The 86,966-nt window shown below is 60.5% G+C and carries 75 protein-coding genes, 2 pseudogenes and 1 riboswitch; of the genes and pseudogenes, 30 read left to right on the top strand and 47 right to left on the bottom strand.

Annotation, left to right across the window (positions count from 1 at the left end; genetic code table 11):
- Positions 1-382: 382 nt before the first annotated feature.
- The 4 genes from OKC28_RS12815 to OKC28_RS12800 form a co-directional block, all read right to left on the bottom strand.
- Positions 383-2,704 carry a YgiQ family radical SAM protein gene (locus OKC28_RS12815; protein WP_270689532.1) on the bottom strand — a complete coding sequence of 774 codons (2,322 nt, stop codon included), beginning with the start codon at positions 2,702-2,704 and terminating at the stop codon, positions 383-385.
- A gap of 138 nt (positions 2,705-2,842) precedes the next feature.
- Positions 2,843-3,214 (bottom strand): hypothetical protein, encoded by a 372-nt coding sequence (locus OKC28_RS12810; protein ID WP_021138812.1) that lies wholly within the window; start codon positions 3,212-3,214, stop codon positions 2,843-2,845.
- Positions 3,215-3,308: 94 nt separating this feature from the next.
- Positions 3,309-6,428, bottom strand: coding sequence for an efflux RND transporter permease subunit (locus OKC28_RS12805; protein WP_270689530.1), 3,120 nt, complete (start codon positions 6,426-6,428; stop codon positions 3,309-3,311).
- Positions 6,428-7,477, bottom strand: a complete 1,050-nt coding sequence (locus OKC28_RS12800) for an efflux RND transporter periplasmic adaptor subunit (protein WP_270689528.1) — start codon at positions 7,475-7,477, stop codon at positions 6,428-6,430. The genes OKC28_RS12805 and OKC28_RS12800 overlap by 1 nt, the downstream gene beginning before the upstream one ends.
- A 209-nt stretch (positions 7,478-7,686) precedes the next feature.
- Here OKC28_RS12800 and OKC28_RS12795 point away from each other — a divergent pair, with 209 nt between their 5' ends.
- Together OKC28_RS12795 and rssA are read left to right on the top strand one after the other, a co-directional pair.
- A complete protein-coding gene (locus OKC28_RS12795; protein WP_270689526.1) occupies positions 7,687-9,312 on the top strand; it encodes a sensor domain-containing diguanylate cyclase in 1,626 nt (541 codons plus the stop codon).
- Between the two features lie 33 nt (positions 9,313-9,345).
- Positions 9,346-10,212: a patatin-like phospholipase RssA gene (gene rssA / locus OKC28_RS12790; RefSeq protein WP_011898481.1), complete on the top strand. Its 867-nt coding sequence runs from the start codon at positions 9,346-9,348 to the stop codon at positions 10,210-10,212.
- A 76-nt stretch (positions 10,213-10,288) separates the two neighbouring features.
- Here rssA and OKC28_RS12785 read toward each other — a convergent pair whose 3' ends face one another.
- Together OKC28_RS12785 and OKC28_RS12780 are read right to left on the bottom strand one after the other, a co-directional pair.
- A complete protein-coding gene (locus OKC28_RS12785; RefSeq protein WP_270689523.1) occupies positions 10,289-11,650 on the bottom strand; it encodes a sodium-dependent transporter in 1,362 nt (453 codons plus the stop codon).
- 204 nt (positions 11,651-11,854) lie between these two features.
- A complete protein-coding gene (locus OKC28_RS12780) occupies positions 11,855-12,121 on the bottom strand; it encodes a helix-turn-helix domain-containing protein (RefSeq protein ID WP_005298604.1) in 267 nt (88 codons plus the stop codon).
- Positions 12,122-12,380: 259 nt separating this feature from the next.
- Here OKC28_RS12780 and OKC28_RS12775 point away from each other — a divergent pair, with 259 nt between their 5' ends.
- The 4 genes from OKC28_RS12775 to OKC28_RS12760 all read left to right on the top strand — a co-directional run bounded on the left by OKC28_RS12775 (position 12,381) and on the right by OKC28_RS12760 (position 17,011).
- Entirely contained in the window at positions 12,381-12,977 is a 597-nt protein-coding gene (locus tag OKC28_RS12775) for a hypothetical protein (RefSeq protein ID WP_059111568.1), read from the top strand.
- A gap of 308 nt (positions 12,978-13,285) precedes the next feature.
- Positions 13,286-14,305: a porin OmpAI gene (gene ompAI, locus OKC28_RS12770; protein ID WP_270689520.1), complete on the top strand. Its 1,020-nt coding sequence runs from the start codon at positions 13,286-13,288 to the stop codon at positions 14,303-14,305.
- A gap of 430 nt (positions 14,306-14,735) precedes the next feature.
- Positions 14,736-15,743, top strand: coding sequence for a porin OmpAII (ompAII, locus tag OKC28_RS12765; protein WP_270689518.1), 1,008 nt, complete (start codon positions 14,736-14,738; stop codon positions 15,741-15,743).
- A gap of 209 nt (positions 15,744-15,952) precedes the next feature.
- Complete coding sequence (locus OKC28_RS12760; protein WP_270689516.1) at positions 15,953-17,011, top strand: OmpA family protein; 1,059 nt, start codon at positions 15,953-15,955, stop codon at positions 17,009-17,011.
- Between the two features lie 84 nt (positions 17,012-17,095).
- Here the strand turns inward: OKC28_RS12760 and OKC28_RS12755 are convergent, their stop codons facing one another.
- The gene (locus tag OKC28_RS12755; RefSeq protein WP_058393415.1) at positions 17,096-18,790 is read right to left on the bottom strand and encodes an NAD-dependent malic enzyme; all 1,695 of its coding nucleotides are present in this window, start codon (positions 18,788-18,790) and stop codon (positions 17,096-17,098) included.
- Positions 18,791-18,858: 68 nt separating this feature from the next.
- Positions 18,859-19,716: a helix-turn-helix transcriptional regulator gene (locus tag OKC28_RS12750; protein ID WP_059167880.1), complete on the bottom strand. Its 858-nt coding sequence runs from the start codon at positions 19,714-19,716 to the stop codon at positions 18,859-18,861.
- Positions 19,717-19,836: 120 nt separating this feature from the next.
- Here OKC28_RS12750 and OKC28_RS12745 point away from each other — a divergent pair, with 120 nt between their 5' ends.
- Together OKC28_RS12745 and OKC28_RS12740 are read left to right on the top strand one after the other, a co-directional pair.
- The gene (locus OKC28_RS12745) at positions 19,837-21,216 is read left to right on the top strand and encodes an MATE family efflux transporter (RefSeq protein ID WP_270689513.1); all 1,380 of its coding nucleotides are present in this window, start codon (positions 19,837-19,839) and stop codon (positions 21,214-21,216) included.
- Positions 21,217-21,360: 144 nt separating this feature from the next.
- Complete coding sequence (locus OKC28_RS12740) at positions 21,361-21,609, top strand: YciN family protein (protein WP_005316818.1); 249 nt, start codon at positions 21,361-21,363, stop codon at positions 21,607-21,609.
- Between the two features lie 30 nt (positions 21,610-21,639).
- Here OKC28_RS12740 and OKC28_RS12735 read toward each other — a convergent pair whose 3' ends face one another.
- Positions 21,640-22,779: a GGDEF domain-containing protein gene (locus OKC28_RS12735; RefSeq protein ID WP_111587439.1), complete on the bottom strand. Its 1,140-nt coding sequence runs from the start codon at positions 22,777-22,779 to the stop codon at positions 21,640-21,642.
- A 246-nt stretch (positions 22,780-23,025) separates the two neighbouring features.
- Between OKC28_RS12735 and OKC28_RS12730 the strand changes: the two genes are divergently transcribed.
- Entirely contained in the window at positions 23,026-24,423 is a 1,398-nt protein-coding gene (locus OKC28_RS12730) for a nucleobase:cation symporter-2 family protein (RefSeq protein ID WP_270689509.1), read from the top strand.
- Between the two features lie 129 nt (positions 24,424-24,552).
- Positions 24,553-25,254: a lipoyl protein ligase domain-containing protein gene (locus tag OKC28_RS12725; protein WP_270689507.1), complete on the top strand. Its 702-nt coding sequence runs from the start codon at positions 24,553-24,555 to the stop codon at positions 25,252-25,254.
- A gap of 191 nt (positions 25,255-25,445) precedes the next feature.
- On the opposite strand, the gene OKC28_RS12720 is transcribed toward OKC28_RS12725, so the two are convergent.
- On the bottom strand, positions 25,446-26,822 hold the full coding sequence (locus OKC28_RS12720) for an alanine/glycine:cation symporter family protein (protein ID WP_099994005.1): 1,377 nt from the start codon (positions 26,820-26,822) through the stop codon (positions 25,446-25,448).
- 107 nt (positions 26,823-26,929) lie between these two features.
- Positions 26,930-27,045: riboswitch (glycine riboswitch) on the bottom strand.
- Between the two features lie 507 nt (positions 27,046-27,552).
- On the opposite strand from OKC28_RS12720, the gene OKC28_RS12715 reads away from it, so the two are divergent.
- Positions 27,553-28,704 (top strand): type III PLP-dependent enzyme, encoded by a 1,152-nt coding sequence (locus tag OKC28_RS12715; RefSeq protein WP_021138798.1) that lies wholly within the window; start codon positions 27,553-27,555, stop codon positions 28,702-28,704.
- A 113-nt stretch (positions 28,705-28,817) separates the two neighbouring features.
- Here OKC28_RS12715 and OKC28_RS12710 read toward each other — a convergent pair whose 3' ends face one another.
- Both OKC28_RS12710 and OKC28_RS12705 read right to left on the bottom strand, forming a co-directional pair.
- Positions 28,818-29,786, bottom strand: coding sequence for a calcium/sodium antiporter (locus OKC28_RS12710; protein WP_219590304.1), 969 nt, complete (start codon positions 29,784-29,786; stop codon positions 28,818-28,820).
- Between the two features lie 126 nt (positions 29,787-29,912).
- Complete coding sequence (locus OKC28_RS12705) at positions 29,913-30,386, bottom strand: peroxiredoxin (RefSeq protein WP_021138796.1); 474 nt, start codon at positions 30,384-30,386, stop codon at positions 29,913-29,915.
- Between the two features lie 125 nt (positions 30,387-30,511).
- On the opposite strand from OKC28_RS12705, the gene OKC28_RS12700 reads away from it, so the two are divergent.
- On the top strand, positions 30,512-31,438 hold the full coding sequence (locus OKC28_RS12700; protein ID WP_270689504.1) for a phenylacetate--CoA ligase family protein: 927 nt from the start codon (positions 30,512-30,514) through the stop codon (positions 31,436-31,438).
- Positions 31,439-31,516: 78 nt separating this feature from the next.
- Here the strand turns inward: OKC28_RS12700 and yfcD are convergent, their stop codons facing one another.
- Entirely contained in the window at positions 31,517-31,999 is a 483-nt protein-coding gene (yfcD, locus tag OKC28_RS12695) for an NUDIX hydrolase YfcD (RefSeq protein WP_212539017.1), read from the bottom strand.
- Between the two features lie 208 nt (positions 32,000-32,207).
- On the opposite strand from yfcD, the gene OKC28_RS12690 reads away from it, so the two are divergent.
- Positions 32,208-32,423 (top strand): DUF1107 domain-containing protein, encoded by a 216-nt coding sequence (locus tag OKC28_RS12690; RefSeq protein ID WP_021138793.1) that lies wholly within the window; start codon positions 32,208-32,210, stop codon positions 32,421-32,423.
- Positions 32,424-32,478: 55 nt separating this feature from the next.
- On the opposite strand, the gene OKC28_RS12685 is transcribed toward OKC28_RS12690, so the two are convergent.
- From OKC28_RS12685 to OKC28_RS12610, 15 genes and pseudogenes are all read right to left on the bottom strand, one after another.
- On the bottom strand, positions 32,479-32,793 hold the full coding sequence (locus OKC28_RS12685) for a DUF2845 domain-containing protein (RefSeq protein WP_005316840.1): 315 nt from the start codon (positions 32,791-32,793) through the stop codon (positions 32,479-32,481).
- On the bottom strand, positions 32,790-33,803 hold the full coding sequence (locus OKC28_RS12680) for an ABC transporter permease (protein WP_270689500.1): 1,014 nt from the start codon (positions 33,801-33,803) through the stop codon (positions 32,790-32,792). Before OKC28_RS12680 ends, OKC28_RS12685 begins: the two co-directional genes overlap by 4 nt.
- Before the next feature lie 94 nt (positions 33,804-33,897).
- Positions 33,898-34,784 (bottom strand): annotated as a pseudogene (locus OKC28_RS12675) (ABC transporter ATP-binding protein).
- Between the two features lie 141 nt (positions 34,785-34,925).
- Positions 34,926-35,537: an FKBP-type peptidyl-prolyl cis-trans isomerase gene (locus OKC28_RS12670; protein WP_005316846.1), complete on the bottom strand. Its 612-nt coding sequence runs from the start codon at positions 35,535-35,537 to the stop codon at positions 34,926-34,928.
- A 181-nt stretch (positions 35,538-35,718) separates the two neighbouring features.
- Positions 35,719-35,823 (bottom strand): copper homeostasis protein CutC, encoded by a 105-nt coding sequence (locus tag OKC28_RS12665; protein WP_442865757.1) that lies wholly within the window; start codon positions 35,821-35,823, stop codon positions 35,719-35,721.
- 47 nt (positions 35,824-35,870) lie between these two features.
- A complete protein-coding gene (locus tag OKC28_RS12660) occupies positions 35,871-36,596 on the bottom strand; it encodes a copper homeostasis protein CutC (protein WP_234595845.1) in 726 nt (241 codons plus the stop codon).
- 41 nt (positions 36,597-36,637) lie between these two features.
- On the bottom strand, positions 36,638-37,540 hold the full coding sequence (locus tag OKC28_RS12655; protein WP_017411339.1) for an ROK family protein: 903 nt from the start codon (positions 37,538-37,540) through the stop codon (positions 36,638-36,640).
- Between the two features lie 110 nt (positions 37,541-37,650).
- Complete coding sequence (locus tag OKC28_RS12650; protein ID WP_212539013.1) at positions 37,651-38,157, bottom strand: GNAT family N-acetyltransferase; 507 nt, start codon at positions 38,155-38,157, stop codon at positions 37,651-37,653.
- A complete protein-coding gene (locus tag OKC28_RS12645) occupies positions 38,145-38,951 on the bottom strand; it encodes a M48 family metallopeptidase (RefSeq protein WP_011898477.1) in 807 nt (268 codons plus the stop codon). The genes OKC28_RS12650 and OKC28_RS12645 overlap by 13 nt, the downstream gene beginning before the upstream one ends.
- A 168-nt stretch (positions 38,952-39,119) precedes the next feature.
- Positions 39,120-40,094: a PstS family phosphate ABC transporter substrate-binding protein gene (locus OKC28_RS12640; RefSeq protein ID WP_021138785.1), complete on the bottom strand. Its 975-nt coding sequence runs from the start codon at positions 40,092-40,094 to the stop codon at positions 39,120-39,122.
- 176 nt (positions 40,095-40,270) lie between these two features.
- Positions 40,271-41,566, bottom strand: coding sequence for a phosphate regulon sensor histidine kinase PhoR (gene phoR / locus OKC28_RS12635; protein ID WP_021138784.1), 1,296 nt, complete (start codon positions 41,564-41,566; stop codon positions 40,271-40,273).
- A gap of 8 nt (positions 41,567-41,574) precedes the next feature.
- On the bottom strand, positions 41,575-42,264 hold the full coding sequence (phoB, locus tag OKC28_RS12630) for a phosphate regulon transcriptional regulator PhoB (RefSeq protein ID WP_005316860.1): 690 nt from the start codon (positions 42,262-42,264) through the stop codon (positions 41,575-41,577).
- A gap of 102 nt (positions 42,265-42,366) precedes the next feature.
- Positions 42,367-42,777 carry a VOC family protein gene (locus OKC28_RS12625; RefSeq protein WP_021138783.1) on the bottom strand — a complete coding sequence of 137 codons (411 nt, stop codon included), beginning with the start codon at positions 42,775-42,777 and terminating at the stop codon, positions 42,367-42,369.
- Positions 42,778-42,788: 11 nt separating this feature from the next.
- Positions 42,789-44,225, bottom strand: a complete 1,437-nt coding sequence (locus OKC28_RS22995) for a diguanylate cyclase (RefSeq protein WP_442865756.1) — start codon at positions 44,223-44,225, stop codon at positions 42,789-42,791.
- 329 nt (positions 44,226-44,554) lie between these two features.
- The gene (locus OKC28_RS12610) at positions 44,555-46,216 is read right to left on the bottom strand and encodes a sigma-54-dependent Fis family transcriptional regulator (protein ID WP_270689496.1); all 1,662 of its coding nucleotides are present in this window, start codon (positions 46,214-46,216) and stop codon (positions 44,555-44,557) included.
- A 247-nt stretch (positions 46,217-46,463) separates the two neighbouring features.
- Here OKC28_RS12610 and exaC point away from each other — a divergent pair, with 247 nt between their 5' ends.
- Positions 46,464-47,981 (top strand): acetaldehyde dehydrogenase ExaC, encoded by a 1,518-nt coding sequence (exaC, locus tag OKC28_RS12605; RefSeq protein ID WP_270689494.1) that lies wholly within the window; start codon positions 46,464-46,466, stop codon positions 47,979-47,981.
- A gap of 45 nt (positions 47,982-48,026) precedes the next feature.
- On the opposite strand, the gene OKC28_RS12600 is transcribed toward exaC, so the two are convergent.
- Positions 48,027-48,848 (bottom strand): AraC family transcriptional regulator, encoded by an 822-nt coding sequence (locus OKC28_RS12600; RefSeq protein WP_113720137.1) that lies wholly within the window; start codon positions 48,846-48,848, stop codon positions 48,027-48,029.
- Between the two features lie 104 nt (positions 48,849-48,952).
- On the opposite strand from OKC28_RS12600, the gene OKC28_RS12595 reads away from it, so the two are divergent.
- Positions 48,953-49,852, top strand: coding sequence for a DMT family transporter (locus OKC28_RS12595; protein ID WP_270689491.1), 900 nt, complete (start codon positions 48,953-48,955; stop codon positions 49,850-49,852).
- Positions 49,853-49,987: 135 nt separating this feature from the next.
- On the opposite strand, the gene OKC28_RS12590 is transcribed toward OKC28_RS12595, so the two are convergent.
- Both OKC28_RS12590 and OKC28_RS12585 read right to left on the bottom strand, forming a co-directional pair.
- Entirely contained in the window at positions 49,988-50,413 is a 426-nt protein-coding gene (locus tag OKC28_RS12590) for a carboxymuconolactone decarboxylase family protein (RefSeq protein ID WP_270689489.1), read from the bottom strand.
- Positions 50,410-51,393, bottom strand: coding sequence for an aldo/keto reductase (locus tag OKC28_RS12585; protein WP_270689487.1), 984 nt, complete (start codon positions 51,391-51,393; stop codon positions 50,410-50,412). Before OKC28_RS12585 ends, OKC28_RS12590 begins: the two co-directional genes overlap by 4 nt.
- Before the next feature lie 96 nt (positions 51,394-51,489).
- On the opposite strand from OKC28_RS12585, the gene OKC28_RS12580 reads away from it, so the two are divergent.
- Positions 51,490-52,398 (top strand): LysR family transcriptional regulator, encoded by a 909-nt coding sequence (locus tag OKC28_RS12580; protein ID WP_270689485.1) that lies wholly within the window; start codon positions 51,490-51,492, stop codon positions 52,396-52,398.
- A 106-nt stretch (positions 52,399-52,504) separates the two neighbouring features.
- On the opposite strand, the gene OKC28_RS12575 is transcribed toward OKC28_RS12580, so the two are convergent.
- The 5 genes and pseudogenes from OKC28_RS12575 to OKC28_RS12555 all read right to left on the bottom strand — a co-directional run bounded on the left by OKC28_RS12575 (position 52,505) and on the right by OKC28_RS12555 (position 58,390).
- Entirely contained in the window at positions 52,505-53,197 is a 693-nt protein-coding gene (locus OKC28_RS12575; protein ID WP_005316875.1) for a response regulator, read from the bottom strand.
- Positions 53,198-53,200: 3 nt separating this feature from the next.
- Positions 53,201-54,769, bottom strand: a complete 1,569-nt coding sequence (locus tag OKC28_RS12570) for an ATP-binding protein (protein WP_270689483.1) — start codon at positions 54,767-54,769, stop codon at positions 53,201-53,203.
- Between the two features lie 17 nt (positions 54,770-54,786).
- A pseudogene (gene maeA / locus OKC28_RS12565) lies at positions 54,787-56,330 on the bottom strand (oxaloacetate-decarboxylating malate dehydrogenase).
- A gap of 10 nt (positions 56,331-56,340) precedes the next feature.
- Positions 56,341-57,642: a 2-hydroxycarboxylate transporter family protein gene (locus tag OKC28_RS12560; RefSeq protein ID WP_059111539.1), complete on the bottom strand. Its 1,302-nt coding sequence runs from the start codon at positions 57,640-57,642 to the stop codon at positions 56,341-56,343.
- Between the two features lie 556 nt (positions 57,643-58,198).
- On the bottom strand, positions 58,199-58,390 hold the full coding sequence (locus OKC28_RS12555; RefSeq protein WP_081045609.1) for a hypothetical protein: 192 nt from the start codon (positions 58,388-58,390) through the stop codon (positions 58,199-58,201).
- 320 nt (positions 58,391-58,710) lie between these two features.
- Between OKC28_RS12555 and slyA the strand changes: the two genes are divergently transcribed.
- The 5 genes from slyA (at position 58,711) to OKC28_RS12530 (ending at position 62,677) form a co-directional block, all read left to right on the top strand.
- Complete coding sequence (gene slyA, locus OKC28_RS12550) at positions 58,711-59,184, top strand: transcriptional regulator SlyA (RefSeq protein WP_059111538.1); 474 nt, start codon at positions 58,711-58,713, stop codon at positions 59,182-59,184.
- 1 nt (position 59,185) lies between these two features.
- Positions 59,186-60,241 (top strand): HlyD family secretion protein, encoded by a 1,056-nt coding sequence (locus OKC28_RS12545; protein WP_021138770.1) that lies wholly within the window; start codon positions 59,186-59,188, stop codon positions 60,239-60,241.
- Between the two features lie 10 nt (positions 60,242-60,251).
- Positions 60,252-61,280 carry a DUF2955 domain-containing protein gene (locus tag OKC28_RS12540; RefSeq protein ID WP_270689479.1) on the top strand — a complete coding sequence of 343 codons (1,029 nt, stop codon included), beginning with the start codon at positions 60,252-60,254 and terminating at the stop codon, positions 61,278-61,280.
- A gap of 155 nt (positions 61,281-61,435) precedes the next feature.
- Positions 61,436-62,194, top strand: coding sequence for a substrate-binding periplasmic protein (locus tag OKC28_RS12535; protein WP_234579101.1), 759 nt, complete (start codon positions 61,436-61,438; stop codon positions 62,192-62,194).
- Between the two features lie 123 nt (positions 62,195-62,317).
- Positions 62,318-62,677 carry an MliC family protein gene (locus tag OKC28_RS12530; RefSeq protein WP_021138767.1) on the top strand — a complete coding sequence of 120 codons (360 nt, stop codon included), beginning with the start codon at positions 62,318-62,320 and terminating at the stop codon, positions 62,675-62,677.
- Between the two features lie 103 nt (positions 62,678-62,780).
- Here OKC28_RS12530 and OKC28_RS12525 read toward each other — a convergent pair whose 3' ends face one another.
- From OKC28_RS12525 to nrdD, 3 genes are all read right to left on the bottom strand, one after another.
- Entirely contained in the window at positions 62,781-62,951 is a 171-nt protein-coding gene (locus tag OKC28_RS12525; RefSeq protein WP_010673454.1) for a YqaE/Pmp3 family membrane protein, read from the bottom strand.
- A gap of 100 nt (positions 62,952-63,051) precedes the next feature.
- The gene (gene nrdG / locus OKC28_RS12520; RefSeq protein ID WP_021138765.1) at positions 63,052-63,564 is read right to left on the bottom strand and encodes an anaerobic ribonucleoside-triphosphate reductase-activating protein; all 513 of its coding nucleotides are present in this window, start codon (positions 63,562-63,564) and stop codon (positions 63,052-63,054) included.
- A gap of 101 nt (positions 63,565-63,665) precedes the next feature.
- Positions 63,666-65,783 (bottom strand): anaerobic ribonucleoside-triphosphate reductase, encoded by a 2,118-nt coding sequence (gene nrdD / locus OKC28_RS12515; protein WP_270689474.1) that lies wholly within the window; start codon positions 65,781-65,783, stop codon positions 63,666-63,668.
- Between the two features lie 442 nt (positions 65,784-66,225).
- On the opposite strand from nrdD, the gene OKC28_RS12510 reads away from it, so the two are divergent.
- Positions 66,226-67,197, top strand: a complete 972-nt coding sequence (locus OKC28_RS12510) for an ABC transporter substrate-binding protein (protein WP_270689472.1) — start codon at positions 66,226-66,228, stop codon at positions 67,195-67,197.
- A 66-nt stretch (positions 67,198-67,263) separates the two neighbouring features.
- On the opposite strand, the gene ligA is transcribed toward OKC28_RS12510, so the two are convergent.
- The 3 genes from ligA to OKC28_RS12495 form a co-directional block, all read right to left on the bottom strand.
- Complete coding sequence (gene ligA / locus OKC28_RS12505) at positions 67,264-69,270, bottom strand: NAD-dependent DNA ligase LigA (protein ID WP_270689470.1); 2,007 nt, start codon at positions 69,268-69,270, stop codon at positions 67,264-67,266.
- Positions 69,271-69,370: 100 nt separating this feature from the next.
- Positions 69,371-70,498: a cell division protein ZipA gene (zipA, locus tag OKC28_RS12500; RefSeq protein WP_270689468.1), complete on the bottom strand. Its 1,128-nt coding sequence runs from the start codon at positions 70,496-70,498 to the stop codon at positions 69,371-69,373.
- Between the two features lie 15 nt (positions 70,499-70,513).
- Complete coding sequence (locus OKC28_RS12495; RefSeq protein ID WP_270689466.1) at positions 70,514-73,888, bottom strand: AAA family ATPase; 3,375 nt, start codon at positions 73,886-73,888, stop codon at positions 70,514-70,516.
- A 108-nt stretch (positions 73,889-73,996) separates the two neighbouring features.
- Between OKC28_RS12495 and cysZ the strand changes: the two genes are divergently transcribed.
- Together cysZ and OKC28_RS12485 are read left to right on the top strand one after the other, a co-directional pair.
- Positions 73,997-74,761, top strand: a complete 765-nt coding sequence (gene cysZ / locus OKC28_RS12490) for a sulfate transporter CysZ (RefSeq protein ID WP_270689464.1) — start codon at positions 73,997-73,999, stop codon at positions 74,759-74,761.
- A 141-nt stretch (positions 74,762-74,902) separates the two neighbouring features.
- Positions 74,903-75,517 (top strand): trimeric intracellular cation channel family protein, encoded by a 615-nt coding sequence (locus tag OKC28_RS12485; RefSeq protein WP_265422698.1) that lies wholly within the window; start codon positions 74,903-74,905, stop codon positions 75,515-75,517.
- Between the two features lie 96 nt (positions 75,518-75,613).
- Here the strand turns inward: OKC28_RS12485 and OKC28_RS12480 are convergent, their stop codons facing one another.
- The 4 genes from OKC28_RS12480 to OKC28_RS12465 all read right to left on the bottom strand — a co-directional run bounded on the left by OKC28_RS12480 (position 75,614) and on the right by OKC28_RS12465 (position 79,013).
- Positions 75,614-75,865 (bottom strand): DUF3862 domain-containing protein, encoded by a 252-nt coding sequence (locus OKC28_RS12480; RefSeq protein ID WP_270689461.1) that lies wholly within the window; start codon positions 75,863-75,865, stop codon positions 75,614-75,616.
- 117 nt (positions 75,866-75,982) lie between these two features.
- Entirely contained in the window at positions 75,983-76,528 is a 546-nt protein-coding gene (locus OKC28_RS12475) for a DUF882 domain-containing protein (protein ID WP_005316921.1), read from the bottom strand.
- Between the two features lie 149 nt (positions 76,529-76,677).
- Positions 76,678-78,162 carry a L,D-transpeptidase family protein gene (locus OKC28_RS12470; RefSeq protein ID WP_270689457.1) on the bottom strand — a complete coding sequence of 495 codons (1,485 nt, stop codon included), beginning with the start codon at positions 78,160-78,162 and terminating at the stop codon, positions 76,678-76,680.
- A gap of 80 nt (positions 78,163-78,242) precedes the next feature.
- Complete coding sequence (locus OKC28_RS12465; RefSeq protein WP_021141070.1) at positions 78,243-79,013, bottom strand: substrate-binding periplasmic protein; 771 nt, start codon at positions 79,011-79,013, stop codon at positions 78,243-78,245.
- A 326-nt stretch (positions 79,014-79,339) separates the two neighbouring features.
- Between OKC28_RS12465 and OKC28_RS12460 the strand changes: the two genes are divergently transcribed.
- From OKC28_RS12460 to OKC28_RS12445, 4 genes are read left to right on the top strand one after another with little or no spacing between them, the layout of a single operon-like run.
- Entirely contained in the window at positions 79,340-79,885 is a 546-nt protein-coding gene (locus OKC28_RS12460; RefSeq protein WP_270689455.1) for a hypothetical protein, read from the top strand.
- A 55-nt stretch (positions 79,886-79,940) separates the two neighbouring features.
- Positions 79,941-80,960, top strand: a complete 1,020-nt coding sequence (locus OKC28_RS12455; RefSeq protein ID WP_270689453.1) for a glycosyltransferase family 2 protein — start codon at positions 79,941-79,943, stop codon at positions 80,958-80,960.
- Positions 80,957-81,328: a GtrA family protein gene (locus OKC28_RS12450; RefSeq protein ID WP_234576433.1), complete on the top strand. Its 372-nt coding sequence runs from the start codon at positions 80,957-80,959 to the stop codon at positions 81,326-81,328. The genes OKC28_RS12455 and OKC28_RS12450 overlap by 4 nt, the downstream gene beginning before the upstream one ends.
- Positions 81,328-82,503: a hypothetical protein gene (locus OKC28_RS12445; RefSeq protein WP_059111525.1), complete on the top strand. Its 1,176-nt coding sequence runs from the start codon at positions 81,328-81,330 to the stop codon at positions 82,501-82,503. Before OKC28_RS12450 ends, OKC28_RS12445 begins: the two co-directional genes overlap by 1 nt.
- A gap of 365 nt (positions 82,504-82,868) precedes the next feature.
- Here the strand turns inward: OKC28_RS12445 and tyrS are convergent, their stop codons facing one another.
- The gene (gene tyrS / locus OKC28_RS12440) at positions 82,869-84,068 is read right to left on the bottom strand and encodes a tyrosine--tRNA ligase (RefSeq protein ID WP_270689450.1); all 1,200 of its coding nucleotides are present in this window, start codon (positions 84,066-84,068) and stop codon (positions 82,869-82,871) included.
- Between the two features lie 110 nt (positions 84,069-84,178).
- On the opposite strand from tyrS, the gene OKC28_RS12435 reads away from it, so the two are divergent.
- Together OKC28_RS12435 and OKC28_RS12430 are read left to right on the top strand one after the other, a co-directional pair.
- Positions 84,179-85,501 carry a peptidoglycan DD-metalloendopeptidase family protein gene (locus OKC28_RS12435; protein ID WP_219592841.1) on the top strand — a complete coding sequence of 441 codons (1,323 nt, stop codon included), beginning with the start codon at positions 84,179-84,181 and terminating at the stop codon, positions 85,499-85,501.
- Between the two features lie 88 nt (positions 85,502-85,589).
- On the top strand, positions 85,590-86,693 hold the full coding sequence (locus OKC28_RS12430) for an anhydro-N-acetylmuramic acid kinase (protein WP_270689448.1): 1,104 nt from the start codon (positions 85,590-85,592) through the stop codon (positions 86,691-86,693).
- The last annotated feature ends 273 nt before the right edge of the window (positions 86,694-86,966 follow it).

Genomic DNA, 86,966 nt, shown 5'->3' with positions numbered 1-86,966 from the left:
CTCATGATGAACCCTGTTCCATGGCTCCAGATGACAAACATGATCTCATATCAGGGACTTGTTCGCACCTTCCCTAGAAGATTACTCAAATGCTATACACATAAAACAAGCAATTTCTTGGTACCATTCGTCCATAAAAAATCATCAATATAATAGAGAATATATTAGTTCTATGTTGGACTATGCAAAGGATGGGAAAGGACTCCTTCATGATCTAATTAAAAATATCCTTTTAGGAAAAACCACATTAGCCGGCAATGAAAAAATTCACTTTAATGAAATAAGAGAATTTATTAAACAGTAATTCACTGGATCTACTTTAACAAAAAAGGCGACCATCCGGTCGCCTTTTTTATTTCTATCGCTTTTCAATCAGGAAAACTCACCGCGCCGGTCGCTTGGCACCATTCCCTTTGGCTGCAGGCTTGCCACCTTGAGTAGCGGGTTTGGTGCCCGGCTTGGCAGAGCCTGCACGGGTCGGAGTTTTACCCTTGTGGGCGGGTTTTCCGGCAGGTTTGCTCTTACCAGCACTCTGACCTGCGCCCTGTTTACCATTAGCAGCCTCGCTGCGGGCAGCCTTGTTACCAGCCCCATTACCCCGCTGATGAACGATATTGCTGTGGCGGGTCAGAGCCGGTTTCAGCCCCTTGTTGATGCTGCGCTCGGCCTTGGCTTCGCCGCGCCCTTCCGGTGGCACCAGGCAGTTGGGGCCGTTACCGATGAGGTGGCCCTTGCCCATTTCCAGCAGGGCTTCGCGGATCATGGGCCAGCCGGCCGGATCGTGATAGCGCAGCAACGCCTTGTGCAGGCGGCGACGGCGTTCCCCTTTCACCACGAACACGTCCCCGCCCTGGCGGCTCACTTTGTTGAGCGGGTTTTTCTCGGTGTAATACATGGTGGTGGCGTTGGCGAGCGGCGACGGGTAGAAGTTCTGCACCTGATCCAGCTTGAAGTTGTTGGTCTTGACCCAGAGCGCCATGTTCACCATGTCTTCATCCGTGGTGCCCGGGTGGGCCGAGATGAAGTAGGGGATCAGGTACTGCTGCTTGCCCGCCTCTTTGGAATACTTGTCGAACAGCTCCTTGAAGCTGTAGTAGCTGCCCATGCCCGGCTTCATCATCTTGGAGAGCGGGCCCTCCTCGGTGTGCTCGGGGGCAATCTTGAGGTAGCCGCCGACGTGGTACTTGGCCAGCTCCTTGATATAACGTGGATCTTCCACCGCTATGTCGTAGCGCACCCCGGAAGCGATCAGTATCTTCTTGATCCCCTTCACATCCCGCGCCTTGCGATAGAGGTTGATGGTCGGGGTATGGTCGGTATCCATGTGCGGGCATATGGTCGGCCAGACGCAGGAGGCGCGGCGGCAGGTCTGCTCGGCCCTGGGGCTCTTGCAGCGCAGCTTGTACATGTTGGCGGTGGGGCCGCCCAGATCCGAGATGACGCCGGTAAAGCCCGGCACCTTGTCGCGGATCTCTTCGATTTCTTTGATGATCGACTCTTCCGAGCGGCTCTGGATGATGCGCCCCTCGTGCTCTGTGATGGAGCAGAAGGAGCAGCCGCCAAAGCAACCACGCATGATGTTGACCGAGGTCTTGATCATCTCGTAGGCAGGGATCTTCTCCTTGCCATAGGCCGGGTGCGGCACCCGCTGGTACGGCAGGCCGAACACGCCGTCCATCTCGTCGGTTTCCAGCGGGAAGGCGGGCGGGTTGACCCAGACGATGCGATCGCCGTGGGCCTGGGAGAGCGCACGGGCACAGCCCGGGTTGGTCTCGTGGTGCAGGATGCGGGACGCGTGGGCGTAGAGCACCTTGTCTTCCTTCACCCGCTCGAACGCCGGCAGCTTCACATAGGTTTTCTCCCAGGGCCTTTGCTTAGCTGGCTGCACCAGCACCGGCTTGGCTTCTTGCTCCACCGGCGCCGTACCCTCGTCGTCACTGCAGGGCGCCCCTTCCATATAGGGGTTCATGATGGGGTCGATGCGGCCGATCTGATCCAGCTTGCTCGAATCCACCCCGCGCCACTCGGGCAGCGGCTCCTTGCGGATCACAGCTGTGCCGCGAATGTCCTGCATGGTGTCGATGGTTTCGCCATTGGCGATGCGGTGCGCCACCTCGATGAGCGGGCGCTCGGCGTTGCCATAAATGAGGATGTCGGCCTTGGCATCGAGCAGGATGGAGCGACGTATGGTCTCGGACCAGTAGTCGTAGTGGGCTATGCGGCGCAGCGACGCCTCTATGCCACCTATGACTACCGGCACCTCTTTGAAAGCTTCTTTACAGCGCTGGGTATAGACCAGGGTGGCGCGGTCGGGCCGCTTGCCGCCTATGTCTCCCGGTGTGTAGGCATCATCGTGGCGCAGCTTCTTGTCGGAGGTGTAGCGGTTGATCATGGAGTCCATGTTGCCCGCGGTCACCCCGTAGAAGAGGTTGGGTTTGCCCAGACGCATGAAGTCATCTTTCGATGACCAGTCCGGCTGGGCAATGATGCCGACCCGAAAGCCCTGGGATTCCAGCATGCGGCCGATCACCGCCATGCCGAAACTCGGGTGATCCACATAAGCGTCACCGGTCACCAGGACTATGTCACAGCTGTCCCAGCCGAGCTTGTCCATCTCCGCGCGGGACATGGGCAGGAAGGGCGCAGTGCCGTAGCACTCGGCCCAGTAGCGGGGATAGGAGAAAAGGTGGGTAACCGGCTGCATTTTGAACACCTGGAACAATTCGGGTCGCGCATTATACCGGCAGAGCAGAGCGGGAGCGATGGCTTTTTACCCCTACAGAGCAAGGGGGAAAGGTGAGCCAGTGACTGGCTCGCCTCAATAACGCGGGGTTGAACGGGATCAGGCCAGGACGCGGGCCAGCACTATGCGGCTGTAGTGGCGCTGCAGCAGCTGATAACCACCGAGCAGACACCAGACCAGGGCTGGCGCCAGGAAGATGGGGTGAGTGGCCAGACGCAGCATCAGCAAACCCAGCAGGATCAGCGCGAACGGACGGATCTCGTAGAGCCAGAGCGGCCAGCCCTGCTTGCGGGCAGGGAGTGGCTTGTCGATGCGTCTATGGGCACTGCGCCTGAACCAGGCCAGGGAACCGGCCAGATAAAACGCCAGTCCGGCCAGCAGCAGACCCGGTTGCTCGGCAACCCCCAGCAACAGCAAACCGCTGCCCATATAGGCAAAAGGCAGCGGCTCATAGATAGCAGATGGCAACATAGCTCACCTCAAGGTTAAAACTGGCTACATATTAACCGCCGACTGCCGTGATGCCATCCGCTTTCTGCGGCTTGCACCTATATGGGTGTAGGTATCAGGCCGCCGGTTTATCCTCGGCTTTCACCGCCAACTCGGCTGCCAGCGCCTCGTCCACCAGCAGATCCCGCGCCCCTGTCATGCCCGCCCGTTTGGCCAGCAGATGATAGATGGCAGGCACCATCAGCAGAGTCACCAGGGTCGCGAGAGACAACCCGAAGAAGACCACTGTGCCCACCGCCATCCGGCTCTCGTAACCTGCCCCCATGGAGAGCATCAGCGGCACTGCCCCTATGATGGCGGTCAGCGACGTCATCAGAATGGGCCGCAGGCGGCGCACCGAGCCGGCAATGATGGCCTCATCGAACGCTTCCCCACGCTGACGCAGCTGGTTGATGAACTCTACGATCAAGATGCCGTTCTTGGTCACCATGCCGATCAGCATGATCATCCCGATCTGGCTGTAGATGCTCAGCTCCTGTCCCGTCAGCCAGAGGCCGAGCAGACCACCGAAGATGCCAAGGGGAACCGTCACCATCACCACAGCCGGGGTCAGCATGCTCTCGAACTGGGCCACCAGCACCAGATAGACCACCAGCAGGGCCAGACCGAACACCATTACCATCTCGCCCTGGTTGTCGCGATAATCCTTGGACTCACCGGCGTAATCCACCGTCATGCCGCTCGGCAGATTGGCATTGGCCCAGCCATCGAGGAAGTCCAGCGCCTCCCCCAGGGTGCGATCCGGCGCCAGATCGGCGGTGAGGGTCACCGCTTTTTGCCGCTGGTAATGGTTGAGCCGCTGCGGGCTCGCCACCTGTTTGACGGTGGCCAGGGTGGAGAGACTCACCATCTCGCCACTGGCAGCCTTGAGATAGATACGGCTGAGATCGGACACGCCGTTGAAGTCGTGCTGATTGGCGCGCAGATAGACGTCGTACTCCTCGCCCCTGTCCACATAGGTGGTCTGGCTCACGCCGCCGAGCAGGGCCTGCAGCGAGCTGGCCACGGTCGACACTGGAATGCCGAGCTGGCTGGCCCTGTCCCGCTCTATGGTCACTTGCAGCTCGGGGGTCTTCTCGGCGTAGTCGAGATCCGGCATCGACATCAGGCTGCTCTGGGCCGCCGCCTCTTTCAACGCCAGCCCTTGCTGGTAGAGCTCGGCATAGTCGGAGCCCTGCAGCACGAACTGGACGGCAGCGGTGGAGCCGCCCCGAAAGCCCGGCTGGAAGGTGCGGATCATCACATCTGGGATCCCCGCCAGTCGTCCACTCAGAGACTGGGCAAACTGGGTGGCAGTTTCGTCCCGCTCGGCCCAGTCGGTGAGCTGAATGATCGCCATCCCGGTCTGATCGCCGCCACGGCCAAAGGCCGGGGTGCTGAAGCTCATGGCCTGCACCACTCCCTTGCCCAGCAGCGGCATGATGGCGGCCTCCACCTGCTGCATGTTGCGCTTCATCCGCTCTATGCTGGTGCCCTCGGCCCCCTTCACGAACACATAGAGCACGCCCCTGTCTTCGGTAGGGGTCAGGCTGGTGGGCAACTGGCCAAACAGGGCACCGATGCCGCCAAGGCAGAGCAAGAGCACCAGCGGCGTCCAGGCCGAACGACGCAGCACCCAGCCAAGCAGGCGTCGGTAGTGTTTTTCTACCCAACCGAGGCCGCGATCGAGCGCCGCCGTCAGCACATTGGGTTTGTCGACGGAGCGCATCAGCCAGGAGCCCATGGCCGGCGTCAGGGTCAGTGCCACTAGGGAGGAGAAGAGCACCGCCAGGGAGAGCAGGATGGCGAACTCGGTAAAGAGCCGCCCCACCATGCCATCCATGAAGGCGATGGGCACAAACACCATCACCAGCACGGCCGTGGTCGCCACCACGGCAAAACCCACCTCGCGGGTGCCGTGCCAGGCCGCCATCAGCGGTGGCTCACCCCGTTGCAGGTGGTGGTGAATGTTCTCCACCACCACTATGGCGTCATCCACCACCAGACCGATGGCGAGGATCAGTGCCAGCAGGGTAATGAGGTTGATGGAAAAACCGAGATACCAGGCACCTATAAAGGCGGAGATCAGCGACACAGGGACCGTAATGGCCGGGATCAGTGTGGTACGCCCCTGCCCCAGAAACAGATAGAGCACGGCCACCACCAGCACGGCGCTGATGGCCAGCGTCTCGTACACCTCGTCGATGGCCTGCTTGATGAAGATGGTGGAGTCATAGTCGACCTCGAGCTTGGCCCCTTCCGGCAGGAAGCGCTGCATCTCGGCGACCTTCAGCTCGATGCCCTGGGCCACCGCCAGGGGGTTGGCGGTGGACTGGGCGACTATGCCGATCCCCAAACTCTCGCGACCATTGCGCTGATAGGCGCTGTCTTCATTCTTGGCGCCCACCTCCACATCGGCGATGTCCGCCAGATAGATGCTCTGACCGTTGTCGGCACTGCGCACCTGCAAGGCCTGGAAATCGGCAGCTGTGTGGTAGAGGCGGGCAATCTGCACCGCCATCGTCATGCTGTTGTTGCGAATTTCGCCGCCCGGCAGCTCGATATTCTCCCGCTTGAGGGCATCCTGCACGTCCGCCACCGTGATGCCACGGGCTGCCATGTCCGCCGGGCGCAGCCGCACGTACATCACCTGGGTCAGATCGCCGGAGAGGGCCACCTCGCTCACCCCGTCCACCAGACTCAAGGGGTCGACCAGCACGCGGTTGGCGTAGTCGGTCATGGCGGTACGGTCCATCTGGGTGCTGCTGAAGTTCAACCAGACAGCAACATCGCCGTTACCGTTGTCCTTGGTGACCATGGGTTCATCCACGTCGTCCGGCAACCTGGGCCGGGCACGGGAGAGGGCATCGCGCACATCCGAGGTGCCCTCCACCATGTTCCAGCCGAGCTTGAACTCCACCGTGATGACGGAGCGCCCCTTGCGGGTCACCGAGTTGATGTTTTTGATGCCGCTGATGCCGGAGAGCTGATCCTCGATGGGCTTGGTGACCTGGCTCTCCATGACGGCGGGGGCCGCCCCCTCGTACATGGTGGTGATGGAGACGGATGGCGTCTGCACATCCGGCATCTCGCGCACCGTCAATTTGCTGAAAGCCACCAGACCGAACACGGTCAAGAGGGCACTCAATACCACAGCCACCAAGGGGCGACGAACAGATACATCGGAGAGCCACATCAGCCTTTGACCTCCGCCAGATCGTGCACACTGATGCCGTCACGCAGATTGACCAGCCCCTCTACCACTATGCGATCGCCGACCTTCAAGCCCTCGGTGACCCACACCTCTTCACCATGGGTATCCCCCAGCACCACGGCCACCCGCTTGACCCGACCATCGGGCTCGAGGCGATAGACGAAGCGCTGTTCACCGGCGTACTCCACCGACTGGGCGGGGATCAGGGTCATCTTCTGGGGCGGCAGGGAGAGCTCCACATTGAGCAGCATGCCGGGCCGCAGCTGACCGTCAGGATTGGGAATGATGACACGGGCCTTGATGTTCTGGGTATCGTTGGACACCCGGCTGTCGAGGGTCTCCAGCACGCCATGAAACGATTGCTCCGGCCAGGCCGAGCTGGTGGCGGTCACCGCCATGCCGGGGCGCAGCAGGGAGAGGTAACGCTCGGGCACCGCCAGATCGAGCCGCAGCCTGGCAAGCTCATCGAGATGGAGCAGGGTGTCACCACTGTTCACCAGGGCCCCTTCACTCAAGTCGATGAGGCTGACGGAGCCGTCAAACGGCGCTTGCAGGGTGCGCAAGGAGAGCTCGTAACGTGCCGCATCCACCCTTGCCTGGACTTGCGCCACTGTGGCCTCCTGCCCTTCCAGCTCTGACTGGGTCACGGCGCCGCGCGCCACCAGCCGGCGCATGTCCCGCAGCTTGCGAGCCTCATCGCGCGCACTGGCACTCTGCTCGGCGAGCTCCGCCTGCTGCTTGCCCGCATCCAGCGCAATCAGGGTATCGCCCTGCTTGACCTGCTGACCGGAGCGCACCGCTATCTTGACGATACGCCCTGTCACCTCGGGGCTTATCACCACGGAGCGATTGGCGGCCAGCTTGCTCACCAGCTTGATGGAGGGTTCAGCCAGACTCTGCTTGACCGTTTGCGCCCTGATATTGACCTGCTTGGTCTGGGGTTTGCTGACGGCTTCACCGTTACGGTAATACCAGACACCCAGCATCAGCAGGGAGAGACAGGCGATCGACAGCCACATACGCATTTTCATCAAGCAATCCATGAAATTAGGGAAAAAGGAGGCACTTTATCAATGATGGGCATCATGTTACCCCCTGACTATGCCGTGACTATGTATAAATGTGACAAAACGTAACAGAAGCGGTGGAAGATCACCGAAATCGTCGCCACAGGAGACGTTCTTGATGGTTCTGCCCTAAACTGATGAACCGAACCAGTCCAGATCAGGCCAGGCCGCCTATGCCAGAGAAACGCATCCATATCGTCACACACCGCCTGCAATGGCTGCTGGGCTCCCTCGTCATACTGCTGCTTGCCCTCACCTTCCATCAGACTCTGAAACAGGTCACCGAACTCAACGAGCGCGATACCCTCAACATCGCGGCCCGTTTGCGATCCCAATTCCAGCAGATGGAAACCGTGCTCGAGGCCATGCGTGGCCAGGCCGAGGAGCGGCTGCGCAGCAATCCGCAATCGGCGCTGACTCGCCAGCTTTATCAAGCCCTGCACACAGATCCCGAGCTGGGATTCTCGTTGGACAAGGTTCCCGCCAACCTGCCCGCCGGGCTCAGCGGCAATCTGACCGGACTGGGCCGACTGCCCGCCCCGGGCAGCGAGCGAGAAGCCAGACTGCATCTGGCGCTCAGTCTGTCACCCCTGCTCTCCACCGCCAGCAAGCTGCTGGGGGACAAGGTCGCCTGGGTCTATTTCACCGGGGTAGATGACTTTATCTATCTCTACCCCTGGATCCCCTCCAGCGAGTTTCGCTTTCATCGCGCCATCTATCTGAAATCTTACTGGCAGGATGCCCTGAAACAGCAAAACCCCAGCCAGCGCGCCATCGTATCGCGCCCCTACGAAGATTTTGCCGGTATGGGGCAGATGATTTCTCTGTCACAACCCATAGTGAAGGATCAAACGCTGGTGGGGGTCATCAGTATAGATGTGCTGCTCACGCGACTCGATCGGCTGCTGCATGAGTCCACCCCCGCCATTGGCAGCCTGTTTTTGGTCAACCAATACCAGCAGATCTTGGCCAGCAGCGCGCAGGGGGCCGACTTTGTCCCAAAGTTCCAGACTGACAGGCATGGTTACCAGTGGCGGCAAGGAGCCCTCCAACTGGTCCAGACTATTCCTGATACGCAACTCACCCTGATCCACCGTATCCCGCTGACCGCACTCACCCAGGCCCTGTTCTGGCATTCACTCCCTTCCCTGATCACCATCCTCTTCATGATGTGGGCGGCGCTTTCCAGCCTCAAGGCCCGTCGTCTGAACCGGCAGCTCGACTATTTATCCAGTCACGATGCCCTGACCGGCACCTACAATCGCCACTATTTCGATGAATTCGAGCGCCTTCATCTGCGAGCCAAAGCCCGTGAAGTCGGAGTGGTCATGTTCGATTGCGATCACTTCAAACAGGTCAACGACCGCTTCGGTCACGAGGTTGGCGATCAGGTGCTGATCCGGCTGGTCACACTCTGCCAGCCTCTGCTGAAGAAAGAGGATGCCCTGATCCGCTGGGGTGGCGAGGAATTTCTGCTGCTCGCCAGAGGGCGCGAGCCCCTCGAACTTCTGCTGCTCGCCAGAGGGCGCGAGCCCCTCGAACTTCTGCTGCTCGCCAGAGGGCGCGAGCCCCTCGAACAACTGGCCGAGCGGCTGCGCCTGCAGATAGCAGAACATCCATGGGAGGAGATAGCGCCAGATCTTGCGGTCACCATCAGCCTGGGCTATCACCATTGCCGTGCCGGGACTCCACTGAAGGAGGCTATCCACCGGGCGGATCTCGCCCTCTATCAAGCCAAAGCCAATGGACGCAATCGAAGCGAAGGCTGGCAGGATGACGGCGCCAAAAACACGGGGTAAGCTGGGAGCCTCACTCACCTCAGGAGAGACAAAGTGTCACGAAAACCCCGCGTGGGATTGGCTCTGGGCAGTGGTGCTGCCCGAGGATGGGCCCATATCGGCATCATACGGGCGCTGGAGCGCCTGGGCGTCAAGCCGGATCTGGTGGCAGGTTGCTCCATCGGCAGCTTTGTCGGTGCCGCCTATGCTGCTGGCGAGCTGGACAAGCTGGAGTCCTGGGTGCGCGGCTTCAGCCGGTTGCAGGTGGTCAGCCTGCTCGACCCCGCCCTCTCCGGCGGGCTGTTTCGCGGGGAAAAGGTGTTTGGCATCGCCGCCAATCACCTGGGCGACCCCGTCATCGAGAGCCTGCCCCTTCCCTTCGCCTGCGTTGCCACCGAGCTCGATACCGGCCGCGAGATCTGGCTGAAAGAGGGGCCGCTGCGCCAGTGTGTACGCGCCTCCTGCGGCATGCCTGGCATACTCACCCCCACCCTGGTCGAGGATCGCTGGCTGGTAGATGGCGCCGTGGTCAATCCCGTGCCCATTTCGCTGGCCCGCGCCATGGGGGCCGAGGTAGTGATCGCCGTCAACCTCAACGCCGACATGCACCAGCCCTGGACAGATGAACCGGATGAGCCCGTCACCGGCAACCGCTTCAGTCAGTGGCTGAACCGGGGCGATGGCCCCAATACCCCTGGGATGTGGAGCGTGATGACGGGTTCCATCAACATAATGCAGGAACGCATCACCCGCGCCCGTATGGCGGGGGATCCGCCCGAAATCCAGCTCTGCCCGCGCCTTGGCAGCTTCTCCATCATGGACTTCCACCGGGCCTCCGATGCCATCAACGAAGGGGAAGCCTGTGTCGAACGCAACATGGAGCAGCTCAAGGATGAGCTTTCCCGTCTCGGCTTGATTTGACGCCAGGTGCCAACCTGACGAGCCCATAAAAAAGAGCGCCCACGGCGCTCTTTTGCTTTCTTGCGGCGGCAAGCCATCAGAACAGCCCCAGCCCCTTTAACATCACGATCAGGATCAGCAGCGGTGACACATAACGGATGATGAAAAACAGCGGCTTGAGGATGGCCAGCTCCAGTTCGCCGTCGTTGGTCAACGCCGCCTTCATCCGCTCGAAACCCCATACCCAGCCCACGAACAGGCAGAGGAAGATACCGCCAAGGGGCATCAACACATTGGATGAGACGAAGTCGAACAGATCGAAGAAGGTCTTGCCGGCGATCTGCACCTCTGCCAGTGAGCTGTTGGAGAGCGCGCAGGTCGACCCGACGGCCCCCAGCACCAGCAAGTTGAGCAGGGTCGCCTTGGGACGGCTCATGTGAAAACGCTCGGATACCACGGAAACAGGGACTTCCAGAATGGAGAGCATGGCGCCCGTGGCCGCAATGGCGGAAAGCACGAAGAACAGCACCATGAACAGGTGACCGAAGGGTATGCTGGCGAACACGGCCGGAATCGTGATGAACAGCAGGGAGGGACCCGCCGTTGGCTCGAAACCGAACGCAAACACAGCCGGGAAGATGGCGATCCCCGCCAGCATGGAGACGAACAGATCGGCGCACATCACCCGGAAGGTAGTCAGCGGTATGTTCTGATCATCCCGAAAATAGCTGCCATAGGTCATCATGCAGCCCATGCCGATGGAAAGCTTGAAAAACGCCAGCCCCATGGCGGTCAGCACCACACCGGCGGTGATCTTGGAAAAGTCCGGCGAGAACAGAAAATGCAGCCCCTGACTCGCCCCTGGCAGGGTCAGACTGCGAATGCCGATCACCAGCAGCAGGATGAAGAGCACGGGCATCAGCTTCTTGGTAACAGCCTCGATCCCTCTGGAGACCCCCATCAGCAGTATGCCCCCCATCAGCACCAGCACCAGCCACTGCCAGAGCAGACTCTGTAGCGGATTGGTGATAAGCGCATTGAAGGCTGCCCCCGTGACCGCAGGATCCGTCGACAGTATCTCGCCGCTGGCCGCCTTGAAGATATAGGCAAACACCCAGGCCGCGACCTCGGAATAGAAAGACATGATGAGGAAGGCCGCAACCACCCCCATCAGGGCAATCAGCCACCAGGGCTGGCCCTTGGGTGCCAGCTTGCTCAAGGTCGTCACCGCATCGGCTTTGCCCTTGCGACCCAGCATGATCTCGGAAATCATCACCGGCAGACCCACCAGCAGGGTGGCAATGACATACACCAGCAGGAAGCTGGCGCCGCCGTTTTCACCAGTCAGGTAGGGAAATTTCCAGATATTGCCTAGCCCGACGGCAGAGCCCAAAGTAGCGGCAAGGACACCGAATTTGCTGGTAAAGCCATCTCTGGCCTTGGGAAGGATTTGACTCATGCTTGTCTCACTGTGCGCATCATGCAAGGGATACCCCTAATTTCAGGGTCAGAATTTTCTGAGGATTAATCCGGCTTGCCAAGATATTTTCGTTAAAATCCCGGACGAGAGCACAATGAGCCAAATTTAATTAATTGATGTCATTATTTGATGGATAAAAAAATGCCGCCTCAATGGCGGCATTTTTGTCAAAGCCCAATTAAATCAAGCCTTGGCAATATCGTCCGGACCGATCTGGCCGATTTCGGCGACTTTTTTGTCAGCCAGCAGCCAGAGGGTGAACTTGTGCAGTTCCGGGTGATGAGCCAGTGCCACCAGGAAGGCGCCACCTACTTCACGATAACCCAGTTCATAGTTCTTCAGGGTGGTGGGGGGAACGCCCAGCAGATCGGCAAATTTAGGACGGCTCAAACCGACCGCTTCACGGATCTGACGGATCTTCTTGCCAACAGTTACGATATTTGAATTCATATTGTTCCATACTCCGTACGGCGGATTGACTCCACCTTTATTTTTCGCGACGACTCGTAGTCAAGTGTATCAGTTTTGAACGGACTCGTTATGGTCGAGCCTCTATCTTTAATCAGCGTCTTTCGACGACAACCCTTGTAAACCTCGGGGATGGTAATCGCTCAACCGCCTCAGGTAAACAGTCTCGAAAAGAAACCTTTATTGTTGCCGCCAGAATAACTCGTATAATCCGCCAGCTATCCCTAAAGAGTAAGAACTCATGGCGCTTCCCGGCATAATCTCCTGTTTACATCCAGTTTCAGATCCTGAAGCTCTCACCCGCCAGTTGATGCAAGGCCAGCAGACACGCGCCGAAGCCTTCTGGTTACCCGCCAGCATGCATGAACAGGCGGCAGCGGTTTTGACTGCGCTCGATGACAAATGCAGTCTGTTTCTTGAGCAGCCCGTTGCGGACCTCCCCCTGCGCAGTCACGATGGCATGGTGCAAGAAGCGCACACTCTGCTGCTTGGCAACGGCAACCGCATCGCCCTTGCCAAGGTGCCGGGAGATGGAGGCCTGGTGCCCGCCTCCGGGCTCGCCGAAATGGGGCAATGGCTGGAGTCGGGTCACCTGCACTTTCGCTGTTCAGCCGCGGTGCAGCCCGTAGCTCGGGCCATCCTCAATATCTGGCCTCTCGACCCCTATCTGGCTCGTCATTTCCTGCTCAGCTTTACTCCCTTGCTGTGCAAAGCAACCGAAGCCGACTATCTGGCGGTGTTCCAGGCGCGCGAATGTCCCGCCATGGCGCAATCTGACTGGGTTCAGTCCTATATGAAACTCGAAAAGAAGCTGCACAGAGCCTATTTGGATCACTAATTAATTTGGATAAACAGCCAGTTATCCACACGACACAATTTGCCATATGGGCTATTTGTGAGCTTGATCATGTTTTGAAATCGGCATAGAGTGCGCCTCGTCATCGGAATGACATTGGCTGTTCGTGAAGGGTTGATTGCATCCCATATGATGCCAACCGCTCGCTTGTGCACCAGGAATGAGTGCCTCTCGGATGGAACCGGGATCCCTGCCCGCTTCAACACTGTTGTTCGGCAGAGCCTGCAGCTTACATAAATTAAAAAGTGCGAAGCACGTAACCAACGTGCCATCTCAACGAGGATTTTTTTATGATGAAAATGGCTCCTTCCCTGATCGCCATCGCCATGGCTGCCATGGGTGCAACTGCAGCTCACGCCGCTGATGATATCTACTTCGGTGCCGGTGCTGGTGCTGCTCACTTCAACGGTCTGAACAAGATCGAAGGCGTGAAAAATGGTGAAGAAAACGCTGCGGCGGCCAACGCCTTCGTAGGTTACAACTTCAACGAGTACTTCGGTTCCGAGCTGGGCTACCAGTACGCCGGCCGTGGTAACACCGATGGCAACCGTTACGAGAACCAGGGCGCAACCTTGTCCGGTATCGCTCGTCTGCCGCTGGGCGGCGACTTCTCTGCCTTCGCTGAAGGCGGTGCCTACTGGGCTCACACCGACGGCATGGGCACCAGCGATACCAAAGTATCCCCGCTGGCCGGCCTGGGCGTGACCTACCAGGTAAACGACGCGCTGGATCTGCAAGCTCGCTACCGCTACATGTGGGACGTGGCTGATCTGCACGCCGACAATGTACGCTACAAGTCCAACCAGAGCGTTACGACCCTGGAAGCCGTTTACCACCCGTTCCGCTCTTCCTACGTAGCTCCTGCTCCGGCACCGGTTGTTGAAGAAGCGCCGGCTCCTGCTCCGCAGGTTGTTGAGAAGAACTTTGCCCTGAACTCCGACGTGCTGTTTGCCTTTGGCAAAGACAGCCTGAAGGCAGAAGGCATCGAAGCACTCAACTCCCTGTACCAGCAGATCGTTGACTTCCAGCCGAAAGACGGCAGCGCCGTTGTTGTTGGTTACACCGACCGCATCGGTTCCGACGCTTACAACCAGAAGCTGTCTGAAGCCCGTGCCCGTACCGTTGCCAACTTCCTGGTCAGCAAAGGTATGGCTGCCAGCAAAGTTGCTGTTGAAGGTCGTGGCGAAGCCAACCCGGTCACCGGCAACAAGTGTGATGGCGTGAAAGCCAAAGCTCAGCTGATCTCCTGCTTGGCCCCGGACCGTCGCGTTGAAATCCGCGTATCCGGTGTACAAGTAGTTCAGCAATAATCTGACACCGTTCAGATAATGCGAAAAGGGGATGCCACGGCATCCCCTTTGTCTATCCACTTTCCGCAGCCTGATTAAGAACGCAGCAATTCGCGTCACCTTCTGTCAAACCGTTTTCCCCATCACATTGCCCGCCTGTTCGTGCAACCCCGCACCAGCGCTGGATATCTGTACAGAAACTTGATCAACCCGAGTCAAAGGAATACAGTAACCCCGCTTGTAAGGCATTGGATGAACTATTAAAAGTGCTTCTTGCCCGGTTAGTTGTCCATGAAGCCAAGGCTTCATGAGTATCCAGGAACCATCCATTTTTTACTTCGTACCACCCGTGGTCAGCCACGGAGGTCGCCGCTGAAATGTCACTTGCGACCGGTATAACTGAAGAGTGCGCAGTACGCCCTAGCACGGCAAACTCAACGAGGATAAAACGATGAAAATGAAAATGGCACCCGCCCTGATTGCTCTGGCCATCGCGGCCATGGGAACTTCTACCGCTCAGGCAGCCGACGATTGGTACACAGGTATCGGTGCAGGTTGGGCTTATGGCCACGACCTGAACGACTTTGGCAAAGACGCCGACAAGGACGCCACTGCGCTCTCCCTGTTTGGTGGCTACAACTTCAATGATTACTACGCTGCCGAGCTGGGTTATCTCTATACCGGTAAAGCGGGTGTCGACGGTGTCGACTTCAAGACCCAGGGTGCCACCCTGTCCGGCCTTGCCCGTCTGCCCCTCGGCGACATCTTCTCCGTGTTTGCAGAAGGCGGTGCCTACTTCAACCACGTCAACGGCAACGGCAACGGCAACAGCGACAACGGCACAGCGCCGCTGGCGGGTGTTGGTCTGACTGCCAAGCTTTCCGACCTCATCGACGTACAAGCCCGCTATCGCTACATGTGGAACCTGGGTGATGAGCAGAAGACCTGGGAAACCGACATGAGTGTGGCCACCCTGGAACTGGTGATGCACCCGAATCGCACCTCCTATGTGGCCCCTGTCGCTGCGCCAGCGCCCGAGCCGGTACCTGAGCCTGTCGTGGTCGACAAGAGCTTCTCCCTGAGCTCGGATGTGCTGTTTGCCTTTGGCAAATCCACTCTGAAGCCGGAAGGGGTTGCATCGCTGAACACTCTGTATCAGCAAATCGTCGACGTGCAGCCCAAAGATGGCAGCGCCGTGGTCGTCGGTTACACCGACCGCATCGGCTCTGACGGCTACAACCTGAAGCTGTCAGAAGCTCGTGCCCGCACTGTGGCGGACTTCCTGGTCGGCAAGGGTCTGCCAGCTGGCAAGGTATCCATCGATGGCCGTGGTAAGGCCGAGCCCGTCACCGGCACCCAGTGTGACGGCATCAAGGCCAAGGCTCAGCTGATCGCCTGCCTGGCGCCGGATCGTCGTGTTGAAGTGCGCGTCACCGGCATTCAGGAAGTGACTCAGTAACAAGCCCTCAAGGCATATGAAGGAGGCCGTCCGGCCTCCTTTTTTATTGTGTTTTTACTGCATTCAGCCCCATCCCGGCGTCATTTCGTGATCCTCTCCCCATCCTTACCGTCCAACATGGTCAAACACCCTTTATCGCCTATAAATAGTGGTGGTTGTACATAACAGGGCAGGAGCCCTACGACACCATGCATCGACGAGGATACGCGATGAACATAAAACTGAAACCTGTTTGGATTGCTTTGGCACTGGCGAGCACGGGGGCGCTGGCGGCACCGGTCAATGACTGGTACGTCGGGGCTGGTGGAGGCTGGGCCATCGCCCACGATCTGGGTGATTTTGGCAAGGATGCGAGCAAGGACGCCACAGCGCTCACCTTGTTTGGCGGCTACAACTTCACCGAAAATCTGGGGGCAGAGCTCGGCTATCTGTCGACCGGTGACTGGGATGTGCAAGGCACCGACTTCAGCAGCCAGGGGGCCACCCTGTCTGTGATAGGCAGGCTGCCACTGGGTGACGTCTTCTCGGTGTTTGCCGAGGGTGGCGGTTACCTTTACCACGTCAAATCCATCAACGGTGGTGATGACAACCTGGCTCCGCTGGCTGGCCTTGGGCTGACGGCCAAACTGCACGACTGGGTCGATATCCAGGCGCGCTACCGCTATCTGGTCCGGGTCGGTGATGACTCGGACAACGACAAGGTAGGCAGCGGCACCCAGCGCTGGGTGAGCAACATCAGCACCGCCACGCTGGAGCTGGTGATCCATCCCAACCGCAGCAAGACGGTCGCACCAGCTCCCGCCCCCGTCCTGGTTCCACCACCGCCTCCCCCCGCCCCGGAACCTGTGGATCAGACCTTCAACCTGAGCTCGGATGTACTGTTCGCGTTCGGCAAGGCAGAGCTGAAACCGGAAGGGATGCAGGCACTGGAGGCACTCTACCAGCAGATAGTGGATGTTCAGCCCAAAGATGGCAGTGCCCTTGTGATGGGTTACACGGATCGCATCGGCTCGGATATCAACAATCTGGCGCTGTCAGAAGCCCGGGCAAGCACTGTGGCCAACTTCCTGATCGGCAAAGGTTTGCCCGCCGACAAGGTGAGCATCCAGGGCAATGGCGAGAGCAATCCGGTCACCGGCAGCCAGTGTGATGCCATCAAGGCCAGAGCAGCCCTCATCGATTGCCTTGGGCCGGATCGCCGGGTCGAAGTCAGGGTGACAGGGGTGCAAGGTACTCCCGAAGCACCGGTGGCAGAAGCCGAGATGTAACAGGCCAGACTCGTCAGCCGTGCACAAAAAAGGGATGCCGAAGCATCCCTTTTGCATTTTCGCTTGTTGCACGCAGCGAGAGGGTCAGAAGGAGGTACGGCGATAGCGCCGGTACTCGGGTCGCCAGAAGTTCGCTTCGATGGCCTGATCGATCACCTCGTCCGGGGTCTGTACCGCCTTGCCCTGCAGCATGGCGGTTTTGGCCACCATCTTGGCGATGTAGCGGGAGACCTGATGGATGTCTGCCAGATCCGGCAGCAAGGAACCTTCAGCCCCCTTCACCAGCGGCGAGCACTCCGCCAAGGCGCGGCTGGCCGACATCAGCATGGCATCGGTCACCCGGGTGGCACCGGAGGCGATGACGCCAAGGCCTATCCCCGGGAAGATGAAGGAGTTGTTGCACTGGGCGATGACGTAACGCTTGCCCTTGTACTCCACGGGGGCGAACGGGCTGCCGGTGGCGACCAGCGCCTGACCGTCGGTCCAGCGAATGAGGTCCGCCGGCGTCGCTTCCACTCGAGAGGTGGGGTTGGAGAGCGGGAATATGATGGGACGGGTGCAGTGTTTGTGCATCGTCTTGACCACCTCTTCGGTGAACAGGCCCGGCTGACCGGAAACCCCGATCAGGATATCCGGACGACCATGCTCCATCACCTCCAGCAGGGAGATGTTGTCCCCCACCGGCCAGTCAGCGATGCGATCCACCGGCTGGGAGAGGCGGCGCTGGAAATCGAGCTGGTTGGGGATCTTGTCGGTAATGAGACCAAAACGATCCACCATGAAGACCCGGCCACGGGCCTGGGCGTCGGTCAGCCCTTCGGCCTTCATCTGCGCCACTATCTGCTCGGCGATGCCGCAACCTGCACTGCCCGCACCGAGGAAGGCGACCCGCTTCTCGGAGAGCTTGGCACCGGAGGCCTTGCAGGCGGCGATCAGGCTGCCGAGCGTCACGGCGGCCGTGCCCTGAATATCGTCGTTGAAGCAGCAGAGCTCGTTCTTGTAGCGGTTGAGCAGCGGCATGGCGTTGTTCTGGGCGAAGTCCTCGAATTGCAGCAGGATATCGGGCCAGCGACGCTTGACCGCCTGGATGAAGGCATCGACGAACTCGGCATACTCTTCCCCCGAGATGCGCGGATTGCGCCAGCCCATGTAGAAGGGGTCGCTGAGCAGCTGCTGGTTGTTGGTACCCACGTCCAGCACCACAGGCAGGCAGTAAGCAGGCGAAATGCCGCCACAGGCGGTGTAGAGCGACAGCTTGCCGATGGGAATGCCCATGCCGCCAATCCCCTGATCCCCCAGACCCAGGATCCGCTCGCCATCGGTGACCACTATCACCTTGACGTTCTGCTTGGTGGCGTTTTGCAGCATGTCATCGATCCTGTCCTTGTCCGGATAGGAGATGAAGAGACCGCGGGCACGGCGATAGATGTTGGAGAACTCCTCGCACGCCTTGCCCACGGTCGGGGTGTAGATGACGGGCAGCATCTCGGTCAGGTGGTTGTGCAACAGACGGTAAAAGAGCGTCTCGTTGGTGTCCTGGATGTTACGCAGATAGATGTGCTTGTCCAAATCATTGCCAAACGCCATGAACTGGCGGTAGGCACGCTCGGCCTGCTCTTCGATGGTCTCGATATTCTGGGGCAACAGCCCTTCCAGATTGAAGCTGCTGCGCTCCTCGCTGGTGAAGGCGCTGCCCTTGTTGAGCAGCGGTGTCTCCAGCAGGGCGGGACCGGCATAGGGGATGTAGAGGGGACGTTTCTGATTATTATCTTCAAACATGTTTCTGGTACCTAAACGATGGCCTGGACGAAGGAACCTGCCGATCCTATGAGCTTGCGCCACGAATTTCAAAGAGTTTGCACATTCGTTGCAAAAGGTTTGCGACCCAGGCGGCGAAAGGCACCGGGGGTCTGACCAGTCAGCTGGCGAAAGCGGTTCGCAAAGTTGGCGCCATCGCTGTAACCGACCCGGCTGGCCAGCTCGGCAAGGGGCCAGTTGGTGTAGAGCAACAACTGGCGCGCCTTGTTCATTCGCAATCGGGTAAGCCAGGCCATGGGCCCCATGCCGAACACCTGCTGGCAGAGGCGATGTAGATGGGGCACAGAGCAGGCCATCTGGCCAGCGAGCAAGGCCACGCTCCAGGGCTCGTCAAGGCGCGCCTCCACCCGGCGAAACAGCGCCTGCAACCTCAGCTCGGGGGTGCCGCGTACCTCCCCTTGCAGAGTGCGTTCCAGCAGCGCCAACAACAGGCTAAGCAACTGGGGTTGCAGGGGTGAACGGACTCCCTCTCCCTGCATCAGACTGAGCAGATGGTAGAGCTGCTCCCCCTCATCCCCTTGCCAGATACGGTGACCAAGCCGATGCAGGTGCTGCCAGCGCGGCACGTCATCGAGCAAAATCCAGCTGATCTGCCAGCGCTCCCCAATCAGCTTGAGGCCACCGGGCACGGCGGCGGGCAGGAAAATCAGCGACCCGGCCGGAATGGCTTGCTCCCCCGCGTCGGTGAGCAGGGCGCCTCCCTCGTCGTGGCTCACCATCAGGATGTGGAACTCGGGCCGGTTGCGGCGAATGAGGTAGTGATCCCTGAGCCGGGAGAGACCGCTGAGGAAGATCCCCGCCTCACCGAGCAGGGGCAGCCCTTCGCGCCCCAGCATCCGCTCCTCGCAACCGGGGGCAATTTCCAGACACTCGCTGACAAATGCCATAACGCCTCAACAAGATAGTTTTGCACAAGAAAGCCGAGAGATGCTCACAGTGAACCCTCTCTCACCAGCTCCTATCATACCCATGACAAACCTTGCTTTTCACATACCCGGTTAACATAAATGAATTATTGGCAAGCGATTTTAAAACAAACCACCGATCGCGACTTCATGGCCCGACTGTGGCGACTGGCCCTGCCAGTGTCACTGCAGTCCATGATGTTCTCCCTGCTGGGTCTCATCGACATCATGATGGTGAGCCAGCTTGGCACCACGGCAGTGGCGGCGGTCGGCTTGGGTAACCGGGTCTTCTTCTTCAATCTGCTGGTGATAGCGGGGCTCTCGGGGGGAGTCTCTGTATTGGCAGCCCAATATTACGGTCGCGGCGAGCTGGCCGGGGTGCGCCGCTCCCTGGCGCTGGCGCTGGTCGGTGCCCTGCTGGTGAGCCTGCCGTTTGCGCTCATCTATGTACTCGCGCCGGGCTGCGTACTGGGCTTTGCCAGCCAGGACCCCGAGCTGCGCCTGCTGGCCGATGGGTTCCTGATGATCACTGGCGCCACCATCCTCTGTACCGCCATCGTAGTGCCGCTGGAGGCGGCCCTGCGATCCGTGGGCAACGCCGCCGCCCCGACCCGGATCGGCATCATGGCCATCATTGCCAATGTCATCCTCAACTATGCCCTCATCTTCGGCCATTTTGGCTTCGAGGCCATGGGCGTGGCAGGCTCTGCCTGGGGCACCACGATTTCACGCCTGCTGCAGACAGCACTGCTGCTCTTCTATCTGATGCGCCAGGAGCCCCGCCTGATCCCGCGTAAAACCGACTGGCGGGCCGCCTTTCGGCGCAAGGAGGTGGTGCGCTTCACCCTGATCGCCCTGCCACTGCTGTTCCACGACGGGCTCTGGGCCTTCGGCATGCTGATCTACGGCTTTCTCTATGCTCATCTTGGCACGGATTCGCTCGCCATCATGACCACGCTGGGGACGCTGGAGAGCATCCTCATCTCCCTCTTCTTCGGGCTGGCGGTGGCCTGCTCTACCCTGCTCGGTCACCGGCTCGGGGCGGAAGAGTACGAAGCCGCCTGGCAGCACTCCCAGCTGTTCCTGCTGCTGGCCCCCATAGGTGCTCTGTTGGTGGGGATAGCTGTCTGGCTGCTGCAAACCAATCTGCTGCAATGGGTCGGCAACCTGCCGGGCTCCCTGATGGGAGAGGCGAGTCAGGTGCTCGCCGTCATGTGTCTGGGCATGCTGCTCAAGGTGTTCAACATGGTGGGCATCGTAGGCGTGCTGCGCTCAGGCGGCGATGTGAACTACAGCATCTTCATCGACATCATCGCCATGTGGTGCATCGGCCTGCCGCTGGCCTGGGTGGCTGTCAGCCTGCTCGGCTGGCCCCTCTCCTGGGTGGTGGCCGTGGTGCTGCTGGAGGAGCTGTGCAAGGTATTGCTGGTACTGCGCAGGATCCGCCAGCGTCACTGGCTCAGAAATCTGGTGCTGGGGTAAAGCGGGAAGGGGCAAAACACGGGGTCATATCAATGACAGAAAAACCCTGTTTGCAGTATGCTTTCCACCTCTTCAATCAGAGACAGGGCGCCACTGTGTGAAGTGGTGCAATGCCCTGTCCAGTAGTCGTTTAAGGAGACGAGCATGCAACCACAAAAAGAGCTGATCACCGAGACTGCCCTGCTGGAGATGGCCAACGGCATCATCAAGAGCCACGAAGACTTCATCCACGGCATGCGCGCCGATTCGGTGGAACAGAAAGGGGATATTCTGGTGTTCAAGGGGGAATTCTTCCTGGCCGAAGATGGCACTCCAACCGGCAAGACAATGGCGGTGTTCAACATGTTCAAGCTGCTTGCCCAGCAGCTCTCTGGCAAATATCAGCTGAGCTGAGATAACCAGGCTGCCAGCAAGATGCCGCCCTCAGGCGGCATCTGTCTTTGCGGGCGGGTTCAGACCAGGCTCACCCGCCAGCTCCCCGACCACGCAGTTGCGCCCCGCCATCTTGGCCATGTAGAGGCATTCGTCAGCCCGATTGAGCAGATCTTCGACACTCTCGCCGCGCTGGGCCAGGGTCAGACCGATACTCACCGTTACCTCCAGCAGCTCATCCGAGGTGGGGCTCTTCACCAGTCGCGCCTCTACCGCCACTCGCAGCCGCTCCGCCACCCGCTTCGCCTGGGCCAGCTCGCCGCAACGGGGCAACAGGATGGCAAACTCCTCGCCACCATAGCGGCCCAGCACCATGCCGGGCTCCAGCTGTTCTGCCAGGGTCGCCGCCACCTCTTTCAGTACCGCATCCCCCGCCAGATGGCCGAAGGTGTCATTGATGCGCTTGAACCTGTCCAGATCCAGCAGCATGACGGCAAAGGGGGAGTGCTTGAGATCCATGGTCACCCTGGCTTTGTCGAGCTGCTTCATCAGCAGGCGGCGGTTCATCATGCCGGTCAGTTCGTCCGTGGTGGACTCCCGGTAGAGTTGCAGCAACATATTGAGCTGGCCACACTGCACCCAGGCGCTGGCCAGGGCAAACAACCCCAGCAACCAGATCTGATTGAGAGTCTGCATGCTCCACAGCGGCTGCCCCACCAGCAGCCAGTTCCCCACCAGGGTGGTCACCATAATGCCCCCTGTCAGCTGCAAACTGAGGGAGAGCGGAATGGGGAAGATGGCAAACAGGCTGATGAGCAGATAGGGAAAGGCCATGTAGCCCGCTTGCAGCTCCTGATCCGCGCCAAAGCTGTGCAGGCAGATGAGGGCAAACAGCAGCATCACCGTCATCAGATAGCCCAGCGCCCACTTCATGCGCTCGCGCTGGAAATGGATGAGATAGGAGAAGGGAATGAGCGGAGAGAGGGCCAGCAGGCAGAAAATCCGGGCCTGAAGCAGCGCATCAAACTGGGCGGCGGGCAGGGTCAGCCAGTCCACCAATGCCCAGGCGGGCAACCCCACCATCAGTAAACAGGTGAGCAGACGCAGACGCACCGTCATAAAGCCCATGCGGGTCAGGGTAAAATCTTCGGAGTGGGCACGGGCACTCCAGAACTCCGACAGCTTCAGCATCCAGAGCCTCCAAATCACGAGAGAGGGCTCATTCTACGCCGTGAAAGTACAAAATCCTATGTAACATACGCCATTTCAGGGCGAGCGCCATCACACAAACTGGCGGATCATAAACGCCATGCGCAAACGTTTCAACCCATGAAAAAATAAACCGGTTTCAGCCCGAATTAGCGCTGGTCAGCCTGATTTCAATCACTAAAATAGCGCCCAATTTTCTCCCCCCTCCCCCACACATTCGAGGTATTTATGGAACAGGCTGCCGCCGCGCGCGCAACCCAAGAGGCACATCCCCCCAGACGTGCCCACAGCGAACTGGTCTATGGCATAGACGATGTCCCGCCCCTGCCCCAGACCCTGTTCGCCGCCCTGCAGCATATGCTCGCCATGTTTGTCGCCATCATTACCCCGCCCCTCATCATCGCCAATGCCCTCGGCCTCCCTACCGCCGACACCCGTTATATCGTCTCCATGTCGCTGGTCATGTCCGGCATCGCCTCCTTCATCCAGACCCGCCGCTTCGGCCCCATCGGTTCCGGCCTGCTCTCGGTACAGGGCACCAGCTTCAACTTCCTCGGCCCCATCATCGCCAGCGGCCTCGCCCTCAAACAGGCAGCCATGCCCACCGAGGATCTGCTGGGTACCCTGTTTGGCACCATGCTGGTGGCCGCCCTCACCATGGTGGTGATGAGCCGCTTCCTCCATCTGGTCAAACGGGTGATCACCCCGCTGGTGACCGGCATAGTGGTGCTGCTGATCGGTCTGACCCTGATCAAGGTGGGGCTCATCAGCATGGGAGGCGGTTATGCCGCCCTCTCTGACGGCAGCTTCGCCAGTCACAGCAACCTCTTCCTCTCCCTGCTGGTGCTGGGTCTTATCGTGCTGCTGCAGCGCAGCCGCAACCCCTGGCTGCGCCTCTCCGCCATCATGATCGCCATGCTGGTGGGCTATGCGGCAGCCCTGCTGCTGGGCAAGGTCACGGCCCCCACCTTCGACGGTCCCCTGGTGATGGTGCCCATCCCCCTGCACTACGGCCTTGGCTTTGACTGGCAGCTGTTTGTGCCGCTGGCCATCATCTTCGTGGTGACGGCGCTGGAGGCCATCGGCGACATGACGGCCACCTCGGACATTTCGGGTGAGCCTGTCAGTGGCCCTGTCTATCTGGAACGTATCAAGGGCGGGGTACTGGCCGATGGCTGCAACTCCATGCTGGCTGCCCTGTTTGCTACCTTTCCCATGTCTACCTTCAGCCAGAACAACGGTGTCATCCAGCTGACCGGGGTGGCCAGTCGCCATGTCGGCCTCTTTATCGCCGCCATGCTGGCCCTGCTCGGCCTGTTCCCCGCTGTCGCCAGCCTGGTGCAGCAGATCCCGGAACCCGTGCTGGGCGGCGCCACCATCGTCATGTTCGGCACCATAGCCGCCGCCGGGGTGCGCATCATCTCCCGCGAGGAGCTCGACCGCCGCGCCCTCATGATACTGGCGGTGTCGCTGGCCATGGGACTGGGTGTGGCTCAGGTGCCGGAAGTACTGCAACATCTGCCGGAGCTGGCCAAAAGCGTGCTCTCCTATGGCGTTGCCACCGGTGGCCTCACCGCCATCATCATGAACCTGCTGCTGCCCAAACGCGGCATGGCTCACCCATGAGTGACCTCTCGCTGATAACGCTGCACATTGCCTGACCCAGGTAGATGATCCAGGCCCCGCACTGCGGGGCTTTACCTTGCCGCTTGCCGCAGGTAGTGTGCTGGGCAGCCTTTTTCCAAGGATGCCGTCATGCCCTATGCCCTGCTCCCTCCTCAAGCTGATGCCCACACTCCCGACCTGATTTTGGCGCAAGAGCAACGCTGGCTGCGCGACTGTGCCCGTGACGGCCAAGCCCGAGCCAACCTCTGGCAGGCCCCCCAATGCCTTATTGTCACCCGCAAGGACACGCGACTCCCCCGCTATCAGGACGCCTGCGAACAGCTCGCCGGCGAAGGCTGGCCCGTCTATGTGCGCGACAGCGGTGGCACCGCCGTGCCCCACGGCGCAGGCATCCTCAACCTGTCACTGCTGCTGCCCCGCACCACCACGGATCTTGGCCACTACTACCGGCTGCTGGGCGCCCCCCTGCTGACCCTGCTGGCCGACCATGGCCTGAGTGGCGGCTACGACTTCGTGCCCGGTTCCTTTTGCGATGGCCAGTACAATCTGGTGATCGGGGGTCGCAAGATAACCGGCACAGCCCAGCGCTGGCTGGCACCGGGTCAGGATCACGGCGGCGCCGTGCTGGCACAAGCCATGCTGCTGGTGGCAGGAGATGTGGATGAGGGCACCCGGATGGCGAGTCGTTTCTATGAGCTGGCGGGCGGGGAGCTGCGTTTTATGGCCGGCACCTCGACGACCCTGGCCCGCTGCATTGCATGGCAGGGGAGCGATGAGGCATTGGTGGAGAAGGTGCGAGGACGGCTGGAGACCCTGCTGACCAAGCAATAAACATCTCACTCACCAAGGCTGAGAACGACTAGGGCACCAAAAACAAAGCCACGACCCGGGTCGTGGCTTTGGCTTTTTCGGTACAGAAGAAATCAGGCCATCTGCGGCGCTGGTTCGGCTTCGTTGTCCTGGTCCCGGCTGAAGCAATGGACACGGGACTCGGCGATCAAGCCATTGTGCCCCACAGAAAGTCAGGCCGTCTGCGGCTCTGGCTCAGACTCCGTATCGCTGTCGCGGCCAAAGTAGGCACGGGTCTCGGCAATCACCACGTGGCGCAGACCGATGAGGCCGATGAGGTTGGGCACCGCCATCAGGCCGTTGACGATGTCGGCCAGCAGCCAAATCATGTCCAGATGGAGGAAGGCGCCGCTCGCCACCAGCACCAGATAGATGAGGCGGTAGGGCTTGATCGCCTTGACCCCGAACAGGTACTCGGTGCAGCGCTCGCCGTAGTAGTTCCAGCCAAGGATGGTGGTAAAGGCGAAGAACAGCAGGCCAATGCTCACCAGATACTGGCCGATGTGGGCATCCAAGCCTTGCGCAAAGGCGGCACTGGTCATGGCGGCGCCGCTCAAGTCTCCCCCCCACACACCCGTCACCACCAGGGTCAGACCTGTCATGGTGCAGATGATGATGGTGTCGATGAAGGTGCCCGTCATGGAGACCAGCCCCTGCTCTACGCAGGAGTTGGTCTTCGCCGCCGCCGCCGCTATGGGGGCCGAGCCCAGGCCTGATTCATTGGAAAAGACCCCCCGCGCCACACCGGACTGGATCGCCAGCATTATGCTGGCGCCGACGAAACCGCCGGTGGCCGCATGGCCGGTAAAGGCGCTGCTTATCACCAGACCAATCGCCTCGGGCAAGGCCCCGGCGTTATTCACCAGCACACCGAGGCAGGCGACGATGTAAAAGATCGCCATGAAGGGTACCACCTTGCTCGACACGCTGGAGATGGACTTGATCCCTCCCAGTGTCACCAGCGCCACTGTCAGGGTCAGCACAACGGCGGTCGCTTCACGGGGCACCGAGAAGGAGAGGCTCATGGCGTCAGAGATGGCGTTGACCTGGGGGAAAGTTCCGATGCCGAAGAAGGCAACGCCAATGCCGAACAGGGCAAACAGCTTGGCGAGGAGTTTGGAGCCGAGCCCCTTTTCCAGGTAGTACATGGGGCCGCCCGCCATCTGGCCGTTGGCATCCTGCTGGCGATATTTCACTGCCAGCAGACACTCGGCGTACTTGGTCGCCATGCCGAACAGGGCCGCCATCCACATCCAGAACAGGGCCCCCGGGCCGCCGAGCTTGATGGCGGTAGCGACGCCGACTATGTTGCCTGTGCCAATGGTGGCGGAGAGTGCGGTACAGAGAGCGCCGAAGCTGGAGACGTCCCCCTGCTTGCCCTGACCCTGATCGCGACCAAACACCAGCCGCAAGGCGAGCGGCAAACGCACCACCTGAAGCAGACCCAGACGCAGGGTGAGATAGACACCGGTCCCAACCAGCAGGATCAGCAGGGGCGGACCCCAGATAAAACTATCGATGGCGGTTAACGCCGATTGAATTGATGACATGCATCCTCCTTAAAAAAACAAAAATTAAGGAGGAGAAGGATGATCTTCCCAAATAGTCGCGATCACCAGAGGGTGATCGGATGCGGGCCAAGCCCAGGTACAACCATCCCATCCCCTCTGTCCTTTTGCCTGAGAGTTTCCGGCGCCAGCCTGCGCTTTCGTGCAGTCATGGTGCCTTGCTCCTTCGGCGCCCGATTCAACGGGTCTCTCCAGAGTATCGTCCAGTAGCAGTCCACACCGGTTGCCCGGTACCTGAAAGATTCACTTCTTCGGTGGATGGTCCCCCATCGCTCTCCTGCTACCTTCATCCGAACTAGTTTGGATTAGGAAGCGGGCATGTTAATCCAAAAAATGTGAGCTGTCTCGCACCCGGCCATCCTGGCCCCGGCTTTTTTTCCGTTCAGTCCATCTCCGGGATAAATGTTACTTGTTCGTTAACTATCAATAGCTTAACGCGCACTATGCTGGATCAATCTGATCAACATCATTGACCGGCTCGCGTATCAAGATGATCTTTCGTCTCGACCAGAAAAACTTGCCGACATATCCAATCAAAATACTTGCACAGAAACGCAATAAGCCGATAATCCCACGCATAACTAAGCACTTTGCGATGGAGTTATGCACAGTGTTTGGTTGGTCCCTCCGGACCACTCGCCTGAGCCGGCCGCTGCCGTCTCAACAAACCAAGGCTAGGGCAAATCTGCCCCCTAAGGACTTTCAAAAGAGAATGAACGAGACCCTGATCGCACAAGATTACCGTCAACTGGTTGAACAATTCGGCTCTCCCCTGCTGCTGCTCGACAAGGAAGCCGTTCGCAAACAGTATCGGGCCCTGGTTGCCGCCCTGCCCGATGTGCGATTGCACTATGCACTCAAGCCATTGCCCCATGAAGCTGTGGTCTCTGTATTGAAGGAAGAGGGGGCCTGTTTCGATCTCGCCACCAATGGCGAAGTGGATCTGGTGCGCAGCCAGGGGGTTCGCCCGGGACGCTGTATTCATACCCACCCCATCAAGCGCGACAGCGATATCCGCTATGCGCTGGAGTACGGCTGCACAGTGTTTGTCTATGACAATCCGCTGGAGTTGGAGAAGTTCATTCCCTACAAGGACGAAGTGAAGCTGCTGCTGCGGGTCAGCTTCCCGAACCCCGAGACCAAGGTCGACCTTTCCAAAAAGTTCGGCTGCACCCCGGAGCAGGCGCTGCCGCTGCTGCAACTGGCTCACGCCAAGGGGATCAAGGTGATGGGACTGTCGTTCCACGTTGGCTCCCAGGTGCCCCACGCCCGTCGCCACGTACAGGCCATCGACGCCTGTCGCGAGATCATGGAGCAGGCCTGGGATCTGGGGCTCAAACCCTGGGTGCTGGATATCGGCGGCGGTTTCCCGGTGGATTATGATGGCGGCGAGTTCGACATCGACGGCTTCTGCGCCCCGATCCGCGAGGCGCTTGCCAAGCTGCCCGCCACAGTGCAGAAGATTGCCGAGCCGGGCCGCTTCATCAGTGCGCCAGCCATGACTTCAATTTCCAGCGTGATGGGCAAGGCCCACCGCGGCGACAAGATCTGGTACTACCTGGATGACGGCCTGTATGGCAGCTACAACGGTCAGCTCTATGATCACGTTACCTATCCGGTCTCGACCCCCTATGCCCGTGGCGAGCAGCACAACTCTGTGCTCTCCGGCCCGACTTGTGACAGCGTGGACGTGATCCGCGAGGGGATCATGCTGCCGGATCTGGCGATCGGCGAACTGGTGGTAGGCCGGGTCATGGGTGCCTACACCTGGGCGTCGGCCTCGACCTTCAACTTCTTCCCCAAGGCGAGCATCCTGATCCTGGACAGCGCCCTGCAAGGCCAGAAGCTGGTGGCAGCTGCCTGAGCCTGCACCAGAGGCAAACAACGGAAGCGGGTGCTTGTTGAGCCTTCACCTGTCAAAAACAAGAGGGGGAAGCCGATGCTTCCCCCTCTCTCATTGCGCTTTATCCAGGCTGGCTAGATAAATTGGCTGGTCAGCAACCAGCCGGTGTAAGCCACAAAGATGGCGAGCAGTATGCCCCCTTCCAACCGGTTGATCCGCCCCTGTCCCTTGCGACCCAGGCACATCACCAGCAGCAGCAGGGTCAGCCCCATCATCAGGCTCCAGTCGCGGGAGAGCACGGCCGGATCCACATCCAGCGGCGCTATGCCTGCGGCTATGCCCACCACAGCCAGGGTATTGAACAAGTTGGAGCCAAGCACGTTGCCAAGGGCCAGGTCGTGCTCCTTCTTCTTGATGGCCATCAAGGAGGAGGCCAGCTCGGGCAAGGAGGTACCTATGGCGACTATGGTCAAACCAATCACCAGATCGCTGATGCCAAAGGCCTGGGCTATGGTGACGGCGCCCCACACCAGCAAACGGGAAGCCCCTACCAGCAGCACCAGTCCGACGATGAGCCAGAAGATGGCTTTCTTCAGCGGCATAGCCTCACTGTCGATATCTTCATTGACTTCGGCGTCAAGGGCGTCACCTTTACCGGTGATCCCGGCCCAGATGGACCAGCCCATCAGCACCACAAACACCAGCCCCAGGATCAAGGCATCGGTGCGCCCCAGATGGCCGTCAATCAGCAGGGCACCGGAGAGCAGGGTAATGCCGAGCAGGATCGGGATCTCCTTGCGCACCACCTGGGAAGAGACGGCGATGGGGCTGATGAGGGCGGTAAGCCCCAGGATCAAAGCGATATTGGTGATGTTGGAGCCATAGGCATTGCCCAGGGCCAGACCCGGATTACCCTGCATGGAGGCCAAGGCCGAGACCACCATCTCGGGGGCCGAAGTACCAAAACCTATGATCACCATGCCGATAAGCAAAGGCGGCATGCCCGCATAACGGGCGGTCGCGGCAGCGCCGTCCACAAACTTGTCTGCACTCCAGACCAGCAGCGCCAGTCCGGCAATCAGGGCAACAACAGCCAGAGTCATAATTTCTCTATCTCATCAGATGAAAAAACAGGAGCCAGGTTTTGAACCTGACTCCCTTCCAAGTTGGGCACAGTGTAACGGTCCGACTTGCCTTTTCAAGGGGAAATCAAACGTCGATTGATGATTTCAAAGTGCAGCCAGCAGACTGGAGGCATCGGAGACCTCGAACTTGCCGGGCGCCTCAACAAACAGGCGGGTGACCACACCATTCACGGCGATCAGGGCAAAGCGCTGGGCCCGCAAGCCACCGAAGGCGCCAGTCTCCTTGGCAAGGCCCAAGGCTTGCGTCCAGCTGCCGTCGCCGTCCGCCAGCATGGTGATGGCGTCGGCGTTCTGGGCCACCTGCCACGCCTTCATCACAAAGGCATCGTTCACCGACAGGCAATAGATGGCATCCACCCCTTTGGCCTTGAACTGGTCGGCCACTACCACGTAACCGGGCAGGTGGGCATTGGAACAGGTGGGGGTAAAAGCGCCGGGCACCGCAAACAGTACCACCGTCTTGCCGGCAAACAGGGCCTGGCTATCCTGCACCTGCTTGCCCTCGGCGGTGATAAAGGTAAATTCGCCCGCAGGCAGGGTCTGGCCAATAGCAATCATGATATCTCGTCCGTGATGAAGATAAGGAACCACAGTCTACCCCAGCCAGTGAGCCGGCAACACACCCCCATCTGCATCGCCATTTGAACTAACCTTGAGCAGGATCAGCCGACCAAGGAGGCCTCATGCAGCACTATTACGACGGACTGGAAATTCGCCCCTCCCCCTTGCGAGAGCAACAACAACTGGAGCAGCTCAATCAGCTGCTCACCCATGTCGGCCAGTATTGCGCCGGCTACTCCAGCGCCTATCGCCAGCGCCGTTTGCAGGAGTTGGGCGAGCTGGCCACACTGCCCCTGCTCGACGCCGCCGACCTGTTTGCCGCCCAGCAGGCCCATCCGCCCTTCGCCGGCCTCACGGGTCGGCCAGCCAGTCAGGCGCTGCGGGTCTTCGCCTGTCCGGGTCAGCTGGCCATTCCCGAATATGCGGGCGCGGACTGGTGGGGGGCGACGCGGGCCCTGTTTGCCGCCGGTTTCAAGGCAGGGGAAGTGCTGCTCAACGGCCACGACTACCACATCAGCCCCACCGCCTTCATCTTCGACAATGGCGCTCGCCAGCTGGGAGCCCCCGTGGTGCCTTGTGGTCCCCACGATACCCGCCGTCAATTGGAGGCCCTGCGACGCTACGAGCCGACAGGATTTGTCGGGCCACTGGCGGTGCTGCTGGATCTGCTGGAAGCGGCGGAGCTGGCCGGGATCCCGAGCGACAGCCTGCGCTCTGCCCTTTTGTGCGAAACCTCCCACCCCGACACGGCGCCACTGCAGGCGGTCCACAGTATCCGTGCACTCAACTGCCTGGTGTTGCAGGATCTGGGAGTGCTCGCCTACGAGAGTCAGCCCGGTCAGGGCTTTATCGTCAACGAAAGCTGCATCGTCGAGATCATCGATCTCGCCACCTCGGAGCCGGTCATCGGCGATGCGGTCGGTCAGCTGGTGGTGACCCGGCTCGACCTGGAATATCCCCTGTTGCGGCTGGTCACCGAATGGCAGGGTCACTGGCTGGCGGGGGCCAGTCCGTGCGGGCGCACCAACCGGCGCCTCAGGCTGGTGTAACCAATGCAAAAAATGCAAACGGGCAGCCATCAGGCTGCCCGTCTTGTATCCGGCGAGGAGAATATCTGAAGAAGAGCTTTACCGCCTCGCCTGCCAGGTGGCGATGGCAAGCAGGGAATCCGGGGTAAACTCGGTGGCACGGGCGGCGATCTCGGCCTGGCTCATCCAATGCACCTCGCTCACCTCCTCGGCCTGCAACTGCAGCGGGCCCTGATAACGGCAACTGAAGAGACCGCCCCAGACCCGGTAGCCCTCCCCCTCGGCATAGAAGTGACCCAAAGCCTCAAGGGGAACGTCAACTATCCCGAGCTCTTCGGCCAGCTCGCGACGGGCAGAGGGCTCCATCTGTTCGCCCGTGGTCACCACACCACCGGCGCAGGCATCCAGCATGCCTGGGCAGAAATCCTTGCTGAGGGTGCGCCGCTGCACCAGGATCCGATCCGTCTGGTCGAGCACCAGAATATAACTGGCGCGATGGCACAGGTTATCCCGCCGCACCCTGGCCCGTTCGGCCACCCCGATCACCCTGTTATCCGCATCAACCACATCCACCCATTCCACGCGCAGGCCCTTTCGCTCATGTCGTTCAATTGCCCGCAGTATATCGGGGCAAGGAGGGGTCAGGGCAGCACTTTTTCACCTCATGGATACAGACACACTCCCCGGATACCCGCCGTCACACGGATTCATACAAACCTTTATTAAATGTCACATTAGTGTCACCCAGGGACGGCATAGTGTGCCCTGTCCAAGCAACAGGTGTTTTGTGATGAAGGTGTTCAAGAACTTGTCTCCCCGCCAGATTGCCCGCTACATCAAGAGCTTCCATCGCGGCAGCTTCATGGTGGAGGCGCTGGGGCGATTCGAATTCAGCGGCGGAGAGATCAATCTGCAGAGCCTGACCTGCCGTCAGACCCTGAGTCTGGCCCGGCAGATCAATCTGGAGGTTCGCGGCCTGCGTCACACCAGCCTGCTGTTGGGGTAACTTCCATAGTCCTTTCTGTTTGTAGTCTGCTTCCATACTGGTTTTTGCCCGCCGGCTAGTCGCCGCGCGGGCCATTTTCTATGTCGGTGACCACACCGTTGCGCACTGTCACGAAACGCATGAAGGCATTCTTGCCAAAGTTGTAGGTCCAGCGCTCACCGTATGTGACCTGCACCAGATTGCCAAACTGGTTCACCTCGTTGCGGGTCAAGGTTTCACGCAGCATGGGCTCGCCACACTTGAGCAGCATCTCGGCGGTGCTGTCCCCCTCTGTGATGAGGGCGTTCTTGCAACGCATGGCATCGGCACTGGCAGGTATGCTCAGTAACAGCAGGGCCAGAGCGGCCCCCAGATCCAGAGGTCGTTTCATTGGCTATTCCATTTAAACAGGGCACTGCCCAGGGTGAGACAAGAGAAGGTAAACAGTACAACCCAGCCCAGTGGTGTGGCCACCTCGGCCCAGCCTGCCCCTTCCAGCATGACGGCACGGGCCGCCGTGATGATCTGGCTGAGCGGTAGCCAGGCCGCCAGCTGTTGCAGCCAGACCGGCGCCCCTTCCAGCGAGAACCAGACCCCGGAGAGAAACATCATGGGCATGCTGATGACGTTGAGCAGGCCGCTTGCCAGCTCTTCGTTCTGAATGCGGGCGGCGATGAGCAGACCCAGTGACGCCATGGCGGCCCCGCCCACCAGGGCGATAAGAAGCAGCAACCAGCCTGAGCCGAGCAGGGGCACACCAAGCAGGCCGTAGGCCACCAGAAACACCAGCAGGCTCACCACCAGGGTAATCAGGATCCGCGACAGCAACTGGGCACAGAGAAACTCGGCGGCGGAGAGCGGCGTGGCCCGCAGCCGCTTGAGCACACCGTTCTTGCGGTAACGGACTATGACGAAGCCGACCCCGAACAAGCCGGAAAACATCAGGTTCATGCCGATCACCCCGGGCAACAGCCAGTCACCATAACGGATCGCCTGACCGCTCAGAGTCTCTTTCACCAGTGGCTGAAAAATCGCCTGACGCAGCAGGTATTCGGCCAGCGCCCCCTGGGCGGCATCCGGGTTGACCCAGTAGCGACCCGAACCGGGCGAGAGCAGCAGATCCAGCTGATGGTGGCGTACCTTGAGTCGCCCCTTTTGCTCATCGTCATAGGGGATGAGTTTGAGCAGAGGAATGGCGTTCAGGGGCGCATAGGTAGCAGGCAAGTCCCCCACTACCCCCATCTGCACCAGCGGCTTGGGCGGGCCGGAGAAGATGAGGGAGAAACCTATCACCAGCAACAGCGGAAAGGCCAGATTCCACACCAGGGCCGCCCTGTCCCGCACAAACTCCAGATTGCGGGCATAAAAAAGCGCACCGATCCGTTTTATGGCGCCTTTCATGCTCCGCTCCTTGTGCACCAAGCTGACGAGAGGCGCGACCACCGCAAGTCTCGCGTATGGGGGTGGGTGCCAACACGGCGTCTTGTCATACTGCTCATGCGCCACTCCTTAGGCTATGGCCGGTCAGGTGCAAAAAGAGATCCTCCAGATTGGGAGAGCGTACCTGCATGCCGGTCAGCGGGACTCCAAGGCTGAGCAACTGCGGCAGCAGGAGTGCCACGTCGGGACAGGTCAGCTCAGCTCAACCTGATCGCCATGAGGCAAGAGCGGATAGCCCAGGCCGGCGAGGGCCGGGTGATCCGGCAATCGCACCAGCACACCGTCAAAATGCTGGGCCAGCAAGGCCGTGGGGGTATCCAGGCTGAGCAAGTGGCCGTGATCGACGATGGCGATGAGATCGCACAACTGCTGTGCCTCATCCATGTAGTGGGTAGTGAGCACCACCGTCTTGCCCTGGGCCTTGATCGCTTCGATGCGCTGCCAGAAGTGGTGGCGGGCCTGGGGATCCAGCCCGGTAGTGGGTTCATCCAGAAACAGCAACTCGGGGTCACCGAGCAGGGCGAGCGCCAGCAGCAGGCGCTGACGCTGACCGCCGGAGAGCTTGCGACTGTCACGGTCGATGAATTCGCCCAGGGCACACAGCTCGATGAGGCGCTCCTGGGGCAAAGGATGGGGGTAGAGGCTGGCAAACAGGCGCAGGGTATCGCGCACAGTCAGAAAATCCTGCAGCGCAGTGTGCTGGAACTGGATGCCGATGCGAGAGCGGTAATCGGGGCCGCGGGGGGCGCCATGGAACAGGATCTGGCCGCTATCCGGGGTGAGGACCCCCTCCAGCAACTCTATGGTGGTGGTCTTGCCCGCCCCGTTCGGGCCGAGCAGACCGAAACAGCAACCGGCTGGAATGGCAAAGCTGAGCCCGTCCACCGCCTTGACGCCGGGAAAGTGCTTGATGAGATCGACGACTTCGATGATGGCTGCCATGACTTGTCTCCCAGGAGAAGCCCTGACTATATCCAAATCTTTTGTAAAGGCACATTATCTATCGACAAGGGCCCGCCAGGCAGAGGTGCATCAAAAAGAAACGGCGACTTGTAAGTCGCCGTTTGCATCAAGCCAGCCGGATCACAGAATGTCCAGCAGCTCCACTTCGAATACCAGGGCAGAGTAGGGCGGGATGGAACCGGCACCACGAGCACCATAGGCCAGATCCTGCGGAATATAGAGCTTCCACTTGGAGCCAACCGGCATCAGTTGCAGGGCTTCAACCCAACCGGCGATGACGCCGGTGACCGGGAATTCAGCCGGCTCGCCACGGGCGACCGAGCTGTCAAACACACCACCGTGGGTGAAGGTACCGTGGTAGTGCACGCGCACGGACTGACCGGCCACCGGCACGGCGCCATTGCCTTCTACCATGACTTCGTATTGCAGACCCGAGTCGGTCACCTTGACGTCGGCACGCTTGGCGTTGTCAGCCAAGAAGGCTTCGCCATCGGCTGCGGCCGCCTTGGCAACGGCTTCCTGCTCTTCTTGCATGCGTGCAGTGATAACCTGGAAGGCATCATTGATATCGTCACGGCTGACCGCGAACTCCAGACCATTCAGGGCATCTGCCAGACCTTGTTGCAGGGCCGGGATATCCAGACCGGCGAAGGCTTGCTGCGCCAGTTGCTCGCCCATGTTGCGGCCGATGCCATAGCTGGCCTTCTGTTCGATAGAGTCGTATTGGGACATTGAGATGTTGCTCCAGATCCAAGTAATAAAGAGGCGGGATAATATCAGACTTTTCGGCCAGGTGCTGCCGCCGGTCGCCCTGATTTCCCCGCCCGTGGGAGCGAGTTCACACCAGTCAGGTACGAACGCCGCCCATCGGCGGCGATCTTGTCAGGCACAATGACGCTGTGAGCCTTTGGACTCAAACCTCACTTTCTGCGACATCAGCGCGATCCAGCAGGGCCCACACTGCGGCTACCTTGGCACCGTCGGTGATATTGACCCGGCCGTCATCAGAGGTACCCATGTTGACGCCGTATGGAGAGACACCATGCCGCCGCGCAATTTCCTTGCTCAGGGACGATCCAGCAGGGCCCGCACAGCAGCCACCTTGGCGCCGTCAGTGATATTGACCCGGCCGTCATCAGAGGTGCCCATGTTGACGCCATGGGGCACCATGCCGCCGCGCCAGCCCATACCGGACATGTGCACCTCGTTCACCCCGGTAAATTCGATGATGGTGCGCACGTTGTCGGCATTGATCCCGGCACCTGGCATCAGGGCGGCCCGGCCTGCCAGCGCCTGTTGCATGGCCTGCAAGGTCTCGAGCCCCGCCAGTGCGGTCGGTGCATGACCTGACGTGAGGATCCGCTCACAACCGGCCGCTATGATGACCTCCAGATCGGCACGCCAGTCGGAGCAGAGATCGATGGCGCGATGGAAAGTGACGCCAAGGGGACCGGCTGCCGCGACCAGTTGCCTGAGCTGGGCAGCAGGCACCCGCCCCTCTTCATCCAGCAGCCCCACCACCACACCTTGCAACCCGGCGGCGCGGGCGGCGGCGATATCCTGCAGCATCATCTCGAACTCCCCTTCGCTGAAGCAGAAATCCCCGGCACGGGGGCGGATCATGGCATAGACAGGGACACTGGCGTGGCGGGCGGCCAGCTGCATGAAACCATAGGAGGGGGTCAAACCACCCAGCCCCAGCGCAGAGCAAAGCTCGATGCGATCCGCGCCGGCTTGCTGGGCGGTGAACAGGGATTCCAGGTTGTCGATACAAATTTCAAGACGGGTCATGATGACTCCTTTATTGGAGAGATCAGACAGCACATCTGATCTCATAAATTGAGCAAGGCCGCGCCCCGCACCCCACCGGCACCGCCGAAGCGGGCCTGGCGGATCTCGGGCAGAGCGACACCGGGCAGCAGGTGGCCAGGCAGACGCAGCGGCAGCTGTTGGTACAGGGCGGGCAGACCGCTCAAGCCGCCCCCCAGCACGACCACCTCGGGATCAACCACAGAGATGGCGGTAGCGAGTCCGGCAGCCATGATCTCGAGCCAGCAGTCGACCGTGGCCACCGCATCAGGCTCATGAGCCTCGAAGCGTTCCACTATCTGGTGGCCGCTGGCACGCTGACCGTGAAAATGGTGGTAGAGCCGCTCCAGCCCGCTGCCGGACGCATAGGTTTCAAAACAGACCAGGCGGCCACAACCGCAACGGGGACGAGGCAGGTCGGGATACTTCATCAGCATGGTCGCAGGCAAGGGGTAGTGACCTATCTCCCCCGCCAGCCAGTTACGGCCCTGAATGAGTTTGCCGGCCAGGTAGACGGCACCACCTATGCCTGTGCCTATGGTGACACCCAGCGCGCTGTCGGCACCTGCCGCCGCGCCCTGGTGCACCTCCGACCAGAGGAAGCAGTTGGCATCGTTGTCCACCTTGACCATACGACCCAAACGCTCGGCCAGATCGGCGCCCAGATGGCGACCATTGATGGAGGGCAGGTTCGCCGCCACTATGCTGTGATCGTGCCGATTGAGGATACCGGGAAAGCCGATGCCCACGGCGCCTCTTGCACTGAAGCGGGCGTCAGCCTCGAGTACCCGCTGGCAGATCAGCTGCTGCAGCCCCTCGTAATCATTGCCGGGAGTGCTCATGCGCTCCTCATGACAGAGATTCAAGCCGCCGTCATACACAGCGAACGCTATCTTGGTGCCACCGATATCAAAGCCGTAATACATGCTCACACTCCCTTGTCGGCGAGTTGCCTCACCTCAGCCTGTCCAGAGGGGCACATTGTATTAATTCGCAAAAAAAATAAAGTGACCGAGGGCGAAAAACGGGAGCCGGATCAAAGCAAACGGAACATTTGCCGTTGCAGGCAAGCCTGGCCAAGGCTCATCAGAGTGCGCTCCTGGCCCTCGAAGGCGAAACCGCGACGCAGGTAAAACCCCTCGCCAACCCGATTGCCATCGAGCAGCCACAATCTGACGCCTTCACAACCGGCGCGCCGCATCTGCATGGCCACCGCCTGCCACAGCCGCTTGCCATAACCCAGGCGCCAATGATCGGGGTGGAGGTAAAATGCCCGGATCCAGGCGGTGGGATATTCACCCTCTTGCGCCAGCTGCCAGTAGAGCAGGCCGATGACCACCTCATCCAGGCAGATCAGCATGGGTCTTGGGCCCGGCTCGGCGAGCCGGCTGCGCCAGATTTGCAGATGTTCGGTCACCGCCAGCTGGGCCAGCATGTCGTTGCCAAGCACCTCACCGTAGGCAGCAAGCCAGCTGGCCCGCTGCATCACCGTCATGGCGGGGGCATCATCAAGCCGCGCCATGCGCAGGCTTATGCCTTGCATTGGGGTACCAGACCGGAGGCGCGCGCCTGCTCATAGAGCGGCCGGGCCTCGGCCTGCTGGGCCTGCAACTCGGCGATCCGGTTTTCGTTGCTGGGATGGGTGGAGAGCAGTTGCGGCGGCGCCTTGCCACCGGCGGCAGCACTCATGTTCTGCCACAGGGGAACGGCTTCGGCAGGATTGAAACCGGCACGGGCCATCAAGTCCAGGCCCAGCCTGTCCGCTTCGCTCTCCTGCTCGCGGCCATAGGGCAGCATGACGCCCACCTCGACCCCGAGCCCCAGCGCCGTCATGGTGGCACCGCGATATTCGCTGCTGCCCATGGCGATATCCGCCGCCGCCAGACCAAGACCGGTCAGCTGGCTGCGGGAGAGTCGCTCGTTGGAGTGCTGGGCCAGCACGTGGGTCAGCTCGTGACCGATGACGGTGGCGAGCTGATCCTGATTCTTGGCGACCTTGAGCAGGCCGCTGTAGACCCCTATCTTGCCACCGGGCAGGGCGAAGGCGTTGACCTGCTTGGAGTCAAACACCACCACCTCCCAACTGGTAATGCCATAACTGGCGGGCACCTGGGCGGTGACCGCCTTGGCAACACAGGAGACATAGGCATTGAGCTTGGCATCCTTGCTCACCTTCTCCTGCTTTTTCATCTGCTCGAAGGAGTCTGCACCCAGCTTGCTCATCTGTTGGGGCGAAAACAGCAGCATCTGGCTACGACCGGTAGGAGACTGGGCACAGCTGGCCAGCAGGGTAGAGCAGAGTGCCGCCAGGCCGAGCTTGAACAGGGGAGATGTCATGGAGGTGTCCTTCACCATAAAGATGCCCTATTTTCGGAAATGCAGGCGTCCGGCGCAAGTCGACAAATTGCCAGGTTCGGCGAAAGCAGTCACATCCCCTCATTACCGGCTTGCTCAAAAAGAAAACGGGCCCCGCTGGGGCCCGCCTGTGAGAGGAAGAAAACCGGCTTACATAATGCCCAGTTTCTTCAGGTCAGCTTCGACCACTTTGGCCGGGACAGGTACGTAGCCATCTTTGGCGACTATGCTTTGACCCGCCTTGGAGAGCATCATCTTCACGAACTCCTGCTCCATCGGGGCCAGTGGCTTGTTCGGGTGCTTGTTCACGTAAACGTACAGGAAGCGGGACAGCGGATACTTGCCGGTGATGGCGTTATCAGCGGTCGCTTCGATGAAGGTCTTGCCATCCTTGGACAGCGGCACGGCGCGTACACCCGAGGTGACATAACCGATACCTGAGTAGCCGATGCTGTTGAGGGACGCAGAAACGGACTGCACCACGGAAGCGGAACCAGGCTGCTCGTTCACACTGCTCTTGAAGTCGCCATCACACAGGGCGTGCTCCTTGAAGTAACCGTAAGTACCGGATACGGAGTTGCGACCGAACAGTTGCAGATCCTTGGACGACCAGTTGCCATCCAGACCCAGATCAGACCACTTGGTGGCAGCCTTGGCTTCGCCGCATTTGAGGGTGCTGGAGAAGACAGAGTCCACTTGCTGCATGGTCAGCCCCTTGATGGGGTTGTCCTTGTTGACGAACACGGCCAGGGCATCGACCGCGACGCGGATGGCGGTTGGCTTGTAGCCATAACGCTTTTCGAAGGCCTCTTCTTCACCTGACTTCATGGCGCGGCTCATGGGGCCGAACTGGGCAACACCCTCGGTCAGCGCGGTCGGCGCGGTTGAGGAACCGGCAGCCTGGATCTGCACGTTGACATTGGGATAAACCCGCTTAAATTCTTCGGCCCACAAGGTCATCATGTTGGCCAGGGTGTCAGAGCCGACAGAGGACAGGTTGCCCGAAATGCCGCTGGTCGGAGTGTAATCCGGCAGGTCTTTATCCACACCGGCAGCCAGGGCGCTGACAGAAAACAGGGTTGCTGCGGTAAATCCGATTACACCAGCCAGTTTGTTGAGTTTCATCCAATCTCTCCAAAGTTACAGAAGGTCCGTTCTTAAGACGGCGCCAGTATCTGACCTGGCAGTGACAAATTTATGGATTTAATGTGACACTTTAATGACATGACAAGACTTTTGACCAAATGAAGAGAGGGCAGCGTCTGCTGCCCTCTCTTTCGCTAACTTATTGCCAGTAAAGACTATTTAACCACTACCATACGGGCGGGGATGAGAAAGCTGAAACGGCTGCCAGCACCGATCCGACTCTCGATATCGAGCTGACAGTCGTGATGGCTCAAGGCATGTTTGACGATGGCGAGCCCCAGTCCGGAGCCACCGGTATGCCGTGAACGAGCCTTGTCGACCCGATAGAAACGTTCGGTCAGCCGCGCCAGATGCTCGGCCGGGATCCCCTCCCCCTCATCCTCCACCGCAAACAGCGCCATGGCGCCCTGCTTGCGCCACGCCACGCTGATCTTGCGACCCGCCGGTGTGTAGTGAATGGCGTTGTAGACCAGGTTGGAGACGGCGCTGCGCAGTTGATCATTATCTCCTCGCACGAAAAGGTTCGGTTGCACCAAAAATTCAATCTGGTGTGCCCGCTCCCCCGACAGCGCCCGTGCCTCCTGCTCCAGCAGTCCCAGCATGGCGGGCATGTCCACCAGATGGGAGAGATCCACGGTCGGAGCCGCCTCGATACGGGACAAGGTAAGCAGCTGATTCACCAGATTATCCATCCGGATGGTCTGTTCCATCATCACCTTATGCGCCTTGGCCCACATGGCGGGCGGCGGTGGCTCTTCTGTCATCTCCAGATAGCCCTTGAGCACTGTGAGCGGGGTACGCAGTTCGTGGGAGACGTTGGAAACGAAGTGCTTGCGGGTCTTCTCCAGACTGCGCAGCCGGGTGACATCACGCACCACCAGCATGGCCTGATCCTCGGCGTAGGGCATGATGCGAAACTCGAGAAACTTCTCCTCATTGATGGGAGAGTTCATCTCGAACGGTTCGTCATACTGCCCCTTGCCCAGATAGGCGCCAAAGGCCGGACTACGAATCAGGTTGCCTATGTGCTGACCGGCATCTTCCGGCCAGCGAAAACCAAGCAGTTGCTCCGCCAGCCGATTGCACCAGAGGATGCTGCCGTCGGTGCGAAACACTACTGCGGCATCGGGCAGTGCCTCGGCACCTTCCCGAAAGCGGCGGATAAGACCCGCCAGCTCGCGGCGACGGGCCCGGTGACGCTGCTGCAACTTGTAGATGCCGTTGAAAATATACTCCCAGCTGCCGCTGCCATTGGGGGGAACCAGGCTGCGATCGTGCCACAGCCAGTCCGACAGCCGCTTCAGGAAGCGATAGTGCCAGCCCAGGTGCAGCACAGTGGCTGCCAGCAGGCAAAGGGCGAGGGTATTCGTCAACCAGCCGACCAGAACGAAGGGCGCATAGAAGAACGCCATCCGCCACAACTGTCGCCGCCAGGCATAAGGTTGCAACATAACTTCCTCTACAGACGGGTTGAGAAGCGATAGCCTGCGCCGCGCACCGTCTGAATCAATCGATCGTGACCCGTCTCTTCAATGGCCTTGCGCAAGCGACGAATATGCACATCCACGGTTCTGTCCTCGACATACACATTGGTACCCCAGACATTGTTGAGCAACTGCTCGCGGCTGTACACCCGCTCGGGATGAGTCATGAAGAAGTGCAGCAACTTGAACTCGGTCGGTCCCATGTCCAGCGCCCTCTCTTCGGCACTGACTCTATGGGAAACCGGATCTAGTTTGAGCCCCTGCACCTCGATCACCTCGTCCACCGAGGTGGGGGAGACGCGGCGCATCACGGCGTGCAGGCGGGCAGTCAACTCCTTGGGGGAGAAGGGCTTGGTGATGTAGTCATCGGCACCGGCCTCCAGGCCGCGTACCTTGTCCTCTTCCTCACCACGGGCGGTCAGCATCACCACAGGGATCTGGCGGGTCACCTCATCCTGCTTGAGTTGCTTGATGAACTGAATGCCACTGCCACCGGGCATCATCCAGTCCAGCACTATGAGTTCGGGGTAGGGTTCACACACCTTCGCCAGTCCATCGGCGTAATCTTCCGCCTCGATTGTTTCGTATCCTTTTTGCTCAAGCACGAAGCAGAGCATTTCGCGGATCGGTGCTTCGTCCTCGACCACCAGAATTCGCTTAGCCATATCCCTTCTCTCTCCTGTGTGAAGATGGGTGCGCCAATTATTAGAATTTTCTGTGACACTTTTATGACTTTATGACAGGCGGGATGATAAACGTTTTCAGATTCAGTTGGCAGCAGTGAGTTGCAGCAGGTCCCAGCGGTTGCCACTGATATCCTCGAACACCACCACCATGCCGTATGGCTCGCTACGTGGCTGTTCACAAAAATGAACACCGTAGTCCAGCATGCGCTGGTAATCAGCCCAGAAATCGTCGGTTTCGAGGAACAGAAATACCCGGCCACCGCCCTGCTGACCGATGGCGGCCTGCTGCTCGGGCGTGGCGGCGCGAGCCAGCAAGAGCGCCGAGCCGGGCGCGCCGGCAGGTGCAACCCGCACCCAGCGCTTGCCCGGTTTACCCGGTTCATCGAGGGGAGTGTCTTCCAGCAATGTAAAACCCAACCCCAGGGTAAAGAAGGCGATGGCCTCGTCATAGTCGGCCACCAGCAGGGCCAAAGCGCCAATGTGTTGTGCCATGGGGAATAACCTCAACAGATGAATGAAGGGGGCCAATGCCCCGGCTGGCGCGCATCATAGCGGCTTGGCGTCTTGGGCTCCAGCAGCAATGCCCCGCTCGAAGGAGCAGCCCTTCCCCGGCCGCCAGACCTGCGTTCTATTCCACCTCCTATTCCACCTCGACCCGGTTTCGCCCCCGCTTTTTGGCCTGATAGAGCGCCTCGTCGGCCCGCTTGAGAACCTGCTCCAGGGGATCCCCACGCCGCTCCGCCACCCCGAACGAGGCCGTGATGGACAGCGCCAGTGGCCAGTGCGGATAAGCCACCAGAGCGGCTCGCAGCCGCTCCGCCAGCGCCTTGGCACGGGCCTGTTCGTAGTGCAGGCAGACCAGCACGAACTCCTCCCCGCCCCAGCGCACCAGCATCGCAGTGGCGCAGGACTTCGCTCACCATGTGCTTGAGCACCTCGTCCCCAACCGGGTGACCATGGCCATCGTTGACAAGCTTGAAGTGATCTATGTCGATGTAGATGAAAGAGAGGGGCATATCGCCGAGCTCGGCCAGCAGCTTGTTGCCACCGAACCGGTTGAGGGCGCCGGTCAGGGGATCGTACCTGGCCTCCTCCTCGGTGCGCCGGGTCTGCTCGCAGAGGCTCTGGCTGCGCGCCTCCGCCACCTGTCTGGCCTCACGGGCCTTGCGCAATCGATCCCGCATCAGCAGGTGCTGCACCATGAACAGCAGCAGGCCGTAAACCAGCCAGCTCAGCAGCAGGGGACGATAGAAGGCTCCCGGTTGCACCCAGCGACCATAGAACTCCATCCGCTCCAGCACCAGCCGGTAGTGACCAGGCTGCATGCCGACGCCGGAGGCGATTTCCACTGCGTAGACATGGCGCAGGTCCTCCCCCTGCTGGGCCAGCGGAATGCGGTACTGCTGGATCCACCAAGTGGCCGGCGTGAAGACCCGCAGCGGCACGTCCTGCAGCCGCCCGTAATCATCGGGACGAAAGATCACTTCGTTGAACTTGTGGGAGGTGGCATCACCCGCCCGGGAGTAAATCGGGTGGTAGTTGCGCAGATAGAGGCGCCAGAACTGGGGCTCTGGCCCCTCGACCTGCAGCTGGATGCGCGCCCCCTCGAAGCGGGAGAGATCAATGCCCTGCTCCGGCAGACTCAGCGTCAGGATCAGTTCACAGAAGGGGTACTCATAGCCTTCGCGCAACTGGCAGTCGATGGCTGGCTTGTCCGTCGGCAAAGGGTAACCGCTTTGCTGGCCGGCGGCCGACAGCAAGGTAGTGACAGAGGCGCCGCCATGGATCCTGTCATCCTGTACCGCCACCGACAGACGGGCATTGGCCAGCATGTCGAGCCGCCGATCAGGCCCGAATTCAAACAGCAGGATCGCCAGCAGACTCAACCCCAACAACACCCAGAACAACACATTGGCCAGACGAGAATAGGAAAAGGTCATATAGGCTCCACCCGACTAGGTGCTCTGACTCCATACCCCGAGATCCGCACGCCCGGATCCCGGGGTTATTACACGCGCCAACACCGGCGCCATACCGTCTTTCCTCAGCCGGGTACCGGCAGACAGACCCGGACCAACCCCGGGATCAGGCGCAGCCGTACTGCACCAGGCGGGAGGCGCCAGGTTGGCGCCCCGGAAAGCCACGCGCTTGCCCATCAGATTGTGAATCTCAGGATAGAACACTCCATGCCATGAAAAATAAAGAGAAATCAATAAAAAGGGCCCTGATGGCTCATCTTGCACAAGGGGAATGACGGGCAACAAAGCCCTCAGGGTCTCTCACGCAGCGCCCGATAGAGGGTGGTGCGACTGATGCCGAGCTGGCGCGCCGCCTCGCTCACATTGCCCCCGCACGCCGCCAGGGTCTGCTGCACCCGCAGCCGGTTCTGTTCACGCAAGGTGGTGGCCCGCTCCCCCATCGGCAAGACACCTGCCTCTGTGGGCACATAGGGCAGATGCAGGTGAGCGGGCTCAATCCAGCCCAGCCCTTCCGCCAGCACGCTGGCCACCTCCAGCGCCTGCTTGAGCTGGCGCACGTTGCCGGGCAGAGGATGGGCCAGCAGTTGCTGCTCCGCCTCCGGCGTCAACTGCAGGGCCGGGTCCATCTCCGATAGCAGGCGCTGGATCAATCCCTGGCGCTCGCCCTGTGGCCATGCCCGCAGCGGTGTCAGCTGCTGGCGCCAGCCGCAGACTCGGTAATAGAGGTCCTCGCGAAACGTCCCAGCCTGCACCATGGCCGCCAGATCCCGGTGGCTGGCACTGACCAGCCAGAAATCCACCGACTCAGGTCTGTGGCTGCCGACCGGGGTAACGCTGCGCTCCTGCAGCACCCGCAGCAGCCGGGTCTGGGCCAACAGCGGCAGCTCGCCAATTTCATCCAGCATCAGGATGCCGCCGTGGGCGGCGCGCAGATAGCCCTGACTGCCCTGGCTGCGGGCGCCGCTGAAGGCACCGCCCACATAACCAAACAGCTCGGCCTCCACCAGATCTGCCGGCAGGGCGCCGCAGTTGACACACACCAGGGGCTTGTCCTGTCGGCTCGACTGGCGGTGCAGGGCACGTACCAGGTGCTCCTTGCCGCTGCCGGTCTCCCCCTCGACAAGCAGCGAGATGCCGCGCTCCAGCATCTTGAGCGGCACCTGTGCCGACCCTTGTTGCGCTGTTTGCCGGGGCACCACAACCGACTCTGGCACCAGCCGCAGGCCACGGCGTTCGCGCAACAACTGCTGACCATCAAACCTGTGCTGGCCGAGCCAGAGCCGTCCGGCCCGGTTGGCGCCTAGCAGCTCGCCCCCCTCCCCCAGCAGCAGACGGGCGGACCAGAGACTCTGGGGGTCGAGATCCACCAGCCAGCCCGGCTGGCGCGCCAGCAGCGCATTTTCCAGGGTCATGGCCAAGAGCCGAACCGTGCCCAACATGTCGCCATCGTGGTGAGCCGCATCGGTGGAAATGTCGAGCACCCCGAGCAATTGCCCGTCCGGCCCGAGCAGGGGGCAGGCGCTGCAACTGAGGAAGCTGTGCTGGGCGAAGAAATGCTCGGACCCCAGCACCTGCACCTCGCTCTGCTCGGCCAGCGCTGTACCGATGGCGTTGGTTCCCTTGCTCGCTTCCCCCCAGCGGGCGCCGCTGCGCAAAAAGATGCGCTCGGCATGGCGGGCAAAGCCATCGTCACCGCTGGCGGCCAGTATGGCCCCCTCGCCGTCACACAGCAGCAGGCGACAGGGCCTGCCCGCCAGCAACTGGGCAAACAGCGGCAACACGAAGCGCTGGAAGCTGGCGATCAGCACCCTGTGTTCCTCCTGACGGGCCGACAGCTCCCCCTGGGGCAGCAGATCCAGCTCGGCACTCTGCTGGCGGAGCAGGCCCTGATGCAGGCAGCGCTGCCAGGAACGCTGGATCGGACTGGGGCTGGATTGAAGTAACTCGCTCATCACGCCTCCTGTTCAAAAACGGCACGACTGTCGCGGCCACTGTCCAGAAACGGCACAGTTTTATCGCCACAGCCTTGGTTATTGGTTAACCAAGATACGCTGCCGCACCCAGTTTGATAACGTTTTTGTAACCTTTTGTGCGCTGGTCAGACCCTTTGGCATGGCCCTTGCGATATCCCCTGCGTACCACCCCGGCCAGCCAGCACGTGCAGCCGGGCAGGACCTTCACACACATAAGGATGATGAGATGATTTATACCGCTCCCGGTCAGGCAGGTGCCCTGGTCAGCTTCAAGTCCCGTTACGACAACTTCATCGGGGGCGACTGGGTGGCCCCCCGCGCCGGTCGCTATTTCGAGAACATCTCGCCGGTGGATGGCAAGGTGTTCTGCGAGGTGGCCCGATCCGACGCCGCCGACATAGAGCTGGCGCTGGATGCCGCCCACAAGGCGTTCGCCAGCTGGAGCAAGACCAGCGTCACCGAGCGCAGCAACCTGCTGCTGCGCATCGCCGATCGCATCGAGCAGAACATCGAAGTGCTCGCCATCGCCGAGACCTGGGAGAACGGCAAGGCGGTGCGCGAGACCCTGGCCGCCGACCTGCCGCTGGTGGTGGATCACTTCCGCTACTTCGCCGGCTGCATCCGTGCCCAGGAGGGCTCGGCCGCCGAGCTGGACCAGCACACCGTCAGCTACCACTTCAAGGAACCCATCGGCGTGGTCGGCCAGATCATCCCCTGGAACTTCCCGCTGCTGATGGCGGCCTGGAAGCTGGCCCCTGTGCTGGCGGCAGGCTGCTGCAGCGTGCTCAAGTCCGCCGAGCAGACCCCGGTCACCATCATGCTGATGATGGATCTCATCAAAGACATACTGCCCCCCGGCGTGGTCAACGTGGTCAACGGCTTCGGCGCCGAGGCGGGTCAGGCGCTGGCCACCAGCGACAGGATCCAGAAGCTGGCATTTACCGGTTCAACTGAAGTCGGCGCCCATATACTGCGCTGCGCCGCCGACAAGCTGATCCCCTCCACCGTCGAGCTGGGCGGCAAGTCCCCCAACATCTATTTTGCCGATGTGATGCAGCACGAGAGCCAGTACATCGACAAGGCGGTGGAAGGCATGCTGATGACCTTCTTCAACCAGGGCGAGGTGTGCACCTGCCCCTCCCGCGCGCTGGTACACGAGAAGATCTACGACAACTTTATGGACAGGGTGCTGGCCCGCGCCCGCACAATCGTGCAGGGCAACCCCCTCGACACCGCCACCCAGGTCGGTGCCCAGGCGTCCCGCGAGCAGTTCGACAAGATCCTGAGCTACATGGAGATAGGCCGCGGCGAGGGGGCCAAGATGCTGATAGGCGGCGGCCCGGCCAAGGTGAGCGGGTTGGAGGGGGGTTTCTACATCCAGCCCACCATTTTCTCGGGCCAGAACAAGATGCGGGTGTTTCAGGAGGAGATCTTCGGGCCGGCGCTCGGGGTCACCACCTTCAAGGACGAGGCGGATGCGCTGGCCATTGCCAACGACACCCAGTACGGCCTGGGGGCGGGTCTGTGGACCCGCGACAGCAACCTGGCCTGGCGCATGGGGCGCGGCATTCAGGCCGGCCGGGTCTGGGTCAACTGCTACCATGCCTACCCGGCCCACGCGGCCTTTGGCGGCTACAAGAAGTCGGGGATAGGCCGCGAGACCCACAAGATGATGCTGGATCACTACCAGAACACCAAGAACCTGCTGGTGAGCCACGACATCAACCCCCTCGGCTTCTTCTAGTCCGATCACCTGCCATGAGAAGGGCGCCTGCGGGCGCCCTTGTTGTTATGGTTCGCCAGGCGACTCTTCCCGCTCTATCCCCATGCCTCCCAGCTGCTGGCGATAACGCTGGGGTGAGCAGCCCAGCTCACGATTGAACATGGCGATAAAGGCCGAGGTGGAGCCGTAACCGAGCCGCCAGCCAATTTCCTGCACTGGCAATTCCCCCTTGAGCCAGGCCAGCGCCTTGAGCAGCTTGAGCCGGGCCCGCCACTGGCCGAAGTTCATGCCAAGTTCCCGCACGCAGCGCCGGGCCAGGGTGCGCTCCGTGCTGTGCAACTGCTCGGCCCACTGGGCCAGGGTGCGCGGGTCGGCGGGGTCGCTGCGCAGCGCCGCCAGCATGGGGGCCAGCAGCTTGTCCTGGCTCATGGGCAGGTAGCTGTCCTGGCAGCGGGTGCGGGTCAGCTTCTCCACCAGCAGCTCGGCCTGGCGCACATCCCATTCATCCTGCATATGGCCCAGCTTGCGCTCGCAAAAATCCGCCAGCATGGCCCGGATGAGCGGCGTCATCTCCAGCAGGCAGGGCTCGGCAGGCAGCCTGGCCGCCAGGGCGTGATTGACATAGATGGAGGTATAATCGAGGGCCTGCTGGTTGTAGGAGGCGTGCTCCAGATCCGCTGGCACCCAGATGAGGTAGTCGGCGGGAGCCACCAGCCGGTGCTGGTCCAGCACTATCTCCATCACCCCCAGGCTTATCAGGCTGAGCTGGCCCCAGGGGTGGCTGTGGGGCGCGCAGGCGCTCTCGGCCTGGATCTGCTGATAGCGCAGATAGAGTGGGTTGGGCTCGGGCAGGGCTATGTCGGTCGAGTGATAGTGATGTAGTGCCATATCAGGGCAACTTGTCCTTTCTGCGGGATGAATTGTCAGTTTTACGTTACTTGATAACAGAAAGACAAGAGTAGACTGGCCATCTCGATAATAAGGAGCCTTTGATGCGTATCTTCTTCCCGCTTATGTTCCCGCTGATGGCCGTGCTGATCTGGGCCACCAATACAGTGGTGTCCAAGGCCGCCGCCGATGTGCTGGATCCCGCCGCCATCTCCTTTTACCGATGGGTGATCGCCGCCCTGGCGCTGACCCCCTTCTGCCTGCCGCAACTGTGGCGCCGCCGTCACGAAATCCGCCCCTGGCTCGGCAAGCTGCTGGTGCTGGCAGCCCTTGGCATGGTGCTTTACCAGTGCCTCGCCTACTACGCAGCCCACACTACCTCGGCCACCAACATGGGGGTCATAGGTTCGCTCATTCCGCTGCTGACCCTGCTACAGAGCGCCCTCTTCTTCGGCCAGCGCCCGGGCAAGCAGGCGCTGCTCGGCATGAGCATATCCCTGTTAGGGGTGCTCTGGCTGCTGAGCCAGGGCCAACCCCTGGCCCTGCTGCACGACGGCATCAACCCCGGGGACGGGCTCATGCTGCTCGGCTCCGCCAGCTACGCCCTCTACGGCCTGCTGATCCGCCGCTGGCAACTGCCGTTTGGCCCCTGGCTCAACCTCTACATGCAGATCCTGCTGGCTGTGCTGCTGCTCATCCCGGTCGCCCTCAGTGCAGACTCCCTGGCGGTGCCCGCCGAGGGCTGGGGTCTGGTGCTGTTTGCCGGGCTCGCCTCCTCCCTGCTGGCTGCCTACTGCTGGATGCGCGGCCTCGCCTGCATGGGAGCGGAGCGCACCTCTGTGTTCATGAACCTGATGCCGCTGTGCACGGCGCTGATCGCCGTCATCACCCTGGGGGAGCCCATTCACGGCTATCACCTGCTGGGTGGCGGCCTGATCCTGGGCGGCGTCATGCTCTCCCAGTTCAAGCCCAGGGTGCGCCCCGCCCTTGTGGAAGAGGCATAAACCGGCGAGACAAGCCGCTGCAGCACAACACAAGAAGGGAGCCTCGGCTCCCTTCTTTTTTGCATCTTCTCGCTAAAAACCACAGGCTCGGTTATCCCGGCGCCAATGGTAAGCCCCTCCCGACACAACTGTGATTCAGGTTTGCTCGTGGTGCGCCTTGTGCAGGTCGCGCCGGGCCTTGTCATGAGCAGCAAAGGCTTTTCGGGCCGCGCTGATGCCATTCATGCAGGCAGGGACACCGGCATAGACGGCGATCTGGAGCAGGATTTCGATGATGGTTTCCCGGCTGACGCCCACATTCAACGCGGCCCGGATATGAAATTCGAGCTGTCCGGGTGCATTGCCCATCGCCATCAGCGCAGCAACGGTGAGCATCTCACGGGTGCAGAGATCAATACCGGGACGGGAGAGCACATCGGCAAAGGCAAATCCCAACACCAGTTCGGCAAAATCTGGCGACAGGGCATCCAGGTTCGCCGCGACCTGATCCGGCGCCTGCGGGTCGAGCCGGGCCAGCAGCGCGAAGGCCTGTTCACGCCGCTCGGACGATAAGCCGCTCATGCGTTCACCCCCTTCATGCCTTCTCGGGTATAGCGATCCCCTGCCACTGGCAAGGCCCTGATGGCACTGTCCAGCGCGGCGAGATCCCCGGCCTCCAGACGCACCGACAGGGCGCCCAGGTTGTCCTGCAGATGGGGGATCCGCCTTGTGCCGGGAATGGGCACTATGTCATCCCCTTGCGCCAGCAGCCAGGCCAGGGCGATCTGCGCCGTCGTGCACTGCTTGCGCGCCGCCAGGGCCATGATCACCTCCACCAGCGAGCGGTTGGTGGCGATATTTTCCTGCTGAAAGCGCGGCAGGTTGGCCCGAAAGTCACCCTCTTCAAACGCCGTATCCTGCTGGAAACGTCCGGTCAGAAAGCCGCGCCCCAAGGGGGAGTACGCCACCAGGCCAATGCCCAGCGCGCGGCAGGTTGGCAGCACCTGGGCTTCGACATCCCGCGTCCAGAGGGAATACTCTGTCTGCACCGCCGCCACCGGATGCACTGCATGGGCGCGCCTCAAGGTGGCCGCGCTGACCTCGCACAGGCCGATACGGGCAATCTTGCCCTCCTGCACCAGCTGCGCCAGCCCTGCCATCGTCTCTTCGATGGGGTGCGCCGGGTCGATGCGATGCACATAGTAGAGGTCTATCTGCTCGACCCCGAGCCGGCGCAGCGAGGCTTCACAGCTCTGCCGTGCATATTGGACGCTGTTGTCCAGAGTGCGCCTGTACTCGCCGCTCTGACGCACTATGCCGAACTTGGTGGCGACCTTGACCCCGGCTCCGTGGGTCGCCAGGAAGCGGCTGATCAGGGCTTCATTGTGGTGCGGGCCATACATGTCGGCGGTGTCGAGAAAATCGATCCCCATCTCGACAGCCCGGGCCAGCACCCGCAGCGCCTGCTCATCATCCCGCGGGCCATAAAACTCACTCATGCCCATGCAGCCGAGGCCCATGGCGGATACGTCCAGATCAGTGCCCAGTGTTCGTCGTTGCATACATTTCTCCTTACAAGATGGAGGTCAGTATGGTCTTCCGAATATGATTCAGGTATAGACTAGATTGGTAGTCGGCTTTCCGATTTTGGAAGATACATGAACGCTCTCTTGCTATGGGATGACGCTAGGGTCTTTCTGGCCATCGCCCGCAGCGGCACCTTGAGTGGCGCCGCCCTCGCCCTTGACATGGGCATTGCCACCGTCTCTCGCCGGCTGGATCGCCTGGAGTCGGCACTGGGTCTGCCGCTGTTCAGTCGTCATCAGCACGGCTATCGGCTGACCGACGATGGGGATGCCCTGCTGGCGCGGGCCGAAGCGCTGGAACATGCCGGGCATGCCTTTGGCGAAGCCGGGCAGCAGCAGGGACAAGTGGCCGGATGCGTACGCCTCTCCACCGCAGACAATCTGGCCAATCCGCTCATTATCCCCTCCCTGGCCAGGCTGTTTGCCATTCATCCCGACCTGAGGGTGGAGCTGGTCACAGGCGTGCAAACGGTGAACCTGCACAGGCGCGATGCCGACCTGGCCGTGCGCATGGTCAAACCTGACGCCGGCAACGTCACCATCAAGCGGCTGGGCACCCTGGGCTTCGGCCTCTATGGGGCCAGCAGCTATGTCGATTGCCGTCATCCGGGCACAGATGCCGCCAGCTTCGATGAGGATGCCTTTATCGGCTGGGGGGAATCCCATAGCCATTTGCCCGCCGCCAAATGGATTGCGCGCATGCTGCGTGGGCGCCCCTGCAGGGTGGAGACCAATACCCTGTCGGCCCAGCTGGCCGCCGCCACCGCCGGTCTCGGGCTGGCGGTACTGCCCCATTATCTGGCCAAAGAGACGGACCTCATCTGCCTCCTGCCAGAGCTGGGGGTGGATCAGCCGATCTGGCTGGTGATCCACACAGATCTCGCCCACTCCAGACGGGTGCGGGCCGTCGCGGATCACCTGATCCAGCTGTTTGAAGAGGCCGAATCAGCCCTCCACCCTTTCCCTCTGGGCGTACTGTGAACAAGGCTGGTTAGGAAGGGCTGCAAAGCATATGGCAACAGGCAGACAGCAAGAAGGGAGCCGAGGCTCCCTTCTTGTATTGTATCTGCGCGCAAAAAACGCGGGCTCAGTTGCCCCGGCGCCAGTGGTAGCGCCGCTCTGGCCGGCCACGCTGACCGTAGTTGAGATCCACATCGACCCGGTCTTCCGACTCCAGATACTCCAGGTAGCGGCGCGCCGTGGTGCGGCTCAGCGACAGCCGCAGCGCCACCGTATCGGTGGAAAATGCGGTATCCGGCTCGCCGGCCAGCAGCTCCAGCACCTGGCGCAAGGTGATGGCGTCGATCCCCTTTGGGGTATCGCGCACCTCTCTGGCCTGGGGGCGCCCCTTGCCCATCAGCCGATCCAGATCGCTCTGCTCCAGGGAGCCGCGCTCGCAGATGCGCCTGTGCAGGGTGAGGATCTCGTCCAGGCTCTGCTGGATGCGAAACAGCCGCAGCGGCTTGATGATGTAATCCTGCACCCCCAGGTTGAGGGCCTGCTGTATGGTCTCAACATCGCAGGAGGCGGTTACCATGATGACGTAGGCCTCGCGGTTGTGGCTGCGCAGCCGGTTCACCCACTCCAGGCCCGAGCCATCGGGCAATGAGATATCCACCAGCAGCAGTTGTGGTTCGGTCGCACGCATCATGAGATCGGCCTGGGTCAGGCTTTCGGCCCGACCCAGCAGGGAAAATCCGGGGGTGGAGGAGACCAGCTCGGCCAGAATGGATCCTATCCGTTCGTCATCCTCGATCACCAGAGTGAAAATGGGCTCCATAGATCACACCAATTGGTTTTTATTCAAGTAGATACCGAACAAGGTTGTCTGTTCGGCGGTGCGTCGCCATTCTATCACACCCCCTCGCCTGGCCACCGTCTCCTTGACCAGGAAGAGGCCAACCCCGTGATCGCCGGTCTGGCGGCTGATGCCGTAATCAAACAGATGATCCGCCAGCGCCTCGTCCACCCCTTCACCGCTGTCCTCCACCTCTATCACCAGCCGGCGGCCAAAATCGTTGAGGGAAATCAGCACCCGAGGCGGACACAGCTTGCGCCGCGCCCAGGCGGCGCGAATGCCGTTGTCCAGCAGGTTGCCGATGAGGGTGATGAGATCCGCCGACACGGCCGCCGGATACTCCGCCAGCGCCGAGTCGGGATCCAGCACCAGCTCCACCCCCAGCTCCCGCGCCCGGCTGAACTTGCCGAGAATGAGCCCCGCCACCGGCTTGTCCTCGATGGCTCGCAACAGACCCTGCAACATGGTCTGGCAAGCCTCGCTCTCCTGCTGAATGAGCTCCACCGCCTGATCCACATGACCAAGCTGCAACAGGCCGGAGAGGCTGCTCAGCTTGTTGGCGAACTCGTGGGTCTGCATCCGCAGCATCTCGGCATACTGGCGCAGATGAGTCACCTGCATGCCGAGGCTGCCAGTTACCTCGGGGCGACTGAAGATCAGCAGGCGCCCTGGCACCTTGCCCTCCACCGCCTGCCAGCGGCCCACGAAGGATTCTCCGTGCACGGTAAAGCCGAGCTCGGTCTCGACCTGGGTCAGGGCAGGTGCCAGCGGCGGCGACAACTCGGCGAGCGACTGCCCCAGCAGGGCATGACGCCCTGTGCCCGGCAGGCGCAGTTGATAGAAGGCGGCGCTGTTGAGCATGCGGATGTTGCCCCTGTTGTCGAGCGCTATCACCCCCTCTGAGATGTGCTCCAGCACCAGCTCTTGCAGCACGAAGCGATTGACGATGGCCTCGGGCTCCAGATCCAGCAGGGTGCGGCGCAACAGGTGCTGCACCCAGAGCGCCAGCAAGAGACCACACCCCAGCACGGCAAGGATGGCGCTAACCAGCAGGGCGATCCGCTCCAGATAGATGCCTTCCACAGTCCGCATCAGGTAACCCACCACCACGGCCCCCATGGCACGGCCATCGGGCCCGAGCACGGGAGCAAAGCAGCGGATGGCCGGGCCGAGGGTGCCCTCGTCCTCTGAGCAGTAGCTGAGCCGGTCATGGAGGGCCGGCCAGATATCTTCACCACGGAAGAGACCGCCGATGAGCTCGGGCGAGGGGTGACTGAGGCGGCGGGCGTGTTCGTCGGTCACCACCATGTAGGCGGCGTCGGTGCGATTGCTGATCCCCTCAACATAGTCGCGCAAACCGGGATCGCTACCCTGCTGCAAGGCCTGCACCACCCGGCTGTCCGCCGCCAGCACCCGCGCCAGATCGGCGCCATTCTCCTGCAGATTGCTCTCCAGCAGGTGGCGGATAAAGAGGGCGAGCAGACTGCCCAGGATCACGATCAGCAGCAGTGACAGCCCCAGAGAGAGGGTGACCAGTTGGTGGCGCAGTTTCATCGATTAGCCTTGCAACATCAGGAAGCGGACCAATAGTGCGGGCGCCACCAGGTCTGGTCAATCAGTGGCGCGGGATCACCGACAAAATCCGCCAGCCCTTCGTCACGGGCAGTCAGCGCCACCGCCCTTGCGACCGCGCGGGCCACCTCCCCCACCTGCTCGATGGGAGGCAACAATCGCCCCTCAGCCAGCGGATAGGCGCCCACGGCCCGCACTGCAGCATGCCGTCACTGATGCGGCGCGCCTTGACGGCGCAGGCCCCCAGACCAATGCCGGGGAAGACATAGACGTTGTTGCACTGGGAGACTACCCGCGCCTCCCCCGCCACAGTGACTGGGGCAAAGGGGCTGCCGGTGGCGAGCAGAGCGCGGCCGTCGGTGGCCTGCCACACCTGCTCCGGCGTCGCTTCGGCACTGCGGGTTGGGTTGGAGAGCGGCAGGATCACGGGGCGCTCGCACACCTCCCCCATGGCCCTGAGCACGGCCTCGGTAAAGAGCCCGCCCTGGCCACTCACCCCGATCAGCACGCCAGGGCGCAGCCGCTCAATGAGCGCAGGCAGGGCGGCGCAAGCCTCTTGCGCCGGACGGGCAAAAGGTCGTTGGGATGGGGTCAGATTGGCGCGATCCAGGCAGACCAGCCCATCTTGATCAAACAGTTGCACCCGATCCGGGCTGCCCGCCAGCTGGGCCAGCATGGCGGCGATGCCGCACCCCGCCGAGCCGGCGCCGACGATGAGCACAGGGGTGTCAGCCAGGGTAGTGCCCGCCTGCTGCAAGCCCGCCAGCACGCAGGCCGAAGCCACCGCAGCCGTTCCCTGGATGTCGTCGTTGAACATGCACAGCTCATCTCGATAACGGGCCAGCAGATTGGCGGCATGCTTGCCGGCGAAGTCTTCAAACTGCAACACCACCTGGGGCCAGCGCATGCGAATGGCCGCCACCACCTTGTCCATGAAGTGGTAATAGGATTCACCATCCACCCGGTTGGCCTGCCAGCCGAGGTAGGAGTCATCCTCCAGCAGTTCGGGATTGTTGGTGCCCACATCGACGCACAACGGCAGGGTGCGCGCCGGGTTGATGCCGCCAGCGGCGGAGTAGAGCGCCAGTTTGCCGATGCAGATCCCCATGCCGCCGATACCAAGATCGCCGAGCCCCAGCACCCGCTCACCGTCGGAGATGACGATGACGTCCACCTCCTGCTCCACCGCGGCGAAGATGGCGTCCAGATCGTCTCTGTCATGCCAGGAGAGATAAAGACCGTGGCTGCGCAGATAGAGGTCGCTGTGGCGCTGGCATGCCTCCCCTACTACCGGGGTGTAAATAATGGGCAAGAGCTCAGGCAGGTGGTGGCGCACCAGATCGTAAAACAGCACAGGGTTGTCTTCTTGCAGCTGGCGCAGCAGCAGGTGCTGGTCGAACGGGCTCTGCATGGCAGAGACCAGACGGTAAATGCGGCGCCGTTGCTGGGCCAGGGACTCCTCTTTATGGGGCATGCGCCCCATCAGGCCCTGTCGCTTGCGTTCGGCATAGGGCAGGCTGGTGCCCATCATGATGTCGTTCATTGTCGATTCCTTATGCCAGCAGCGAGATGAGCAGGGTGGCCAGGATCAACATGACGGCGCCCCCGAGACGGGAAGATATTTGGGCAAACGGCATCAGCTTCATGCGCTGGGCCGCCGACAGCACGGCCACATCGCCCGTGCCCCCCATGTTGGCCATGCACAGACCGCCTGTGATGGCCGCCTCTATGGGATAGAAACCTATCATACGCCCCACCAGGGCCGCCCCCAGGGCGCCGCCGACCACAGTCACCAGCACCAACACGAAGTAACTGACGGAAAAGGCGCTGATGAGTTCCGGGATGCTGGTATAGGCGACCCCTATGCCCACCAGCAGGGAGGGCGTCAGATTGGTCACGACGAACTGGTACCAGTCGGCCGCCGCCTGCTCGTAGCGACGCGGCAGCACGCCACTCACCTTGATGAAGGCCACCGCCAGTATCATGAGCGCGAAGGGATGCATGGGGATGAAGTTGCCCAGCAGTGAACCCAGCACGAACATGCTGGAGCTGATGAAGAGCCCCATGCCGAGGCTTTCCAGCGTCGGCGCCTGGACCTGCTCTTCGGCCACATTCTGGCTGCTCTGATTGATCATCAGCTGGCCATTGCCAGTCAGGGAGGGATAACGACGGCCCAGGCGTACCAGCAGAGTGCCCACCAGAATGGCCAGGGTATTGGCGATCACAACGGCAGGCACCATGCGTGACAGCAGGTCGGCGCTGGACATCTGCATCGGGCCCGAGAGGATCTCCACCAGGGGCACGGCACCTGCGCCCATGCCGCCACCCATGATGGGCAAACCTATGAGCAGCACCGCATTCTTGAAGCCATAGCCCATCAGGGAGCCGACCAGACCGACACTCAGCAGCGCCACTGCAACACCGCCCAGGATCACCGGCAGGTAACGCATGGCGGCATTTTTCAACAGCGCACTGCTCATGCCCAGCACTGAGCCCGTCACCAGACTGGCAATGAAGAAGTTGAGAAAGCCCCCCTCCTTCATGAAGCCGATGATCACCTGACCCGCTTCGACCGGCAGGATCCTGTATTCAAACAGAGCAGCACCGCCGAAAATGGCGAGTATGGTGCCACCGCCCAGGTATTCACGTATGGGGGTGATGCGCTCACCCAGCTCGCAGAGCAGGGTGCCCAGCACGAACATCAGTGCCAATGCCCCGACCATGCCGAGCGGCAGTGAGCCGTTCCAGCCGGAGAAAAGCACGCAGGTGGCAAGCCCGAGGAAGATCATCATGGGCATGCCGGCTATTTGTTGACTGCCCCAGGGGGCGGCTTTCGGGGTAGAGAGGTTTTTCATTGTTATGCTCCAGCGTGTGAGGTGGCGCTACTCTAGTGATCCTCCCCCCGCCTGTCGGTTAGCCCCGCTACAAAGACATATAAAAACATTAAAATCTTAAACGCTATGGCGAGGATGCTGTCGTCCAATACAAGACAGCGTCCCCATTCACAACATCTGAAAGATTGGGTATACACACAGAAATAAACGAATGCGGACAAGGTTTGACCCTCACTTGGCTGGCAATGGTGAGGCTCAGATTAAGTGTTATCCATGGAAAGAGAGGGAGTAAACGGGCAGCAGGCTGATGACAGTCGCGTCATATTCATGCTGATCATCCATATCAGAGATGCCATGATCCTGACGATCGCAAAACTGACATGACCTGCCCGTATGCAGGTGGATAACAGGGCAGGCAAGGATGACTGGCAACTTGTATGTCATGCCGGGGATGCACTATCAACACAGCGCCATAGCGTGTATTTTCAACTGACAAGACTGTGCAGACGGGCAAAGAGTGCCCACCTGTCAGTCACACCTTGACAGCCAGCGCCTCATTTAAACCTGTTCGGTTGGCCTATTCTGCTAATAACAATGGAATATTGGCAGGGTCAAATTCATGACAGATATCGCTTCCTTCCCGGCTGAAGCCATAATGGATTTCGGCACTATATTCGACATCGACCAGCAGACTCTCGATTGAGAAATGGGCGTCACCCGATTCATATCGTTCCACAGCTATCGTCTCCCTGTTTAGCTGACCCATCAATATTAGTGGATAAAAAACAGACTGCCGAATTTATATGACACCTTGCTGACCAGAAAATAATAGTAAACGGGATCCCTTCCTTATTTTTGCCTCCCCAGCAAGCCGGTGTTTATTTCTCCAGCCAGAGTATTTCACCCGATTTGACACACCCTGTGCGTATTTCAGACACAGACAGCCCCTTACGACCCCCTTCACTGACCAGGTAAAGCCTCATAAGAAACTCATTTCTCATTTTCATAAACAAGATCTTGATCACACTATTTACTTAGCCTGCTAAATAACTACAATGCTTAGCAGGCTAAGTAAATGGAGAGCACCTCATGATGAAGGATCTGGAAATGTTGCGCGAGTTGTCCCTCGCCGAGCGGGTCGGACGACTGCATCGACTGTGGCGCACAGTGGCAGACCTGGAACTGGCGCCCCTGGGTCTGACCCATCCACGCTGGACAGCACTCTGGAAACTCAGCCGCCTCGGTGGTCATCTCAGCCAGAAGACCCTTGCCGAAGCGCTGGAGATAGAGCTGCCGTCCCTGATGCGCACTCTGGGTCAGTTGGAGGAGCATGGACTGGTCGAACGCCATTGCTGCAGCCAGGACAAACGGGCCCGCATCGTCACCCTGACTCCGGCTGGCAAGGCGCTGCTCGACAAGATAGAGGATCGCATCATGGATATACGCCGTGACCTGCTCGCCGGCATCAGCCAGCGGGAGCTGGAACAATTTGAAGACATAGTGCACCGCATCTGTGCCAACGCCCTCGGCAAGATAGGTTCACAGAGTGAAGAGAGAGAATAAGATGACCCCGGATCAACAATTCAAACGCTGGATAAAATGGGCCATGGGCGCCTTTATTCTGGTCTTTGGCTACTTCCTGCTGGCTGACATCAAGATGCCGCTCACCCCGCAAGCCATGGCTACCCGTGTCGTGACCAAGATGGCACCCCAGGTCAGTGGCAAGGTGATACAGGTTGCCGTTGGCAACAACCAGCATGTCAAACAGGGGGATCTGCTGTTCTCACTCGATCCCGCCCCGTTTGAACTGGCGGTGGAGCAGGCCCGCCTCGCACTGGCTCAGGCCGAGCAGCAGAACCGCCAGCTCGACGCCACCCTCAACGCCGCCGCCGCCGATTTCAGCTCGCTGCAAACCCAGGCCTCCCTGAAGCTGCGGGAGGCGGAGCGTATCGACGCCCTCTATCGTCGCCACATGGTCTCTGAGCAGCAAAAAGACGACGCCGACAGCGCATTTCGCACCGCCCAGGCCAACTTGTTGGCCAGCAAGGCCCGCATGACTCAGGCCCAGGTGAACCGCGGTCTGCACGGTGACGACAACCTGCTGCTGCGCCAGGCTCGCAATCACCTGGCCCAGGCCGAGCTCAACCTCGCCTACAGCCAGGTACACGCCAGCCAGGATGGCATCATCACCAACCTGCAACTCAAGCCGGGCAGCTTCGCCGCGGCGGGTGCGCCGCTGCTGGCGCTGGTCTCCGAGCAAGTAGACATCATCGCCGATTTTCGCGAGAAGAGTCTGCGCCACGTCAACACGGACAGCCAGGCACTGGTCGCCTTCGATGGCGAGCCGGGCAAGCTCTATCCAGCCCGGGTCACCAGCCTGGATGCCGGCGTCAGCGCCGGCCAGTTCGATGCCAACGGCCTGCTGGCCAGCCCCACCGAATCGGATCGCTGGGTCCGGGATGCCCAGCGCCTGCGCCTGCATCTGACCCTTGAGCAGTTGCCGGCACACCTGCCGGCTGGCGCCCGCGCCACGGTGCAACTGCTGCCGGACAACGCGCTAAGCGCGCTGTTTGCCCGCGGCCAGATCCGTCTGCTCAGCCTGTTGCACTATATCTACTAAGGTGGCAGTGATGAATCTGTGGCACAGGCCCCTCACCGCCAACGAACTGCGTCAATGTCTGCGCATCGCCTTTGGCAGCACCACCGGCTTTTTGCTCTGCAAGTTGTTTGGCTGGAACTACGGCGTCTTCTACACAGTGACACCGGTATTGCTGCTGGGCATGGTGCCAGTGATGAACGGCCATGCGGCACGCCAGCTGATAGCTGCCGCCGTCATCTGCGGGGTGGAAGTCGGTCTGCTGGGCGGGCTGTTTGGCAGTCATCCCGGCCTGATGATCCCCATCGCCTTTTTGCTGTTTCTCTACCGTTTCGCCGCCATGTCCCGGGGCAGCCTGTTTCTGTTCGGGGCCAACGGTGTGCTGAGTCTGAGCATAATGCTGCACTTTGCCAGCTACCCGCAGACCGATCTGAACGACCTCATCTTCAGCAACCTGTGGGCCAGCATACTGTCGGTACTCATCGCCTACCTGATGACGGCGCTGATCCCGGATGTAGAGGAGCGACCCAAGCCTGCGGCGGCCCCCAAGGCACCGCACCGGATGCGACACGAGGCCCTGCTCGGTGCCAGCATAGCCACCCTCTCCTTCATGGTGTTCCAGATCTTCGACTTGCGTGACTCCATGTCTGCTCAGGCCACCACACTGCTGCTGCTGTTTCCCATGCACTGGAACGGGGCCTTGAGCTATGCCCGCAAACGGGCAATGGGCACACTGCTCGGCGTGAGCTTTGGTCTCGTCAGCCAGCTGGTACTCTACGACTGGTCAGGTTTGCTGTTGCTGGTCGCCCCCATGCTCTGGCTCGGGACCATGCTGTTCAGCTACGCCCATGTGAAGGAAGCCAGCGGCTCAGGCGTCGGCTTTGGCGCCCTCACCACTCTCGGCATCCTGTTTGGCCAGTACCTGACGCCGGGCAACGATCTGGTATTCAGCGCACTCTACCGGGTCAGCAGCATATTGTTTGCCATCGTTGCCACCTTGCTGGCCTGCTATCTCATTCACCGACTGCTTAACCGTTTCGAGGCCACTCGTTTCGGCTATTGACCCCCTGTTGTTAGCTCAAGGATGTGCTGCTTTTCGCCCCGTTATGCCTACCGGGGCGTTTTTTTGTCTGCATTTTGCAAGCTGGCACAGCGGGTCTTGTGACTGCAGCCACTATGCTTGCAAGAGCCGTTCGCAATAGCAGCAGGAGAGACACAATGGCACGAGTACACGGAGGCTGGCTGGCGTTTGGTCTTTTGCTCGGGATGAGCAGCGTCTGGGCCAATCCAGTGCTTGTCGCAGCCGAAGATGACTGGGCCCCCTATTGCGCGCTGGACAAGGAAAGCGGCCAGCCACAGGGGTTGGCACCGGCCTTGGTGAAAGCGGTGTTCGCCATCGAGGGCATAGCGCTTGAGTTTCGTACCATTCCCTTCGCCCGCTGCATGCACGAAGCCAAGAGCGACAAGGTGCTGGCTTGTTTCAATGCCACCATCACAGAGGAGAACCGCTATCAGTACCACTGGCACGAGACCCCCATGTTCGAGGAGGATCTCGCCATCTTCGCCCTCGCAGGCGGCGGGCACCATGACCTCAAACTCACCGCCCTGGAGGGCAAGACGGTGGGCATTACCCTGGGTTACACCTATCCCACCGATTTCATGGATAACCCCAGGATCACCCGCTTTCAGGCCAAATCGGATGCCCAGATCATAGAGATGCTGGTACGCGGACGGGTCGACTACATACTGATGAACGAGATGCCTGGCTATCTCAAGATCCAGCAGAAAGCACTGACCGGCCGGGTCGTCAAGGTAGGCAAGATCTCCACCGATGGCTTCTGGCTCGCCTTCTCCCGTGCCCATCCCCAGGGAGAAGCCATGGCAAAACGCTTCGAGGAAGGGCTGCAGAAGATCAAGAACAACGGCACCTATGAGACGTTGGTACGCGACTTCGAACACAGCCTGGGCCTGCATTGAATGCATTTCGCCCCCTGCGCCCTGCCTCGGGACGCATATAGACGCAATAGAGACAATTGAGCATTGAACCTTCTCCTCAACCTGTTAGGCTCGAGCCCGGATGACACCGATGGAGAATTCAAGATGAAACACGCCAATATACTCTTGCTGGGCATCACGACCCTGGCTCTGCTGAGCGGTTGCGAACGCGGAGCCTCCACATTGAGCGTGACCGGCGGCGAGCCCATCACCTATCAGTGCGAGCAGAACAAGAAGGTGCAAGTGAGCTACTTTGCCCTTTCCGACCAGAGCCTGAATTTCATCAAACTGGCACTGCCAGATGGCAAGGATTACACACTGCCACAAACCATTTCAGCCTCCGGCGCCCGCTATACCGATGAGCATGAGGCCGTCTGGTGGAACAAGGGAAATGAAGGCTTCGTCGAAATGCGCGACAAGAACGGCGAGTGGCAGAGCGTCTACAACGACTGCAAACAGCAGTAATGAAAAATCCCGGCCTGGCCGGGATTTTGCTATTTAACCTCTGTATCCAGACAAGCGACCATCTTCACAGCGATAGCACGCAACCTGTGTCCGCTTGCCTCGTTCAGGCGCGCTTGTCGCTCACCACCAGCCAGAGCGCATGCACCATACCTGGCAGGCCGCCGAGCAGAGTCAGTACTATGTTGATCAAAAAGTGCAGGCTGAAGCCTACCTGGATAAAGGCGCATACCGGAGGCAAAAAGATGGCCAGCAGTATCTTGAGCAGATTGTTCATCTCGCACTTCCTCATCAAAGATGTTTCACGGTTCGGGATGCGCTCACCATAAACAGCCTTGACCTCAACTGCAAACGAAACAAGGGCCCACTCGCGGCTCTCACACCTGAGTCAAACAGGGGATCCGCTCCCCCAACTGCTCGCGCCAGGCCTTGAGGTCGTGGATCTGCTGGTTGCTGCTACCACGCCAGAGCAGACCGGGATCTGCCAGCGCCTTCTCGAACTTGCCATCCACCAGCACGTCCAGCAGGGCGACCAGCTCACGCTGGGCCTCTGACAGTTCGCCGAGCAGATAGCCGGTCCAGCACCAGATGTCCTTGCCGGGGCACTCGGCCCGCACCCGCTTCACCAACGCCAGCACCTGGGGCACGTTGGCGGGGTGGAGCGGATCGCCGCCGGAGAGCGACAGACCACGCCGTTTGATGCGCGTGTCGTTGAGATCCTGGATGATGCGATCGCACATGGCCTCATCAAACGGCTTGCCGCCATCGAGTCGCCAGGTGCTCTGGTTGTAGCAACCCGGACACTGATGCTCGCAACCCGACACAAACAGGGTGGCGCGGGTGCCGGGCCCGTTGATCACATCGACCGGGTAGTATTGGTGGTAGTGCATCGCTTGTTTCCTGCCTTGTTCATGGGACAACGGCAACGTCTGCCACCCTCCAATGAAAATGGCCCCTTGGGTCAGGGGCCAGCGCTTTATCGCTGCTGCGCTTACATATGCTTGACGCGGCGTTTCACTTCTTCCTGCTTGCCCGCATTGAAGGGGCGCGCATCCGGGCTGCCGAGGTAGCCGCAGACACGGCGGGTCACAGACACCTTGGCCGGATCGTGGTTGCCGCAGCGCGGGCAGGTGAAGCCCTTGGAGGTGCACTCGAACTCGCCGGTAAAGCCGCAGTCGTAGCACTCGTCAATGGGCGTGTTGGTACCGTAGTAGGGCACCTTGTCATAGCTGTAGTCCCAGACGTTTTCGAGCGCTTCGAGGTTGTGCTGGATATTGGGGTACTCGCCGTAGCAGATGAAGCCGCCGCTGGCGATGGGCGGATAGGGCGCCTCGAAGTCCAGCTTGTCGTACGGGTTGACCTGCTTCTCCACGTCGAGGTGGAAGCTGTTGGTGTAGTAACCCTTGTCGGTCACACCAGCCACCACGCCAAACTCCTTGGCATCGATGCGGCAGAAACGGGTACAGAGGTTCTCGCTCGGGGTGGAGTAGAGACTGAAACCGTAGCCTGTCTCCTCTTTCCACTCGTCGGTGGCCGCCTTGAGCCGCGCTATGATGGCGACGGCCTTCTGGCGCAGGATGTCGCTGTCGAACAGATGGACATCGGTGCCAAACAGGGCGTTGATGGTCTCGTGTACCCCGATATAGCCGAGCGAGATGGAGGCGCGACCGTGCTTGAAGATCTCGCTGACATTGTCATCTGCCTTCAGCCGCACCCCGCAGGCCCCTTCCATATAGAGGATGGGGGCGACCCGCGCCTTGACGCCGTCGAGGCGGCTGATGCGGTACATGAGTGCCGTCTTGGCCACTCGCAGGGCGGCATCCAGCTTGTCCCAGAAATCCGCCTCGTCGCGGGATTTCAGGGCGATGCGCGGCAAGTTGAGGCTGACTACCCCCAGGTTGTTGCGCCCTTCATGGATCAGTTCACCATTTTCCTCATAAGCCCCGAGGAAGGAGCGACAGCCCATGGGGGTCTTGAAGGAGCCGGTCACCTTGACCACCTGGTCGTAGTTGAGGATGTCCGGATACATGCGCTTGGAGGCACACTCCAGCGCCAGCTGCTTGATGTCGTAGTTGGGATCGCCCTGTTTGTGGTTGAGGCCATCCTTGATGGCGAACACCAGTTTCGGGAACACGGCGGTCTTTCTGTTCTTGCCAAGGCCGGCGATGCGGTTGCCGAGGATGGCGCCCTGGATCATGCGGGACTCCCAGCTGTCGCCAAGGCCGAAGCCGAAAGTGACGAAGGGAGTCTGGCCGTTGGCGGTGTGCAGGGTATTGACCTCGTACTCCAGCGACTGGAAGGCGTCGTAACACTCCTTCTCGGTACGGGCCATGGCGTAGGCGTCCACGTCCTTGATCCCCCACTCCTCGGCCACTTCCCTGTGTTTCTGCCAGCTGATGGTTACATAGGGCGCCAGCACCTCGTCGATGCGATTGATGGTGGTGCCGCCATAGATGTGGCTCGCCACCTGGGCGATGATCTGGGCGGTCACGGCGGTGGCCGTGCTGATGGATTTGGGGGTGTCTATCTCCGCATTGCCCATCTTGAAGCCGTGGGTCAGCATCCCCTTCAGATCGATCAGCATGCAGTTGAACATGGGGAAGAAGGGTGAGTAGTCGAGGTCGTGGAAGTGCAGATCGCCGCTCTCATGAGCCTGCACCACGTCGCGGGGCAGCATGTGGCTGGTGGCGTAATGCTTGGCGACGATACCGGCCAGCAGGTCGCGCTGGGTCGGTATCACCTTGGAATCCTTGTTGGCGTTCTCGTTGAGCAGGGCCGCGTTGGTCTGCTCCACCAGGCCACGGATCTCCTGAGCCAGACGGCCGCGGGCCTCGCGAGCCTGATCCCGGTCGTGACGATACTCGATATAGGCACGGGCAATGGCCTTGTCGTCGGAAGCCATCAGATGGTTCTCGACCCGGTTCTGGATCTCGTGGATATCCACCTCGCCACGCCCTTCCAGCTCCTGAGTGACGGCGGCGGCAACGCGCTCACCCAGGGTCGGATTGGCCTGGCTGACCGCCTCTGCCGCTCGGCCCACTGCCTCGGCAATCAGCTGGGCATTGAATGGTGCGCGACATCCATCACGTTTGATCACAACCGGTTTCATGCGTTTTCCCCGTTTAAAAGGCCAGGCTATCGCCTTCGGCTTACCCTTGTTTGGTGCCCTTCTCCACGCCTCGTCCTGGGCGCAAATAAATTCAGCCGAGGCTTGACAAGCCAGGGCTGACGATGAGAAGAGAACAGCTTGTACACAGCTTAATAACACAACATATAGGTGTTTTATATGAATGCGTCCCTATATGTGGTGTCTATTAGGCACCAAAGCGCGGCCTCATTTCTTGATCCAGAACAGGGTTTGAGGCGAGTGGCGCAGTTCCCGACCAGTGAAAAACAGCCCCATTCAAGGCGATCCCCAAGCCTGCTGCGGGCTGGCGTGCCATAGGGTACGGGCCCAAAAAAAGATCCCCCTGCGACAGTCATTGACGAGGGCGTATCGGTGCAAAATGCCCATAATGAGTCAGGTATCATCTTTCTCAATGGGAGCCGACATGGCCAAGACCCTGCTACTGCTGCTGTGTATACTCCCCTGCCGGTTGTGGGCTGCCGAGATCCTGGTGATCAGCAGCTATCACGCCGAATACCTGTGGGATCAGAGTTACAACGCCAGCCTGCAAACCCATCTGAACGGCAAGCACCACATCAGCCACTTCTACATGGATACCAAGCGCCGTCCCCATGACGAGTTCGACCTGATGGCCGAGCAGGCTCTCGCCTTCTACCGGCAGCTCAAGCCCGATCTGGTGGTGCTCGGCGACGACAACGCCATCAATTACCTGGCCACCGAGATTGCCTCTCTCGGTACGCCCGTGGTGTTTCTCGGCATGAACGAAAACCCGCGCCACAAGGGACTGGTCGGCCATCCCAAGATCACGGGCGTGCTGGAGCGTCCCCTGCTCAAACGCAACATCAGCGAAATGAGCCAGCTGATGGGCGGCATCAAGAAGGCGCTGGTGCTGTTTGATTCCAGCAACGTGGCGCTCACCGCCATTGAAGATGAATTCAAGACCCAGACCGACCTGCGGGTCGGCCAGACCCGGGTCAACAGCCAGCTCATCGGCGATTACAGCCTCTGGCAGGAGGCTGTGCTCAACGCCAAAAGAAATGGCTACGACGCCATCTTCATCGGTCTCTACCACACGCTGGTGGACGATACAGGCAAACATGTGAGCGAACAGACAGTCCTGGCCTGGGCCAGTGTGCAAAGCCCTGTGCCCCTGTTCTGCTTCTGGGAGTTTTCGGTGGGTACGGGCAAGGCCATAGGTGGCCTGGTGCTGGATGGCCGCGATCAGGGAGCGAAAGCAGCAGAGCTCGTCAACGCCATACTGGCGGGTGCCCAGCCCAGAATGCTGGCCCCCCGTGCCGCCGTGCGGGGCGAGTATGTGTTCAGCAAGCACGAGCTGGCCCGCTGGCAGCTGACGGTGCCAGAGAAGTGGCAAGGCAAAACCCAGTGGCGCGACTAACGCCCTGAAACAACAACCCGGCTGGATGGCCGAGTTTGTTATTTTCAGCGTATCGTCATCGCCAGATCATGACTGAAGGGCTGCCTGTAACTGCTCTTCGGTCCAGATGGTGATGCCGAGCTCCTGGGCCTTGGCCAGCTTGGAACCGGCCGCTTCCCCCGCCACCAGCACATCTGTCTTGGCCGACACAGACCCGGCTACCTTGGCCCCCAGCGCCTGCAGCGCCGCCTTGGCATCGTTGCGAGAGAGCAGGTTGAGAGTGCCGGTCAGCACAAAGGTCTTGCCGGCAAAGGGCTGCTCGCTTGCTTCCTTCTTCTCGATGACAGGCCAGTGGATACCGGCGGCCAGCAAGGCTTCCAGTACCTCGACGTTATGGGGTTGACGCAGGAAGTAATAGACGTGCTTGGCCACCACCTCCCCCACATCCGCCACCGCCAGCAACTGCTCCACTGTGGCGGCACGCAGGGCATCCAGAGTGAGGAAATGGTTGGCCAGGTTCAGCGCTGTCGCCTCCCCCACCTCGCGAATACCCAGGGCAAACAAGAAACGCGGCAGGGTAGTGCTGCGCGCAGCATCGATGGCCGCCACCAGATTGAGTGCTGATTTCTGGCCCATCCGCTCAAGGCCGGCGAGCTGGATGGCGTTGAGGCTGAACAGGTCTGCCGGTGTCTTCACCAGCCCCTTGTCTACCAGTTGCTCGACAATTTTGTCGCCAAGGCCATCCACATCCATGGCACGCCGCGCCGCGAAGTGCTTGATCGCCTCCTTGCGCTGCGCCTCGCAGAACAGACCGCCTGAGCAGCGGGTGACCACTTCCCCTTCCAGCCGCTCCAGCGCCGAGCCACAGACCGGACATTGGGTAGGAAAGAGGATCTCGCGGGCATCCGCGGGGCGCTGGGCCTCCACCACGGCAACGATTTGCGGGATCACATCCCCTGCCCGGCGCACGATCACGGTATCGCCGATCATGACACCAAGGCGTTCAATCTCGTCGGCATTGTGGAGAGTCGCGTTGGAGACGGTGACGCCACCGACAAACACGGGTTTAAGCTTGGCAACCGGGGTCACGGCGCCGGTACGACCCACCTGAAACTCGACATTCTCGAGCAGTGTCATCTCCTCCTGGGCCGGAAACTTGTGGGCAGTGGCCCAACGGGGAGCGCGGGCCACAAAGCCCAGCTCTTCTTGCACGGGGATGGCATCGACCTTGTAAACCACGCCGTCTATCTCGTAGGCCAGCTCGCCGCGGCGGGCCAGAATATCGTCGTGGAAGGCCTGGCATCCGGCCGCGCCTTCCTTGAGTTTCACCTCCGGGCTCATGGGCAGGCCCCAGGCTTTGAGCTGACACAAGCGGCCGAAATGGGAATCCCCCAGCTGATCGCCGCCCACCCCGACGCCATAGGCGTAGAAGTTCAGCGGACGACTGGCGGTGATGCGGGAATCGAGCTGACGCAGGCTGCCAGCCGCGGCATTGCGCGGGTTGACGAACACCTTCTCGCCAGCGGCCAGTGCTTTGGCATTCATCGCCTCGAAACCGGCCTTGGGCATAAACACCTCGCCACGTACTTCCAGCCGGGCGGGCCAGTCGCTGCCGCGCAGGGAGAGCGGGATCGCCTTGATGGTGCGCACGTTCTCGGTGATCTCCTCACCGGTCGCACCATCGCCCCGGGTAGCGGCCTGCACCAGCTGGCCATCCACATAGAGCAGGCTCACCGCCAGGCCATCCAGCTTGGGCTCACAGCAGAAGGTGAAGCTCACCTCCCGCTTCAGGCGATCCTTCATGCGCTGCTCGAACGCCTGCAACTCTTCGCTGCTGAAGACGTTGTCCAGGCTCAGCATAGGGATCTCGTGACGTACCTGCCTGAAGGCAGTCAAGGGTTGACCACCAACCCGAACACTGGGGGAGGCAGGGGTTTTCAGTTCTGGGTGCTCGGTCTCGATCGCGATCAGTTCCTGCATCAGGCGATCGTATTCGGCGTCAGGGACGGTGGGGTTATCCAGCACATAGTACTGATGACCGTATTCGGTCAGCAGATCACACAGTTGACGGTGGCGGGAGAGGGTTTCGCTCATGGAAAAGTCTCGGACTGTGGTTGGAATAATAAGTTAACCGCACAAACAAAAATGCGGCACCTGGGTACCGCACTTTTGATGTACTCGACCCCTTGGAGTCTTAGTCTCGATTAGCCTCGTAGGCGGCCAGTTCGTGCCGGTAACGGGCTATGGTCTCGTCGCTCAGTGGGCTGCGATCCATGTCAGTCAGCATGGCATCGAGATCGCTGGCCAGCTGGTCGGCAGCCTGCAGCATGTGCTCGAAGGCAAAGGCTGCATTGCTGCGCAGCGGCAGCTGCATGAACAGGGAGACACCCGGGGTGTTGAACTGCTCCATCCGGTACGGATTAAAAGTGCCCGGCTTGACCATGTTGATCATGGAGAAGAGCACTTCACCCTTGCCGTTGAGATCCTCGTGGCGATGGAAAATATCCATTTCACCAAACTTGAAGCCCAGCGCCATCAGGGAAGCCAGCAGAGTCGCCCCTTCCAGATCGTGACCGGGGCGCGCCATCAGGTTGATGACATAGACATCCTGCCAAATCTTCTCGACCGGCTGGGTATCCATCAGCGGCTCACCAACGGGCTCCTCATACACAGGCTCCTCGTAGGCAGGCTCTGGGGCCACATAACGGGGCTGCGGCTTGTACTCAGGCGCTGGCACATGAGCAGGTTCGCGGGCACCGAAGGTAGGTGCGGTCGCGTAGGCCGGCTCGACCAGAGGTTCATCATCCAGCTGTTGCAGCAGCGGCTCGCGCTGGGAACGAGAACGGTGTACCGGGGTACGACGGATCACCTGAGCGGGCTTGCGCACCGGGGCGGCAGGCACTTCCTCTACTGTCTCGGCGATGGGCTCCTCGAACTCCTCCTCGTCTTCTTCGTAGACGGGGGGCGGGGCAACCGGGCGAGCGGCAGGCTTGCGCACCACAGGGGTTGGCAGCTCGACCTCGTCATCCTCGTCATCGAAAGCGGTGACGGGCGCACGGCGGCTGACATCCGGCTGGCGAGCCTCCTCGCTGTGGAGCTTGGGCTCGGCACGACGGCTACCGCTGACCACACGCACCTGACCGACACCATCGTTGTCGAAGGCGTCATTGTCACGAGTCCGTGATTTGGATTCCATCCGGCCCAGAGGTTTCTCTTTGATCGGTGCCTGACGATTCTTTCTGTTGCTCCACAACCCGTGAATGAGCAATGCCGCAATAGCAATACCGCCCAGGGCAACCAAGATGTAACGCAATTCCTGCATTAGCTGCTTCTCTTTCTAGTTTTGCTCAGCCAAAGCGACGGCTTCACCGATATCGACCGACACAATGCGAGAAACCCCGGGCTCTTGCATCGTAACGCCAACCAGCTGCTCAGCCATCTCCATGGAGACCTTATTATGACTGATGTAAACGAACTGTACTGTGCTCGACATCTCTTTGACAAGAGAACAGAAGCGACCGACGTTCACTTCATCGAGCGGTGCATCCACCTCATCCAGCAGACAAAATGGTGCTGGGTTGAGTCTGAAGATGGCAAAAACCAGCGCAAGTGCGGTTAACGCCTTCTCCCCCCCGGAAAGCAGGGCAATGGTAGCATTCTTCTTACCCGGAGGTCTTGCCATGATGCTCACTCCGGCCTCCAAAAGATCATCCGAGGTCAGCTCAAGCCAGGCACTGCCTCCCCCAAACACTTTTGGAAAGAGGGATTTTAAATCTTCGTTGACCTTATCGAAAGTGTCACGGAAGCGTATTTGTGTTTCTTTATCAATTCTTTTAATGGCTTGGCTCAAGGTTTCCAGCGCTTGCTCGAGATCCTGACACTGGTTTTCCAGGTAGGTTGAGCGGGTTTTCGCCTCTTCGTACTCCTCCAGCGCCGCCAGGTTGATGGCGCCAAGTGCCTCCACTTGTGCCTCCAGCGTCTGGATCTCCTGACGCAACTTGCCGCGATCGGCGGCGATCAAGACAGCCTGATCGAGATCCACCAGCCGTACCCCCAACTCCTCGAACTGCTCATGCAACCCCTGACGGCGGGTCAGGTTGCGCTCGCGCTCCAGCCTCAGGGTCGCCAGCTTCTCCTGCAAGGTCACCAGCTGCTTGTGATCAACGCTGCGTGCCTGTTCCAGTTCGGTCAGTTGTCGCTCCAACTCTGCCAGCCTTTGATGGCAGGCAAGTTGCAATGCTTCGAGGCTGCGTTGCTCGGCCAGCAGGGGCGACAGATCCTGACCCGGCGTGGCCCCCGGCTCCTTGAGTTCGGCCAATTCCAGCACGAGCCGGGCCAGTTCCTGCTCCCGCAGGCTGATGAGCTGGCTCTGATTCTGCTGCTCCAGCTGCCAGCGCTGGCAGCTGGCTTGTTGCTGCTCACGGCGCAGACGCGCCTCTTCCACCGCCCGCTCGGCATGGGTGGCCCGCTCCTGAGCAAGCTGCAGCGACTCGGTCAAAGGCTCACCCTGTTCCTGCAATTCGCCAAGCCGCTCCTCATCGAGCTCAAGCTGCTGCAATGCCGCTGCCAGCCGCTGCGCCTCGTCGGCTTGCTCCTTGTCCAGCCTGGTCAGCTCTTCGCCAAGCTGACCGAGCCGTTGCAATCGCTCCTGGCGCTGGCCTTCCCGCAGGCTCCAGGCTTCACGCAGTTGCTGCCACTGCTGTTCCTGCTCGCGCACTGTACGCTGGCTCAGTTCGAAGGCACTGTGCAGCTGGGCACGCGTGGCATCGGCAGTGCCCAGTTGTTCATTCAACAGGCCAAGGGCCTGCTGGCCTGCCGCCAGTTCTGTGTGTAATCGCTCACGTTCACCGAGCAGGGCCAGAGTGCCGAGTGCCCCGCCCTGGCCGAGATCTGCCCAGTTGGGACCAAACCAGTCTCCGGTCGGGGTCAGTACCGACTCACCGGCCAGGAGGCCAGGCTGGCGGGCCAGCGCTGCGTCTCTATCTTCAACCAGCCAGATGGCGTTGAGGAAGGCGGGAATATGCGCCCCCTCAAGCCGGGCCGCCAGGGTACCCGCCACCGCAGGTCGGGATGGACCAATCCAGAGCCCGTTCTGCGCCAGATTGCACTCGTCGCTGGGCTGGGCGGTGAGCCAGCGGCCGAGCACCTTGTCAAGCGCCTGCGCCCACTCGGGCGCCACCTGCAGATTGTCCGCCAGGGTAGCCCCCACCATCTGCTCCCCCAGCATCTGATTAAGAGTGGTGAGACGGGCTTCAAGCTCCCGCAGCAGGCCGCTCTGCTGGCTTTGCTGCGACTTGCACTCTTCATGGCGAGCCACGCTGGCCTGCCACTGCTGCTCCAGCTCGGCGTGGCGAGCCCGGGAGCATTCCAGCTCGGACGCCAGGGCGTCGAGCACGGGCTGCAACGACTCCCCTTCCCCGCCGAGTGGACCTGCGCGTTCATCCTCCAGCTTGAGCCGTGCCAACCGTGTCTTGGCTTGCAGCTCCTGCAGACCGTTCACTTGGGCGCGAGTCTGGTTGAGCTGCCCCTGCAACTGGCCAAGTTGTTGTTGCCACTGCTGCTGGCGTTGACGCGCCTGCTCCAGCTGCTCGCCGGCAGCAAGACGCAACCCCTGCTGCTCGGTGAGCAACTGCTCACACTGTTCGAGTCGCGCCGACTCCTGCTCCCCCTTGAGGGTGCCTTCGGTCAGCTGTTCCTGCTGGCTCGCCAGTTGTGTCCTGATGCCCTCTATCCGCTCGCCAAGCGCCTGACGCCTGACCTGCCAGTCGCGACCGAGCTCGGTTTGATGAAGTTGCTGCTGTTCGAGGCGGGCGATGGCCTGACCACCGAGAAAAATTTGTTGCTGGCGGCTCGCTTGCTCGGCCTGGGCCTCCTGGCGGGCCACCGACAGGGTAACGTGACGCCCCTCATCCTGGGTGCGCTTGGCATCCAGCGCCGCCAGGGCCTGTTCAGCCTGAGCCAGCTCGGCCTTGGCCTCACCCAGGCGAGTCTCCAGCGCCCACAGCTCGGAACCGATAAGCTCGGCCCGTGCGGCGCGCGAACGGCTCTTGAGTTGCTTGTAACGTTCGGCCGTCTCGGCCTGAGTCTTGAGATGTTCGAGGCGGGAGCCCAGCTCACCGCGAATGTCGCCGAGCCGCTCCAGATTCTCCTGGGTATGGCGAATGCGCTGCTCGGTTTCGCGTCGCCGCTCCTTGTAACGGGAGACACCCGCCGCCTCCTCCATGAACAGCTTGAGATCGGCGGGGCGCGACTCCACCAGCCGACTGACGGTGCCCTGCTCTATGATGGCGTAGCTGCGCGGCCCGAGGCCGGTACCGAGGAAGAGGTCGGTGACATCTTTGCGGCGGCACTTCTGGCCGTTGATCTGGTAATGGTTGGAGCCGTCGCGCAGCACCTCGCGGCGCACCGAAATTTCGGTAAAGCGGCCAAATTCACCGGGTACCCGGTTGTGGGGGTTGTCGAATACCAGCTCCACCGAGGCGCGACCGTGAGGGCTGCGGTTGATGGAGCCGTTGAAGATGACGTCCGTCATGTTCTCGCCGCGCAGATGGCGGGCCGAACTCTCCCCCAGCACCCAGCGCACGGCGTCGATCACATTGGACTTGCCGCAGCCATTGGGCCCCACCACGGCGGTCATGTCGGCCGAAAACTCGATGCGGGTTGGCTCGACAAACGACTTGAAACCGGCGAGTTTGATCAATTTCAGACGCATGGAGGCCTATTGGGTAACGAAATAAAGAGAAGGCGGGCAGGCGACTTTACCAAATCCAAACCTTGTTTGTAATATGCTGGCACTTTCCCATGAACAGATGGAGCTCAGATGAGCCAATCACCCCCTATGGTCAAAGACTCAATCAGCGGCGCAGACTACTTCCTGCGCGGTTTCTCCCTCATTCGCCAGCCCGGCATCCGCACCTTTGTGCTGATCCCGCTGCTGGTCAACTTCGTGCTGTTTGCCGGGGCCTTCTACGCCCTCTTGTTGCAGCTCGATGGTCTGTTCGGCTGGCTGCACCAGCAGATCCCCAGCTGGCTCAGCTGGTTGGACTATCTGCTCTGGCCCATCGCTCTGATCACCATACTGGTTGTCTTCTCCTTCCTGTTCAGCTCGGTCGCGAACTGGATAGCGGCCCCCTTCAATGGCCTGCTGGCGGAGAAGGTGGAACAGACCCTCACCGGCGAGGTGGTCAGCGACACCGGCATGCTCGACATAGTCCGGGATGTGCCCCGCACCTTCGGCCGTGAATGGACCAAGCTGAAGTACTACCTGCCCAAGGCCATCGGCTGCCTGATCCTGTTCCTCATCCCCGTGGTCGGGCAGACCCTGGCCCCCGTGCTCTGGTTCCTGTTCAGCGCCTGGATGATGGCAATTCAGTACATCGACTATCCGTTCGACAACCACAAGATAAGCTTCATCACAATGCGCGATGCCTTGAAGCAGCGCCGCGGCAAGTGCCTGAGCTTCGGTGCCCTGGTCACCCTCTTCTCTGCCATTCCGGTGGTGAACCTCTTTGTGATGCCGGTCGCCATCTGTGGTGCCACCGCTATGTGGGTGGATCACTACCGCGCCGAACAGCTCAAACGTTGATCCCTGCCCCAATGAAAAAAGGCACCTCATCGGTGCCTTTTACTTTTTTGCATTATAAAAAATAATGAATAGCCTTCATTCCTTGTCCCATATAGCTTGAATTGATAGGATGCGGGCCTTTCTCGCACCCTGGGATATCTCATGTTACATACACTCTTCTTGCTGGGCCTGGTGGCCGAAGGAATGACTGGCGCACTGGCTGCGGGTCGGCGACGGATGGATCTGTTTGGCGTGGTGATCATCGCCTCGGCAACGGCCATCGGTGGCGGTACCATCCGGGATGTGTTGCTTGGGCACTATCCCCTGCTCTGGATTGAACATCCGGAATATGTGCTGCTGGTGGCAGGCGCGGCCATGGCCGCCGTCATATCGGCACCGCTGATGCGCTACCTCGGCAAGCTGTTCCTGGCGCTCGATGCGCTGGGACTGGTGGTCTTCTCCATCTTCGGCGCCGCCAGGGCCCTGGAGATGGGCCATGGCATCGGCATTGCCTGCATCATGGCGGTGGTCACCGGCGCCTTTGGCGGTGTACTGCGAGACCTGCTCTGCCAGCGCATTCCCCTGGTGTTTCGCCGGGAGCTCTATGCTGCCATCTCGCTGATCACCGCCGCCATCTACTGCCTGGCGCTGGATCAGGGCCTGCCCAACGACTGGGCCGCCTTTGGTGCCATCGGGATCGGCTTCGTGTTGCGCTTGCTGGCGGTACGATTCAAGTGGGGATTGCCCACCTTCCACTATCAGTACGCAACCCACTGAGCGCGCCAGCTTCTGGCGAAGCCGTTCGGATTGCAGACAACAAAAAAGCGCCTGACAGGCGCTTTTTTGTATGGGGACACTGAGCGCGTACACGACTCAGTTAATCCCTTCCGAGCTGAAGAAGGTTGCCTTGTCGGCGATGAAGCGGATCTTGATGTTCTTGCCCTCCTCTCCCCAGATGCAGCTGGTGGTGCCCAAGGCATCGTCGCAGCGCTCTGCCTTGCCGAGTATGGTGCTCGCTTCCGCGTAGCTGATCCCCATCTTCAACTTGTCGTAATTCTCGCGATTGAGCTTGCCACAACCGGTCAGCAGCAGGGCAATCATGCCCCCGAGAAAAATATGTTTCATCTGGTTCTCCTCTGGATAGTGTCCGGAGCCTAACAGCTCGGCCCCCCTCTTTGCCAGTGACCAGGCGCTGCCGCCCGCCATAGAGGCGAGGTGTCGCTCGCCGGATGCCGCCAACGACTACCAGCTGCGGACGGGGCCGGTGTCCAGATGAACGAAGTTGTCGCTCGGGTAGTAGCCCACTCCACCCACCTTGAGATTGAGCGCAGCCTTGCGCAGATGGGCCAGTTGGACACCCGGGATCCGCACATCCACCGCCTGACCCAGGGTGTGATAGCTGTGCTTGGCCACGCCGCGGCTCTTGCTGCGCTTCTGGCGATTGGTCGCCGGTGAACGGTAGCCGGAAATAAGCTGGATCTCGCCGTTGCGGCCCAGCTTGTGCTGCAACAGATAGAGCTGATCGAACAGCTTCTTGTCGATGTTGAACACTTCGTTGCGACGATAGTCGCGGAAAATATGATTGAGCTCGGCCAGCCCGTCTTGCAGGTAGCGACCATTCTCCCAATAACTGGCCTGCACTCGCTCGCCGGTATTGAGATTGAAAAAACTGAGTTCACGTCCTGAGGTACTGCGGCTCGCCATGGCAGGGAATGAGAGCATGGCTCCCCCCAGCAGGCACCCAGCCCCCAGCAGCAGGCGACGTCGACTTATCTCTTGTTCCAGCATAAGGAGTTCGTCCATCGCAGATGTAAGCGACACTGTTGAGTGAATTTGATACAGGTGCTTGAAACTACCTTTCGAACCCTCCCATGTCAAACCGCCCGCACCAATGAAAAAGCCCGGCAAGGGCCGGGCTTTTCACTCTGTGGCAAGGATCACAGCAGGCGACTTTGGAAGCTGACTCGATCAAATCCATAGATGTCATTGCGCAGTTGCTGGCGACCCTCTTCGTCGATCCAGCTGCTCCAGTAGACGGTAAAGACCGGTATGGGAGTGGTCAGCGGCAACCACTTTGTCTGGGTATTTTTCAGTATGCTGGCCACCTTGTCCGGCTGGTAGCGGGAGTCCGCCAGCAGCAACTCGGCCAGATCGTCGGCGTGCTCCACCCGGATGCAACCGGAGCTGAAGGCCCGAGCCCCTTGCTCGAACAGCGCCTTGCGCGGAGTGGAGTGCAGGTAAATGGCGTCGTTGTTGGGCAGGTAGAACTTGTAGCGCCCCAGGGCATTGTGATCACCGGGCTTTTGCCGCAGGCGATAAGGGAAACCGGCGGCCAACGCCTGATACCAGCCCTCTTCGGTGAACTGCACAGGGTTGCCTTCGCCGTCGATCACCTCGAATTGCTCGCGATTCAAATAGGCAGGATCCCGACCCAGCTTGGGCAGAATATCCTTGCTCAGGATGGAACGCGGCACATGCCAGGGCGGGTTGAGCACTATGGAGCGGATCTCGCTGGCGAGTATGGGGGTTGCCCGCTGCTCCTTGCCAACGATGACCCGACTGGTAAACACCTCGTTGCCGGACTCCACCACGCTCAGACGGTAGTCAGGAATATTGACCAGCACGTAACGGGCACCGGAGAGATGATCAACCAGATCCCGGCGCCACAGGTTGCGCAACAGCAGGCTGGCACGCACTTGCGGCCCGGTGTTGAGCCAGGTGCGAGTCTGGCGGCCAATGATGCCATCGGCGGTCAGACCGTGGCGGCGCTGGAACTGCTTGATGGCCTGCTGGGTGTCGACGTCATAGGTGGCGTCGTCATGACGGGGGGCGCCATCCCCCAGCTCGTTGAGGATGGTACGGATCTGCCCCAGTTCAGGGGATACCTCACCCGCCCGCAGGGTCGGCATGGTCAGGGTTGGCCACTGCTTTGCCATGGGCATGGCGAGCAGTTTGCGCACTTCCTCACGCACCGCCTCATACTCGGCGACCTGGGGTCTGAGCTGCTTGACCTGATCCAGCAGATTGTCGCCAACAGGCTCGTGGGCCAACGGCTGGTTCAAATTGAGCTTGAGAGTTCGCATCTGCTCGCGAGCGACCAGATCCATGGCACGCCAAGCCTGCTGAAAGCGGGCCAGCTTGCCAAAAACTTCATCGTAAATGGCCCCACGCTGATCGGCCGGTTTGGCCTGCAGCTTCTTCCAGAGACTGAAGAAGTCAGGGTGCAACTGGGCCAGTACGGCCTCCTGCAACTGGTGCTCCAACTCAAGGCGAGCCTGCTCTGCGGTACTGTTTTGATACCAGTCATGCTGCACTGCAGCATTGGTTACCAACACCTGTCCTTCGCTTGCCTGCGCCATTGCCGCTGGCAAGCAGCCCAGCCAGATCAGGTTTGCCAACGCCAGCCAATACTTCTTCCCCATGCTTACCTCAAGATCGGTTCACTTCAACTGCCAGACCCGGCGGTCAAGGCGCTCATGATGCGTGAATGCCAGTGACTTTACTAGCTGGCGGGGGCGTAGCGCCGCCAGATAACGTCATACTCATTGGTTGCTTTAAATTCAGCCAGCTCCCGATTGAACGCCCTGACAAACGCCGGTGAAAGCCGCTGTTTGCTGAACATGAAAAAAGTGGGTGCTTCATATACGGCCATACCGTGAGGCACGATCAGATCGTTTAACCCCTCTTCTTTCAGACCCCAGGGCGTGGCCAGAATATCCCCGAGAAAACCGTCGATCCGGCCGAGCACCAGCTTGCCGTAATTTTGATGATCATTGACCACGCTTACCTGGGCCGCATAACGGCGCAACAAGTCGGCTGTCTCGGCCCCATAGTAGTAATCCTTGGTCACCCCGAGAATATGACCACTGGCCAGCCAGCTCGCCAAATCGGTTTCAGGATAGGAAGAGGACTTGCGGACCCAGAGCACACTGCGCCCCGGATTATAGCCATCGGAAAACCAGGCATAGCGGCCACGCTCCTCGTTGGAGTATGCCTCCATGGCGATATCGAGCGAGCCCCGCGCCAGATCGTGCAATATCCGCTTCCAGGGCCGCTCCACATAGGTGACCTGACAACCCAGTCGCGTGAGCATGGCATTGAGTGTTTCCACGGCAAAACCTTTCAGCACCTTGTCATCCGTCGTCGCGCTGTCGTAATAGTGATAGGGCGGCCAATGGTCAAAACCGACCCGCAGCGGAGAGGGGCAAAAGCTGTTGGCGGATGCAGCCGGAGAGAGCAACCAGAGCGCACAGCAGAAGAGTATCAGCTTCATGGGTCATCCTTGACAACGCGATGCCTCATCATAAATCGGCCTTGGCCAAATGGCGACAGATTCTGCCACAGCGATCACCTGCATCGACACTGCATAGAGGGGGGTGTTTCCTCCCATAGGGACTCGGCCATGAAATGAGCCCATACCCCGCGCGGCACAAGGCTTGGTCAGGTCACAACCGGGTCAAAATGGGGGCATTTGGAGCACTGACTCGAAAGGGGTTAATATGTGACCAAATATATTTTTGTGATCCACTATGCTTTTTTTGCAATTGGATTAGCATATGCGCGAAATCAGCCTACCAATCGTGAGGCGTAGAGAGTGATATGACGTACAAAAAGTTCGGTTTTCTGACTGCCATCATGGCACTGAGTGGTTTCTACCTTTACACCCTCTATCTGGCTGCCCACCCCAATGTGAGCCTGGCCTACAAACTCTATTACCTGGAAGGCAAGACCCGCTTCTGGGAGCACAACTCCAGCATGACTTATCAGCCGGGCAACGAGCTCAACCTGACCAGGCCGAGCCGCTTCCTCTCCAGCGCAGGCTGGGCTACCAAGCCAAGTACCAAGGGTACCGAACTCAGCGGCCAGGGCGGCCTCTATTTCGTGCTGCCCAAACAGCAAGCTCAGCCTGAACAGCTGACCATACAAGCCAGGGTCAACAGCCCGCAGGCCGGCACCCTGCTCAAGGTGGCGCTGGGTCATAACTTCACCACGACGGTCCGCCTGGCCAAGGCTGGCATCAACGAAATCCGGCTCAATCTGCCGGGCGACTCTCTGACGTCGGACCCGAAACGGCCTAACTTCCTGGCGCTGTCCGCACCGACTCCCCTCAATGTTCAGTCGGTACGACTGACCGTCGCCCAGTAAGACGTATTACCCGATACGCGGTTTAATAAATAATTTTCCAAATAAGGAAATTTCCATGTCGCATGCCGATTTTCGACTCTCTCTGATCGTGCCCGTGTACAACGAGGAAGAGAGCATAGATGCCTTCATCAACGCGATAGATAACGAACTGGCGCCCATCAAGGATCATCTGGAGATAGTGTTCGTCAACGACGGCAGCCGTGACAGCACCCGTGAAGTGATCGAGCAAGCCATCACCCGCGATCCCAGGGTGACCCTGGTCAACCTAGCGCGCAACTTCGGCAAGGAAGCGGCCATGACCGCCGGCCTGCATCATGCCAAGGGCGATGCCATAGTGCCGATGGACGTGGATCTGCAAGATCCCCCTGCCCTGATCCTGGAGTTCGTCAAGCTGTGGCAGACCGGTGACTATGACACCGTCTACGGCATACGGGTGGATCGCAGTGCCGATACCCCGATGAAGCGGGTCACCGCCGGTGGCTTCTACCGTTTCTTCAACGCCCTCTCCACCAGCACCAAGCTGCCGGAAAACGCAGGTGACTTCCGTCTGATCGACCGCCGTGTGGTGGAAGCTATCAAGCAACTGCCAGAGCGCAACCGCTTCATGAAGGGTCTGTTTGCCTGGGCCGGCTTTCGTGCCGTGGGCGTTCCTTACGAGCGTCCGGCCCGTCACGCCGGTGAAACCAAGTTCAACTACTGGAAGCTGTGGAACTTCGCCCTCGATGGCCTGATGAGTTTCTCCAGCTGGCCGCTGCGGGTATGGAGCTATGTGGGGGTCGGTGTTTCCTTCGTTGCCTTCCTCTACATCCTCAAGATCGTCACCCAGGTGGTTTTCTTCGGGATCGACGTACCCGGTTATGCTTCCCTGATGTCAGTGGTGCTGTTCCTTGGTGGCATCCAGCTGCTGTCCCTTGGCATCATTGGCGAGTACATAGGCCGCATGTTTGTGGAAGTGAAACAGCGCCCCGTCTATCTCATCGAAGGGGTCTACGGCCAGTATGCCAAGCCGGCGGCAGACAAGCAGCAGGACGCTGACACACAGCAACAAGACAAGAAGGAGCAAGCGCCTCAATGATCTCCCGCGAGGAATTCTGGCGCCTGTTCCGGTTCGGTCTGGTCGGCGGGGGGGCAACCCTCGTCGACCTTGGTACCTCTATCGCGCTGTTTCATACCTGGCCCGCCATCTCTGAACACTGGGTCACCACCATCGCCTTCATGATTGCCTTCTGGTTCTCATTCTTTGGCCATCGTTACATCACCTTCCAGAAACAGGGTACCATCGGCAAGTTCTTGCTGGTTGCCCTCTTCTCGCTGGCGGTGAGAAACCTGATATTGAGCGGTCTGCTGTTTGCGGGTCTTTCTGGTCTGCTGCCTGTGGTGATCGCCACCCTGACAGTCACAGTGCTCACCTATATCCTCTCTCGCGTCTGGGTATTTGCCTGATGAATGACATTACAACATTGACTCCCGACAGCTCGACTCCCGGCTGTCAGGCACCCTATCGCCCGTCACTGGCCATCAGCAGCCGTGACTGGCTGATGATCATCGCCGCCTTTCTGCTGAGCCGGGTTGCCCTCTATGGCATGGGTTATTTCGGCGTCCAGCTTTACGGCACCACCGACATAGGCCCGCTGCAAGCCTATTGCCAGTTCGACTGCGTCTGGTTCCAGCGCATCATCGAAAACGGCTACGATCTCTACCCGCGCTGGCTCAGCAAGGGCAATGCGGCCAACTGGGCCTTCATGCCGCTCTATCCGATGTTGTCAGGTTCGCTGTCAAACCTGCTCAATGTCGAGAGTCTGATCGGCCTGATGCTGGTGGCCAACCTTGCCTTCTTTGCCAGCCTGCCGCTGATGCTGCTGGTGCTGCGCCAGCTAAAGCTGGGTGACGAGACAGCCCGCTTCGGCGTCTGGCTGCTCGCCTTCTCCCCCTTCTCCGCCTATTTCGCCTCCGGCTATACAGAGTCGATGTTCATGGCCTTGATGCTGGGGATGTTCCTGTTTGCCTATCGGGAACAGTGGCTGATGGTCGCAGTGCTCGGCGTCTGCATCTCCGGCACCCGCAATCTGGGTGTGATGATGGTCTTCCCTGTGCTGATCCTGGCGCTGCAGGCCTACGGCTGGCGGGAGTTTTTCCGCTTCACCGAACGCGCCTTCAAGGTGGTATTCACCCTCTGGCTCATCCCCTTCGGCCTGTTTGCCTACATGGTCTATCTCTATCACCTCACAGGTGATGCGCTGGCCTTCAAGCATATCCAGGTGGCCTGGGGCCGTTACATGGACAGCCCGCTCGACTGGTGGCTGAGCGGCTTCGAGCTGGGGGGGCGCAAGGCTTACCTCTCCATCATGGTGATCTTCGGCTGGTGTCTGAACCTCTATCTGTTCAGCCAGAAGCGCTGGGCCGAAGCCACCCTGATGTTCATCTGCTGCACCATACCGCTGATGACGGGCCTCAACGCCATGCCACGCTACATGTTCGGCCTCTACCCGACCCTGCTGGCCATTATCCTGCTGACCCATCGCTGGCCAGCCATGCGACCTGCCGTGCTCTGCATCAGCGGCATGGTGGCCTCCTTCATCGCAGTGGCCTTCGTCAACGCCAAGTTCTTTACCGTTTGATGTGACGCCCCCAACGCCATGTCCAAAAATGCCGGTCCCTTGACCGGCATTTTTTATGTTCTTCGTAAATCCACGGGAGAAGTGAGCCTTGGCTAAAGGCGGGTAAACAAGACATCACCCACCATGTTCCTATCGTGAAACAGCACAGCGTTCTCCGACGCTCGGTCAACGCACAAGAGGGCATAAGAGCAAACGGACAAGGCGAATCAGGCAGGAAGAGGCGAGAGAGGGATAGATAGACAGCCAGCAAGAAGGGAGGGGTTATCTTGCAAACCGTCGCGATGGGACGGCTTGCAAGTGCTGTCTCCCGAGCACAGGCAGTGCTCGGGAGACAGCCACAAAACCAGTCTCGTAGAGAGGCTGGTTTACTTGACGGTGACCCGGGCAAACTTGCGCTTGCCGACCTGATAGACGGCGGTACCGGCACCTACCAGTGCCTTGCCATCTTCCAGCTTCTCGCCGTCACGCTTGACCGCGCCCTGCTTGATCATGCGCAGCGCTTCGGAGGTGGTGGCCACCAGATCGGCGTCTTTGAGCAGGTTGGCGATGGCCAGGCCTTCACCTTCCAGCGCCAGTTCGACTTCCGGCATCTCGTCCGGAATGGCGTTCTTGGAGAAGCGCTGGGTGAAATCTTCGTGGGCCGCTTCCGCTGCCGCTTCGTCGTGATAACGAGCGATGATCTCTTTCGCCAGCCAGATCTTCACGTCACGGGGATTCAGGGTATTCGCGGCGATACCGGCTTTGAACTCTTCAATTTCGGCCAAGGGACGAGAGGAGAGCAGCTCGTAGTAGTTCCACATCAGGTCATCTGTGATGGACATGATCTTGCCGAACATTTCGCCCGGGGCATCGTGCACGCCTATGTAGTTGGCAGCGGACTTGGACATCTTCTTGACGCCGTCCAGACCGACCAGCAGCGGCATCATCAGCACGCACTGGGCGGCCATGCCGGCATCTTTTTGCAGCTCGCGGCCCATCAGCAGGTTGAACTTCTGATCGGTACCGCCGAGCTCGACGTCCGCTTTGAGTGCAACCGAGTCATAGCCTTGCAGCAGCGGATAGAGGAATTCGTGAATCGCGATGGACTGGCCGCCGGTGTAGCGCTTTTTGAAGTCGTCGCGCTCCATCATGCGGGCCACGGTCTGCTTGGCCGCCAGCTTGATCATGCCGGTCGCGCCCAGCTCGCCCAGCCAGCTGGAGTTGTACTCGATGCGGGTCTTGGCGGGATCGAGGATCTTGAACGCCTGCTCCGCATAAGTGAGGGCGTTGTGCTTGATGGCCTCTTCGGAGAGCGGCGGACGAGTGCTGTTCTTGCCGGAGGGATCACCCACCATGGCGGTGAAATCGCCGATCAGCAAAATGATCTCGTGGCCCAGATCCTGGAAGGTCTTCAGCTTGTTGAGGATCACGGTATGACCCAGGTGAATGTCAGGAGCCGTCGGGTCCATCCCCAGCTTGATGCGCAGCGGGCGCCCTTCCTTCAACTTGGCAACCAGTTCTTCTTCAACCAGAATTTCTTCCGCTCCGCGCTTGATCTCGGCTAGCGCCACCTCGAGCTGGGACATTTTTTGACACTCCAATCACGATTCCACAGGGCCAAACATATTACTGGAATGGCGAGCTAATTGGAAAGGCTGTAAAATCTGCTCATTCTGCCCGACATCATCAGCTTCTCATGGTCATTTGGAACGCCTTCAACTCTCTTCCCACCTGGCACCGCAAGATGGTGCTGATTTTGAGCATCATGGTGATGATGCTGGCGGCCTGGCCAAGCGAACGGGCGGTCGCCACCCGGGTCGATGACAACAGCAACGAGCTAGCCGTCGAGCCGCAACCGGACGACGGTGATCTGTTGGCACAAGCCGGGCAAGCGGCCATTCCGCCCAAACCGAGCTATGTCACCAAACAGGTGAAAGTGCGCAGTGGCGACAACATGGGCGTCATCTTCCAGCGGCTGGGGCTCAGCACCACGGATCTGCACCTGATCGATCAGCTCGATGGCAGCGACCCCCTTCGCATGTTGCGCCCCGGGCAAGAACTCACCTTCAAACTCACCAAAAATGGCGATCTGCACAGCCTCTATTACCCCCACAGCCTGGAACAGGCGTTGAAAGTGAGCCGCAAGGCCGAGAGCTTCGTGGCCAAACCGGTCAAGCTGGAACTCGATACCCGCGAGCAGGTTACCCGAGGCGAGATACGCTCCAGCTTCTGGGGGGCCGCCGTCGAGGCGGGGATGACCGAAGATCAGATCATGGATCTCGCCGCCATCTTCGGCTGGGATATCGACTTCGCCCAGGACCTGCAACCCGGGGACAGCTTTCGGGTTGTCTATCAGGAAAAATTCCAGGATGACGAGCGAGTGGCCTCCGGCGACATTCTGGCCGCCGAGTTCATCAACCAGGGCGCCATCTATCGCGCCGTGCTGAACGACGATGGCAACTACTACACACCGGAAGGCAAGGCGATGCGCAAGAGCTTCCTGCGCGCGCCAGTCAACTTCAAATACATCAGCTCCAACTTCAATCCGCGCCGCCTGCACCCGGTCACCGGCAAGGTGCGTCCCCACAATGGCATCGACTATGTAGCACCGGTGGGCACCCCCATCATGGCCGCGGGCGGCGGCAGCGTGGTAGCGGCCGGTTACAACCAGTTCAACGGCAACTATGTCTTCATCAAGCACGCCGGCAACTATGTGACCAAGTACCTGCACCTATCGAAACGCACCGTCAATAAAGGGCAGCGGGTGAAACAGGGGCAGACCATTGGCACCCTGGGGGGCACAGGCCGGGTAACAGGCCCGCACCTGCACTATGAATTTGTAGTGGGCGGCATTCACAAGAACCCGCGCACCCTCAATCTGCCGCAGGCCGAGACCCTCACAGGGCGGGAGCTGGCCAACTTCAAACTGCTGGCAACGCCGCAATTGGCCAAACTCGACCAACTCGACAAACCCGAGCTGCAGCTGGCCCAGAACAAGCGGGATAGCAACGGCAGTTAATGCGTCATCAGTCTCTAGCCGCGCCGCAGAAAAAGGCGAACGCTGAACCCTTGTTCCACACCTGTATCTCGATAAATAAGGACATCTCATGATTGAGCGCTACATTGGGCTGATGTCCGGCACCAGCATGGACGGGATCGATGCCGTGCTGGTGATGATGGACGGGGATGAACTGCGGGTCGAAGCGGCCATCAGCCACCCCTGGCCTACCGCCCGCGAGCTGCACGAGCTCTGCACCCCGAGCGACAACGAAATCGATCGCATGGGGGTGGCCGATAATCTGGTGGCCCGCGAGTTTGCCACCGCCACTCACGCGCTGCTGGCCAAGGCAGGGCTGACCCCCAAGGATATTCGCGCCATCGGCAGCCACGGTCAGACCATCCGCCACCGCCCCCAACTCGGCTTTACCCTGCAGATCGGCAACGCGGCCCTGCTGGCGGCCCTGACCGGCATCGACGTTATCGCCGACTTTCGTACCATGGACATGGCCCTCGGCGGTCAGGGGGCACCGCTGGTGCCCGCCTTCCATCAAGCGCTGTTTGCCAAACCCGGCGCCCTGCGAGTGGTGCTGAACCTCGGCGGCATCGCCAATATCTCGGTACTGCCGGGCAACGCGGGCGGTGTGTATGGCTTCGATACCGGCCCGGCCAATACCCTGCTCGATGGCTGGTATCGCCGTCATCAGCCAGACGGCGGCAACTACGATGCCAGTGGCCAATGGGCCGCCAGCGGCCAACTTATCCCATCGCTGCTAGCCAAGCTGCTGGCTCACCCCTACTTCGCCGCCCCCGCCCCCAAGAGTACCGGTCGAGAGATGTTCACCCTCGCTTGGCTCGATGATGAGCTGGCAGGCAGTGGCTACGCGCCGGTGGATGTGCAGCGCACCCTGCAGGCGCTCACCTGCCACAGTATCGCCCGCCAGTTGCCTGCACTGGACGAGGCGCAAAGCCAGCCCGAGCTGTTTGTCTGCGGCGGCGGCGCCCATAACCCCCCCCTGCTGAGCGAACTGGCCAGCCTGCTGCCCGGCTGGCGCATCGCCAGCACGACCGCGCTGGGGATTGCCCCCGACTGGATGGAGGGCGCGGCATTTGCCTGGCTGGCACAGCGCTTTATCCACCGCAAACCCGGCAACCTGCCCGCCGTTACCGGTGCCAGCCGTCTTGCCGTCCTGGGTGCCCTCTATCCTGCCTGATCGCCAACTGGGAGCACCACCTATTACCCAGATCACGGCCAGCAAGGGAGGGCAAGCTGCCCTCCCATACACGGTCGCCAATCGCACAACCCTCTACCCCGCCGGATAAGTGACACTGGCTGCCCGACCGGCGTCACCCAGGCGGGCCAGCCACCCGCTGGTCCCACCCTTTCGCTCCATCATCACGATCTGCTAAGGAAGGTGCGAACAAGTCCCTGATATGAGATCATGTTTGTCATCTGGAGCCATGGAACAGGGTTCATCATGAGTCAT

Origin of the sequence: Aeromonas sp. D3, assembly GCF_027705025.1 — a bacterium.
Taxonomy (GTDB): domain Bacteria; phylum Pseudomonadota; class Gammaproteobacteria; order Enterobacterales; family Aeromonadaceae; genus Aeromonas; species Aeromonas salmonicida.
The sequence above is the reverse complement of the archived record's forward strand: the minus strand, read 5'-3'. Positions and strand labels throughout refer to the sequence as shown.

Coding starts and splice junctions, on each gene's coding strand:
- OKC28_RS12815 (WP_270689532.1), bottom strand. CDS start 2,704: ATGCAGCCGGTTACCCACCTTTTCTCCTATCCCCGCTACTGGGCCGAG.
- OKC28_RS12810 (WP_021138812.1), bottom strand. CDS start 3,214: ATGTTGCCATCTGCTATCTATGAGCCGCTGCCTTTTGCCTATATGGGC.
- OKC28_RS12805 (WP_270689530.1), bottom strand. CDS start 6,428: ATGTGGCTCTCCGATGTATCTGTTCGTCGCCCCTTGGTGGCTGTGGTA.
- OKC28_RS12800 (WP_270689528.1), bottom strand. CDS start 7,477: ATGAAAATGCGTATGTGGCTGTCGATCGCCTGTCTCTCCCTGCTGATG.
- OKC28_RS12795 (WP_270689526.1), top strand. CDS start 7,687: ATGCCAGAGAAACGCATCCATATCGTCACACACCGCCTGCAATGGCTG.
- OKC28_RS12785 (WP_270689523.1), bottom strand. CDS start 11,650: ATGAGTCAAATCCTTCCCAAGGCCAGAGATGGCTTTACCAGCAAATTC.
- OKC28_RS12780 (WP_005298604.1), bottom strand. CDS start 12,121: ATGAATTCAAATATCGTAACTGTTGGCAAGAAGATCCGTCAGATCCGT.
- OKC28_RS12775 (WP_059111568.1), top strand. CDS start 12,381: ATGGCGCTTCCCGGCATAATCTCCTGTTTACATCCAGTTTCAGATCCT.
- ompAI (WP_270689520.1), top strand. CDS start 13,286: ATGATGAAAATGGCTCCTTCCCTGATCGCCATCGCCATGGCTGCCATG.
- ompAII (WP_270689518.1), top strand. CDS start 14,736: ATGAAAATGAAAATGGCACCCGCCCTGATTGCTCTGGCCATCGCGGCC.
- OKC28_RS12760 (WP_270689516.1), top strand. CDS start 15,953: ATGAACATAAAACTGAAACCTGTTTGGATTGCTTTGGCACTGGCGAGC.
- OKC28_RS12755 (WP_058393415.1), bottom strand. CDS start 18,790: ATGTTTGAAGATAATAATCAGAAACGTCCCCTCTACATCCCCTATGCC.
- OKC28_RS12750 (WP_059167880.1), bottom strand. CDS start 19,716: ATGGCATTTGTCAGCGAGTGTCTGGAAATTGCCCCCGGTTGCGAGGAG.
- OKC28_RS12745 (WP_270689513.1), top strand. CDS start 19,837: ATGAATTATTGGCAAGCGATTTTAAAACAAACCACCGATCGCGACTTC.
- OKC28_RS12740 (WP_005316818.1), top strand. CDS start 21,361: ATGCAACCACAAAAAGAGCTGATCACCGAGACTGCCCTGCTGGAGATG.
- OKC28_RS12735 (WP_111587439.1), bottom strand. CDS start 22,779: ATGCTGAAGCTGTCGGAGTTCTGGAGTGCCCGTGCCCACTCCGAAGAT.
- OKC28_RS12730 (WP_270689509.1), top strand. CDS start 23,026: ATGGAACAGGCTGCCGCCGCGCGCGCAACCCAAGAGGCACATCCCCCC.
- OKC28_RS12725 (WP_270689507.1), top strand. CDS start 24,553: ATGCCCTATGCCCTGCTCCCTCCTCAAGCTGATGCCCACACTCCCGAC.
- OKC28_RS12720 (WP_099994005.1), bottom strand. CDS start 26,822: ATGTCATCAATTCAATCGGCGTTAACCGCCATCGATAGTTTTATCTGG.
- OKC28_RS12715 (WP_021138798.1), top strand. CDS start 27,553: ATGAACGAGACCCTGATCGCACAAGATTACCGTCAACTGGTTGAACAA.
- OKC28_RS12710 (WP_219590304.1), bottom strand. CDS start 29,786: ATGACTCTGGCTGTTGTTGCCCTGATTGCCGGACTGGCGCTGCTGGTC.
- OKC28_RS12705 (WP_021138796.1), bottom strand. CDS start 30,386: ATGATTGCTATTGGCCAGACCCTGCCTGCGGGCGAATTTACCTTTATC.
- OKC28_RS12700 (WP_270689504.1), top strand. CDS start 30,512: ATGCAGCACTATTACGACGGACTGGAAATTCGCCCCTCCCCCTTGCGA.
- OKC28_RS12690 (WP_021138793.1), top strand. CDS start 32,208: ATGAAGGTGTTCAAGAACTTGTCTCCCCGCCAGATTGCCCGCTACATC.
- OKC28_RS12685 (WP_005316840.1), bottom strand. CDS start 32,793: ATGAAACGACCTCTGGATCTGGGGGCCGCTCTGGCCCTGCTGTTACTG.
- OKC28_RS12680 (WP_270689500.1), bottom strand. CDS start 33,803: ATGAAAGGCGCCATAAAACGGATCGGTGCGCTTTTTTATGCCCGCAAT.
- OKC28_RS12670 (WP_005316846.1), bottom strand. CDS start 35,537: ATGTCCCAATACGACTCTATCGAACAGAAGGCCAGCTATGGCATCGGC.
- OKC28_RS12665 (WP_442865757.1), bottom strand. CDS start 35,823: ATGGGTACCTCTGATGACGGCCGGGTCAATATCACCGACGGTGCCAAG.
- OKC28_RS12660 (WP_234595845.1), bottom strand. CDS start 36,596: ATGACCCGTCTTGAAATTTGTATCGACAACCTGGAATCCCTGTTCACC.
- OKC28_RS12655 (WP_017411339.1), bottom strand. CDS start 37,540: ATGTATTACGGCTTTGATATCGGTGGCACCAAGATAGCGTTCGCTGTG.
- OKC28_RS12650 (WP_212539013.1), bottom strand. CDS start 38,157: ATGCAAGGCATAAGCCTGCGCATGGCGCGGCTTGATGATGCCCCCGCC.
- OKC28_RS12645 (WP_011898477.1), bottom strand. CDS start 38,951: ATGACATCTCCCCTGTTCAAGCTCGGCCTGGCGGCACTCTGCTCTACC.
- OKC28_RS12640 (WP_021138785.1), bottom strand. CDS start 40,094: ATGAAACTCAACAAACTGGCTGGTGTAATCGGATTTACCGCAGCAACC.
- phoR (WP_021138784.1), bottom strand. CDS start 41,566: ATGTTGCAACCTTATGCCTGGCGGCGACAGTTGTGGCGGATGGCGTTC.
- phoB (WP_005316860.1), bottom strand. CDS start 42,264: ATGGCTAAGCGAATTCTGGTGGTCGAGGACGAAGCACCGATCCGCGAA.
- OKC28_RS12625 (WP_021138783.1), bottom strand. CDS start 42,777: ATGGCACAACACATTGGCGCTTTGGCCCTGCTGGTGGCCGACTATGAC.
- OKC28_RS22995 (WP_442865756.1), bottom strand. CDS start 44,225: ATGACCTTTTCCTATTCTCGTCTGGCCAATGTGTTGTTCTGGGTGTTG.
- OKC28_RS12610 (WP_270689496.1), bottom strand. CDS start 46,216: ATGAGCGAGTTACTTCAATCCAGCCCCAGTCCGATCCAGCGTTCCTGG.
- exaC (WP_270689494.1), top strand. CDS start 46,464: ATGATTTATACCGCTCCCGGTCAGGCAGGTGCCCTGGTCAGCTTCAAG.
- OKC28_RS12600 (WP_113720137.1), bottom strand. CDS start 48,848: ATGGCACTACATCACTATCACTCGACCGACATAGCCCTGCCCGAGCCC.
- OKC28_RS12595 (WP_270689491.1), top strand. CDS start 48,953: ATGCGTATCTTCTTCCCGCTTATGTTCCCGCTGATGGCCGTGCTGATC.
- OKC28_RS12590 (WP_270689489.1), bottom strand. CDS start 50,413: ATGAGCGGCTTATCGTCCGAGCGGCGTGAACAGGCCTTCGCGCTGCTG.
- OKC28_RS12585 (WP_270689487.1), bottom strand. CDS start 51,393: ATGCAACGACGAACACTGGGCACTGATCTGGACGTATCCGCCATGGGC.
- OKC28_RS12580 (WP_270689485.1), top strand. CDS start 51,490: ATGAACGCTCTCTTGCTATGGGATGACGCTAGGGTCTTTCTGGCCATC.
- OKC28_RS12575 (WP_005316875.1), bottom strand. CDS start 53,197: ATGGAGCCCATTTTCACTCTGGTGATCGAGGATGACGAACGGATAGGA.
- OKC28_RS12570 (WP_270689483.1), bottom strand. CDS start 54,769: ATGAAACTGCGCCACCAACTGGTCACCCTCTCTCTGGGGCTGTCACTG.
- OKC28_RS12560 (WP_059111539.1), bottom strand. CDS start 57,642: ATGAAAAACCTCTCTACCCCGAAAGCCGCCCCCTGGGGCAGTCAACAA.
- slyA (WP_059111538.1), top strand. CDS start 58,711: ATGATGAAGGATCTGGAAATGTTGCGCGAGTTGTCCCTCGCCGAGCGG.
- OKC28_RS12545 (WP_021138770.1), top strand. CDS start 59,186: ATGACCCCGGATCAACAATTCAAACGCTGGATAAAATGGGCCATGGGC.
- OKC28_RS12540 (WP_270689479.1), top strand. CDS start 60,252: ATGAATCTGTGGCACAGGCCCCTCACCGCCAACGAACTGCGTCAATGT.
- OKC28_RS12535 (WP_234579101.1), top strand. CDS start 61,436: ATGGCACGAGTACACGGAGGCTGGCTGGCGTTTGGTCTTTTGCTCGGG.
- OKC28_RS12530 (WP_021138767.1), top strand. CDS start 62,318: ATGAAACACGCCAATATACTCTTGCTGGGCATCACGACCCTGGCTCTG.
- OKC28_RS12525 (WP_010673454.1), bottom strand. CDS start 62,951: ATGAACAATCTGCTCAAGATACTGCTGGCCATCTTTTTGCCTCCGGTA.
- nrdG (WP_021138765.1), bottom strand. CDS start 63,564: ATGCACTACCACCAATACTACCCGGTCGATGTGATCAACGGGCCCGGC.
- nrdD (WP_270689474.1), bottom strand. CDS start 65,783: ATGAAACCGGTTGTGATCAAACGTGATGGATGTCGCGCACCATTCAAT.
- OKC28_RS12510 (WP_270689472.1), top strand. CDS start 66,226: ATGGCCAAGACCCTGCTACTGCTGCTGTGTATACTCCCCTGCCGGTTG.
- ligA (WP_270689470.1), bottom strand. CDS start 69,270: ATGAGCGAAACCCTCTCCCGCCACCGTCAACTGTGTGATCTGCTGACC.
- zipA (WP_270689468.1), bottom strand. CDS start 70,498: ATGCAGGAATTGCGTTACATCTTGGTTGCCCTGGGCGGTATTGCTATT.
- OKC28_RS12495 (WP_270689466.1), bottom strand. CDS start 73,888: ATGCGTCTGAAATTGATCAAACTCGCCGGTTTCAAGTCGTTTGTCGAG.
- cysZ (WP_270689464.1), top strand. CDS start 73,997: ATGAGCCAATCACCCCCTATGGTCAAAGACTCAATCAGCGGCGCAGAC.
- OKC28_RS12485 (WP_265422698.1), top strand. CDS start 74,903: ATGTTACATACACTCTTCTTGCTGGGCCTGGTGGCCGAAGGAATGACT.
- OKC28_RS12480 (WP_270689461.1), bottom strand. CDS start 75,865: ATGAAACATATTTTTCTCGGGGGCATGATTGCCCTGCTGCTGACCGGT.
- OKC28_RS12475 (WP_005316921.1), bottom strand. CDS start 76,528: ATGCTGGAACAAGAGATAAGTCGACGTCGCCTGCTGCTGGGGGCTGGG.
- OKC28_RS12470 (WP_270689457.1), bottom strand. CDS start 78,162: ATGGGGAAGAAGTATTGGCTGGCGTTGGCAAACCTGATCTGGCTGGGC.
- OKC28_RS12465 (WP_021141070.1), bottom strand. CDS start 79,013: ATGAAGCTGATACTCTTCTGCTGTGCGCTCTGGTTGCTCTCTCCGGCT.
- OKC28_RS12460 (WP_270689455.1), top strand. CDS start 79,340: ATGACGTACAAAAAGTTCGGTTTTCTGACTGCCATCATGGCACTGAGT.
- OKC28_RS12455 (WP_270689453.1), top strand. CDS start 79,941: ATGTCGCATGCCGATTTTCGACTCTCTCTGATCGTGCCCGTGTACAAC.
- OKC28_RS12450 (WP_234576433.1), top strand. CDS start 80,957: ATGATCTCCCGCGAGGAATTCTGGCGCCTGTTCCGGTTCGGTCTGGTC.
- OKC28_RS12445 (WP_059111525.1), top strand. CDS start 81,328: ATGAATGACATTACAACATTGACTCCCGACAGCTCGACTCCCGGCTGT.
- tyrS (WP_270689450.1), bottom strand. CDS start 84,068: ATGTCCCAGCTCGAGGTGGCGCTAGCCGAGATCAAGCGCGGAGCGGAA.
- OKC28_RS12435 (WP_219592841.1), top strand. CDS start 84,179: ATGGTCATTTGGAACGCCTTCAACTCTCTTCCCACCTGGCACCGCAAG.
- OKC28_RS12430 (WP_270689448.1), top strand. CDS start 85,590: ATGATTGAGCGCTACATTGGGCTGATGTCCGGCACCAGCATGGACGGG.